General features: G+C 70.1%; 103 protein-coding genes and 1 tRNA gene (1 of these 104 running past the window's edge). 75 read left to right on the top strand and 29 right to left on the bottom strand.

Annotated elements, in window-relative coordinates; translation table 11 throughout:
• Positions 1–131: 131 nt before the first annotated feature.
• Positions 132–1,493, top strand: coding sequence for an MFS transporter (locus ABD882_RS01590; protein ID WP_345183657.1), 1,362 nt, complete (start codon positions 132–134; stop codon positions 1,491–1,493).
• Positions 1,494–1,535: 42 nt separating this feature from the next.
• On the opposite strand, the gene ABD882_RS01585 is transcribed toward ABD882_RS01590, so the two are convergent.
• Positions 1,536–2,549: a LacI family DNA-binding transcriptional regulator gene (locus ABD882_RS01585; RefSeq protein ID WP_345183655.1), complete on the bottom strand. Its 1,014-nt coding sequence runs from the start codon at positions 2,547–2,549 to the stop codon at positions 1,536–1,538.
• 242 nt (positions 2,550–2,791) lie between these two features.
• Between ABD882_RS01585 and ABD882_RS01580 the strand changes: the two genes are divergently transcribed.
• Genes ABD882_RS01580 through ABD882_RS01535 form a run of 10 tightly spaced genes read left to right on the top strand, consistent with a single transcriptional unit; the run spans position 2,792 to position 11,344 of the window.
• Positions 2,792–3,562 carry a LamB/YcsF family protein gene (locus ABD882_RS01580; protein WP_345183653.1) on the top strand — a complete coding sequence of 257 codons (771 nt, stop codon included), beginning with the start codon at positions 2,792–2,794 and terminating at the stop codon, positions 3,560–3,562.
• Between the two features lie 5 nt (positions 3,563–3,567).
• Positions 3,568–4,278 (top strand): 5-oxoprolinase subunit B family protein, encoded by a 711-nt coding sequence (locus ABD882_RS01575; protein ID WP_345183651.1) that lies wholly within the window; start codon positions 3,568–3,570, stop codon positions 4,276–4,278.
• Positions 4,275–5,273 carry a 5-oxoprolinase subunit C family protein gene (locus tag ABD882_RS01570; protein ID WP_345183649.1) on the top strand — a complete coding sequence of 333 codons (999 nt, stop codon included), beginning with the start codon at positions 4,275–4,277 and terminating at the stop codon, positions 5,271–5,273. Before ABD882_RS01575 ends, ABD882_RS01570 begins: the two co-directional genes overlap by 4 nt.
• Positions 5,270–6,031: an SDR family oxidoreductase gene (locus ABD882_RS01565; RefSeq protein WP_345183647.1), complete on the top strand. Its 762-nt coding sequence runs from the start codon at positions 5,270–5,272 to the stop codon at positions 6,029–6,031. The genes ABD882_RS01570 and ABD882_RS01565 overlap by 4 nt, the downstream gene beginning before the upstream one ends.
• 10 nt (positions 6,032–6,041) lie before the next feature.
• Positions 6,042–6,728 (top strand): 4-carboxy-4-hydroxy-2-oxoadipate aldolase/oxaloacetate decarboxylase, encoded by a 687-nt coding sequence (locus ABD882_RS01560; protein ID WP_345183645.1) that lies wholly within the window; start codon positions 6,042–6,044, stop codon positions 6,726–6,728.
• On the top strand, positions 6,725–7,948 hold the full coding sequence (locus ABD882_RS01555) for an aspartate transaminase (RefSeq protein ID WP_345183643.1): 1,224 nt from the start codon (positions 6,725–6,727) through the stop codon (positions 7,946–7,948). Before ABD882_RS01560 ends, ABD882_RS01555 begins: the two co-directional genes overlap by 4 nt.
• The gene (locus ABD882_RS01550) at positions 7,945–8,994 is read left to right on the top strand and encodes a D-2-hydroxyacid dehydrogenase (protein WP_345183641.1); all 1,050 of its coding nucleotides are present in this window, start codon (positions 7,945–7,947) and stop codon (positions 8,992–8,994) included. Before ABD882_RS01555 ends, ABD882_RS01550 begins: the two co-directional genes overlap by 4 nt.
• A gap of 18 nt (positions 8,995–9,012) precedes the next feature.
• A complete protein-coding gene (locus ABD882_RS01545; protein WP_345183639.1) occupies positions 9,013–9,780 on the top strand; it encodes a glucose 1-dehydrogenase in 768 nt (255 codons plus the stop codon).
• On the top strand, positions 9,780–10,820 hold the full coding sequence (locus ABD882_RS01540; protein WP_345183637.1) for an L-idonate 5-dehydrogenase: 1,041 nt from the start codon (positions 9,780–9,782) through the stop codon (positions 10,818–10,820). The genes ABD882_RS01545 and ABD882_RS01540 overlap by 1 nt, the downstream gene beginning before the upstream one ends.
• Positions 10,817–11,344 (top strand): gluconokinase, encoded by a 528-nt coding sequence (locus tag ABD882_RS01535; protein WP_345183635.1) that lies wholly within the window; start codon positions 10,817–10,819, stop codon positions 11,342–11,344. Before ABD882_RS01540 ends, ABD882_RS01535 begins: the two co-directional genes overlap by 4 nt.
• Before the next feature lie 66 nt (positions 11,345–11,410).
• On the opposite strand, the gene ABD882_RS01530 is transcribed toward ABD882_RS01535, so the two are convergent.
• Positions 11,411–12,634, bottom strand: a complete 1,224-nt coding sequence (locus ABD882_RS01530; protein ID WP_345183632.1) for a DNA polymerase domain-containing protein — start codon at positions 12,632–12,634, stop codon at positions 11,411–11,413.
• A gap of 147 nt (positions 12,635–12,781) precedes the next feature.
• Between ABD882_RS01530 and ABD882_RS01525 the strand changes: the two genes are divergently transcribed.
• The 4 genes from ABD882_RS01525 to ABD882_RS01510 are packed head-to-tail and all read left to right on the top strand — an operon-like array spanning position 12,782 to position 15,374.
• Positions 12,782–13,042: a DUF6458 family protein gene (locus tag ABD882_RS01525; RefSeq protein ID WP_345183945.1), complete on the top strand. Its 261-nt coding sequence runs from the start codon at positions 12,782–12,784 to the stop codon at positions 13,040–13,042.
• Entirely contained in the window at positions 13,026–14,153 is a 1,128-nt protein-coding gene (locus ABD882_RS01520) for a serine/threonine-protein kinase (RefSeq protein ID WP_345183630.1), read from the top strand. The genes ABD882_RS01525 and ABD882_RS01520 overlap by 17 nt, the downstream gene beginning before the upstream one ends.
• Before the next feature lie 14 nt (positions 14,154–14,167).
• A complete protein-coding gene (locus ABD882_RS01515) occupies positions 14,168–14,578 on the top strand; it encodes a hypothetical protein (protein WP_345183628.1) in 411 nt (136 codons plus the stop codon).
• The gene (locus tag ABD882_RS01510) at positions 14,568–15,374 is read left to right on the top strand and encodes a DUF1206 domain-containing protein (protein WP_345183626.1); all 807 of its coding nucleotides are present in this window, start codon (positions 14,568–14,570) and stop codon (positions 15,372–15,374) included. Before ABD882_RS01515 ends, ABD882_RS01510 begins: the two co-directional genes overlap by 11 nt.
• A 19-nt stretch (positions 15,375–15,393) precedes the next feature.
• On the opposite strand, the gene ABD882_RS01505 is transcribed toward ABD882_RS01510, so the two are convergent.
• Positions 15,394–15,549, bottom strand: coding sequence for a hypothetical protein (locus ABD882_RS01505; protein ID WP_345183624.1), 156 nt, complete (start codon positions 15,547–15,549; stop codon positions 15,394–15,396).
• Between the two features lie 256 nt (positions 15,550–15,805).
• Here ABD882_RS01505 and ABD882_RS01500 point away from each other — a divergent pair, with 256 nt between their 5' ends.
• On the top strand, positions 15,806–16,450 hold the full coding sequence (locus ABD882_RS01500; RefSeq protein ID WP_345183622.1) for an MIP/aquaporin family protein: 645 nt from the start codon (positions 15,806–15,808) through the stop codon (positions 16,448–16,450).
• 83 nt (positions 16,451–16,533) lie between these two features.
• On the opposite strand, the gene ABD882_RS01495 is transcribed toward ABD882_RS01500, so the two are convergent.
• Positions 16,534–17,190, bottom strand: a complete 657-nt coding sequence (locus ABD882_RS01495) for a TetR/AcrR family transcriptional regulator (protein WP_345183620.1) — start codon at positions 17,188–17,190, stop codon at positions 16,534–16,536.
• A 151-nt stretch (positions 17,191–17,341) separates the two neighbouring features.
• On the opposite strand from ABD882_RS01495, the gene ABD882_RS01490 reads away from it, so the two are divergent.
• The 4 genes from ABD882_RS01490 to paaZ are packed head-to-tail and all read left to right on the top strand — an operon-like array spanning position 17,342 to position 22,193.
• Positions 17,342–18,529, top strand: a complete 1,188-nt coding sequence (locus ABD882_RS01490) for a thiolase family protein (protein ID WP_345183618.1) — start codon at positions 17,342–17,344, stop codon at positions 18,527–18,529.
• Positions 18,530–18,532: 3 nt separating this feature from the next.
• Positions 18,533–19,273: an enoyl-CoA hydratase/isomerase family protein gene (locus tag ABD882_RS01485; protein WP_345183616.1), complete on the top strand. Its 741-nt coding sequence runs from the start codon at positions 18,533–18,535 to the stop codon at positions 19,271–19,273.
• Entirely contained in the window at positions 19,270–20,139 is an 870-nt protein-coding gene (locus ABD882_RS01480; RefSeq protein WP_345183614.1) for a 3-hydroxyacyl-CoA dehydrogenase family protein, read from the top strand. Before ABD882_RS01485 ends, ABD882_RS01480 begins: the two co-directional genes overlap by 4 nt.
• The gene (gene paaZ / locus ABD882_RS01475) at positions 20,139–22,193 is read left to right on the top strand and encodes a phenylacetic acid degradation bifunctional protein PaaZ (protein ID WP_345183943.1); all 2,055 of its coding nucleotides are present in this window, start codon (positions 20,139–20,141) and stop codon (positions 22,191–22,193) included. The genes ABD882_RS01480 and paaZ overlap by 1 nt, the downstream gene beginning before the upstream one ends.
• 217 nt (positions 22,194–22,410) lie before the next feature.
• Here paaZ and paaK read toward each other — a convergent pair whose 3' ends face one another.
• Entirely contained in the window at positions 22,411–23,712 is a 1,302-nt protein-coding gene (paaK, locus tag ABD882_RS01470) for a phenylacetate--CoA ligase PaaK (protein WP_345183612.1), read from the bottom strand.
• Positions 23,709–24,179, bottom strand: coding sequence for a hydroxyphenylacetyl-CoA thioesterase PaaI (gene paaI / locus ABD882_RS01465; protein WP_345183610.1), 471 nt, complete (start codon positions 24,177–24,179; stop codon positions 23,709–23,711). The genes paaK and paaI overlap by 4 nt, the downstream gene beginning before the upstream one ends.
• A 94-nt stretch (positions 24,180–24,273) precedes the next feature.
• Here paaI and paaA point away from each other — a divergent pair, with 94 nt between their 5' ends.
• The 12 genes from paaA (at position 24,274) to ABD882_RS01405 (ending at position 34,086) form a co-directional block, all read left to right on the top strand.
• Positions 24,274–25,260 carry a 1,2-phenylacetyl-CoA epoxidase subunit PaaA gene (paaA, locus tag ABD882_RS01460; RefSeq protein ID WP_345183608.1) on the top strand — a complete coding sequence of 329 codons (987 nt, stop codon included), beginning with the start codon at positions 24,274–24,276 and terminating at the stop codon, positions 25,258–25,260.
• Positions 25,260–25,565, top strand: a complete 306-nt coding sequence (gene paaB / locus ABD882_RS01455) for a 1,2-phenylacetyl-CoA epoxidase subunit PaaB (RefSeq protein WP_345183606.1) — start codon at positions 25,260–25,262, stop codon at positions 25,563–25,565. The genes paaA and paaB overlap by 1 nt, the downstream gene beginning before the upstream one ends.
• The gene (gene paaC / locus ABD882_RS01450; protein ID WP_345183604.1) at positions 25,562–26,410 is read left to right on the top strand and encodes a 1,2-phenylacetyl-CoA epoxidase subunit PaaC; all 849 of its coding nucleotides are present in this window, start codon (positions 25,562–25,564) and stop codon (positions 26,408–26,410) included. The genes paaB and paaC overlap by 4 nt, the downstream gene beginning before the upstream one ends.
• Positions 26,404–26,889: a 1,2-phenylacetyl-CoA epoxidase subunit PaaD gene (gene paaD, locus ABD882_RS01445; RefSeq protein ID WP_345183601.1), complete on the top strand. Its 486-nt coding sequence runs from the start codon at positions 26,404–26,406 to the stop codon at positions 26,887–26,889. The genes paaC and paaD overlap by 7 nt, the downstream gene beginning before the upstream one ends.
• The gene (gene paaE, locus ABD882_RS01440; protein ID WP_345183599.1) at positions 26,889–28,136 is read left to right on the top strand and encodes a 1,2-phenylacetyl-CoA epoxidase subunit PaaE; all 1,248 of its coding nucleotides are present in this window, start codon (positions 26,889–26,891) and stop codon (positions 28,134–28,136) included. The genes paaD and paaE overlap by 1 nt, the downstream gene beginning before the upstream one ends.
• Positions 28,137–28,157: 21 nt before the next feature.
• A complete protein-coding gene (locus ABD882_RS01435) occupies positions 28,158–28,928 on the top strand; it encodes an enoyl-CoA hydratase/isomerase family protein (RefSeq protein ID WP_345183597.1) in 771 nt (256 codons plus the stop codon).
• Positions 28,929–29,072: 144 nt separating this feature from the next.
• Complete coding sequence (locus ABD882_RS01430; RefSeq protein ID WP_345183595.1) at positions 29,073–30,617, top strand: HNH endonuclease signature motif containing protein; 1,545 nt, start codon at positions 29,073–29,075, stop codon at positions 30,615–30,617.
• 144 nt (positions 30,618–30,761) lie between these two features.
• Entirely contained in the window at positions 30,762–31,544 is a 783-nt protein-coding gene (locus ABD882_RS01425; protein WP_345183941.1) for a sulfite exporter TauE/SafE family protein, read from the top strand.
• Between the two features lie 49 nt (positions 31,545–31,593).
• A complete protein-coding gene (locus ABD882_RS01420) occupies positions 31,594–32,097 on the top strand; it encodes an FAS1-like dehydratase domain-containing protein (RefSeq protein ID WP_345183593.1) in 504 nt (167 codons plus the stop codon).
• Positions 32,094–32,495: a MaoC/PaaZ C-terminal domain-containing protein gene (locus ABD882_RS01415; protein ID WP_345183591.1), complete on the top strand. Its 402-nt coding sequence runs from the start codon at positions 32,094–32,096 to the stop codon at positions 32,493–32,495. The genes ABD882_RS01420 and ABD882_RS01415 overlap by 4 nt, the downstream gene beginning before the upstream one ends.
• A 1-nt stretch (position 32,496) precedes the next feature.
• Complete coding sequence (locus ABD882_RS01410) at positions 32,497–33,630, top strand: UDP-N-acetylmuramate dehydrogenase (RefSeq protein ID WP_345183589.1); 1,134 nt, start codon at positions 32,497–32,499, stop codon at positions 33,628–33,630.
• A 57-nt stretch (positions 33,631–33,687) separates the two neighbouring features.
• Positions 33,688–34,086, top strand: coding sequence for a VOC family protein (locus ABD882_RS01405; protein WP_345183587.1), 399 nt, complete (start codon positions 33,688–33,690; stop codon positions 34,084–34,086).
• A 16-nt stretch (positions 34,087–34,102) separates the two neighbouring features.
• On the opposite strand, the gene ABD882_RS01400 is transcribed toward ABD882_RS01405, so the two are convergent.
• Together ABD882_RS01400 and kynU are read right to left on the bottom strand one after the other, a co-directional pair.
• On the bottom strand, positions 34,103–35,323 hold the full coding sequence (locus ABD882_RS01400) for a pyridoxal phosphate-dependent aminotransferase (RefSeq protein WP_345183585.1): 1,221 nt from the start codon (positions 35,321–35,323) through the stop codon (positions 34,103–34,105).
• A 232-nt stretch (positions 35,324–35,555) separates the two neighbouring features.
• Positions 35,556–36,824 (bottom strand): kynureninase, encoded by a 1,269-nt coding sequence (gene kynU, locus ABD882_RS01395; RefSeq protein WP_345183583.1) that lies wholly within the window; start codon positions 36,822–36,824, stop codon positions 35,556–35,558.
• Positions 36,825–36,985: 161 nt separating this feature from the next.
• Between kynU and ABD882_RS01390 the strand changes: the two genes are divergently transcribed.
• On the top strand, positions 36,986–37,459 hold the full coding sequence (locus ABD882_RS01390; RefSeq protein WP_345183581.1) for an Lrp/AsnC family transcriptional regulator: 474 nt from the start codon (positions 36,986–36,988) through the stop codon (positions 37,457–37,459).
• Between the two features lie 7 nt (positions 37,460–37,466).
• On the opposite strand, the gene ABD882_RS01385 is transcribed toward ABD882_RS01390, so the two are convergent.
• From ABD882_RS01385 to aceB, 6 genes are all read right to left on the bottom strand, one after another.
• On the bottom strand, positions 37,467–38,189 hold the full coding sequence (locus ABD882_RS01385; RefSeq protein ID WP_345183579.1) for a methyltransferase family protein: 723 nt from the start codon (positions 38,187–38,189) through the stop codon (positions 37,467–37,469).
• A gap of 23 nt (positions 38,190–38,212) precedes the next feature.
• Positions 38,213–39,778, bottom strand: coding sequence for an HD domain-containing phosphohydrolase (locus ABD882_RS01380; protein ID WP_345183577.1), 1,566 nt, complete (start codon positions 39,776–39,778; stop codon positions 38,213–38,215).
• A 41-nt stretch (positions 39,779–39,819) separates the two neighbouring features.
• On the bottom strand, positions 39,820–40,569 hold the full coding sequence (locus ABD882_RS01375; protein ID WP_345183575.1) for a hypothetical protein: 750 nt from the start codon (positions 40,567–40,569) through the stop codon (positions 39,820–39,822).
• Between the two features lie 75 nt (positions 40,570–40,644).
• A complete protein-coding gene (gene rraA / locus ABD882_RS01370; RefSeq protein WP_345183573.1) occupies positions 40,645–41,109 on the bottom strand; it encodes a ribonuclease E activity regulator RraA in 465 nt (154 codons plus the stop codon).
• A gap of 170 nt (positions 41,110–41,279) precedes the next feature.
• The gene (locus tag ABD882_RS01365; RefSeq protein ID WP_345183571.1) at positions 41,280–42,875 is read right to left on the bottom strand and encodes an isocitrate lyase; all 1,596 of its coding nucleotides are present in this window, start codon (positions 42,873–42,875) and stop codon (positions 41,280–41,282) included.
• Between the two features lie 47 nt (positions 42,876–42,922).
• Positions 42,923–44,593, bottom strand: a complete 1,671-nt coding sequence (aceB, locus tag ABD882_RS01360; RefSeq protein WP_345183569.1) for a malate synthase A — start codon at positions 44,591–44,593, stop codon at positions 42,923–42,925.
• Positions 44,594–44,857: 264 nt separating this feature from the next.
• Between aceB and ABD882_RS01355 the strand changes: the two genes are divergently transcribed.
• The 9 genes from ABD882_RS01355 to ABD882_RS01315 all read left to right on the top strand — a co-directional run bounded on the left by ABD882_RS01355 (position 44,858) and on the right by ABD882_RS01315 (position 61,010).
• On the top strand, positions 44,858–46,294 hold the full coding sequence (locus ABD882_RS01355; protein WP_345183567.1) for a helix-turn-helix domain-containing protein: 1,437 nt from the start codon (positions 44,858–44,860) through the stop codon (positions 46,292–46,294).
• A gap of 215 nt (positions 46,295–46,509) precedes the next feature.
• Positions 46,510–51,150 carry an alpha-L-arabinofuranosidase C-terminal domain-containing protein gene (locus tag ABD882_RS01350; protein ID WP_345183565.1) on the top strand — a complete coding sequence of 1,547 codons (4,641 nt, stop codon included), beginning with the start codon at positions 46,510–46,512 and terminating at the stop codon, positions 51,148–51,150.
• Positions 51,151–51,179: 29 nt separating this feature from the next.
• Positions 51,180–53,417 (top strand): OmpL47-type beta-barrel domain-containing protein, encoded by a 2,238-nt coding sequence (locus tag ABD882_RS01345; RefSeq protein WP_345183563.1) that lies wholly within the window; start codon positions 51,180–51,182, stop codon positions 53,415–53,417.
• Between the two features lie 259 nt (positions 53,418–53,676).
• Positions 53,677–54,660 carry an ABC transporter substrate-binding protein gene (locus ABD882_RS01340; RefSeq protein ID WP_345183561.1) on the top strand — a complete coding sequence of 328 codons (984 nt, stop codon included), beginning with the start codon at positions 53,677–53,679 and terminating at the stop codon, positions 54,658–54,660.
• A gap of 87 nt (positions 54,661–54,747) precedes the next feature.
• Positions 54,748–56,313, top strand: a complete 1,566-nt coding sequence (locus ABD882_RS01335) for a sugar ABC transporter ATP-binding protein (protein ID WP_345183559.1) — start codon at positions 54,748–54,750, stop codon at positions 56,311–56,313.
• Positions 56,310–57,395 carry an ABC transporter permease gene (locus ABD882_RS01330; RefSeq protein ID WP_345183557.1) on the top strand — a complete coding sequence of 362 codons (1,086 nt, stop codon included), beginning with the start codon at positions 56,310–56,312 and terminating at the stop codon, positions 57,393–57,395. Before ABD882_RS01335 ends, ABD882_RS01330 begins: the two co-directional genes overlap by 4 nt.
• On the top strand, positions 57,392–58,411 hold the full coding sequence (locus ABD882_RS01325) for an ABC transporter permease subunit (protein ID WP_345183555.1): 1,020 nt from the start codon (positions 57,392–57,394) through the stop codon (positions 58,409–58,411). Before ABD882_RS01330 ends, ABD882_RS01325 begins: the two co-directional genes overlap by 4 nt.
• A 45-nt stretch (positions 58,412–58,456) precedes the next feature.
• Entirely contained in the window at positions 58,457–59,980 is a 1,524-nt protein-coding gene (locus ABD882_RS01320; protein ID WP_425563309.1) for a sugar ABC transporter ATP-binding protein, read from the top strand.
• A 1-nt stretch (position 59,981) separates the two neighbouring features.
• Positions 59,982–61,010 carry a LacI family DNA-binding transcriptional regulator gene (locus ABD882_RS01315; protein WP_345183551.1) on the top strand — a complete coding sequence of 343 codons (1,029 nt, stop codon included), beginning with the start codon at positions 59,982–59,984 and terminating at the stop codon, positions 61,008–61,010.
• Here the strand turns inward: ABD882_RS01315 and ABD882_RS01310 are convergent.
• Positions 60,934–61,557 carry a TetR-like C-terminal domain-containing protein gene (locus tag ABD882_RS01310; RefSeq protein ID WP_345183549.1) on the bottom strand — a complete coding sequence of 208 codons (624 nt, stop codon included), beginning with the start codon at positions 61,555–61,557 and terminating at the stop codon, positions 60,934–60,936. The two genes, ABD882_RS01315 and ABD882_RS01310, sit on opposite strands and share 77 nt — an antisense overlap.
• Positions 61,558–61,639: 82 nt before the next feature.
• On the opposite strand from ABD882_RS01310, the gene ABD882_RS01305 reads away from it, so the two are divergent.
• Positions 61,640–62,338, top strand: a complete 699-nt coding sequence (locus ABD882_RS01305; RefSeq protein WP_345183547.1) for an MBL fold metallo-hydrolase — start codon at positions 61,640–61,642, stop codon at positions 62,336–62,338.
• 8 nt (positions 62,339–62,346) lie between these two features.
• Here the strand turns inward: ABD882_RS01305 and ABD882_RS01300 are convergent, their stop codons facing one another.
• Entirely contained in the window at positions 62,347–63,840 is a 1,494-nt protein-coding gene (locus ABD882_RS01300) for a helix-turn-helix domain-containing protein (RefSeq protein ID WP_345183545.1), read from the bottom strand.
• A gap of 110 nt (positions 63,841–63,950) precedes the next feature.
• Between ABD882_RS01300 and gabT the strand changes: the two genes are divergently transcribed.
• The 11 genes from gabT (at position 63,951) to rplA (ending at position 75,576) form a co-directional block, all read left to right on the top strand.
• A complete protein-coding gene (gene gabT / locus ABD882_RS01295) occupies positions 63,951–65,312 on the top strand; it encodes a 4-aminobutyrate--2-oxoglutarate transaminase (RefSeq protein WP_345183543.1) in 1,362 nt (453 codons plus the stop codon).
• A gap of 98 nt (positions 65,313–65,410) precedes the next feature.
• A complete protein-coding gene (locus tag ABD882_RS01290; protein ID WP_345183541.1) occupies positions 65,411–66,829 on the top strand; it encodes a flavin monoamine oxidase family protein in 1,419 nt (472 codons plus the stop codon).
• A complete protein-coding gene (locus tag ABD882_RS01285; protein WP_345183539.1) occupies positions 66,829–67,716 on the top strand; it encodes a universal stress protein in 888 nt (295 codons plus the stop codon). The genes ABD882_RS01290 and ABD882_RS01285 overlap by 1 nt, the downstream gene beginning before the upstream one ends.
• A gap of 64 nt (positions 67,717–67,780) precedes the next feature.
• Positions 67,781–69,244: an NAD-dependent succinate-semialdehyde dehydrogenase gene (locus ABD882_RS01280; protein ID WP_345183537.1), complete on the top strand. Its 1,464-nt coding sequence runs from the start codon at positions 67,781–67,783 to the stop codon at positions 69,242–69,244.
• A 67-nt stretch (positions 69,245–69,311) separates the two neighbouring features.
• Positions 69,312–70,673: an NAD-dependent succinate-semialdehyde dehydrogenase gene (locus ABD882_RS01275; RefSeq protein WP_345183535.1), complete on the top strand. Its 1,362-nt coding sequence runs from the start codon at positions 69,312–69,314 to the stop codon at positions 70,671–70,673.
• A 163-nt stretch (positions 70,674–70,836) separates the two neighbouring features.
• Entirely contained in the window at positions 70,837–72,561 is a 1,725-nt protein-coding gene (poxB, locus tag ABD882_RS01270; RefSeq protein WP_345183533.1) for a ubiquinone-dependent pyruvate dehydrogenase, read from the top strand.
• A gap of 161 nt (positions 72,562–72,722) precedes the next feature.
• Positions 72,723–72,795: transfer RNA gene (locus ABD882_RS01265), tRNA-Trp, on the top strand.
• Positions 72,796–72,834: 39 nt separating this feature from the next.
• Complete coding sequence (gene secE / locus ABD882_RS01260) at positions 72,835–73,110, top strand: preprotein translocase subunit SecE (RefSeq protein ID WP_345183531.1); 276 nt, start codon at positions 72,835–72,837, stop codon at positions 73,108–73,110.
• 55 nt (positions 73,111–73,165) lie between these two features.
• Positions 73,166–74,239, top strand: coding sequence for a transcription termination/antitermination protein NusG (gene nusG / locus ABD882_RS01255; protein WP_345183530.1), 1,074 nt, complete (start codon positions 73,166–73,168; stop codon positions 74,237–74,239).
• A 204-nt stretch (positions 74,240–74,443) separates the two neighbouring features.
• Positions 74,444–74,875: a 50S ribosomal protein L11 gene (gene rplK, locus ABD882_RS01250; protein WP_345183528.1), complete on the top strand. Its 432-nt coding sequence runs from the start codon at positions 74,444–74,446 to the stop codon at positions 74,873–74,875.
• Between the two features lie 11 nt (positions 74,876–74,886).
• A complete protein-coding gene (gene rplA / locus ABD882_RS01245) occupies positions 74,887–75,576 on the top strand; it encodes a 50S ribosomal protein L1 (protein WP_345183526.1) in 690 nt (229 codons plus the stop codon).
• Positions 75,577–75,585: 9 nt separating this feature from the next.
• Here the strand turns inward: rplA and ABD882_RS01240 are convergent, their stop codons facing one another.
• Positions 75,586–76,230, bottom strand: coding sequence for a TetR/AcrR family transcriptional regulator (locus ABD882_RS01240; RefSeq protein WP_345183524.1), 645 nt, complete (start codon positions 76,228–76,230; stop codon positions 75,586–75,588).
• A gap of 110 nt (positions 76,231–76,340) precedes the next feature.
• Here ABD882_RS01240 and ABD882_RS01235 point away from each other — a divergent pair, with 110 nt between their 5' ends.
• The 4 genes from ABD882_RS01235 to ABD882_RS01220 are packed head-to-tail and all read left to right on the top strand — an operon-like array spanning position 76,341 to position 80,406.
• Positions 76,341–77,153 (top strand): sugar phosphate isomerase/epimerase family protein, encoded by an 813-nt coding sequence (locus ABD882_RS01235; protein ID WP_345183523.1) that lies wholly within the window; start codon positions 76,341–76,343, stop codon positions 77,151–77,153.
• Positions 77,150–78,274 (top strand): Gfo/Idh/MocA family protein, encoded by a 1,125-nt coding sequence (locus ABD882_RS01230; protein WP_345183521.1) that lies wholly within the window; start codon positions 77,150–77,152, stop codon positions 78,272–78,274. The genes ABD882_RS01235 and ABD882_RS01230 overlap by 4 nt, the downstream gene beginning before the upstream one ends.
• Before the next feature lie 9 nt (positions 78,275–78,283).
• Positions 78,284–79,396, top strand: a complete 1,113-nt coding sequence (locus tag ABD882_RS01225) for a Gfo/Idh/MocA family protein (protein ID WP_345183519.1) — start codon at positions 78,284–78,286, stop codon at positions 79,394–79,396.
• Positions 79,393–80,406: a sugar phosphate isomerase/epimerase family protein gene (locus ABD882_RS01220; protein WP_345183517.1), complete on the top strand. Its 1,014-nt coding sequence runs from the start codon at positions 79,393–79,395 to the stop codon at positions 80,404–80,406. Before ABD882_RS01225 ends, ABD882_RS01220 begins: the two co-directional genes overlap by 4 nt.
• Before the next feature lie 46 nt (positions 80,407–80,452).
• Here ABD882_RS01220 and ABD882_RS01215 read toward each other — a convergent pair whose 3' ends face one another.
• Positions 80,453–81,130, bottom strand: coding sequence for a LysE/ArgO family amino acid transporter (locus ABD882_RS01215; protein WP_345183515.1), 678 nt, complete (start codon positions 81,128–81,130; stop codon positions 80,453–80,455).
• A gap of 77 nt (positions 81,131–81,207) precedes the next feature.
• Between ABD882_RS01215 and ABD882_RS01210 the strand changes: the two genes are divergently transcribed.
• The gene (locus tag ABD882_RS01210) at positions 81,208–82,092 is read left to right on the top strand and encodes a LysR family transcriptional regulator ArgP (protein ID WP_425563308.1); all 885 of its coding nucleotides are present in this window, start codon (positions 81,208–81,210) and stop codon (positions 82,090–82,092) included.
• Positions 82,093–82,163: 71 nt separating this feature from the next.
• Positions 82,164–83,225, top strand: coding sequence for a non-homologous end-joining DNA ligase (gene ligD, locus ABD882_RS01205; RefSeq protein ID WP_345183512.1), 1,062 nt, complete (start codon positions 82,164–82,166; stop codon positions 83,223–83,225).
• Positions 83,226–83,379: 154 nt separating this feature from the next.
• Here ligD and ABD882_RS01200 read toward each other — a convergent pair whose 3' ends face one another.
• Entirely contained in the window at positions 83,380–84,423 is a 1,044-nt protein-coding gene (locus tag ABD882_RS01200; RefSeq protein WP_345183511.1) for an ATP-dependent DNA ligase, read from the bottom strand.
• Positions 84,424–84,445: 22 nt separating this feature from the next.
• Positions 84,446–85,897: a phytoene desaturase family protein gene (locus ABD882_RS01195; RefSeq protein WP_345183509.1), complete on the bottom strand. Its 1,452-nt coding sequence runs from the start codon at positions 85,895–85,897 to the stop codon at positions 84,446–84,448.
• 60 nt (positions 85,898–85,957) lie between these two features.
• Between ABD882_RS01195 and ABD882_RS01190 the strand changes: the two genes are divergently transcribed.
• A complete protein-coding gene (locus tag ABD882_RS01190; protein WP_345183508.1) occupies positions 85,958–86,485 on the top strand; it encodes a hypothetical protein in 528 nt (175 codons plus the stop codon).
• Between the two features lie 191 nt (positions 86,486–86,676).
• On the opposite strand, the gene ABD882_RS01185 is transcribed toward ABD882_RS01190, so the two are convergent.
• Both ABD882_RS01185 and ABD882_RS01180 read right to left on the bottom strand, forming a co-directional pair.
• Positions 86,677–87,909, bottom strand: coding sequence for an acyl-CoA dehydrogenase family protein (locus ABD882_RS01185; protein ID WP_345183506.1), 1,233 nt, complete (start codon positions 87,907–87,909; stop codon positions 86,677–86,679).
• A 137-nt stretch (positions 87,910–88,046) separates the two neighbouring features.
• Positions 88,047–88,718: a TetR family transcriptional regulator gene (locus tag ABD882_RS01180; RefSeq protein WP_345183504.1), complete on the bottom strand. Its 672-nt coding sequence runs from the start codon at positions 88,716–88,718 to the stop codon at positions 88,047–88,049.
• 222 nt (positions 88,719–88,940) lie between these two features.
• On the opposite strand from ABD882_RS01180, the gene sucC reads away from it, so the two are divergent.
• The 3 genes from sucC to ABD882_RS01165 all read left to right on the top strand — a co-directional run bounded on the left by sucC (position 88,941) and on the right by ABD882_RS01165 (position 92,080).
• Positions 88,941–90,107 carry an ADP-forming succinate--CoA ligase subunit beta gene (gene sucC, locus ABD882_RS01175; protein ID WP_345183503.1) on the top strand — a complete coding sequence of 389 codons (1,167 nt, stop codon included), beginning with the start codon at positions 88,941–88,943 and terminating at the stop codon, positions 90,105–90,107.
• A 27-nt stretch (positions 90,108–90,134) separates the two neighbouring features.
• Entirely contained in the window at positions 90,135–91,037 is a 903-nt protein-coding gene (sucD, locus tag ABD882_RS01170; RefSeq protein WP_345183501.1) for a succinate--CoA ligase subunit alpha, read from the top strand.
• A 257-nt stretch (positions 91,038–91,294) separates the two neighbouring features.
• The gene (locus ABD882_RS01165; RefSeq protein WP_345183500.1) at positions 91,295–92,080 is read left to right on the top strand and encodes an MBL fold metallo-hydrolase; all 786 of its coding nucleotides are present in this window, start codon (positions 91,295–91,297) and stop codon (positions 92,078–92,080) included.
• 30 nt (positions 92,081–92,110) lie between these two features.
• Here the strand turns inward: ABD882_RS01165 and ABD882_RS01160 are convergent, their stop codons facing one another.
• The gene (locus ABD882_RS01160) at positions 92,111–93,580 is read right to left on the bottom strand and encodes an NCS2 family permease (protein ID WP_345183498.1); all 1,470 of its coding nucleotides are present in this window, start codon (positions 93,578–93,580) and stop codon (positions 92,111–92,113) included.
• Positions 93,581–93,695: 115 nt separating this feature from the next.
• Here ABD882_RS01160 and ABD882_RS01155 point away from each other — a divergent pair, with 115 nt between their 5' ends.
• From ABD882_RS01155 to ABD882_RS01125, 7 genes are all read left to right on the top strand, one after another.
• Complete coding sequence (locus ABD882_RS01155; protein WP_345183496.1) at positions 93,696–94,934, top strand: cell division protein PerM; 1,239 nt, start codon at positions 93,696–93,698, stop codon at positions 94,932–94,934.
• Positions 94,935–95,001: 67 nt separating this feature from the next.
• On the top strand, positions 95,002–95,613 hold the full coding sequence (gene purN / locus ABD882_RS01150; RefSeq protein ID WP_345183494.1) for a phosphoribosylglycinamide formyltransferase: 612 nt from the start codon (positions 95,002–95,004) through the stop codon (positions 95,611–95,613).
• 23 nt (positions 95,614–95,636) lie between these two features.
• Complete coding sequence (purH, locus tag ABD882_RS01145; RefSeq protein ID WP_345183492.1) at positions 95,637–97,244, top strand: bifunctional phosphoribosylaminoimidazolecarboxamide formyltransferase/IMP cyclohydrolase; 1,608 nt, start codon at positions 95,637–95,639, stop codon at positions 97,242–97,244.
• Positions 97,245–97,335: 91 nt separating this feature from the next.
• The gene (locus tag ABD882_RS01140) at positions 97,336–98,874 is read left to right on the top strand and encodes a DNA-3-methyladenine glycosylase 2 family protein (protein ID WP_345183490.1); all 1,539 of its coding nucleotides are present in this window, start codon (positions 97,336–97,338) and stop codon (positions 98,872–98,874) included.
• A complete protein-coding gene (locus tag ABD882_RS01135; RefSeq protein WP_345183488.1) occupies positions 98,871–99,368 on the top strand; it encodes a methylated-DNA--[protein]-cysteine S-methyltransferase in 498 nt (165 codons plus the stop codon). The genes ABD882_RS01140 and ABD882_RS01135 overlap by 4 nt, the downstream gene beginning before the upstream one ends.
• A 418-nt stretch (positions 99,369–99,786) precedes the next feature.
• Positions 99,787–101,652, top strand: a complete 1,866-nt coding sequence (locus tag ABD882_RS01130) for an ABC transporter ATP-binding protein (RefSeq protein WP_345183487.1) — start codon at positions 99,787–99,789, stop codon at positions 101,650–101,652.
• The gene (locus ABD882_RS01125; protein WP_345183485.1) at positions 101,649–103,457 is read left to right on the top strand and encodes an ABC transporter ATP-binding protein; all 1,809 of its coding nucleotides are present in this window, start codon (positions 101,649–101,651) and stop codon (positions 103,455–103,457) included. Before ABD882_RS01130 ends, ABD882_RS01125 begins: the two co-directional genes overlap by 4 nt.
• 244 nt (positions 103,458–103,701) lie before the next feature.
• Here ABD882_RS01125 and ABD882_RS01120 read toward each other — a convergent pair whose 3' ends face one another.
• Positions 103,702–104,157 (bottom strand): GNAT family N-acetyltransferase, encoded by a 456-nt coding sequence (locus tag ABD882_RS01120; RefSeq protein WP_345183484.1) that lies wholly within the window; start codon positions 104,155–104,157, stop codon positions 103,702–103,704.
• A gap of 169 nt (positions 104,158–104,326) precedes the next feature.
• Here ABD882_RS01120 and ABD882_RS01115 point away from each other — a divergent pair, with 169 nt between their 5' ends.
• Positions 104,327–106,546 carry an NADP-dependent isocitrate dehydrogenase gene (locus ABD882_RS01115; RefSeq protein WP_345183482.1) on the top strand — a complete coding sequence of 740 codons (2,220 nt, stop codon included), beginning with the start codon at positions 104,327–104,329 and terminating at the stop codon, positions 106,544–106,546.
• Between the two features lie 69 nt (positions 106,547–106,615).
• Here ABD882_RS01115 and ABD882_RS01110 read toward each other — a convergent pair whose 3' ends face one another.
• On the bottom strand, positions 106,616–108,139 hold the full coding sequence (locus ABD882_RS01110) for a L,D-transpeptidase family protein (RefSeq protein WP_345183481.1): 1,524 nt from the start codon (positions 108,137–108,139) through the stop codon (positions 106,616–106,618).
• Between the two features lie 291 nt (positions 108,140–108,430).
• On the opposite strand from ABD882_RS01110, the gene ABD882_RS01105 reads away from it, so the two are divergent.
• From ABD882_RS01105 to nagB, 3 genes are read left to right on the top strand one after another with little or no spacing between them, the layout of a single operon-like run.
• Positions 108,431–109,585, top strand: a complete 1,155-nt coding sequence (locus tag ABD882_RS01105; protein ID WP_345183479.1) for an ROK family transcriptional regulator — start codon at positions 108,431–108,433, stop codon at positions 109,583–109,585.
• A gap of 5 nt (positions 109,586–109,590) precedes the next feature.
• Entirely contained in the window at positions 109,591–110,532 is a 942-nt protein-coding gene (locus tag ABD882_RS01100) for an ROK family protein (RefSeq protein WP_345183939.1), read from the top strand.
• Positions 110,525–111,304 carry a glucosamine-6-phosphate deaminase gene (gene nagB, locus ABD882_RS01095; protein ID WP_345183478.1) on the top strand — a complete coding sequence of 260 codons (780 nt, stop codon included), beginning with the start codon at positions 110,525–110,527 and terminating at the stop codon, positions 111,302–111,304. Before ABD882_RS01100 ends, nagB begins: the two co-directional genes overlap by 8 nt.
• A gap of 3 nt (positions 111,305–111,307) precedes the next feature.
• Here nagB and ABD882_RS01090 read toward each other — a convergent pair whose 3' ends face one another.
• The 4 genes in view from ABD882_RS01090 to ABD882_RS01075 are tightly spaced (at most 13 nt apart) and all read right to left on the bottom strand, a layout consistent with a single transcriptional unit that may run on beyond the window.
• On the bottom strand, positions 111,308–111,712 hold the full coding sequence (locus tag ABD882_RS01090; RefSeq protein WP_345183476.1) for an NUDIX hydrolase: 405 nt from the start codon (positions 111,710–111,712) through the stop codon (positions 111,308–111,310).
• Complete coding sequence (locus tag ABD882_RS01085; RefSeq protein WP_345183475.1) at positions 111,705–113,108, bottom strand: FAD-binding oxidoreductase; 1,404 nt, start codon at positions 113,106–113,108, stop codon at positions 111,705–111,707. Before ABD882_RS01085 ends, ABD882_RS01090 begins: the two co-directional genes overlap by 8 nt.
• A 13-nt stretch (positions 113,109–113,121) precedes the next feature.
• Positions 113,122–113,526: a YrdB family protein gene (locus tag ABD882_RS01080; RefSeq protein WP_345183473.1), complete on the bottom strand. Its 405-nt coding sequence runs from the start codon at positions 113,524–113,526 to the stop codon at positions 113,122–113,124.
• A gap of 10 nt (positions 113,527–113,536) precedes the next feature.
• Positions 113,537–114,194 carry the end of a sigma-70 family RNA polymerase sigma factor gene (locus ABD882_RS01075; RefSeq protein WP_345183471.1) on the bottom strand. It continues 1,541 nt past the right edge of the window, so the window shows 658 of its 2,199 coding nt (coding positions 1,542–2,199); its start codon lies beyond the right edge, outside the window; the stop codon is at positions 113,537–113,539.

Here is a 114,194-nt window from a genome sequence, read left to right as displayed (position 1 = left end):
CGCCGATTCCTACAGTTCGAGCAGGCGGATCGCCACCGTCTCTCCCGGAAAACGCACAGGACGCCACGTCGGATCCTGGCGAACGGCCCCGACTGCCTGCCCCTGCTTGATCCACCGCCAATGGAGGCGAAATGACCATATCTGCGACCCACCGGAAGACGCCGGCGAAAGCCGCGATCGCCTCATGGATCGGAACCACGCTCGAGTACTACGACTTCGCCGTGTACGGCACGGCATCGGCCCTGGTGCTGAACGTACTGTTCTTCTCGAAGGATCTGGATCCCGGCATCAGCACCCTGCTCGCGATGGCCACCTTGGCGGTCGGCTACGTGGTGCGCCCTCTGGGCGCGCTGGTCCTGGGACCGCTCGCCGACAGGTTCGGGCGCAAATTCGTGATGATGCTGACGCTGTTCGGCATCGGCGGCTGCACCTTCCTGATCGGGTGCCTTCCGACCTACAGCCAGGTGGGCGCCCTCGCCCCGATCCTGCTGGTCGTGATCCGGGTGATCCAGGGGCTCTGCGTCTCGGGTGAGCAAGGCAGCGCGATCACCATGAGCCTGGAGCATGCGCCCGAGAAGCGCCGCGGGTTCATCACGAGCTTCACCACGAGCGGATCCGCGTCCGGTGGTCTGCTCGCCACGGGCGTGTTCATCCCCTTCGCGGCGCTCCCCCAGGATCAGCTCCTCGGCTGGGCCTGGCGCGTGCCGTTCTGGCTCTCGGCCGTCGTGGTCGTCGCCGCGTACATTATCCGTCGCCGGCTGGAGGAGCCGCCGGCCTTCCTCGAGACGCAGGCCATCAAGGTGCGGATTGCGCCGCTGTCGCAGGCGCTGCGGTTTCACTGGGTCGCGATCATCCGGGTCGCGGCGTGCGCGCTGATCGCCGGCGTGAGCTACGTGTTCGACAGCTTCTCCGTCGCGTTCGCCACCACGGGCTACCACCTGGACAAGCCGACGATCCTGTGGGTCGGCGTCGTCACGAGCATGATCGCCTTCGTGTTCACTCCGTTCGCTGGGCTCCTCTCCGACCTGATCGGCCGCAAGACGGTGTTCTTGATCGGCGCCATCGGGGCCGGGGTCCTGATGATGCCGTACCTGTGGTCGATCACGACAGGCAACTGGCCGCTGATCTTCGCCCTGGGCATTCTCTGCAAGGCGTTCTTCTACTCGACCGTCAATGCCGCATGGCCGGCATTCTTCGCGGAGATGTTCCCGAACCGCGTGCGGGCCTCGGGGCTCACGGTCGGCACTCAGATCGGCTTCGCGATCGCGGGAGGCATCGCGCCCGTCGCCTCGGCGGCGCTCGCGGGCAGCAGCCTCCAGAACTGGTTCGGGCCGGCGATGCTAGCACTCGCCATCACGGTGATCGCAGCGATCGCGGCCCTCACGGCGAAGGAGACGCGCCGGTACACGCTCGATGAGATCGATGAGCTGCAGCAGAGCGAGCGGGAGAAGGAGGTCGTCACTGCGGCGATCGTGTTGCCGACGACGGCGTAAGGCGTCACCTGCAGAGACCCGGGCCCGGTCGCGGCCCGGGTCTCACACGTCTCCGCGAGGCCCTGTCGACGCCCGGACAGTGAGATGCGCCGAGATGTGGTCGATGCGGTCCGAGCGATCCCGCGTCGCGAATCTGCCGATCAGCATGTCGACGGCTGCGCGGCCTGCGCTCTCGCCGGGAGAGGTGACGGTGGTGAGCGGCGGGTGCGAGAAGGACGCGCCGAAGATGTCATCGCACCCCACGACGCTGAGGTCGTCGGGGATCGACACTCCGAGCTGATGGAAGCGATCCAGCGCACCGATCGCCAGCACGTCGTTGAAGAAGATGCACGCCGAGGCGCGAGTGAGCACGACGGCGTCGGCGGCGGCCGCGCCGTTGGCGAGCGTCGGCTGATACCGGCCGACCGCGACGATCTCGATGTCCATCTCGCTCGCGGCCGCGGAGATCGCGTCGAAGCGCGTCCGGTCCGTCCATGATCCGTGCGGACCTCGCACGTAGGCGATGCGGGTGTGGCCGAGGGAGTTCAGATAGTGCACGGCCTGCCCCAGCCCCGCGGGGGTGTCGATCACCACTCCGGACAGTCCCGGCGCCGCCCTGTTGATCACGACGGTCGGTGCCACCTGGGCGACCGCGCGCAGCGCCTCGTCGTCGATGCGGGGGGAGGACACCACGATGCCGTCGACGGTCCTCGCCATCTCGCGAAGCCACTGCTCCTCCATGGGCAGCGACTCCTCGGTGCTCACCAGGAGGTGCAGGTAGCTCGCCGCCCGGATCTGGGACTGTGCGCCTCGGGTCACGTCGAGGTTGAACGGGTTGGTGAGGTTGGGCAGGACGAGCGCGATCGTCCCTCGGGCGAGCCGGCTCTCGGCCGCCGGCAGGAGAGCCGAGGTGTAGCCCATTTCCTGCGCCTTGGCGGTGATGCGTTCGTACATCACGGGGCTCACCCGGTTCGGGTTGGACAGCGCGCGGGAGACCGTGGACGGGGCCACTCCGCAGGCTTCTGCGATCTCGCTGAGTGTGACGCGGCGCTGGACGCGGCGAGCGGGGACGACCATGCGGGAAACCTCCGGGATCGATGAGGTCGCCGGATCCTGTCACGGGTTCGGCTGAGAACGACGGGTCTCCTTGATGCTATCTCGTGTGGCACAGAAATTGCCAGATGGCGCGGTCGTCACCTTGAAAACATAGGAGGTGTCGAGGATGAATGGCACGAACTTGGCACAGACAAGCATCCCGAGATGCCGATCGCCCTAGCCTGATCCCTGGCAGCGTTCACGATGAGGAGAGGAGCTGCATCATGACTCGCAAGATCGATCTGGTCGCAGATCTCGGCGAAGGGTTCGGCCCATGGCGCATGGGCGACGACGCCGCGTTGTTGGACATCCTCACGTCGGCGAACATCGCGTGCGGTTTCCACGCAGGAGACCCGCAGATCATGGACGAGACGGTCCGCGCCTGCGTCCAGCGCGGAGTCGGCATCGGCGCCCACCCGTCCTTCCCCGACCTGCAGGGATTCGGCCGTCGCGACATGGGCCTGACGGCGGACGAGGTCCGCACGGACGCCCTGTACCAGGTCGGGGCGCTGCAGGCGTTCGCCGCCTTCCACGGCGCGAAGATCGCCCACCTCGCTCCGCATGGCAGGCTGGGAAACCTGGTCGCCGTCCGCGAGGACTACGCGGACGCCGTCGCCACGGCCGCACACCGACTGGACCCAGAGCTCATCGTGCTCGCGCAGGACGGGAAGCTCGCCGAGGCCGCGCATGCGGCCGGTCTTCGGGTCGGCATCGTGGGCATCGCCGACAGGGCCTACGAGGACGACGGGACCCTGGTGCGCCGGACCGAACCGGGCGCGGTGATCCACGACGCCGAGGAGATCCGGCGTCGCACGGTACGGATGGTCGTGGACGGCGTGATCGAGAGCCGCAACGGAGCCCTCATCCCCGTCGCCTGCGACACGGTGCTGATGCACGGCGACACGGCGGGCGCGGTCGCGCTCGCACAGCAGATCCGCGATGGCCTCGAGGCCGCCGGCGTCGTGATCGCCCCGCTCGCCGACTGGCTGGAGTGATCGGCATGACACGCGCGACCGTCGTGGTCTCGCCCAGCGGGAACTCCGCCCTGCGTGTGGCGAGCATCCTGGCGGACCGGGAAGCCGGTTGGCGGCTCGTCCATCACCTGGCGCGGTTCGTCGATGCATCCCATGTGCCCGGCGTCGAATGCGTCATCCCCACCTACGACGCGGCGCTGATCGAGATCAACCCGACCGAGGTCTCTCTCGACGGACTCCGCGACTATCTCGCCCACGTGGTCGAGGGGCTGGACATCGATCTGCCGCTCACAGATGCGCCGCGCACCTTCGACGTCCCCGTGCTCTACGACCTGGACGGCGAACTCGACCTGCAGGACGTCGCGGTTGCCCAGGATCTGAGCGCTGCGGAGATCGTCCGCCTGCACAGCGACCCGCCTTACGTCGTGCGCTGCCTCGGTGCACCCGGCGGATCCCCGATGCTCGACGGTCCGGCGTTCCCGCACCCGGTGCCCCGGCTGGCGAGCCCGCGCGCCCACGTGCCGCAGGGAGTCGTTTCGGTCGCCGGACGGCAGGCCACGATCACACCCGCCGCCGCTCCGGGCGGCTGGGCGCTGATCGGGAGGACTCCGCTGACTGTGCTCGATCTCGAGTCCGAGCCGTTCGTGCCGTATGAGCCCGGCGACCTGATCCGCTTCCGCCCGATCGACAGGGACGAGTACGAGTCGCTGCGGGGAACACGGATGGTGGCACGATGACCGCCGGAAGCCTCACGTTCGTCGAAGCCGGCGCGACTCAGCTCACCGATCTCGGGCGCAGACGGGGACCGCGCTACGGCGTGCCAGTGAACGGCGCCCTCGACCAACGGTCGGCACGCATCGCGAACATCCTCGTCGGCAACCCCGACGAGGCGCCTCTGCTGGAGATGACGGCCCTCGACGTCGAATTCATCCCCGACGTCGACATCCTCATCGCCGTCGCCGGAGCGGACGGCCATCTCACCGTGGACGGCGTCATGCGTCCCCTGAACCAGCCGGTGTCCGTCCGCGCCGGGCAGGTCGTCGGACTGCGGCACATCCAGAGCGGCGTGCGTGCATACCTCGCCGTCCGGGGCTCCTTCGAGGCGCCGCAGCTCCTCGGCAGCTGCGCCCCCGACTCGGTCCTCGGCTTCGGCGGTCGCATCGCGAACGGCGCATCGATCCCCGTGCTGCGGGCGACGGAGCCGATCTTCAACGACCACTTCACGTCCGAGCTGTACTGCCTCGACGCGCCGCATCCGCCGACGGGCTTCGTCGTGGAGGTCACGGACGGCCCCGACATCGACGACTTCGCCGGCACCGCTGATCGCCTGTTCGCACAGCCGTATCTGGTCACGCCGACGAGCAATCACATCGGCCTGCGGATGACCGGGCCCTTGCCCGAGCGCCAGGCGAAGGGTGAAGTACTCTCTCGCGGCGTGCCCGTGGGCGCGGTCGAGGTGCCGCCGGGCGACGAACTCCTGGTCCTGCACCGCGGCCGCGGCGTGACCGCCGGCTATCCCGTGCTCGCCGTCGTGACCTCGAGCTCGCTCGACGTCCTCGCCCAGGTGCGTCCAGGGCAGCGTGTGCGGTTCCGCCGCATCTCAGCGGCGGACGCGGCCGCGCGGGCGCGCGCCGACCGGGTCGCCCTCGAAGCTCTCCGTCGTCGGGTCCAGGCCGTCTTCACAGCCCTGGACGCCCTCTCATCTGTCATCACCGGAAGGACCCCCTCATGACTTTCTCCGATTACCGCGTCGCCGTCGTCACCGGCGCGACGAGCGGCGTCGGTCGCGGCGCGATCGACCTGTTCCTTCAGAGGGGGCTCACCGTGCACGCCCTCGCCCGTGACGAGGCGCGCCTCGCGACGCTTGCGGAGAAGGGGGTGATCACGCATGCGCTGGACGTGCGCGACACCGCCGCCCTCACTAGCGCGCTCGATGGGCTGGAGGCTGACATCGTGCTCAACAGTGCGGGGGTGAGCCGCGCGGGGAACATCCTGAGCTCTTCGGCTGAGGATCTCGACGACCTCATCGACGTGAACCTCACCGCGGTCATGCAGATCCTCCGCCTGGTCTACCCCGGCATGGTGGCGCGGGATCGGGGTCATGTCCTCAACATCTCCTCGATCGCCGGGCATTACAACTTCTTCGGCCACACCGCGTACCACGCGACGAAGGCTGCCGTCCACCAGCTCTCGCGCCAGCTGCGCAACGACGCGCTCGGCAAGCGGGTCCGGGTCACGGAGCTCAGCCCCGGACGCATCGAGACCGAGATCTTCTCGCGCAACCTCGGTGGCACCCCGGAGACGGACGCCTCTGCCTGGGCCGAGTTCTACGAGGGATTCGAGTCGCTGACCGTCGAGGACATCGTCTCGGCGATAGAGTACGCGGTCGATGCTCCCGCCCACGTCAACATCGGGCTCATCGAGCTCATGCCCACCTTCCAGGTGCCCGGCGGCCTCACCTTCGACCGCCGGACGCAGGACGCCGAGTAAAGGACACGTCATGGTTCACGTCACCACCAGGATCGAGCGGGCCGATGTGTCCGACATCGCCCGCCTCGGCGCGTTCAGCGCCGCGACCATCCACGAGGCGCAGGGCCGCCGGGGCGCCCTCGATTCCCGCATCAAGCCCATCGATCGAGACGCCTCGTTCGTCGGATCCGCGTTCACCGTCGTCTGCGCGCCGCGCGACAACCTGATGCTGCAGGTCGCGATCCACTACGCCCAGCCCGGCGACGTGCTCATCGTGTCCGCCGGCGGATTCGCCGAGGCGGGCATGTTCGGCGACGTGCTCGGCAACGCCTGCAAGGCGAAGGGGATCGCGGCTCTCGTCACCGACTCCGGTGTGCGCGACACGCAGGAGCTGCGCGAGCTCGGGCTGCCGGTGTTCTCCGGCAGCGTCTCGATCAAGGGCACGGTGAAGGAGACCCTGGGCGCCCTGAACCAGCCTGTGGTGTTCGGCGACGAGTTCATCCGCCCGGGCGACATCGTCAAGGGCGATGCCGACGGCGTGGTCGTCGTCCGGCGGGAGGAAGCCCGCGAGGCCGCCGAGCTCGCCGCGGCGCGTGACGCCCATGAAGCGGACCTGATCCAGAAGTACTGGGCCGGAGGCACCACCATCGACCTGTGCAACCTGACCGAGGTGCTGAAGGCGAAGGGGCTCACCACCGACATCGAGGAGGCGTCGTGAGCGGCACCGTGGCGTCCTCCTTCCGGGGAGCGGAGCGACTCGGCCGGATCAAGCCGTCGCCAAGCACCGCTGCGGCCGCGCGCGTGCGGGAGCTGAAGGCAGCGGGGCGCCGGATCCTCGACCTCACCGTCGGCGAACCGGACTTCGACACCCCGGATCACATCAAGCTCGCCGCGATCGCGGCGATCCAGGCAGGCGAGACGAAGTACACGCCCGTGAACGGCACGCCTCGTCTTCGGCAGGCGATTCTCGGTGCGCTGCGACGCACGCACGGGATCGAGTACTCGGACGCCGAGATCGCGGTCGGCGGCGGAGGCAAGCAGGTCATCTTCCTCGCGCTCATGGCGACGGTCGATCCCGGCGACGAGGTGCTGATCCCCGCACCGTACTGGGTGTCGTACCCGGACATGGTGCGCGCGAACGAGGGCACCCCGGTGATCGTCCAGACCTCGGCAGAGTCCGGGTACAAGCTCACCGCCGAGCAGCTCGAAGCCGCGATCACCGACCGCACGACGTGGCTGATCCTGAACAGCCCCGGGAACCCGAGCGGCGCGATCCACACTCCCGATGAGCTCGAAGCGCTGGCCGCCGTGCTGCGCCGGCATCCGGCGGTGTCTGTGCTCTCCGACGAGATCTACAGCGAGATCTCGTTTACAGGCTCGCCCGCTCCGAGCCTCGCGGCCGTCGCCCCGGATCTGCGTCACCGTGTGCTCGTGGTCTCCGGGGTCTCCAAGTCCTACGCGATGACCGGCTGGCGCCTCGGCTACGCGGCGGGCGATCCGGTACTGGTCGGGGCGATCAACACGCTGCAGTCGCAGACCTCGTCCTGCCCGTCGTCGATCAGTCAGGCGGCCGCGGCGGCGGCACTCGACGGACCGCAGGACTTCCTCGCGGAATCCGTCCCCGTGTACCGGGAGCGCCGCGACGCGGCCGTGGCGGGTCTCGCCGCCGTCGATGGGCTGACCCCGCTCGTCCCGGACGGCGCGTTCTACCTCTACGTGGACTGCGCGGCGCTGATCGGCAGGACCACGCCGGACGGTCGGGTCCTCGGGAGCGATGAGGATGTGACATTGCATCTCCTGGACCATGCGGGCGTCGCCGTCATCCAGGGTTCCGCCTATGGGCGGTCGCCGTTCTTCCGGATCTCGTTCGCGACCGACATCGACACGATCACCTCGGCGATCGACGCGATCGCCGAAGCCGTGGGAGACCTCCGATGACCGGCCGTCTGCGGGTGGCGGTCGCCGCCTCGCTCGCCCCGGAGCTGTGCGAACTGATCACGACCCTCGAGCCGCGGATCGACCTGGTCGCCGACCAGTCGCTGCTGCCGCCGATGCGGCATGCCGCCGACTTCTCCGGAGACCCTTCGTTTCGGCGCACGCCCGCGCAACAGGCGGCGTACGAGGAGATGCTTGATTCCGCGGATGCGCTCTACGGCATCCCGGACGTCGATCCCGCCGCGCTCGCCCGCGTGGTGCGCGCCAACCCGTTGCTTCGCTGGGTGCACACGATGGCCGCAGGCGGCGGGGGTCAGGTGCGCGCGGCGCAGCTGAGCAGCGGCGAACTGGGGCGTGTCGTGTTCACGACTTCGGCCGGTGTCCACGGCGATGCGCTCGCGGAGTTCGCCGTCTTCGGCGTGCTCTCGGGGGCGAAACACCTTCCGCGACTGCTGCGGCAGCAGCGCGAGAGGGAGTGGAGCGGGCGCTGGACGATGGCGCAGGTCTCCGACCAGACCGTGCTCGTGCTGGGGCTCGGCGGGATCGGTGCGGCCGTGGCGGCGAAGCTGGCGGCGCTCGGCGTCACCGTCCTCGGCACCTCGCGACGAGGCGCATCCGTTCCGGGCGTGTCCCGCACGATCCACCCGGACGCCGTCGCCGAGGTGCTCCCGCACGTCGATGCGGTCGTCACCACACTGCCGGGCACGGACGCCACACATCATCTCGTCGGGCGGGAGTTCCTCTCCCGGCTGAAGCAGGGCGCGACGATCGTCAACGTCGGCCGCGGCACGGTCGTCGACGAACCGGCACTGCTCGAGGCGCTGGACGCGGACATCGTCGGCTTCGCGGCGCTCGACGTGTTCGAGGTGGAGCCGCTTCCCGCGAGCAGCCCGTTGTGGGCCCATCCGCGGGTGCTGGTGAGCCCGCACACGGCGGCTCTCGACGAGCGGGAGGACCGCCGCATTGCGGAGCTGTTCGCCGAGAACGCCACCCGCTTCCTCGACAGCGCGCCGATGCGCAACGTCGTCGACACCGTCGAGTTCTACTGATCGGAGATGAGAGAGACGATGACCAGTCCTTTCGACCTCACCGGGCGACGTGCCCTGGTGACGGGATCCAGCCGGGGCATCGGCCTCGCCATCGCACGCACGCTGTTGAGCTCGGGGGCACATGTCGTGATCCACGGCCGTGCCGCCGCCGTGGTGGCGGCGACGGCGTCGGCGCTCGCCGAGGAGTTCGGCGCGGAGGCCGTGAGCACGGCCGTGTTCGACGTCACGGACGAGACCTCGGTCGTCGCGGGCGTCGCCGCGATCGAGGCCGCGGGGGCGATCGACATCCTGGTGAACAACGCCGGCGTCCAGCACCGCGAGCCGATGCTGGAGGTGAGTCTGGCGGACTGGGATCGCGTCATCCGCACCGACCTCACCAGCGCGTTCCTCGTCGGGCGCACCGTGGCCCGGGCGATGGTCGTGCGGGGTGCCGGGGCGATCGTGAACATCTGCTCGGTGCAGACGGACCTCGCCCGTCCCACCATCGGCGCGTACACCGCCGCGAAGGGCGGACTGCGCAACCTCACCAAGGCGATGACCGCTGAGTGGGCGCCGCACGGCGTCCGCGTGAACGGCGTCGCGCCCGGCTACATCCGCACCGAGCTGACGCAGGCGCTCCTCGACGACCCGACGTTCAACGCGTGGGTCCTCGGACGCACACCGGCAGGACGCTGGGGGGAGCCCGAAGACATCGGCGGCGCGGTGGTGTGGCTCGCCTCGGACGCCTCCCGTTTCGTCACCGGACAGGTCGTCTTCGTCGACGGCGGAATGACGGCGGTGGTCTGATGCCGAACGCATTGCACGCCATCGTGATCCACAAGGCCGGAGATCTCCGCATCGATGAGATCCCCGAGCCCGTTCCCGCCCCGGATGAGGCCGTGATCGACGTCGTCTACGGCGGCATCTGCGGATCCGACCTGCACTACTGGCAGCACGGCGCCGCCGGGGAATCGATCCTCCGCGCCCCGATGGTCCTCGGCCACGAGGTCGTGGGCGTCGTGCGCCGCGCGGCGCCGGATGGCAGCGGTCCCGCGGAGGGCGCGCGCGTCGCCGTGCACCCGGCGACGCCCGTGAAGGAGTACGTCCGCCATCCCGCGGACAGGCCGAACATCTCCGGGGGCGGCTATCTCGGGTCCGCCGCGCGGTTCCCGCATCGTGACGGCGCCTTCGCGCATCGCGTCGCGATGCCGACCCGGATGCTGCGCGTCCTCCCCGATCGGATCGACCTCAAGGACGCCGCGCTCATCGAACCGGCCAGCGTCGCCTGGCACGCGGTCAATCGGGTCGGCGACGTCACCGGCTCATCCGCCCTCGTCGTCGGCTGCGGTCCAATCGGCCTGCTCGCGATCGCCGTGCTCAAGGCTCGCGGCGCCCGGCACATCACGGCCGTCGACCTGCACGACCGGCCGCTCGCGATCGCGGAGCAGCTCGGCGCGGACACCGTTCTCAAGCAGCCGGACGACGCCGACGTCGTTGCCATCGACGCCGACGTCGTGATCGAGTCCTCCGGAAGCCATCGTGGCCTCGACACGGCGATCCGCGGAACCACCCGTGGCGGAGCGGTCGCGATGGTGGGCCTGCTCCCCAGCGGCCCTCAGCCGGTGCAGATCGCGCTCGCGATCGCGCGAGAGCTGGATCTGCTCGGATCCTTCCGCTTCAACGACGAGATCGACGAGGTCATCGTCGCCCTCGCCGACGACACCCTTCGCGTCTCGCCCGTGGTCAGCCACATCGAACCGTGGCGCTCTGCCGAGAAGGCTTTCGCCCTCGCCGCCGATCCCAGGGTCTCCAGCAAGGTCCTGCTCCGTTTCGGGAGCGCCCGGTGAGCGCGCTCGCGAGTGCGCCGATCGTCGTCGTGATGGGGGTGTCCGGCTGCGGGAAGTCGACGATCGGGGCCGCCTTGGCGGACCGTCTGCGCGTCCCGTTCCAGGACGCCGATGACCTTCATCCGGTATCGAATGTCGACAAGATGGCGCAGGGCGTGCCCCTCACCGACGCGGACCGCGCACCCTGGCTCTGCGCCATCGGCGGCGCGATGGCGCAGAGCATGACCTCGGGCCTCGTGGTCGCCTGTTCCGCACTCCGCCTCGCCTACCGGGACACCCTGCGACGCCATTCGCCCGACGTGTACTTCCTGCACCTGTCAGCGACGAGGAACGTGCTCGCTGCGCGGATGGTCGTGCGATCGGCGCACTTCATGCCGCTCAGCCTCCTGGAGTCCCAGCTTGCCACGCTGGAACCGCTCACCACGAAGGAGAACGGTCTCGCGGTCGACGCCGAGCTCAGCGTCGACAGGATCCTCGGCATCGCCGAACCGGCGATCCGTGCCTTCGCCCCGCACGAAGGGTGATGTTCAGCACGCCCATCATGAGGGGTTCAGCAGCGCACGCGCGGTTATCGGACCCGGCTCGAGCTCTCAGCCCTGCCAGCTCTTCCCGGCCCACGGGTCGTAGTCGGCGAGCAGCGGTTCCTGCTCGGGGCGCGACTCCTCGGGCACGTGCTGCAGGTTGATGCGCACGCGGTACCAGAGCGAGCTCGATCCGCGCATGCCGTCGATCAGCACATCGGCGGGCTGCAGCAGTGCCGCGACGGGCGCGTGCGTCGAGCGCCACCGGTCGAGCGCGGCCAGTGCCTCGGGCTTCGTCTTCGTGCGTGCGATCTCGATGAGCGGCATGGTCGACACCCGACGACCGGATCCGTCCACGCCGTGCGGCGGCTTCTCCGCGGGCCCCAGCTCGTCGGCCAACGCGAGCAGGGCCGACAACGAGCCCGCTTCCCGATCGACGCCCTGATGCGGATCGCCGATCTCGGCGAACCTCGCGCGTACAGTCGGCACCGTGAACTCCTCCGGGCGGCGCATCCGCACCTCATCCCAGGCGAGCGGTGTCGACACGCGGGCATCCGGCAGCGGACGGATCGAATACGCGGAGGCGACGGTGCGATCCTTCGCGTTCTGATTGAAGTCGACGAACACGCTCTCGCCGCGCTCCTCCTTCCACCAGCGCGCGGTCGCGAGCCCCGGGGCGCGGTTCTCGACCTCGCGCGCGAGAGCCTCGGCGGCGAGGCGCACGGCCGTGAAGTCCCCCTCGGCACGGATCCGGACGAGAATGTGCATGCCGCGCGATCCGCTCGTCTTCGGCCAGCCGACCAGGCCGCAGTCGTCGAGGACCTCGCGCACCACGAACGCGGTGTCGACGATCTGCGACCACTCGACGCCGGGCATCGGATCGAGGTCGACGCGCAGCTCGTCCGGGTGCTCGAGGTCGTCGGCGCGCACCGCATGCGGGTTGAGGTCGAGGCATCCGAGGTTGGCGATCCAGGCCAGGCCGGCGGCATCCGTCACGACGGCCTCCTCGGCGGAGCTCCCCGACGCGTAGCGCAGCACCGCACTGCCGATGTAGTCGGGATGCGCGGGCACGCGCTTCTGGAAGAACGGCTCGGCGTCGATGCCTTTCACGAACCGCTTGAGCACCATCGGCCGCCCGCCGGCCCCGCGCAGGGCGCCGTCGGCGACCGCCACGTAGTACTCGACGATGTCGAGCTTGGTCACGCCGACGTGCGGGAACACGACCTTGTCGGGGTGCGACACACGCACCTCGCGGCCTTCGATCTCGAGGAACGTCTCGGCTCGCCCTGCCATGCCTCCACGGTAGACGGCAACGGATCGCGCGGCCAGGGGGTGTCCGGCGGGCCACGCAGAAGCCATGCCGACCTCGCGGAGCGCAGCCGCAGACCATATCCTGGTGAACGCGTGGCGCCGTCCGGCTCCGCGGGGAGGGACGGAATCATGGGTATCGGAAGCGGCATCGCGCTTTTCGTCATCGGAGCGATTCTCGCCTTTGCGATCAACATCGACACCGGTGGCTACGTGGATCTTCACCTGATCGGCTACATCCTGATGGGGGCGGGTGTCGTGGTCTTCCTGATCAGTCTCGTGCTCGTCTTGCGCAGCCGGCGGACGAGCATCGTCGAGCGCAGTTCGGTGGATCCGGCCAGTGGGGACCGTGTGACGCGCAGAAGCGTCCGCGACGATGACAGCCTCGCCTGAGCGCAGCACAGCCGCATCTGGTTCTGATGGCCTGACCGGGCATCTGCTCGGCGAGCGGTACGAGCTCGGTCGGCGCCTGGGCGAAGGCGGGATGGGCGTCGTCTATCAGGCGAAGGACAGGAGGCTTTCGCGCACCGTCGCAGTGAAGGTGTTCCGGGACGGCGCGACCGGATTCGCACGGACGACGTCCGAGAAACACCTGCTCGCGGGGCTCAACCATCCGGCGCTGGTCACCCTGCACGACGCGCACGTGGAGGGCGAGGCTCCGCGGTACCTCGTCATGGAGTACGTCGACGGGCCCACGCTGCAAACGCGGCTCGCTCGCGGACCGTTGTCCGCGCGTTCCGTTCTGCGCGTCGCCGACGATCTGAGCGAGGCGTTGATCGCGGTCCACGCCGCGGGCATCGTTCACCGCGATGTCAAGCCCGCCAACGTGCTGCTGCGCTCCTCGCACGTCCCCGGCGAGGAATTCCGCGCCAAGCTCGCCGATTTCGGGATCGCCCGCCTCGTCGACACCACGCGGGTCACCGTCCCGGGTGCCGTCATCGGCTCCGCCGCGTACCTGAGCCCGGAACAGGTCACGGGGGCGACGCCGCTGCCCGCCTCCGACATCTACTCACTCGGGCTGGTGCTGCTCGAGACGCTCACCGGACGACGCGCGTTCGCACAGGACGGCCTGCACGAGGCGGCTCTGGCTCGGCTGACGCAGGATCCGGTGATCCCGTCGTCCGTCGGGGCGGACTGGGGCGCCCTTCTGACCGCGATGACCGCCCGTGATCCGGCGGATCGGCCCTCGGCGATCGACGTGTCGGCACGCGTGAGGCGTCTTGACTCGGAGGCCGCGGCGGCGTCGGACGCGACGATCACGCAGACGGCTGTGCTCCCACCCTCTGCGGAATCGATGCCCGCACAGGGCGCCGTGCCTGCTCCACGTCGACGCAGGCTCCGCCGGCCGGTCGTGGCGGCGCTGGTCGCGGCCGTCGTCGTGATCGCCGGAGGAGCGCTGTGGGGCGCGCTCCGCAGCGAGCCGACGGCACCGCCGGCCCTGCCGTCCGTCGAGGAACCCCTCGCGACGCACCTGCAGCAGCTGATGGATGCGGTGTCGCCGTGAACGGCCGAATGCGGATGACGGTCATCGGGGCGATCCTCGCCGTCGGTCTGAGCATCACGGGGTGCGCGAGCAATGCCGGGGTCGACGCGCACACGAGCCAGCGGTGGCAGGCGCAGATCGTCGCGATCGCCGCGTCCGCCCACGCGAGCGACGATGCGACGGCGTTGACGAAGCTCGATGTCCTCGAGGCGGAAGCGACGCAGGCCCGCAGGAACGGCGAGATCAGTGCGGAGCGTGCCGCGATCATCCAGCAGTCCATCGCCCTCGTCCGTGCCGATCTCGAGTCGGCCGCCGCAGCGCCCGGGACGATCATCGGAACAGACGCGCCCGCGCCGGCCACGCCCTCGAACAACGGCACAATGAACGGCAAGGGCGCCAAGAGCGGGAAGAAGGACCAGAACAACGGAGACGGCAATGGCAACTGAGGCCGCGTCGACCGCGAGGGCGGCCCGGCGATCCTCAGCCTTCCGGTTCTTCGCGCGCACCGGTTACGTCGTGCTCGGTCTCCTGCACATCGCGATCGGCGGGATAGCGATCTCGATCGCCACGGGCGGAGGCGGTGGCACCGCCGACCAGGGCGGAGCCCTGCAGCAGATCCGGCAGACGCCGGTGGGCATCGTGCTCCTGTGGATCATCGTGGCGGGTCTCTTCGCGCTCGCCGTCTGGCAGATCACCGGGGCCGTGCTCGAGCGCGATCCCGACTCCACGAAGAAATGGGGCCTCCGGATCAAGTTCATCGGGACCGCGATCGCCTATGCCGCCGTCTCCGGCACCGCCCTCACCGTTGCACTCGGCGGACATGCCGCTCCTTCGGACTCCTCGCGGTCATTCAGCGCCCGCCTGCTGGCCGTGCCCGCCGGGGTCGGGCTGCTCGTCCTGATCGGTCTCATCGTGGGCGTGATCGGCGTCGCGTTCATCGTGCGCGGCATCACCCGCGCCTTCACGAAGAACCTGAATCTTCCGCACGGGGCTGCGCGCACGGGCATCGTCGGTTTCGGCGTCGTCGGCTACATCGCGAAGGGGATCGCGATCGCCGTGGCCGGAGTGCTCTTCGTGATCGCGGCGCTCACTCACGACCCCGCGGCCGCGGGTGGTCTGGATTCCGCGTTGCACGCGTTGGCGGGCCTGCCGTTCGGCTCTGCGATCCTGTGGACCGTGGGCGCGGGACTCATGGTGTACGGGCTGTTCTGCCTCGCCCGGGCCCGCCTGGAGGCGATGTGACCGGTGCGGCGCCCTCGCGTCAGCCCGCGGCAGGGCGGGGACGACCGGAGACCGCGCGGAGGAATCGCCGCACGCGGCTCTCCCGGCGGGCCGGGATGTAGAAGTCCGGATCGACGTCGATCGGCGGATAGACCGCGGTGCGGCGCTGCTCGATGGCGCTCGTGATCTCGGGCATCATCGCCTCATCTCTCGATCCTGGAGCTATTTATTCCGAATCGTGGAATAGAAATTTTAGATAATGAAATCGTATGATCGATCGACGCGCGGGTCAAGAGTCCCGGTCGTGAAATCGCGTATTCATTGCGGCTGCTCCCAGCAGATTGACAGGAACCCGGTATTCTGGCTCCCGCTACTCAGGGGGGCGCCGGCCGGCGTGCAGGAGCGGACGCGATCCGCCCTCACCCTCGACCTGATGAAAGAAGGCATTCGAAATGACAGGTATAGCTCGGAGCGCGCTCGCTGAGGCGATCTCGACGTTCCTCTTCGTGTTCAGCATCATCGGTGCGGTCAACAGCAAGAGCGCGCTGACGCCCCTGGCGATCGGCCTCGCGCTCACGGTTCTCGTCTACGCCGCGGGCCACATCTCGGGCGCGCACCTCAACCCCGCCGTCTCGCTCGGCGCGCTGATCCGCGGCGCGATCGGCGCCTCGGCCTTCGTCGCCTACATCATCGCCCAGTTCGTCGGCGGTGCACTCGCCGCCCTGGTCAGCTTCGCGGTGTGGCCGCGCGCCGCCGAGTCGATGAAGATCGATCTCGGTCCGGCGTTCCTCGTCGAGGCGCTCGTCACGCTCGCCCTGGTGTGGGTCGTGCTGAACGTCGCCACCTCGAAGGACAACGCGAACAACTCCTTCTACGGTCTGGCGATCGGTGGCACCGTCTTCGTCGGTGCCGTCGCCGTCGGCGGCATCTCGGGCGGCGGCTTCAACCCGGCCGTGGGTCTCGGGCTCGCCATCAGCGGCCAGTTCGGCTGGAGCAACCTGTGGCTGTACATCGTCGCCCCGCTGGTCGGCGCCGCGATCGCCGCGGTCCTGTTCCGCGTTCTCAACAGCGACGACCTCAAGAAGGCCGACGCCTGAGTCGGATCCTCTCCGGATCGCCCCGTTCTCACCCGAGCGCGGGGCGATCCTCGTTCCCGGGTGGTGCGGAGCGCCAGCCCCGGTCAGTGCGCGCGGAGGCCGTCGAAGACCACCCGGGTGACGTCGCGGGCGAGCTCGTCGGCGGTCAGCGAGGTGTGTCCGGGGCGATACCACTCGATGATCGAGTTGATCATGCCGAAGATCAGTCGGGTCGCGACCGAAGGACGGATGTCGGCCCGCAGTGCGCCCTCGCGCTGCGCCGACTCGACGAGCCGCGCGACGCGCTGATCGAACGCGCGCCGGCGCACCAGAGCGGCGCGCTCGATCTCGCTGTTGCCGTGCACGCGCAGCAGCAGCGTCACCTGCGGCAGCCGGCTCGCGAGCACGTGCACCGCGCCCTGGATCACCGTCACCAGCTGCGTCGCGGCGGGCAGCTCGTCGGCGAGCGCGCCGTCGAGCACGGCCTCCAGTCCGCTGAGCGCGTCGTCGAGGGCGATCTCGAGGATCTGCTCCTTCGAGTCGAAGTGGTGATACATCGCGGCCTTGCTGAGGCCCAGCTCCTCGGCGAGCGATGACACGCTGGTCGCGTCGTAGCCCTGCTCGTTGAAGAGCCGCACCGCGATCTCGAGCACCTGCGCCCGGTCATAGCCCGGGCGCCCACGGCGCACACGCGGCGCCACGGCGTCGGTCGCGTCCGGCGCGCCGGCGGCCTGGGTGGCGTTCGCGGATGGCGTGGTCATCCGGCTCATTCTGCCACCGCGCGCCGACCCGGACTTGCCCGCCCCGCCCGCGTCTGCCATTCTTTTACTGAACGATCGGTTGGGAAACTCTCCTTCGGGACGGATCCTGTCCGCGAGACGCCCTGTGCGAAGACGACCCGGGAGGATGACGATGTCCGAGGCCTACCTCATCGGCGGCGTGCGCACGCCGGTCGGCCGTTATGGAGGAGCCCTCGCTGGAGTCCGCCCGGATGACCTCGCCGCACTCGTGGTCCGCGAGGCCGTGAATCGTGCGGGCCTTCCCGACGACGCGGTGGAGGAGGTCATCCTCGGCGCCGCGAACCAGGCGGGCGAGGACAACCGCAACGTCGCGCGCATGGCGGCGCTGCTCGCGGGGCTGCCCGATTCGGTCCCGGGCATCACCGTGAACCGGCTGTGCGCCTCCGGCATGTCGGCCGTGGCGTTCGCCTCGCAGGCGATCCGGGCCGGTGACGCCGACGCGATGGTGGCGGGCGGCGTGGAGTCGATGACCCGCGCGCCCTGGGTGCAGGCCAAACCCGAACGCCCCTGGGCCAAGCCCGGAGAGGCCTTCGACACCTCGATCGGCTGGCGCTTCGTGAACCCGCGCCTCGCCGCGCGCGACAAGGCCACGTTCTCCATGCCGGAGACGGCGGAAGAGGTCGCCCGCGTCGACGGCATCACCCGCGCCGACGCCGACGCCTTCGCGCTGCGTAGCCATCAGCGGGCCATCGCCGCGATCGACGCCGGCCGCTTCGCTCCCGAGATCGTCGCGGTGCCGACGCCGCGCGGAGGCTTCGTCGACACCGACGAGGGCCCGCGGCGCGACACCACGCTCGAGGTCCTCGCGGGGCTTCGGCCGGTGGTCGCGGGCGGCAGCGTCGTCACGGCGGGCAACGCCTCGTCGCTGAACGACGGCGCCTCGGCGATCGTGGTCGCCGGATCCGCCGCGATCGACCGGTACGGCCTGGTGCCGCGCGCCCGGATCGTCGCCTCCGCCTCCGCGGCTCTCGCGCCCGAGATCATGGGTCTCGGCCCGGTCCCCGCCACCCAGAAGGCGCTCGCGAAGGCGGGGCTCACGGTTGCCGATCTCGGCGCCGTGGAGCTGAACGAGGCCTTCGCGACGCAGTCGCTCGCCTCGATGCGCCGACTGGGCCTCGACCCCGAGATCGTGAACGTCGACGGCGGGGCGATCGCGCTCGGGCACCCGCTCGGCTCCAGCGGCAGCCGGATCCTGATCACCCTCCTCGGCCGGATGGAGCGCGAGGGCGCCCGATATGGCCTCGCCACGATGTGCGTCGGCGTCGGCCAGGGCACCGCGATGATCCTGGAGCGGGTGTGAACCATGGCTGAGATCCTCCGCATCGAGCGCACCGACGCGCACGTCACCGCGACGCTCGATCGTCCCGACGTGCGCAACGCGATCGATCAGGCGATGATCGACGCCCTGCACGCGCTGTGCGCCGAGCTGGAGACGGATCCGCGGATCCTGATCCTCACGGGCGCCGGCGGGATCTTCGCGTCCGGCGCCGACATCGCCCAGCTCCGCGACCGACGCGCCCAGGACGCGCGGGCGGGCATCAACACGACCGCGTTCCGGCGCATCCGACAGCTGCCGATGCCGGTGATCGCCGCGGTCGACGGGTACGCCCTCGGCGGCGGCGCCGAGCTCGCCTACGCCGCCGACATCCGCATCGGCACCCCGTCCACGCGCATCGGCAACCCGGAGACCGGGCTCGGCATCATCGCCGCCGCCGGGGCGACCTGGCGGCTGCCGCAGATCGTGGGGGAGGCCCGCGCGGCCGAACTCCTGCTCACCGGGCGCACGCTCACCGCCGATGAGGCGCTGTCCTGGGGGCTGCTGTCATCGCTGCACGAGTCCGAGGATCTGCTCGCGGCCGCGCACGCCGTCGCCGACCGGATCGCCGCGAACGATCCGCGCGCCACCCGGCACACCAAGACCGCGCTGCTCGCGGGCCCCGACCGGCACCCCGAGATCGAGCTCGAGCTGCAGGCCGAGCTGTTCGAGAGTCCCGAGAAGCACCGGCGGATGACCGCCTTCCTGGAACGGAGAAACCGACGATGAGCGCCGTGGACCCCCTGACACCGGAGCGCGTCGGCGTGCTCGGCGGCGGACGCATGGGCGCGGGGATCGCGCACGCGTTCCTGCTCGCCGGATCCCACGTCGTCGTCGTCGAACGCGACGAGCCTGCGGCGCTCGCCGCGAGGGACCGGATCCGGGAGAGCCTGGGCCGATCGGTCGAGCGCGGCAGCACCGACCGTCCCCTTCCGGAGCTCCTCGCCGCCCTCGAGACGGGCACGGATGCGGGCCTCTTCGCCGATCGGGACCTCGTCGTCGAGGCCGTCCCCGAGGAGCGCGGGCTCAAGACCGAGAGCCTGCGCCGCATCGAGGCCGCCGTGTCCGTGACCGCGGCGATCGGCTCCAACACCTCCTCGATCTCGATCGACGACCTCGCCTCGTCCCTGGAGCACCCGGAACGCTTCCTCGGCCTGCACTTCTTCAACCCCGTCCCGGCGTCGTCCCTGGTCGAGGTCGTCGTCGGGGCCTCGACCAACCAGGAGCTCGTCGCCGATGCGCGCGGCTGGGTCGCCGCGCTCGGCAAGACCGCGGTCGTCGTCGCAGACGCGCCAGGGTTCGCGTCCAGCCGGCTCGGCGTTGCGCTCGCGCTCGAGGCGATCCGGATGCTCGAGGAGGGCGTCGCGACGGCCGCCGACATCGACGCCGCCATGGAACTCGGCTACCGGCATCCGGCGGGCCCGCTGCGCACGACCGACATCGTCGGGCTGGACGTGCGGCTCGGCATCGCCGAGGAGCTGCACGCCAAGCTCGGGGAGCGGTTCGCGCCCCCGCAGCTGCTGCGCGACCTCGTCGCGGACGGACACCTGGGCCGCAAGACCGGCCGCGGATTCTACGAATGGAGCGAAGGATGATGACCGAACTGCTGCCCAGCTATCTGCAGGGGGCGTGGTGGACGTCCGCCTCCGAGGGGGGCGTGGTCGTCCGCGATGCGTCCACCGGTACCGAGATCGTCCGCGTCGACTCCACGGGGATCGACCTCGGCGGCGCCGTCGAGTACGCCCGCACGGTCGGGCAGCGCAGCCTCGGCGCCCTCACCTTCCACCAGCGCGCGATGCTGCTCAAGCAGATGGCGACCGTGCTGAACGAGCACCGGGACGAGCTGTACGAGCTCTCGAAGTCCTCCGGATCGACCGTGCGCGACTCGCTGTCCGACGTCGACGGCGGCATCGGGGTGCTGTTCACGTACTCCTCCAAGGGCCGCCGTGAGCTGCCCAACGCGCAGGTGCTGCTGGACGGGCCGGTCGAGCCGCTGTCGAAGGACGGATCCTTTCTCGGCCGGCACATCTACACCCGCCTTCCGGGCGTCGCGGTGCAGATCAACGCCTTCAACTTCCCGATGTGGGGTGCGCTGGAGAAGTTCGCGCCGGCGTTCCTCGCGGGGGTCCCGTCGATCGTGAAGCCCGCGACGCCGACCGGCTACGTCGCCGAGGCCTGGGTGCGGATCCTTGTCGACTCCGGGCTGCTGCCGGACGGATCCCTGCAGCTGGTGAGCGGATCCCTGCCGGGGATCTTCGACCTCCTCCGTCTCGGCGATCTCGTCGCGTTCACCGGCAGCGCCTCGACCGCGGCCGGCCTGCGGGCGCAGACGGCGGACGGGGTGCGGTTCACGAGCGAGACCGACTCGATCAACGCCTCCGTGCTCGGCCCCGACGCGACGCCGGAGACGCCCGAGTTCGACGCCTACGTCAAGCAGCTCATGGTCGAGCTCACCACGAAGGCGGGGCAGAAGTGCACGGCGATCCGGCGGGCGATCGTGCCCGTCGGGCTCGTGGATCCGCTCGTCGCGGCGCTGCAGGCGAAGATCGCCGAGCGTGTCGTGATCGGGGATCCGCGCGCCGAGGGCGTCACGATGGGCCCGCTGGTCTCGACCGATCAGCGCGACGAAGTGCTGCGTCAGGTCGCGGCGTTGCGGGCCGGCGGTGGGGAGCTGCTGATGGGATCCGTGGACGCGCCGGATGTGGTGCGCGCGGACGGCAGCACGGGCGCCGCCCCCGACGGCGCGTTCATCGCGCCGATGCTCGTCGGGTTCGCCGACACGACCGCTCCGGCGGTGCACGAGGTCGAGGCGTTCGGCCCCGTGTCCAGCGTGCTGGGCTATCGGACGATCGAGGAGGCCGCGGAGCTCGTCGGCCGTGGCGGGGGATCCCTCGTCACCAGCGTCGCCACGAGGGATCCGGAAGTGGCGACCGAGCTGCTGACGCGCATCGCCGCGTACAACGGACGGGTGCTGTTCCTGAACCGGGACGACGCGCGCACTTCGACCGGGCACGGCTCGCCCATGCCGCACCTCGTGCACGGCGGGCCGGGTCGCGCGGGCGGGGGCGAGGAGCTCGGCGGGATGCGCGCGGTCCGGCATTTCATGCAACGCACCGCGATCCAGGGCACCCCGGAGATCCTCACCGCGATCACCGGCGTCTGGCACACCGGCGCGGGCACCGATCGCGCGGTGCATCCGTTCCGCAAGTCGCTGGCCGAGCTGCACCTCGGCGACCAGGTCGAATCCGGGTTGCGCGAGCTGTCGCTCGACGACATCGAGGCGTTCGCGCACTCGACGGGGGACACCTTCTACGCGCACATGGACGAGGCCGCGGCGGAGGCCAACCCGTTCTTCGGCGGACGCGTCGCGCACGGCTACCTGCTGGTGTCGTGGGCGGCGGGCCTGTTCGTGTCGCCCGAACCCGGGCCGGTGCTGGCGAACTACGGCCTGGAGAACCTGCGCTTCGTGACCCCGGTCAAGCCCGGCGACGCGATCCGCGTGACCCTCACGGCGAAGCAGATCACCCCGCGCGAGACCGACGAGTACGGCGAAGTGCGCTGGGATGCGGTGATCCACAACCAGCGCGACGAGATCGTCGCCACCTACGACGTGCTGACGCTCGTGGAGAAGGAACTCGCCCCGGTCTGACCCCGTCCCGGGGCGGCCTTACCTGCGCCGGGCTCGACGTCGCCGGGATGAAAAACGTCGCTGCGGTCCTGGCGAGAGCGGCGTTTTCCATCCCCCGCGCCGGGCTCGACGTCGGAGGGATGAAAAGCGCTGCGGCGTGGCCGGCCAAGGAGGCGTTTTCCATCCCTGCTCGTGACCTCGCGCCACCGAGGGCGCCAGAACGGGCGCGCGAGCGCGGTCAGCGCAGGTCGTAGAGGCGCTTGTACTTGCCCTCGCTGCGGGGGAGGGACCCCGGCTCCTCGACCTGCACGTCGACCGAGGTCCCGATCGACGTCTTGATGCGGAGCTTCAGCACCTCGGCGGCGGCCGCGCAGGTCTCGGCGTCGATGTCCGGGTGCCGCTCGATCCTGACCTTGAGCGAGTCGAGATGGCCCTGACGGGTGAGCTCCAGGATGAAATGCGGGGTGAGCGTCTCGATGCCGAGTGCGATCTCCTCGATCTGTGTGGGGAACAGGTTCACTCCACGCAGGATGATCATGTCGTCGTCGCGGCCGGTGATCTTCTCCATCCGGCGCATCGCCGGGAAGGCGGATCCGGGCAGCAGCCGGGTGAGGTCGCGTGTGCGGTACCGGATCACCGGGAAGGCCTGCTTCGTGAGCGAGGTGAACACCAGCTCGCCGGGCTCGCCGTCGGCGACGGGCTCGCCGGTCTCGGGGTCGATGATCTCGGGCAGGAAGTGGTCCTCCCAGATGTGCGGGCCGTCCTTCGTGAGCGCGCTCTCCATCGCGACGCCGGGGCCCATCACCTCGCTGAGCCCGTAGATGTCGACCGCGTCGATGTTCAGGCGCTGCTCGATCTGATGGCGCATCTCGTTCGTCCACGGTTCTGCGCCGAGGATCCCGACCTTCAGCGATGTGGAGCGCGGATCGATCCCTGCCGCCTCCATCGCGTCGGCGATCGTGAGCAGGTACGTCGGCGTGCACATGATCGCGTCGGGCTCGAAGTCGGTGATGAGCTGCACCTGCTTGGCGGTCTGCCCGCCCGACATCGGGATCACGGTCGCGCCGAGCCGCTCGATGCCGGCGTGCGCACCGAGGCCTCCGGTGAACAGGCCGTAGCCGTAGGCGTTGTGCACCTTCCAGCCGGGCTGCACGCCCGCGGCGCGCAGCGACCTCGCGACGAGGTCCGCCCAGTTGTCCAGATCATCCTGCGTGTAGCCGACCACGGTCGGCCGACCCGTCGTGCCGGAGGAGGCATGGATCCGGCGCACGTCCGACATCGGCACCGCGAACATGCCGAACGGGTAATACTCGCGCAGATCGCTCTTCGTCGTGAAGGGCAGGCGTGCGACGTCGGCGAGCGTGCGGATGTCATCGGGATGGATCCCCGCGCGCTGGAACGCGAGCCGGTAGAACGGCACGTTCTCGTAGGCGTGATGCACCGACCACCGCAGCCGTTCGAGCTGCAGCGCCTGCAGCTCATCAGGCGTCAGGGCGGTGGCATCTCTGTCCCGAGCGGCGTCGAGGACGCTGTCGGTCATGAGGTCTCCTCACTCGATGCCTGAGGTGCGTCGACGACGGGACGGTTGGTGGTGATCGAGCGGCCGCGGAACTCGGCGACGATGTCACCGGTCTCGTCCGTCACGGTGATGTCGTAGAGGCCGGTGCGCCCGTTGCGCGCCCGGCGTGTCCCCGTCGCGGTGAGGGTCTGGCCCGCTCTCGTGGACTTCAGGAACGTGATGTCGGCGCCGCCGGCCACGGTGACCCGCTCGTCCTCGTTGCAGGCGATCGCGAACGCGGTGTCGGCGAGGGCGAACACGAGGCCGCCGTGCGTGATGTCGAAGCCGTTCGTCATGTCCTCGCGGACGGTCATCGACACGACGGCGCGGCCGGGCTCGTCGACTTCGACGCGCATGCCGAGAGCGGCCGAGGCGCGATCCCGGCGCATCATCGGCCGCATCGATCCGATCCCCGTGGAATCCGTGCGGTCCAGGCTCGTTTCCGTCATCGGCTCTCCTTCGAACTCGGTGGTTCTTCTGCGAACGATACGAGTGTGCCATAATAACTGGACGAACGGTAGGTAATTCTAGGAGGAGTCGAGGATGACCACCCCACAGGTTTCCCTGATGATCGACGGCGACGCGCAGTCGGTGTTCGACGAGCTCATCGCGAACGAGCAGCGCATCGAGCCGCGCGACTGGATGCCCGAGGCGTATCGCAAGACGCTGATCCGGCAGATCGCCCAGCACGGGCACTCCGAGATCATCGGCATGCAGCCGGAGGGCAACTGGATCAGCCGTGCGCCGAGCCTGAAGCGCAAGGCGATCCTGATGGCGAAGGTGCAGGACGAGGCGGGGCACGGCCTCTACCTCTACTCCGCCGCGCAGACCCTCGGCATCACGCGCGACGAGATGATGCAGCAGCTCATCGACGGCAAGGCGAAGTACTCGTCGATCTTCAACTACCCCACGCCCACCTGGGCGGACATGGGGGCGATCGGCTGGCTCGTCGACGGTGCCGCGATCTGCAACCAGGTGCCGCTGTGCCGCGCCTCCTACGGTCCGTACGGCCGCGCGATGGTGCGCATCTGCAAAGAGGAGTCGTTCCACCAGCGTCAGGGCTTCGAGATCCTGCTCACGCTCATGCAGGGATCCGAGGCGCAGCGCGAGATGGCGCAGGACGCCGTGAACCGGTGGTACTGGCCGGCGCTGGCGATGTTCGGCCCGCCGGATGACCAGTCGCCGAACTCGGCGCAGTCGATGCAGTGGAAGATCAAGCGCTTCTCGAACGACGACCTGCGTCAGCGCTTCGTCGGCATGCTGGTGCCGCAGGCCGAGATCCTCGGCGTGACGCTGCCGGATCCGAAGCTGCGCTTCGACGAGGAGACCGGGCTGTACGAGATGGGTGAGATCGACTGGGACGAGTTCTTCGAGGTCGTCCGCGGCAACGGGCCGTGCAACGCGGAGCGGCTGCAGCGCCGCCGCGACGCGCACGAGGAGGGCGCCTGGGTGCGCGAGGCCGCCGCCGAGTATGCCCGCAAGCGGGCCCTTCGACAGGCTCAGGGACCAGCGGAAGGGAAGGCCGCGTGATGACGACGCCCGGAGCCTCGCCCGAGGAGAGCTGGCCCATGTTCGAGGTGTTCGTGCGCGCGAATCGCGGACTGAGCCACGTGCACGTCGGATCCCTGCACGCTCCCGACGCCGAGATGGCGATCCGCAACGCCCGCGACCTGTACACCCGGCGCAACGAAGGCACCTCGATCTGGGTGGTCGAGGCCGACGCGATCACCACCAGCGACCCCGATGACAAGGGCGCGTTCTTCGAGAGCCCGGCCGGCAAGAACTACCGCCACGCCGTGTACTACACGGCGTCCGAGGGGGTGCCGCACCTGTGAGCGCCCACGACCTCGACCCGCACGGCGACGTCTCCGTGGAGGAGCTCGCCCTCTCTGCGGAACTCTCCGGATCGGGGGAGCGGGCGGCCTCCGCCGACATCGCCGAGTACGCATTGTGGCTCGGTGACGACGCGCTGATCCTCTCCCAGCAGCTCGGCGAGTGGATCACCCGCGCGCCCGAGCTGGAGGAGGACATCGCGCTTGGCAACATCGCGCTGGACCTGCTCGGGCATGCGCGGTCCTTCCTGCGCTATGCCGGCAGCTGGGACGGGCGCAGCGAGGACGACCTCGCGTATTTCCGCGATGAGGCCGGGTTCCGCAGCAGCTGGCTCGTGGAGCAGCCGAATGGCGACTTCGCGCAGACCATCGCGCGTCAGTTCCTCGTCAGCACCTACATGCTCGAGCTGTATTCCGCGCTGCGGGGCAGCACCGACGCGACGTTCGCCGCGATCGCCGAGAAGGCGGTCAAGGAGGTCGACTACCACCGCGACCACGCCGTGCAGTGGGTGCTGCGTCTGGCCGGCGGCACCGACGAATCCCGGACGCGGATCATCCGCGCGTTCGGCGACGTCTGGCCGTACTCGGCCGAGCTCTTCCGGGACGACGATCTGATCGACCGCCTCGGCGGCGCGGCTGTGCGGCCCTCCTCCCTGCGGGACGGCTTCGACGCCGTCGTGGACGCGGTGTTCGCCGAGGCCGAGCTGGACGAGCTGCTCGCGTCCCTGCGACTGTCCCAGAGCGTCTCCGCCGGCGGCGGCAGGCACGGATCCCACGCCACCGGGCTCGGCCACATCCTCTCCGAGATGCAGGTGCTCGCCCGCCGCCACCCGGGGGAGACATGGTGACGCTGCGCGAGCGCGCTTGGGAGGCGGCCGCCGCGGTGAAAGATCCGGAGGTTCCCGTGCTCACGATCGAGGACCTCGGAGTGCTGCGCGACGTCGCGGTCGACGGAGACCGGATCCGGGTGGACATCACCCCGACGTACAGCGGCTGCCCGGCGATGGACGCGATCCGCGACGACGTCCTGCTCGCGCTCACCCGTGTCGGGTTCGAGGACGTGGAGGTGCGGCTCGTGCTCGCGCCCGCCTGGACCACGGACTGGATGAGCGAGGACGGCAAGCGCAAGCTCACCGAGTACGGCATCGCGCCGCCGACCGGAAAGGCTAGACACGGCGGACCGGTGCGGATCGCGCTCGGTGTGCGCTGCCCCCGCTGCGGGTCGCTGGACACCCGGGAGATCTCGCGCTTCGGCTCGACCTCGTGCAAGGCGCTCTACGAGTGCCGCGCCTGCCTCGAGCCCTTCGACCACTTCAAGGTGATCTGATGGCGCTCTGGCACCTGAGCGCTCCGCAGCAGGCGCAGGCCGGCACCGAGGACGAGTCCGAGCGGATCGCCGGAGCGCTCCTGAACAGCGTCGTCGGCGGCCCCTCCACGAATCCCGGATCGGTGGGCGTCGAACCCGCCCGTCGGCGGGCCCGGTTCCACACCCTCGCCGTCCAGGAGGTGCGCCCGCTCACGCACGACGCGATCGAGGTCACCTTCGCGGTGCCCGACGAGCTCACCGGGGAGTTCGACTACCTCGCCGGCCAGCACGTGGCGCTGCGGGCCGAGATCGACGGGCGCGAGGTGCGCCGCTCCTATTCGCTGTGCCGCCCGCCCGCGCTGGATCCGTCGACCGGCTCCGGCTCCATCAGCGTCGCGATCAAACGCGATCACGGCGGCCGGTTCTCCACCTGGGCGCAGCAGGAGCTGCGGCCCGGCGGGATGATCGACGTGATGAGCCCGCAGGGCGGGTTCACCTCGACCCTCGCCGCCCTCGACGGAGCGCATGTGGCCGGCATCGCCGCCGGAAGCGGGATCACCCCGCTCATGGCGCTCGCGGCGACCGTTCTCGCCCGATCCGAGACGAGCGCCTTCACGCTGGTCTACACGAACCGTTCGACCATGGACGTGATGTTCCTGGACGAGATCGCCGACCTCAAGGACCGCTATCCCGCCCGGTTCGCCGTGCACCACGTGCTCACCCGCGAGCAGCGCTCTGCACCGCTGCTCTCCGGGCGGATCGACGAGGAGCGGCTGCGCGGGATCCTGGACGGACTCGTGCTGCCGGGCACCGTGGACGAATGGTTCCTCTGCGGGCCCTTCGATCTCGTGCAGCTGTGCCGCGACACCCTCGCCGACATCGGCGTGGAACCCGCGCACATCCGCTACGAGCTGTTCACCACGGGCGAGCCGGGCCAGGAGCGGCCCGATGAGGGACGCCCCGTCGTGGTCCGCGAGGACGAGCCCGTGCGCACGATCGAGTTCACGCTCGACGGCCAGTCCGGCACGGTGCAGAGCCCGGTGTCGGCGAACGAGTCGATCCTGAACGCAGCGCTGCGCGTGCGACCCGACGTGCCGTTCGCCTGCGCGGGCGGCGTGTGCGGCACCTGCCGGGCGCGCCTGGTCGACGGATCCGTCACGATGACGGAGAACTACGCGCTCGAGAAGGACGAGCTCGAACGCGGCTACGTGCTCACCTGCCAGTCCCACCCCACCTCGGACCGGGTCGTCGTCGACTACGACGTCTGAGCCTCGCTTAGGGAGAGATCCATGATCGACCTCGACATCGACGGCGCGGTCGCGCACGTCGTGCTGAACAACCCCGCCAAGCTCAACGCGCTCGACGAGCAGGCCGTGCGCGACCTCGGCGACGCGTATGCCGAGGCGGCGCGGGCGGGCGTGCGCGCCCTGGTGCTGCGCGGCGAGGGGCGCGCGTTCTGCGCGGGCCGCGACATCGCCGGCGTCGACCCTCGCGATGACGACGTGATGGGCTATCTGGACGGGCTCGTCACCCCGGTGCTGCAGCGGATGTCGGCGTTCCCCGCGCCGACGTTCGCGGCCGCGCAGGGTGCCTGCCTGGGCGTGGGCCTCGGGCTGCTCATCGCGACCGACGTCGTCTACCTGGCCGACACCGCGAAGATCGGATCCCCGTTCGCGGCCCTCGGCGCCACCCTCGACTCCGGCGGGCACGCGCTGTTCGTGGAGCGGCTCGGCGCGCACCGCACCCTGGACCTCATCTACACCGGACGGCTGATGAGCGGATCCGAGGCCGTCGCCGCCGGACTGTTCTCGCAGGTCCTGCCCGCCGGCGAGCTGCTCGACACGACCCTGGCCGCCGCCGAGCGTGCGGCGGCCGGAGCGACGGCGGCGTTCGTCGCGAGCAAGCGGCTCGTCGCGGCCCTCCGCGACCAGCGCCTGGGCCTGTGGGATTCGATGCGGCAGGAGAACGCGGCGCAGGCCGCGCTGTGCGACACCGACGACTACCGCGAGGGCTTCGCCGCCTTCCAGGAGAAGCGCCCGCCGCAGTTCGAGGGCCGCTGAGGGTCGCCGGTCCCTGAGCCCGTCGGTCGGCCGGGTGTCTGAGCCTCGGTCGGCCCGGTCCCTGAGCTTGTCGAAGGGCTCTTCGGCGTGGCCGTGTTGGTTCCCCACAGGGACGACTTCGCATGAGTTCTACACAGTTCGGTTATGTATCGGGATCTGGGGTTTGAATGTCGGTGGCCCCTATTTGGATGGGGGTATGACATCGACCGCGACGAACACCCTGCAGCAGTTGGAGCAGCTGCTCGAGGGTGTCTGCGCGTCGGCGGAGATGGGCCGCCAGTTCGAGGGGGCTACGGCTCCGGAACTGGTGCAGTTGCTGCAGGTGTTGGGGGTGGTGCAACGCCGGTTGGACGCGGTGATCACCACCGTGACCGGGCAGGTGCAGGATCGGGATTGTCGGCTGTCCGCGGAACGGGTGTCGTCGGCGGCGGGGTGTCGGGATGTGACCGAACTGCTGCGGCGGACGTTGCGGGTGGACACGGGCACCGCCTGCCGCTACGTGACCGCCGCGGACGCTGTGTACCAGGGCAGGGCTCGCAGTTGTCCACGGGGGATTTACTGCCCGCTCGGTACCCGGCGCTCGGTGACGCGTTGCGGGACGGGGTGGTATCCGTGGCCGGGCTGCTGGCCGCGACCGGCCCAGTGCAGCGGGCCGGGAACCGGATCAGCACTGCTGAACGCGACGCGGTGGATCAGCTCCTGGCGGACACCGCCCGCGGGTTGGACCTGCGTGATGAGCACGGGCGCCCGGGCCCCGCCCCCACCACCGATGAGCTCGCCGACTATGCGCGGGCGTTGATGCTCGCGGTAGACCCCGACGGTGCCGAACCGGAGGATTCCCGCGCGAACCGGAACCGGGGGCTCACTTTGGGCCGCGCCCGGGATGGTTTGGTCCCGATCCGGGGCGGGTTGCTCCCGGAGGTCGCGGGACAACTGCAGCGCCTCCTGGACGCGCTCCTCAACCCCCGCATCGACGAACCGGCCGGCCCCGACAGCGGTGATGTCACCTTCATCCCTGCCGACGACCCGGACGGCTCAGCGGATCCGTCGGTTCCGGAGGGTTTGCCGGATCCGGAGGATCTGCGGACCCCGGCGCAACGGCGCCATGACGCGTTCGCGGCGATCCTGACCACCGCCGCTGCCACCGGCGGGTTTCCCACCCTGGGGGGTGCGGCCCCGACCCTGGTCGTGTCCGTCACCGCCGCCGACTACGCAGCGGGGACCGGGCGTGCGTTCGTGGAAGGCACCGGCTGGGATGTCCCGATCACCGTGGCCCGGCACACGGCGTGTGCGGGCGGGATCCAGCGGGTCCTGTTCGACGAACACGGACAGATCGTCTCCATCGGCACCACCGGACGGATCTTCAACGCCGCCCAACGCCGCGCGATCACGCTCCGGGATCGGGAATGCGTGATCCCCGGCTGCCACATCCCCGCAACCTGGTGCGAAATCCACCACGTCCACGAATGGGCCCAGGGCGGCCCCACCCACACCAGCAACGGCGTCACCCTCTGCTGGAATCATCACCGCACCCTGGACACGTCCGGCTGGCAGATCCGCATGCACCACGGGGTCCCCGAGATCCGCGGACCCCACTGGTGGGATCCCTACCGCACCTGGCGCAAACCCCGAACCCGCCACCGCACCAGAACCGCCTTAGCCGGCGCACTCCCAGCACCGGACGGCTGACGAGAAAGAGCATCCGCGTCGTCACGAGGCTGAGCGCTGGGTGGCCAGACGGGTCATCGTGGCAGAGGTGACTAGGCTGGTCTGGCTGCGCTTCCAAGGCGCGAGCGGGCGGGAGCAGCAGTGGGCGAGGGCGTCGTCGAACGGATGCGGGGGCCGCGTGCCTACGCGGCATTCATCGGGATCGGCCTCGCCGCGGGACTGCTGTCCGGCTTGTTCGGCGTGGGCGGCGGCACCGTCATCGTGCCCCTCCTCGTGCTGCTGCTGCGATTCGATCAGCGGCTCGGCGCCGGGACCTCCCTCGCCGCCATCGTCCCCACCGCGACCGTCGGGGTGATCTCCTACGCCGCGCACGACGCGGTCGCGTGGATCCCCGCGCTGATCCTGGCACTCGGATCCGTCTTCGGAGCCCAGATCGGCACCCGCCTGCTGCCGCGGATCTCGCAGACCGCGCTGCGCTGGGGCTTCGTCGCCTTCCTGGTCGTCGTGATCGTGAGCCTGTTCCTGGTCATCCCCTCCCGTGGTGCCGGACTCGAACTGACCTGGGTCACGGCGCCGCTGCTGCTGGTGGTCGGCCTGTTCACCGGGATCCTCGCCGGCCTCATCGGCGTCGGCGGCGGGATCGTCGTGGTGCCGGTGCTCATGCTCGGCTTCGGGACGAGCGATCTCATCGCCAAGGGCACCTCGCTGCTGATGATGATCCCGACCGCGATCTCCGGCACGTTCGGCAACCTGCGGCACCACAACGTCGATCTGCTGGCCGCAGCCCTGATCGGGGTCTCGGCCTGCACCACGACGGCGCTCGGCGCGTGGCTGGCGACGCTGATCGACCCGCGCTTCGGCAACATCCTGTTCGCGATCTATCTCGTCGTGATCGCGGTGCAGATGTCGATGAAGGCGATCCGCGGTCGCAGGATCCGGCGCGCCTGACGGTCAGGGCCGCGATGGCTCGCTTCAGGCGGATCGGTAGGATCGGAGCGTGCCCGTGAATCCTGAACTGGTCGGCCGCGCGTTCGCGCCGACCGCTGCCTACCTCGTCGGCCGTGAGAAAGTGCGCGAGTTCTCGCGCGCCGTCTTCGCCGACGCCCCGCAGCACACCGATGTCGCCGCCGCACAGGCGCTCGGCTTCGCCGACCTCGTCGCGCCGCCGACGTTCGCGATGGTCATCCAGGACCTCACCCTGCAGCAGCTGCTCGGGCTGGACGACTCCGGCATCGTGCTGTCGCGCACGATCCACGCCGAGCAGCGCTTCGCCTACACGCGCCCGATCGTGGCGGGGGACGAGCTCGTCGCCCGGCTCAGCGTGACCGGGATCCGCGCGATGGGGCCGGCCGCGATGATCACGAGCGAGGCCGAGATCCGCGACGCGGCGGGGGAGCACGTGGTCACCGCGACCTCTGTGCTGCTCGTCAGCGACGCACCCGCCGACGACGCCGAGCCCGACAACGCAGAGTCCGACAACGCCGAGGAGGCCGCCGCGTGAACGTCGGAGACATCATCGCCGAGCGCACCGTGCACCTCACGCGCGAGTCGCTGGTCCGCTACGCCGGGGCGTCCGGCGACTTCAACCCGATCCACTACCGTGACGACGTCGCCGCCGAGGTGGGCCTGCCCGGCGTGCTCGCGCACGGCATGCTCACGATGGGCCTCGCCTCGTCGGTCGCCGTCGCAGCCCTGCCCGGCACCGCTCGGATCCTCGACTACGGCGTGCGCTTCGCCCGCCCGGTGGTGGTCGACCCGCAGAGCGGCGCCGACGTCGCGATCACCGCGAAGGTCGGCGCGGTCGACGAGACCGCCGTGCGTATCGACCTCCTCGTGAAGTACGCCGAAACCACCGTGCTCGTCAAGGCCCAGCTGCGCGTCGCGGCGGACTCGCTCTGACATGCCGGAGATCGCACCGATCCGGCTGGCCGAGCTGACCACGCTGCAGACCGGCGCCGCCCCCGCGCGAATGATCGACGCGGAGACGCAGGAGGAGCTCGTCGCGGCTCTGCACGAGGTGTGGTCCACCGGCGATGAGTGGTTCGTGCTGGGCGGCGGATCCAATCTGTTCGCAGGGGACGTGCCGTTCGACGGCACCGTGATCCGGATCCGCACGACCGGCATCGAAGAGCTCGCGTCACCGCATCCGGGCCGGATCCGCCTGCGCGCGCAGGCCGGGCACGACTGGGACGCCCTGGTCGCGTATGCGGTCGAGCGCGGCTATGCCGGAATCGAGGCGATGTCCGGCATCCCCGGAACGGTGGGCGCCGCTCCGGTGCAGAACGTAGGCGCGTACGGGCAGGAGATCCAGGAGACGCTCGTCGAGGTCGAGCTGATCGATGAGCACGGCGACGTCGTCACGATCCCGGCCGCCGAGCTCGGGCTCGGATTCCGTACCTCCGTGCTCAAGCACCACTACGGATCGGTCCCGGAGCGCCGGGCCGTGATCCTCTCCGTCACCCTCGACCTCGTCGTCACGGGCGAGGAGGGGCGCGTGGTGCGCGGCGAACAGCTGCGCCGAGCACTGCAGCTCACGACCCACGAGCCCGTGCCGCTGGCGTGGCTGCGGCAGCGGATCCTGGAGACCAGGGCCGCCAAGGGCATGCTGTTCGACGCCGCGGACCCCGACACGCACGGTGCCGGATCGTTCTTCCAGAACGCGATCATCTCCGAGGCGGCGGCCCGGACGCTGCCACAGGAGTGCCCGCGCTGGCCGGTGACTCCCGATCTCGACACGGTCACCGTGATCCCGCTCGAGTCGTACTACGGCCTGTCGCCGAAGCCGCCTGCTCCTCCGAGCGACGTGAAGGTGAGCGCCGCCTGGCTGATCGAGCACGCCGGCATCCGCAAGGGCTTCAAGCTGCCGCGGTCGCGCGCCGGAGTCTCGACCAAGCACGCGCTCGCCCTCACCAACCGCGGCGGCGCCACGGCGGGGGAGATCGCGGAGCTGGCCCGGTTCATCCAGAGCAGAGTGCATTCCGAGTTCGGCCTGCTGCTGCAGCCCGAGCCCGTGCTCGTCGACGTCGAGCTCTAGCGCGCGGAGGGTCGGCGCGCTGGAGCGTCGTCCCACGGCGCGCGTAGGGTGGCACGCATGACCGGACTCGTGCCCTACATCCTGTTCCCCGGCACGGCGGCCGATGCGCTGCCGTTCTACCAGGCGATCTTCGGCGGTGAGCTGACGATGCACACCTACGCCGACTTCGGGCGTGCGGACGGCCCGGGCGACGCGATCGCGCACGGCATGCTCGGCGGCGGCCCCGTCGCGCTGGCCGCGGCCGATGCCGCACCCGATGAGGACGCCGTGCACATGAACGGCATGTTCTTCTCGCTGCTCGGCACCGCGGATCCGGCAACGCTCACGCGCTGGTTCGCCGAGCTCGGCGACGGCGGCCGGGTGATCGATGCCCTGCAGGAACGGCCTTGGGGCGCCCACGACGGCACGCTCGTGGATCGCTTCGGCGTGCGCTGGCTCGTGGGCTACGAGGACTGAGCGGGCCCCGCCGCGGTCAGGACGCGAACAGGCGCTGCAAGCGCTGCACGCCCTCGAGCAGATGGTCGTCGCCCAGAGCGTAGGACATACGGATGTAGCCGGACGGGCCGAACGCCTCGCCTGGAACCACGGCCACCTCGGCCTGATCGAGGATGAGGTCGGCGAGCTCGAGCGAGGTCGTCGGGGTCACGCCGCCCCAGGTGCGGCCCAGCAGCCCGTGCACGTCGGGGTAGACGTAGAACGCGCCGGTCGGGTTCGGCACCACGAGGCCGTCGATCTTCGACAGCTCGGAGACGATCAGCCGGCGACGGCGGTCGAACGCCTCGCGGAACTGCTCGGCCTCGGTCTGCGGACCGTTCAGGGCGGCGACCGCGGCACGCTGCGCGACGTTGTTGACGTTGCTCGTGAGGTGCGACTGCAGGTTTCCGGCGATCTTGATGGCGTCGGCCGGGCCCACCATCCAGCCCACGCGCCAGCCGGTCATCGCGTAGGTCTTCGCGACGCCGTTGACGAGGATGGTCTGGCCGGCGACCTCGGGCAGCGCCTCGACGATCGACGTCGCCGTGACGCGGGTGTCCGAGTCTGCCGGAGCGTAGGTGAGGTTCTGGTAGATCTCGTCCGAGATGATCCAGATGCCGTGTTCGAGCGCCCACTCGGCGATGGCCTTCGTCTCCTCGGCGGAGTAGACGGATCCCGTCGGGTTCGACGGCGAGACGAACACCAGCACCGTGGTCCGGTCGGTGCGTGCGGCCTCGAGCTGGGCGACCGTGACCTTGTACTCCTGGTCGGCGCCGGCGAACACCTCGACCGGGGTGCCGTCGGCAAGACGGATCGCCTCGGGGTAGGTGGTCCAGTACGGCGCGGGCAACAGCACTTCGTCGCCCGGGTTCACGACCGCCTGGAAGGCCTGGTAGACCGACTGCTTGCCGCCGTTGGTGACGATGACCTGACTGGGGGAGACCTCCAGGCCGGAGTCGCGCAGCGTCTTCGCGGCGATCGCCTCACGCAGTTCCGGCAGGCCCGCGGCGGGCGTGTACCGGTAGTTGGCCGGGTTCGCGAGGGCCTCGGCCGCCGCGTCCACGATGAACTGCGGAGTGGCGAAATCGGGCTCGCCTGCGGCGTACGAGACGACGGGCTTGCCCTCGGCCTTGAGGGCTTTGGCCTTGGCGTCCACCTTGAGCGTGGCGGACTCGGCGATGGCGGAGAGCTTGCGGGAGAGAGGCGCGCGTTCGGTCACGTTCCCAGCGTACTCGGGAGCCCGGCGCGGGAAATGGCCGTGACGTACAAGATCAGCGCAGGGTTGTCCGCGGCGGCGAACTCACGACTCGATCCGCCGTCACCGGCGTTCGATGCGCACGAGATCCGCGAGATCGGAAAACACTCTGGGGTCGCGGGACACAGCGTCATGCCGTGGGCGAGCGGGGATGACGCTCAGGGTCGTGCCATGGGAGCCTACGGCCCCCCGGGGCTCAGGTGACGGCGTCGCGCTCCTGGAACTCCGGTGCGCGCCAGAGCTCGTCGTCGAGCACCCGGCGCAGCGTCTCGACCGCGTCCCACACGTCGGCCCAGCCCAGGTACATCGGGGTGATCCCGAACCGCAGCACCTCGGGCTCGCGGTAGTCGCCGATCACGCCGTGGGCGATGAGCGCCTTCATCACGGCGTAGCCCTCCGGGTGCCGGAAGGACACGTGGCTGCCGCGCTGCGCCTCATCCCGCGGGGTGATCAGGGTGAGCGGGTGGCGCGCGAGCCGGGTCTCCACCAGCCGAATGAACAGGGTGGTCAGCGCCAGCGACTTGCGGCGCAGCGCCTCCTGGTCGGCCTCGAGATGCATGTCGAGCCCGACCTCCATCGTCGCGAGCGACAGGATCGGCTGCGTGCCGACGAGGAACCGCCGCCCGCCCCGTGCGGGGGCGTACGAGTCGGCCATGGCGAACGGACGATCGTGTCCCCACCAGCCGGTCAGCGGCGTCTCGACCCGGTCGAGGTGACGCTGGGCCACCCAGAAGAACGCCGGGGAGCCTGGGCCGCCGTTGAGGTACTTGTAGGTGCAGCCGACCGCGAAATCGGCGCCCGCGTCATCGACGTGCACGGGGACAGCCCCGACCGAGTGGCAGAGATCCCAGACGACGAGAGCGCCGGCGGCGTGGATCCGGTCCGTGACCTCCGCCATGTCCCAGAGATGGCCGCTGCGGTAGTTCACCTGGGTGAGCAGCACGACCGCGACATCCTCGTCGAGAGCGCCGTCGAGGTCGTCCGGCGCGTCGATCAGGCGCAGCGTGTAGCCGCGGTCGAGCAGCGCGATCAGGCCCTCGACGATGTACAGGTCGGTGGGGAAGTTCTCCCGCTCCGACACGATCACCCGGCGTTCCGGCGCATCCTGTTGCTGCAGCCGGATCGCGGCGAAGACCGCCTTGAAGACGTTCACCGACGTGGTGTCGGTCGCGACGCATTCGCCGGCGCCGCCGCCGATGAGCCGGCCGATCTTCGCGCCGATCCGCACCGGCAGATCGAACCAGTGGTGCTTGTTCCAGCTCCCGATGAGATCGGCCCCCCACTCTTCGGTCACGACGAAGGCCGCGCGCTGCACGGCGTCGCGGGGGAGCGCGCCGAGCGAATTGCCATCCAGGTACACGATGCCGTCCGGGAGGGCGAAGCGCTCGCGGAGACCGGCGAGCGGGTCGTTCCGGTCGGCCTCTTCGCATTGTGCGCGGGTCGTCGGGGCTGCGGCATCCGTCATCGCGGTGTTCTCCTTCGGCGTGGGACCGGCGGTGTCGGCCGGGGTGCGGGAATCCAGAACAATGATGACGAATCATCGAACAATCGCCTAGGATCTCGTCAGATATCCGAGATCACGCACAAAAGGCGGCGCCGGATCGGATCGATGTCGCGCGAGGAGACATGATGGCGAACGGGATCCGGCTCACGCCGACGGATCGGCGCATCCTCGATGAGCTCGCCCGTGACGGCCGGCTGTCGAACAAGGAGCTCGCGGCCCGGGTCGAACTTCCCCGTTCGACCTGCCACGGGCGGGTGCGCGCGCTCGAGGATGCCGGCGTGATCCGCGGCTACCACGCGGAACTGGATCCGGTCGCGGCGGGGGCCGCGGTCGAGGCGCTCATCATGGTCGCGGTGAAGGACGATGCCCGCGATCTCGTCCCCGGCATCACGGCGCGACTGCGGGGAACTCCGGGGGTGCAGCGGGTCTACCTGATCGGCGGCGTGCACGACCTCGTGATCCACGTCGCCTGCGAGAGCGTGCCGGCGCTGCGCGACTTCCTGCGCACCCACCTGGGATCCGACCCCGCACTCGGGCAGACGCAGACCCAGCTCATCTTCGAGCAGCACGGCGGAGCCGCCGTCATCCCGGCGTGAGTGCGCCTCATCGCGACGGTCGAAGTCCCGGCACGATCGCCGGAGTGCGCCGCGCGTAGCGGCGGTAGGGCTCGCCCAGCTCCGCCCGCAGATCGCGCTCCTCGAAGCGGATCCCGATCGCGATGTACGCGCTGAGCGCCCCCGCGAACAGCGCATGCCCCCACGTCATCGTCGGTACGACCCAGAACGCCACGAGCAGCCCCAGCATCAGCGGGTGCCGGACCACCGCGTACAGCCACCGGGCCTGGAACACCGCCTCGCGGCGACGATCCGTGACCGCCTGGCGCAGCCCCACGAAGTCGAGATGGTCGATCATGAACGTCGAGCCGATCGCGATCAGCCAGCCGGCCGCGAATCCGGCCCAGAGCACCGTGCGCCAGGGCTCGGCGCGCACCGCCCAGATCACGACGGGGATCGGACGCCACAGCCAGAGCACGAGGACCAGCAGGACGCTTGCCGTCAGCACGTACGTGGCCCGTTCGATCCGCGCAGGGATCGCCCGTACGAGCCATCGCTTCACGCGCGGCCGGGCGAACACCGAGTGGTGCACCGCGAACACGGCCAGCAGCAGCAGATCGATCCCGGCGGCGACGGCAGGCGCGGCGGACGCGCCGCGATCGACGGTGGTGACGGGGCCGACGTCGGCGAGGAACGCGATGGCCCACACGATCACCGCGAGGAAGCAGAGATAGGCGACGGCGGCGTAGGCCGTGGCGAGTGCGCGTCTCATGGTCGTCCTCGAATCCGCCGACGTCACGCGGTGCGGCCGACGAAGCCGTGGTCGATCGCGAACAGGCTCGCCCCCACGCGGTTCACGACGCCGATCTTGATGTAGGTGTGCTCGACGTGGTTGCGCACGGTCTTCTCGCTGAGCGACAGCGCCGCCGCGATCTCGCGGTTGCTCCGGCCCTGCGCCACGAGGGTCAGGATCTCGGCCTCGCGCGGGGTGAGCCCCGCGGGAAGGATCGAGCGCGGGATCCGGGCGCGGGCCGCCGCGTCCGTCGTGGCTTCGATCGCGGCGACCGCTTCGCCGTCGAGGTGCCCGGCGGCCACCCGCCGGTGCAGCCGCGCGATCGCCTCGTCCGGGTCGAATGCCGCACGATAGGGGCGCGGCTCCCGTGCGGCCTGATAGGCGACGGCAGCGGCGAGCAGACGGTCGGATCGGCCGAGGCTCGTGCCCGGAGCCCCCGCCGGGTAGCCGCTGCCGTCCACGTGCTCGTGATGCACGCGCACCAGCGCCGCCTCCGTCGCGAGCCCCGGAATGCGCGAAAGCACCCGTCCGCCCAGATACGGATGCATGCGCACCCGCTCCCAGTCGTCGTCGTCGAGTTCCCCGGTCTTCGACCAGACCAGATTCGACACGCCCAGCCGGCCGATGTCGTGCAGATGGGCGGCCCGTCGCAGCGCCGTCACGCCGTCGGCCGGAACCCCGACGGCCAAGGCGGCTGCGCCCACGATGTCCGCCACGCCGCGGGAGTGGCCGAGCAGGAACGGGCACTTCAGATCGGCGAAGTCGCCGATGGCGGCGACGGCGTCGTCCAGCGCCTCACCCTGCAGCACCTCGTCCCGATCCGGAGCGCAGTCCAGGGCGGCCGCCCACGCGGCCGACCCGTGCGGGATGTCCAGCAGTGCGGCCCCGTCGGCCACGAACGCATCGACGATCACGGGGTCGAACTGGCCCCCGCGCCGCGCACCGGCCATCTGGATCGCGGCGTCCGTGCCGCCGAGCCGATCGTGCACTTCGGCGGTGTCGGCGAGCTGCGCGATCCGCATCGCGATCGGGATCGCGTCTCCCGCGAGTCCCCGCGGCAGCCCGCGTCCGTCGTATCGTTCGAAGGCCGCCGGCACGGCCTCGCAGGCCGCCCGCGACAGCCCCAGCCGTTCGGCCAGCAGGGCCGCGGACAGGCAGTGCGAGTGCATCAGCGCGCCCAGGTTGCCGCGGGAGTCCCGCAGCAGCGCGGCCAGGGTCGTCGCGCGCTCGGTGAGAGGGCGGCCCTGAGCGACGTGCTGCACGAGGAAGCGCAGGAACGGCAGCCCGGACCAGTCCACGAGGTAGGAGGCGCTGCGCACGGCGATGTCGTCACCGAACCAGCGCGCGTACTCCTGCGAATCCGCGGTGCAGCCGATCCACATGAGCAGGGTCGTCTGATACGCGGCACCGCGCTGCTCATCCGAGAGTCCGAGCCGTGCGGCGAGCCGGTCGGCGAGGATCGCGGCGCGCATCATGTGCTCTGCGGGCTGGCCGAGGCCGAGATCGATGGCGACGGAGACCGCCGCGAGCATCTCGCCCCGGGTCGGAGCACCGGTTGTCGCGCCCACGTGTCCATTGTCGGCGATGCGCTCCTGCAGGGCCAGAGGCATCACGGCCGCGGATCTGAAGCGAGATCGCCGACGGGAGCGTGCCGGGCCGGATCGAACGTGCTGAAGCGTGCATCGCCCACGTAGAAGAGGCCGCGCTGGGGCATCCAGAAGCTGCCGAGCCTGGTCTGCCGGTCCAGGCCCCCGATCGGTCCGAGATCGGTTCCGCGGAGGGCGGCGCTGCTGCCGGAGATGCGCCAGACCCGCGTGGGGACGACAAGGAAGCGCTGCCGGTTGGGCGCTACGCCGACCATCCGCATCCGGCCGATGCGCAGCATCGGCCGCGACATCGGCCCCATCGCGGCGAGCAACGGCACGCTGCGTCGGGCGGCCGAGGGCAGGGCGGTGCCGAGCGCCGACATCGCCTGCGTCGCCGGCGTCGCCTGCATCGCGATCGCCCAGGTCAGCACACCGGGGATCCGCACCTCCAGCCGTGCGGCATCGCGCCATCGCAGGTCGATCGCGGCCACGCGCTCGTAACTCGCTTCGGAGCTGAAGTAGCGCGGGCAGCTGTGCGCCGGATCCGTCGTCGTGAACATGTGCCAGCTGCCCGCGGGCGTGCGGTGCCAGACGGCGCGGTAGCCCGGGCCGATGCTCGTGGCGGTCATCACGCGCAAGGCCAGATAGTCGCCGCCGCGGAAGGCGAGGCCGAGCACGCCGAACCCGGTGAACCGCTCGTCATCGCCCTCGGGCAGTCGGGGCCGGTCGGTCACGTCCACCGCCGCCGCTTCGGGTGTGGATGTCGTCGTCATGGACCCACCCTGCCGCGCGGCGCCGGTCATCGCATGAGGCATCCGCCTCATCTCGGCGCCGGCGCGGGATCCGCGTCAGCGTTCGACGAGCACGCCGTCCTCATCGGCGTATAGCAGCGCGCCGGGGCAGAACTCCACATCGCCGAAGCGCAGCATGACGTCGACCTGACCGGCGCCGGTCTTGGCGCTCTTGCGCGGGTTGGTCCCGAGCGCCTTGACGCCGAGCGGCAGCCGGCCGATCGCCGCGCTGTCCCGGATGGCGCCGTGGACGACGGCACCCGCCCAGCCGTTCTTCACCGCGCTCGCCGCGATCAGGTCGCCCATGAGCGCGGAGCCGAGGGATCCGGATCCGTCGATCACCAGCACAGCCCCGTCACCCGGAGTCGCGAGCAGATCCTTGACGAGCTGGTTGTCTTGGAAGCAGCGCACGGTGCGGATCGCACCCTCGAACGAGACGCGCCCGCCGAAGTCACGCAGCTGCAGCGCGAGCGACTGCAGGGCGTCGCCGTGCTCGTCGTACAGGTCTGCGGTGGAGGTCATGGGGAGTCCTTTCGGTCTGATCGCCGCGTTTCGTCTCGCTCCTCCTTCGTCGGTGCTCGCTCAACGACCCCAGGACGGGAAGCCCCTCGGGGTCGTTGAGCGAGGACGGAGCGCCAGCGACGACCGAGACGAAACGCGGTTCCCTTGCGGATCGCCGCGTTTCGTCTCGCTCAGCTGAACTGGTTCATCGTGTTGTGCTGACCGCCGGCCTTCAGAGCGGCGTCGCCGGCGAAGTACTCCTTGTGGTTGTCGCCGAGGTCGGAGCCGGCCATGTTCTGGTGCTTGACCGTTGCGATCCCGCCGCGGATCTCGCGGCGCTGCACGCCCCGGACGTAGGCGAGCATCCCCTCATCGCCGAAGTAGCCCTTCGCGAGGTCATCGGTCGACAGCGCTGCGGTGTGGTAGGTCGGCAGCGTGATGAGGTGGTGGAAGATCCCGGCGCGGGCGGATCCGTCGCGCTGGAAGGTGCGGATCTTCTCGTCGGCCAGCCGCGCCAGCTCCGTCTCGTCGTACTCGACGCTCATCAGGGCGCCGCGGTCGTACGCCGAGACATCTTCGCCCTGCTCGGCGAGGAGGTCGTAGGCCTGCTGGCGGAAGCTGAGCGTCCAGTTGAACGACGGGCTGTTGTTGTAGACGAGCTTCGCGTTCGGGATCTCGGCGCGGATCGCGTCGACCATGCCGGCGATCTGCTCCACGTGCGGCTTCTCCGTCTCGATCCACAGCAGATCGGCGCCGTTGCGGAGCGAGGTGATGCAGTCCAGCACGACGCGCGCCTCGCCGGTTCCGGGACGGAACTGGTACAGGTTGCTGGCCAGCCGCTTCGGTCGCAGCAGCGCGCCGTCGCGCTTGATGACCACGTCGCCGTTGCCGAGCTCGGCCTCCGAGATCTCCTCGACGTCGAGGAACGAGTTGTACTGGTCGCCGAGATCGCCGGGCTCGTGCGTGACAGCGAGCTTCTGCGTGAGTCCCGCGCCGAGCGAATCCGTTCGGGCGACGATGATGCCGTTCTCGATGCCGAGCTCGAGGAACGCGTAGCGGACCGCGTTGAGCTTCGCGATGAAGTCCTCGTGCGGCACGGTGACCTTGCCGTCCTGGTGGCCGCACTGCTTCTCGTCCGAGACCTGGTTCTCGATCTGGATCGCGCACGCGCCCGCCTCGATCATCTTCTTGGCGAGCAGGTAGGTCGCCTCGGGGTTGCCGAAGCCGGCGTCGATGTCGGCGATGATCGGGACGACGTGGGTCTCGTAGTCGTCGATCTGGGACTGGACGAACTCGGCCGCGGTCTCGTCGCCCGCCGCGCGCGCCGCGTCGAGCTGCGCGAAGAGCAGGTCCAGCTCCCGGGCGTCGGCCTGACGGAGGAACGTGTAGAGCTCTTCGATGAGCGCGGGAACAGCCGTCTTCTCGTGCATCGACTGGTCGGGGAGAGGCCCGAACTCGGAGCGGAGCGCGGCGACCATCCATCCCGACAGGTAGAGGTAGCGCTTGTTCGTGGTCTTCAGGTGCTTCTTGATCGAGATGAGCTTCTGCTGCCCGATGAAGCCGTGCCAGACCCCGAGCGACTGGGTGTACACCGACGAGTCCGCGTCGTACTCGGCCATGTCGCGACGCATGATGTCGGCCGTGTACTGCGCGATCTCGAGCCCGGTGCGGAACCGGTTCTGCGCGCGCATGCGGGCGGCGGCTTCGGGATCGATGGCGTTCCAGGGGGATCCCTGCGCGTCTTTGAGGGCCCGGATGGCGTCGATGTCGTCCTGGTAGCGGGTCATGTCATGTCCTTCGTGGTGAGAGAGTGTTCGGTCGGTCTCGAGGAGGATCAGGCGGTTTCGACGAGGAAGCGCGCGTAGGCGGGCAGCGTCAGGAACGCCGGGAACTCGGGCTGCAGCGCGACCTCACGGAACACGGCGGCGGCGTCGTCGAAGCGATCCCCCGCTGTCCGGGGAGCTTCGGCGAGCATCGCGCCGATCAAACCCTCGACGTACTCTGCGGTGATCTCCGTGCCGTCGTCGACGACCTGGCCCTGGTTGATCCACTGCCACACCTGGGAGCGGCTGATCTCGGCGGTCGCCGCATCCTCCATGAGGTTGTCGATCGCGACGGCGCCGATGCCGCGCAGCCAGGCCTCGATGTAGCGGATCGCCACAGACACGTTGTCGCGGACGCCGTCGGCCGTGATGGGCCGGCCGATGTGCACGTCGAGCAGATCCTCGGCTCGCACCTGCAGGTCGGGGAGCGGCCGATCGAGCTGGTTCGGCCGCTCGCCGAGCACCGCGTCGAACTCGGCTTGCGCGGTGGGGATCAGGTCGGGGTGCGCCACCCAGGTGCCGTCGAAGCCGTCGCCGGCCTCGCGCTTCTTGTCGGCGGCGACCTTCTCGATGGCCCGGGCGGTGACCTCGGGATCGCGGCGGTTCGGGATGAAGGCGCTCATCCCGCCGATCGCGTACGCCCCGCGCCTGTGGCAGGTCTGCACGAGCAGCTCGGTGTAGGCCCGCATGAACGGCACCGTCATCGTCACCTCGCTGCGGTCCGGCAGCACGAACCGGGCGCCGCGGCCGCGGTAGTTCTTGATGATCGAGAAGATGTAGTCCCAGCGTCCGGCGTTCAGGCCCGCGCAGTGCTCGCGCAGTTCGAACAGGATCTCCTCCATCTCGAACGCGGCGGGCAGCGTCTCGATCAGCACGGTGGCGCGGATCGTGCCCCGCGGGATCCCGAAGTACTCCTCGCTGAACGAGAACACGTCGTTCCAGAGTCTCGCCTCCTCGCTCGACTCGAGCTTGGCGATGTAGAAGTACGGGCCGCGGCCGGCGTCGATGAGCGCCTGCGCGTTGTGGAAGAAGTACAGGCCGAAGTCCACCAGCGAGCCCGACGCGTCCATCGCGCGGCCGGTGCGGTCGGTGAACTCGAGGTGCTTCTCCGGCAAGTGCCAGCCCCGCGGACGCATCACGATCGTGGGGGTCCGCTCGGCGGTGACGCGGTACTCCCGGCCGTCCTCGCTGGTGTGCACGAGACGTCCGCGGATCGCGTCGCGCAGCGACAGCTGACCGCCGATCACGTTCTGCCACGTGGGGCTGGTGGCGTCCTCCTGGTCGGCGAGCCACACCTTCGCACCGGAGTTGAGCGCGTTGATGGTCATCTTCGGATCCGTGGGGCCCGTGATCTCGACGCGGCGGTCCTCGAGGCCGGGACCGGCACCCGCGACGCGCCAGTCGGCGTCCTCCCGGATGTGCCGGGTGTCGTCGCGGAAGCGCGGGTCGTGGCCGTTGCCGATCTCGAAGCGGCGGCGCATGCGGTCGGCGAGACGGTCGTGCCGACGGCCGCCGAAGCGGTGGTGCAGTTCGGCGAGGAACGCGACCGCGGCGGGGGTGAGGATCTCGCCGAAACGGTCGTGCAGGGGGCCGGTGATGCGGATCGCCGGGCCTCCGACGGCGGGGGCAGCCGTGCCGACGATCCTGATCGGGGCAGTGGGTGATGCCGTGGGAATGGTCATGATCTGTCTCCTTCGCGAGATGTCGGGTGGTCCCTGAGCCTGTCGAAGGGCCCGGGTGGCTTGTCACCCACTCTGGGTGAAGATCCGAGCGCACTCTGGCCAAATCGGGTGTGAAGTTTGGGCAGAATTCTGTTTTCGTGACAGAATCGGCCCACTCGGGGTCGTTGAGCGAGCGAAGCGAGACGAAACGTCGCACCGCGTTGTGCCGCGTTTCGTCTCGGTCGCCTCCGGCGTCCTCGCTCAACGACCGCGAAGGAGACCCGCATGAGTGAAGAGGTCGACGCCCTCACGATCGGGCGACGCATCCGGCAGCTCCGCACGGCGCGCGGGATGACGCTCGATGAGCTCGCCGCGGCCGTGGATCGCGCACCCAGCCAGCTGTCCATGATCGAGACCGGCAAGCGCGAGCCCAAGCTCACGCTGCTGCAGGCGATCGCACGGGCGCTGGACTCGACGATCGACCAGCTCCTGTCCGAGAGGCCGCTCGATGAGCGCGCCGGCATGGAGATCGCGGTCGAACGGGCGATGAAGGGGCAGACCTTTCAGGCGCTCGGGATCGCGCCGTTCCGGATCGCGAAGACCGTGCCCGATGACGCGCTCAGGGCGCTGCTCGCGCTGCACGGCGAGATCGACCGGCTCCGCGATGAGCGTGCCGCGACGCCCGAGGAGGCGCGGCGCGCGAACGTCGAACTGCGCCACCTCATGCGCAGCCAGGATAACCACTTCGCCGATCTCGAGAAGAAGGCGGCCGAGATCCTCGCAGCGGTGCGCCATCCGGGCGGTCCGCTCACGCAGCGCAGCGCGAGCGACATCGCCGCGCATCTCGGCTTCACGCTGCACTACGCGCCGGATCTTCCGCAGTCCACGCGCAGCGTCGCGGATCTCGCGCACGGCCGGCTCTACCTCTCCAGCCGGGTGCCGGGCAAGGGTGACGCGCGCACGGCGGTGCTGCAGGCGCTGTCGAGCCGGATCCTCGGGCACTCCGAGCCGCGCAGCTACGCCGAGTTCCTGCGTCAGCGGGTCGAGACGAACTACCTCACCGGAGCCCTGCTCATGCCCGAGGAGCATCTCGTGCCCGTGCTGAAGGACGCGAAGGAGCGTCGGTCGATCTCGATCGAGGATCTCCGCGACGCGTACTCCGTGTCGTACGAGACCGCCGCGCACCGGTTCACGAACCTCGCGACCCGGCACCTCGGGATCCCGGTGCACTTCCTCAAGGTGCACGAGTCGGGCACGATCACGAAGGCCTACGAGAACGACGACGTGAACTTCCCGACCGACCGGCTCGGATCCATCGAGGGGCAGATGTGCTGCCGCAAGTGGACCAGCCGGGTCGTGTTCGAGGAGGAGGACCGGTTCAACCCGTATTACCAGTACACCGACACCGGCAACGGCACCTACTGGTGCACGGCGCGCGTGGAGCCGTCCAGCGAAGGGCTGCACTCGGTGAGCGTCGGGGTGCGCTTCGATGACACGAAGTGGTTCATCGGGCGCGACACCACGAATCGCGGCGTCTCGAAGCACTCGGTCGAGGTGTGCTGCCGGCGCGCTCCCGCCGACCTCGAGCAGCGCTGGCGGGAGCAGTCCTGGCCGAACGTGCGCACCCCGCGGACGCTGCTCGCGACCCTGCCCACAGGGGTGTTCCCGGGTGTCGACACGACCGACGTGTACGAGTTCCTGGAGGCCCACGCCCCGCAGTGAGCGGCGTGGTGCTTTCCGGGTCGGATCGCCCTGCGCACGCGGTGCGGCGACGCTGAGCCGAGACTTTTTTCCCACAGGGTCTTGCGCTCACCCTAACTGTGAGCGCTAACATTCACAGGCCAGGACAGCTGTGACCGGTCCCGGTTTCTCTCACGGCATGGTCGCCGTGTGCCCGAGCGCGACGTCGATGCCGCGCCCCGACGAGGAGGTCCCCTGTGAATCGACCCGCGCTGGCGGTGATCGCCGCTGTTGCTGCCGCGGTGATGTTGTCGCCCGGAGCAAATACTGCGTTCGGCGCCGTGTCGGCCGGCACCGGCTCGTCGAGCACGCCCGCGCCCGTCGCGGACGGCACCCCGGACGGAACCGTGCCGATCACGGACGCCTTCGACGGCGCGACGCTGGATCCGCACTGGAGCGTCGTCAATCCCGATCCTGCGAACGCGACGGTGTCCGGCGGACGGCTGAATATCACGGGCCAGGTCGGTGACACCTACCAGGGCAACAACACGGCCAAGAACGTGTACTTCTGGGATGTCCCGAACGCCGACTTCACGGCGATCACCCACGTGAACGCCACGGTGTCGAAAGTGTTCCAAGGTGCCGGGATGATCGCCGGATCCGATCTGGACAACTACGTGCGCGAAGGTCTGACCTTCGTCGGCGGCCTCTCGCCGAGCGGTGTCGCGATCGAGAGCGACAACGAGACTGCGGGGTCGTTCAGCTCGCTCGGCTTCGAGGACCGTCCGGCATCGACGGGGGAGACCCTGCGCATGCAGCGTGTGGGCAAGACGCTGACCACCAGCTACTGGACCGGCACCGATTGGAAGGCCCTCGCCACCCGCGCCCTCGACTTCACCGTCACCAAAGTCGGGCTGTACGCCCTCGGCGCGCTCGACGGCACGGTGACCCCGGCCTCCTTCGACTACTTCGCGCTGCAGACCGGCACCCCGGCACCGGTGACCCTGCCCGCCGACTTCTCGCTCGGCACGCAGGGGTCCTTCCTCGCCCTGGACGGCAACCGCATCGTGGTGGCGGGCAGTGCGCAGGCCACCGCGCCGGTGTTCCACGTCGTCTCGCAGCAGAACGGGACGGTGCAGCTGCAGGTGGCCGGACGCCCCGTGGTGCTCGCGGGCGGGGCCGCCGTGCTCGGCGACGCCGGGGCGACCCCGACCACCTTCACCGCGGCCGATGCCGCCGGCGGGCTGGTCTCGCTGACCACGGATGCGGGGCCGCTCGGATCCGCATCCGGATCCTTCGGCATAGTGCCGGCGGCGCTGGCGCTGCGCTTCACCGTCACCCCGGTGGTGAAGGCCGATGCCTCCGCGATCACGGTGCAGGGCGACGCCACGCTCGTGAAGAGCTCGCCGAACCTCTACGGCGTGTTCTACGAGGACATCAACGACGCCGCCGACGGCGGTCTGTACGCCGAACTGGTGCGCAACCGCTCCTTCGAGTTCTCCACGGCCGACAACAAGAGCTACACGTCGCTGACGGCCTGGGAGAAGCTCGCCCGGGATGCCGGATCCGGATCCACCTCCGCAGTCGTGAACGACGACGGCCGGCTGAACGACATGAACCGCAACTACCTGCAGATCCAGGCGACTGGTGCCGGTGCCGGCATCCGCAACACCGGCTACAACAGCGGGATCGCGGTGCAGCAGGGCTCGTCGTACGACTTCTCGATCTGGGCGAAGTCCTCCGTCGCGCAGACGCTGACGGTGCGGGTCGAGGACGCGGCGAATGCCACGGTCTTCGGCACCGCCACGGTCGACGTCGACGGATCCGGAACCTGGAAGACGTACACCACGACCGTGACCGCGTCCGGCACCGCCGCCGCCGGACGCCTGGCCGTGCTCGCCGGGGCCGCCTCCACCCTGTCCCTGGACATGGTGTCGCTGTTCCCGCAGAGCACTTGGGTCGGCCCCGTCAACGGCAAGAGCAGCCTGCGCGCCGATCTCGCGCAGAAGGTCGCCGATCTGCATCCGAAGTTCCTGCGCTTCCCCGGTGGCTGCGTGACCAACGTCGGCACTTTCAAGAGCTACGCGGAGTCGGGGTACACCGACCGCACCCGCACCTACCAGTGGAAGGAGACCATTGGGCCGGTGGAGTCGCGGCCCACCAACTTCAACTTCTGGGGCTACAACCAGTCCTACGGCATCGGGTTCCTGGAGTACTTCGAGTTCGCCGAGGATATCGGGGCGGCGCCGCTGCCCGTCCTGTCCGTGGGCGCGAACGGCTGCGGATCCAAGATCCCTGAGATGACCGACCCGGCCCAGGTGCAGCGGTACGTGCAGGACACGCTCGACCTGATCGAGTTCGCGACCGGAGACACTTCCACGCATTGGGGCGCGATCCGCGCGCAGCTCGGCCACCCGAAGCCTTTCGCGATGCCGTACATCGGGCTCGGCAACGAGGAGAACTCGACGACCTTCGAGGCGAACTTCCCGAAGTTCCAGGCCGCCATCAAGGCCGCTTACCCGAACATCAAGGTGATCGCGAACTCCGGGCCGGACGACTCCGGATCCCGCTTCGACACGCTCTGGGCCTACGACAAGCAGCAGAAGGCCGACCTGGTCGACGAGCACTACTACAACGACCCGTCGTGGTTCCTCTCGCACAACAACCGCTACGACACGTATGACCGCTCCGGTCCGCACGTGTTCCTGGGCGAGTACGCCTCGCTCGGCAACACGCAGTACAACGCGGTCAGCGAGGCCGCGTACATGACCGGGCTGGAACGCAACTCGGACGTCGTGGATCTGGCCTCCTACGCCCCGCTGTTCGCCAACGTCGACAACGTGCAGTGGGCGCCGGACGCGATCTGGTTCGACAACACGACGAGCTGGGTGAGCCCGGATTACTGGGTGCAGCAGATGTTCTCCACGAACAAGGGTGATGAGATCGTGCCTTCGACCCAGACCGGCGGACTGGTGTCCAACCCGCCGATCACCGGAGGCGCCTTCCTGTCGACCTGGAACACGGCCGCGCAGTTCGACAACGTCAGCGTGACCGGATCCGACGGATCCAGCCTGTTCCAGGACGGCTTCGCGGATGCGAGCCAGTGGCAGTCGCAGAAGGGCACGTGGGCTGTGCAGAACGGCGCCTACGCGCAGACGGCGACGAACGTCACCGACGCCCGCTCGATCATCGCCGGTGCCTACGGCAAGGACTGGTCGAACTACACGCTCGAATTGGACGCGAAGAAGACCGCCGGATCCGAGGGGTTCCTGATCGGCTTCGGTGCGACGAGTTCGAACAACTTCTACTGGTGGAACATCGGCGGCTGGGGCAACACCCGAATGGCGCTGCAGAAGGCCACCGGCGGAGCTGCCAACGAGATCGCGGCGAAGGAGGGCGTCTCGGTCACGACCGGGCAGACCTACCACCTGAAGGTCGTGGTGAACGGTCGCAAGATCAGCCTCTACCAGGACAGCGTGCTGATGATCTCCTACGACGACGGCAGCACCCAGCAGGAGCTGTACAACGTCGTCTCCCGGGACTCGGCCACCGGCGACATCGTCGTGAAGATGGTCAACGCCTCCGACCGCACCCAGCAGACGACGGTGAACCTCAACGGCGTGAAGGTGCGCGATGCGGGGACGCAGACCGTGCTGGCCGCGTCCAAGAACGCCAGCAACAGCAGGGCGACGCCCGATGCGGTGGCGCCGGTGACCTCCGCGGTGACGGGTCTGTCGACCTCGTCGGTGCACGATCTGCAGCCGTGGTCTGTGACGTTCCTGCGGCTGCACACGGTCGACACCGTGCCGCCGGTGATCACCGTGCACGACCTGCCCGCGGCAGTCGGCAACGGCTGGTGGGCGCCGGGCACGCAGGTCACGGCCAGCGCGACGGACAACCGCGGTGCGCTCGCCTCGTTCGAGTACCGGATCGATCAGGGCGCGTGGACGCCGGCGCAGTCGGCGACAGACGCGGCGGCCGCCGTCACCGGGCACGGTGCGCACACGGTTCAGTTCCGCGCGACCGACGCCGATGGGAACACGACCGAGACCCGCCCCACGACGCTGCAGATCGACGGACAGGGGCCGCTCACCCGGGCGGATCTGGATCCCTCGGCCCGCACCGTCACACTCACGGCCGTGGACGGTGAATCGGGAGTCGATCACAGCGAATACCGGCTCGGCAGCGGCGACTGGCAGCGCTATGACGGCGCGATCCCGGTCGGCGATGCGGCCGTGACGGTCGCATACCGCTCGGTCGACCGGGCCGGAAACCTCGAGGCCTTCGCCATGATCGATGTGGCCGCAGCGAACGCCCCGCTGGCACCGTCAGCCCTGACGGCGACGGTGGCGAACAGCGCGGTCGAGGCCGGATCCGATGTGCCGATCGCGGTGCGCGTCACCGCGTCGCAGCACGTCACCGGCATGGTATCGGTCAGCGAGCGCGATCGGGTGATCGGCGCGTCGGCGCTGATCGACGGCACGGCGCTGCTGACCGTGCCGCGGATCGCGCAGGGTTCGCACACCTTCACGATCGCGTACGCCGGTAACGCGCAGGTCGCCGCGTCGACCGCGACGGTCACGGTGACCGCCGCCGCGCGGCACGCCGAGCTGACCGTCGATCTCGAGGGACGCACCGTGCACCTCGGGCAGAGCCAAGTGGTCACGATCGGCCTGCCGAAGGATGCGACGGGCAGCATGCGGATCGTGGTGCAACGCGGAGACAGCATCGTCCAGTCTGTGCAGGCGGTGGTGCAGGACGGATCCGCGCGGGTCGTGGTCCCGGCCGACGCGCTCGATCGCAAGGGCGGCTACCGCATAGCCCTCACCTACAGCGGCGACGACGTGTATGCGTCCACGACCGCGGATGCCCGATTCACCGTGGTCAAGGCCGGCTGATGCCGAACACCGCACCAGGAAGGAAGACAATGCGCACCCTCACCATGCTGCTGGGAACGACCGCGGTGGTCGCCGCCGTGATCGTGGCGGCGACGACACCGGCGCAGGCCTCGACGCAAGGCCGGAGCACGCTCTCGGCTGCTGCGGCACCGATGACCGTCGCAGCCGGAAGCGGATCGGCGGATCCCACCGACGCCTACCTGTTCGCCTACTTCGAGGGCGAGCAGTACGGCGGGGAGCAGATCCGATTCGGGCTCTCCCGCGGCAACGACGCGCTGCATTGGATCGACATCAACAAGGGCGACCCGGTGCTCACCTCGACCATGGGGACCACCGGACTGCGCGATCCCTTCCTCATGCGTTCCCACGACGGCACGAAGTTCTATCTGCTCGCGACGGATCTGAAGATCTATCCGAACGGCAACTTCAGCACCGCCCAGCAGAACGGGTCGTTGAATCTGGAGATCTGGGAGTCCACGGATCTTGTGCACTGGTCGGCGCAGCGCGAGGTGAAGGTGTCCAGCGACTATGCCGGAAACACCTGGGCACCCGAGGCGTATTGGGACGATGCGTCGCAGCAGTACGTGGTGTTCTGGGCATCGGCGTTGTACCCGAGCACCGACACGGCGGGGCGGAGCATCTCGACCAGCTACCAGCGCATGATGTACGCCACCACGAGCGACTTCCAGACCTTCAGCGCCCCGCAGGTGTGGACCGACGTGAAGCGCGGCGCCGGGCTCGGCATGATCGACTCCGACGTGATCAAGGAGGGGGACTACTACTACCGCTTCACCAAGGACGAGGCGTACATGATCCCCCGGCTCGAGCGGTCGAAATCTCTGTCGGCGGCCGAGACAGGATCCCTCGCCACGACGGCGAGCGATCCAGCCGCGGGCTGGCAGCTCGTGAAGGAGAAGGTCGGGCAAGGACTTGCGAACCAGTGGGGCGGTACCTTCACCGCGGGCGAGGGCCCGACGGTGTTCAAGGCGAACGACGGCGACAGCACCACCGGCGGCCTGCCCACCTGGTACCTGTTCATGGACCAGCCCAGCTATCACGGCGGCAAGGGCTACGTACCGTTCGCGACCCACGACCTGTCCGATCCGAACGGGTGGTATTCGGTGGCCGCGACCTCGCAGCTACCGACCTCGCCGCGCCACGGCACGGTGCTGCCGGTCACCCAGGCTGAATACGATCGGCTGCTGCAGGCGTACCAGCCCGACCAGCTGGTGACGGGGATCGACGACGTCGTCGTCACGACCGTCGCCGGCACGGCGGGGACGCTTCCGGCGACCGTGACCGCGCACTACGCGGACGGGTCGAGCCGGCAGACGCCCGCGACGTGGCCGGCCGTCGATGCGGCCGTGTGGCAGGCGCCGGGCGTCCGCACGATCACGGCGAACCCGATCCCGGGAGCCACGGCGAGCGACACGCTCACGCTCGTGGTCGGCGACGGGCACCCTCCGGTCACCACCCTGACCGTGCCGGGCGGGGCCGACGTGTGGCACACCGGGCCCGTCGTCGTGTCGGCGACAGCGACGGACGACTCCGGTGTCGCCATGGTGCGCACGGAACTCGACGGGGTCGGAACGGACACCGCCGGCGGCTCTGCCACGATCACGGTCACCGGCGACGGCGCGCACGCGGTCACCGCCTCCGCAACCGACGAGTACCGCACCGCGGGGCCTGCGGTCGCGGCCACAGTGAAGATCGACGGCACCGCGCCGCTGTCCCGGGCGGACTTCACCGCCGGGTCGCGGGCGCTCACCCTCACCGCGGAGGACGCGACCTCGGGTGTCGCGCGCATCGAGTACAGCCTGGACGGCGGCGCCTGGGGCACATACGGCGGTGCGGTGACGGTTCCGGGAACGGTCGGTTCGGTCGCCTACCGCGCAGTGGATGACGCAGGCAACGTGGAGGCCACGCGTCAGCTGGCCGTGCCTTACCAGGTGACGATGTCCGATACGAGCACGTCAGTGCAGCTGTCGACGACACGGGCGAACGCCGGCAGGACCGACGTGGGAGTCACCGCGACGGTCGCGGCAGGATCCGCTCCGGCTGCCGCGGGGTACGTCAAGGTCACGGTGCTGCACGACGGTGACACGGTCTTCTCCGCTCTCGCCGGAGTGCGCTCCGGCACGGCCTCGATGTCGGTGCCCGCCTCAGCGCTGCGCACCCGCGGCTCCTACGTGGTGCGCACGGAGTTCCTCGGCACGGCGACGCTCAATCCGTCGAGCGGTCAGGCAGCGCTCACGGCCGTGAAGTAGCGCGCCGCGGTGAGCCATGGCTCTGTGCGGGGAGAGCGAGACAGCGGCCGGCATCACAATTGTGAGCGCTAACAGGAATGGTCGCGGTTCTTGGTGATCATCGAAGGTCACGTCCTTGAAAACACTGAGCAGTTATCAAACTGTAATGGCCTGAAGCTTGCGGAATAGTCAATTGTTAGGGCTAACATTTGAGAACGAGCCAGTGATGGCTCACCCGAGAAATCCGGCGAGGACGCCGGATCGAACAAGGAGGTTTGCAGTGAAGAAGGGCATCATCGCGGGAATCGCCCTGCTGGGCGTCATGGCCTTGGCGGCGGCGGGTTGCTCCGGATCGGCCGGTGCAACATCGTCCGGTGGGGCGAAGAGCGACAAGGTCATCACGGTGGGCTTCGCGCAGACCGGATCCGAGAGCGGATGGCGCAGCGCCAACACCGAGTCCATGAAGGACGCGTTCTCAGCGAAGAACGGCTTCAAGCTCGTCTTCAACGCGGCCGACAACAAGCCCGAGAATCAGATCGCAGCCGTGCGCAGCTTCATCAACCAGGGCGTCGACGCGATCGTCATCGCCCCGGTGGTCACGACCGGCTGGGACGACGTTCTCAAGGAGGCCAAGGACGCCAACATCCCGGTGATCCTCGAGGACCGCACCATCGACGGCAGCGCCGACCTCTACAAGGCCTGGATCGGCGACGACTTCAAGAAGGAGGGCGAGACCGCAGGCGCCTGGGCCGCGAAGAGCCTCGGCGCGCAGGCGACGAACATGGTCGTGCTCGAGGGCACGACGGGGTCGGCTCCCGCCATCGACCGCGCCACGGGCTTCTCCAGCGCCATCAAGGGCAGCCAGATCAAGACGCTCGACTCGCAGACCGGCAACTTCACCCGCGCCGACGGCAAGACGGTGATGGAGGGATTCCTGCAGAAGTACGGCAAGACCATCAACCTGCTGTTCGCGCAGAACGATGATATGGGCCTCGGCGCTCTCGACGCGATCAAGGCCGCCGGCCTCACGCCTGGCAAGGACATCCAGATCGTCACGATCGACGCCACCCACGACGGCCTGCAGGCCGCGGCGGACGGTCAGTTCAACTTCGTCGTCGAGTGCAACCCGCTGCTCGGCCCGACCGTAGCCCAGACCGTCAAGGACGTTCTGGCGGGCAAGGACGTGCCGAAGAGCCAGACGGCGACCGACCAGTCCTTCACACCGGAGCAGGCGAAGACCGCTCTGCCCGACCGCAAGTACTGAGGTCTTCGGGGAGGGCGCGCCATCTCGTCCTCCCTGAATTCCGCTCCGACACGGGCCCGCGACACGGGCGCCGTGAGAAAGGCAGCCATGGTCACCGACGACCACCGCGACGTCATCCGGATGCGCGGCATCATGATCGAATTCCCCGGAGTGAAAGCCCTGCAAGACGTCGACTTCACCCTCCGCGCCGGAGAGGTGCACACCCTCATGGGCGAGAACGGGGCAGGCAAGTCGACACTCATCAAGGCACTCACCGGGGTCTACCGAATCGACGGCGGATCCATCGAGGTCGATGGCCAGGACCGCGTGTTCGGCGGCACCGCCGACGCGCAGGCCGCGGGCGTGTGGACCGTCTATCAAGAGGTGAACCTCTGCGCCAACCTCTCCGTGGGCGAGAACGTGATGCTCGGACAGGAGGTGCGCGGGCCGTTCGGCATCGACTGGCGGCGCACCCACGCCAACGCCCGCGTCCATCTGCAGGGACTGGGCCTGGACATCGATCCGCGCTCCGCGCTGTCCAGCCATTCCCTTGCGGTGCAGCAGCTGGTCGCGATCAGTCGCGCCATGGTCTCCGACTGCAAGGTGCTGGTGCTCGACGAGCCCACCTCGAGTCTGGATCGGGATGAGGTGGAGCAGCTGTTCGCCGTCATGCGGGATCTTCGGGCTCGCGGCGTCGCGATCCTGTTCGTCACGCACTTCCTCGACCAGGTGTACGAGATCTCGGATCGCCTCACGGTGCTGCGCAACGGCGTGCTGGTGGGCGAGTACCCGGCCGCGATGCTGGAGCGCACCGAACTGGTCTCGCTCATGCTCGGCCGTGAGCTGCACGAGCTGGAGTCGATCGACGCCTCCACGCGCGCGATCGACCGGACCGGCATTCCGGTGCTGGCGGCGAGGGGCGTCGGACGGCGGGGTGCGATCGAGCCGGTCGATCTTGAGGTGTTCGACGGCGAGGTCGTCGGGATCGCGGGCCTGCTGGGTTCCGGACGCACCGAACTCGTGCGTCTGCTGTACGGCGCGGACCGTGCCGACTCCGGTGACATCGCCGTGCACGGCGAAGATGTCAAGATCGCCGGTCCTCGTGACGCGATCGAGTCGCGGATCGCCTTCACCTCCGAAGACCGCCGCGAGGAGGGCATCGTGGGCGACCTCACCGTCGCCGAAAACCTCGTGCTCGGAATGCAGGCCCGCCGCGGCTGGCTGAGAAAGATCAGCCGTGCGGAGCAGGACGCCGTCGTCGCCGAGTACATCGAGGCGCTCGGGATCCGTCCGGCCGATCCGAACGCCCGCGTGCGCAACCTCTCCGGCGGCAACCAGCAGAAGGTCGTACTCGGGCGCTGGCTGGCGACGGCGCCGGAACTGCTGATCCTGGATGAACCGACCCGCGGCATCGACGTGGGAGCGAAAGCCGACATCCAGCGTCTCGTGGCGGGCCTCAGCGCCCAAGGCATGTCGGTGCTGTACATCTCTTCCGAGCTGGAGGAGGTGCTGCGTCTCGCGCAGCGCATCGTGGTGATGCGCGATCGCCGTAAGATCGGCGAGCTGAACACCGCCGCCGACACCGGCGTCGACGACCTGGTGGGGATCATCGCGCAGGGTGCGATCATCCCGCGGGAAGCCGGCGACGAGCGCCTGAAAGAGGATGCGGCATGACACTCAAGAAGGTCTTCACCCACCGGCTGGTCCTGCCGGTGGGAGCGCTGCTCGCGCTGGTGCTGCTGAACACGATCGCCCGGCCCTCCTTCCTCGCCATCACGGTGCGAGACGGGGAGCTGTACGGATCGATCATCGACATCCTGCGCAACAGCGCCCCTCTCATGCTGGTCGCGCTCGGCATGATGATCGTCATCGCCACCCGCGGCATCGACCTGTCTGTGGGTGCGCTGATGGCGGTCTCCGGCGCGGTGAGCCTCACGATCATCAAAAGCGCCCCGCATCCGGGCGACCTCGGCGTGATCGCGCTGGCGATCCTCGCAGGTGTGCTGACCACGCTGTTCTTCGGCGCCTGGAACGGCTTCCTGGTCGCGGTCCTCGGGATCCAGCCGATCATCGCGACGCTTGTGCTGATGCTCGCGGGCCGCGGCATCGCACTGCTGATCACACAGGGCTACATCACCACGATCAACAGTGACCCGTACCAGTTCATGGCGCAGGGATACGTGTTCGGGCTCCCGTTCGCGTTCTTCGTCGCGATCGCGATGATCGTGATCGTCGCGCTGGTCGAGCGACGCACCGCCCTCGGCATGCTCACCGAGGCCGTCGGCATCAACCCGACGGCGAGCCGGATCGCCGGCGTTCGCTCCCGCGGCATCATCTGGGGCGCATATGCGGTGAGCGGTCTGCTGGCGGGAGTGGCGGGGATCCTGTACAGCTCCAACATCATGGCAGCCGATGCGAACTCGGCGGGGCTCAACATCGAGGTCGACGCGATCCTCGCCGTCGTCCTCGGCGGCACCTCGCTCATGGGCGGACGGTTCACGATCGCCGGCACCGTGATCGGCGTGTACACGATCCAGACCCTCACCTCCACCATCACGTTCCTCGGCGTCCCGCCGGCTGTCACGCCGGTGTTCAAGGCCGCGGTGATCGTGATCGTGTGCCTGGCCCAGTCCACTCGCGTGCGGAGCTGGTTCCGTGCGCTCGGAGCGAGCCGGCGTGCCACGGCTCCGGATCCGCGCGGCCGTGCCGCTGACACGTCCGCGCTGGTCGGCGCGGCGGAAGGGACGACGCGATGAGCGCCACCACTGCCACCCTGGCTTCCGGCGCGGGCTTCTCGGAGAAGCTGCGCACCCTCGCCACACGCCGCGCGGGGTGGGTGCCGGTGCTCGCGGCCGTCGTGATCTTCGCCGCGATGCTCGTCGCCGGTCAGCTGTATTTCGGCACGTTCGTCTCGCCGCGGCTGCTGTCGTCACTGCTGCTGGACAACGCCTACCTGTTGATCCTCGCGGTCGGCATGACGTTCGTGATCCTCACCGGCGGGATCGATCTGTCCGTCGGGTCGGTGATGGCGTTCACCGGCATCCTCGGGGCGCGCATGCTGCGCGATGGGATGTCCGCGGGCGTCGTGATCCCGGTGATGCTCGTGGCGGGTGCGATCTTGGGCCTGTTCACCGGTGTGCTGGTGCAGTACTTCGACGTGCAGCCCTTCATCGCCTCGCTCGCGACGATGTTCCTGGCCCGCGGCCTGGCGTTCGTCGTGAGCCTGGAAGCCATCCAGGTCAAGGATCCGCTGTTCGATGCGCTGCAGTCCTCCCGCTTCCGTCTGGACGGCGGATGGTACATCACGCCCACGGTGATCCTGTCGTTGATCGCGGTCGCGGTCGCAGCCTGGGTGCTCGGCTGGACCCGCTTCGGACGAACGGTCTACGCGGTCGGGGGCAGCGAGCAGTCGGCCCGGCTCATGGGATTGCCCGTGGCGCGGGTGAAGCTGCTCGTCTACGTCATCAGCGGCCTGTGCGCGGGTATCGCGGGCGTGGTGTTCACGGCATACACGGGCGCCGGTTACAGCCTGAACGGCATCGGTGCCGAGCTCGACACGATCGCCGCGGTCGTCATCGGCGGAACCCTGCTCACCGGGGGCTCCGGCTACGTCCTCGGATCCCTGTTCGGGGTGCTGGTGTACGGCCTGATCAAGGTGTCGATCAGCTTCCTGGGCGCCGACACGTCATGGATGCGGATCACGATCGGAGCCCTCCTGCTCGTGTTCGTGGTGGTGCAACGGCTGATCGTGACCAGGGCGCGCCGACGATGAGCGCCGGTGCGCGTCGGGGAGGCCCTCATCCGGCACGATAGGAACATGTCGATGCCCGTCGAACCCGTCGTCGAGATCCTGGATGCCACTGTGTATTTCCAGGGCTCGACGGCGCTCGAGAGCGTCGACTTCCGCATGTTCCCCGGCGAGGTGCACTCGCTCATGGGGGAGAACGGTGCCGGAAAATCGACACTCATCCGGGCGTTGACCGGCGCCCTCAGGCTCGATGCCGGTGTCGTGCGGCTGCGCGGCGACATCGTGCAGTTCTCCTCTCCGGCCCAGGCTCAGCGTGCGGGGATCAGCACGGTCTATCAGGAGATCGATCTGCTGCCGAATCTGTCGGTCGCAGAGAACATCCTGCTCGGGCGCGAGCCGCGTCGCTTCGGTGGCATCGACTTCCCGCGCATGCGCCGCGAGGCGAAGGCTCTGCTGGAGGGTCTCGGGGTCGGGATCGATCCGGCATCGCTGCTCGGATCCCATCCGCTCGCGATCCAGCAGCTGGTGGCGATCGCCCGCGCGATCTCGTCCGACGTCGAAGTGCTGGTGCTCGACGAGCCCACCTCGAGCCTGGACCTGGACGAGGTCGCCGAACTGTTCCGGGTGATCCGCAAGCTCAAGAAGCGCGGCGTCGCGATCCTGTTCGTCTCGCATTTCCTCGATCAGGTGTACGAGATCTGCGACCGCATCACCGTGCTGCGGGAGGGTCGCGTGGTGGGGGAGTACCTCACGACCGAGCTGCTGCGGATCGAGCTGGTCGAAAAGATGCTGGGCCGGGCGATCCCGGACCAATTCGTGCTCCCGCGAGCCGAGACCGTGCGCGAGGACGAGGGCGAGCCTGCCGTGTTCACGGCACGTGGCGTGACGGTCGGCGCCGGCATCGTGGACGCGGACGTCGACATCGCCGAGGGCGAAGTTCTCGGCGTCGCCGGACTGCTCGGGTCAGGACGCACAGAGCTCGCCAGGGCTCTGACCGGCGTCGACCGGCTGGACGCTGGGATCCTGCATGTCGCGGGCGCTGCGCGCGGCTGGCGTTCGCCGCGGGAAGCCGTGCGCCTCGGCATCGTCTATTCCTCGGAGAACCGCCGCGCTGAGGGCATCATCGGCGAGCTCAGCGTGCAGGACAACATCACTCTGGCGGTGCAGGCCCAGCGCGGCGTGCTGCGTCGGATGCGGCGCTCGCGACAGCGTGAGCTCGCGGGCAGCTGGGCCGAGGCGCTGGGAATCCGCCCGGCCGATCTCGACCTGCCCGCTGCTGCGCTCTCCGGCGGAAATCAGCAGAAGGTGCTGCTCGCGCGGCTGCTAGCGCTCTCGCCGCGGCTGCTCGTCCTGGATGAGCCGACGCGCGGCATCGACATCGGCGCTAAAGTCGAGATCCAGAAGCTCGTCGCAGAGCTCGCCGACAACGGCTTGTCCGTCGTGTTCATCTCGGCCGAGCTGGATGAAGTGCTGAGGGTCGGGCACCGGGTGGCGATCCTCCGTGCTGGCCGGGTGGTCGAGAACATGCCGGCGGACGAGCTCACCGTGGATTCGCTGCTCGCCCTGGTCGCGCGGCCAGAGGATGTGGAGTGACGTGAGCGACGAGGCCCCCGCCCGCGCGGCGAACATCTTCGACGTCGCCCGTCTCGCCGGCGTCTCGCACCAGACCGTCTCCCGGGTCATCAACGACCTGCCCAACGTGCGTCCGGCGACGCGCGCACGGGTCGAGCACGCGATCGCACAACTGCGCTACAGCCCGTCGCCCGCAGCGAGGGCGCTGGTCACCCGGCGCACGCGCACGATCGGACTGGTCACACCCGGTGTCTCCGATTTCGGGCCTACGGCCACCGCGATGCACTTCACGGTCGCGGCGCGCGGAGCGCGGTACACGGTCGACTCGGTCAGCCTGCTCGACGAGGATCCGGCGGTCGGCGTCCGCTCGGCGGTGGAGGGCCTGCTGCGACAGCGCGTGGATGCCATCGCACTCGTCGTCGTCGACCTGGCCGCCCTGGAGACCGTGCGCACCCTCGACCTGTCGATCCCGGTGGTTGCGACAGCGGCTTCGCCCCGTCGACACGTCCGTCTCGTGTCGATCGATCAGTACCGCGGAGCTCGCCAGGCGGTACGGCACCTCGCGGAGCTCGGGCATCCGAGGATCCTGCACCTCGCCGGGCCCTCGCAGGCCACTGACGCGGTGGAACGGGTGCGAGGCTGGCGCGACGAGCTCGCTGAACGGCGACTGGAGATCGTGGACCCGGCCACCGGAGACTGGAGCGCCGCGAGCGGGTACCGCCTGGGGATGAACTTGGATGTCGGGCCCGGCACGGCGGTGTTCGCAGCGAACGACCAGATGTCGATCGGACTGCTCTCCGCGTTGCGCGAGCGCGGGCTGCGGGTGCCGGAGGATGTCAGCGTGGTCGGCTACGACGACGCACCCGAGGCGGCCTACCTCTACCCGCCGCTGACCACCGTGCGGCAGGACTTCGCAGCCCTGGGGCAGCTCATGATGCAGAAGCTGCTGCTCGCCGTGGAAGAGCCGGACGCCGTCACTGAGGATACTCCGATCCCGACTCAGTTGATCGTGCGGCAATCGACGCTCGCCCCGGCAGGCCGACGCGGGTGAGCGCGTCGACGAGGGTGTTCAGGCCGAACTCGAAGGCCTCGTCGACGTCGCCGCCGAGCTGGAAGGCACCCGCCTGCTCCATCGTGCAGAAGCCGTAGACCCAGGCGGTCAGCGTGCGGGCCGCGGGGAGCGGATCGCCGGGCGCGGTGCGGCGCACGGCATCGAGGAGGGATCCGATGAGCGGGGCCATGCCTTCCGACGTCGGGCCGGCCTCAGGTGACGGGGCGGAGAACAGCAGCCCGGCCGCGCGGGGGGAACGGGCGCTGAAGGCCCGCACGGCGTGCGCGATCCCGGCGAGCACGATGCGCGGATCCGAGGACGTTCCGACGAGTGCCGTGACGTCGTCGCCGAGTTCGCGGGCGGCGTCGTCCGCGATCAGCCGGAGCACGTCGTGGCGGTGCCCGACGTGCTTGTACAGGCTGGGCGGGCGCACGCCCACGACAGCGGCGACGGCGCTGATGGTCACGGCGTCGATCCCGGAGCTCTCGGCGATGGTGCGGGCGGCGGCGGCGAGTGACGCGGCTGTGACGCGCTGCGGTGCGGGCATGGATCCTCCTTCGATTTCGAACGCTTCGCCTCGATATTAAGGCTATTGACAATAGCCATGATAGCTATATAACGTAGCCATCATGAACGCACAGCTCCTCCGGATCGGCGACGACATCGTCGCCCTGCACGCCGTCGTCACCGACGAGGGCGTCACGCTCATCGACGCTGGCCTGCCGGGGGATCGGCGGATCCTGCAGGAGGCACTCGCCACGGCGGGGCGCAGCCTCGACGACATCCGCGGCATCGTGCTCACCCACGGTGACAGCGATCACATCGGGGTGGCCGAATGGCTGCGCACCGAGCACGGCGTCCCCACGTTCGTGCACGAGGCGGACGCCGGCCGCGCGCGCGGCGACAAGACGCCCTCTGCGTCCGGCGGGGCGTGGAAGCTCGGCCCGACGCTGCGGTTCCTCGGTGTCGCCGTGCGTCGCGGGGCGATGCGCGCGAAACACCTCGGTGAGGTCCGCACCGTGCGGGACGGCGAGGTGCTCGACCTGCCCGGCGCTCCCGAGATCATCGGGCTGCCGGGCCACTCGCCGGGGTCGATCGCGATCCGGATCCCCGCCGTCGACGCCCTGTTCCTGGGCGACGCGATCACGACCCGGCACGTGCTGAACGGATCCGAGGACGTGCAGGTGGGGCCGTTCAGCGACGACCCCGCGCAGACGCCGGAGAGCCTCGAGAAGCTGCGCGCGCTGCCCGAGCGCACCATCGTCGTCGGCCACGGCCCGATCTTCCACGGCACCGCCGCCGAGATGCTCGCGTCCCTGAAACGCTGACCGGACCGTCAGTCGCCGGCCGTGCGCAGCGTAGCCCAGAGCTCGGCGCGGGCGGGGAAGGATCCGAGGTCTGCGCCGAGGATCGACGAGGCCTGCGCGATCCGCGTGCGCAGCGTGTGCCGGTGCACGCCGAGGGCGACCGCGGCCGGTTCGAGGCGGGCATCGTGCTCGAGCCACACCCGCAGCGACCGCTCCAGCTCCGCACCGTCGCGGGTGTCATGCCGGCGCAGCGGGGCCAGGCGCGACTCCGCGATGAGTCTCGCCTCGTCCGTGGCGAAGGCGGCGAGCACACTCGATTCGGCGCGGTCCGCATAGCGCGCGATGCCCGTGCCGGCGCGGCGCAAGGCGGTGAGGGCCTGCGTGTGCGCGCGGGAGAACCCGGTGTACTCCTCCGGCGCCGACACGCCGATCCGCGCGTCGACCTGCGCCGACAGCTCGTCCAGCACGGACGCGTCCGTCGCCGCGAGGCACATCACCAGCCCGTCCTCCGAATCGGCGAGGAAGACCGGGGGAGCGCCCTCGCCGCGTTGCCGCTCCCACCACTCGGCCACCGCACCCTCGCGCGCGCCCGCCGCGACAGCGACGACGACGGGGGCCGGGGGAAGCGCACCGAGCACGCGGCGCGCCAGGGTCGGGTCATCGCTGAGCAGCGAGGCGAGCAGCTGCCGGTGCAGGCGGCGCCGGCTGCGCGCGAGCTGCTCGCTCTGCTCGAGCGAGAGTCCGGCCATCGCGATCACGGACGTGACGACGGTGCGGGTCTCCGGATCCAGGGATCCGCTCGCGATCGCCACGACGCCGCGCAGGTGACCGGCGCGCCCGACCGTGAGCAGTGTGTGCGCGGCATCGCGCTCCTCGATGACGCGGTTCGCGGATCCTCCTCGGGCCAGCAGGTCGGACGCGGCCTCGGCGATCGCGGGGGAAGATCCGCGCGCGGGATGCTCGTGCGCGAGCCGCCCGGACGCGTCGTACATCCCGACCCAGCACTCCAGCCGGCGGGAGAGCTCGGTGAGGGTGGACTCCAGCCCGCGCGGACGCAGCGCGGCGACCGACAGCGCGCGCTGCGTCTCCAGCGCCCAGGTGCGCCGGGCATAGGTCTGTGCGGCGATCGCCTCAGAATGCGCCCGCGCGACCGCGAGGAAGGGCGTGCCATAGGGGACCTCGAACAGCACCAGCCCGGCCTGCGCGCAGGCCGCCGCGAGCTCGGCCGGGATCCCGCTGCGGTGCACCTCGGTGCCGAAGCCGAGCCCGACCACGCCGCGATCGACGAGCCGGCGCACATACGCGGCGATGCCGGCGGCATCGCCGTCTGCGAACTGCGTGCCCGTGGTGAGCAGCGCGAGGTCGTCGGCGAGGAACGGCGTCGGATCGGTGAGATCGGAGTTGTGCACCCAGCGCAGCGGGCGATCCAGGGAGCCTGCGGGCAGGGCCGACTCGGCGCCGACGAGCGAGAGGTGCAGGTCGGGTCGGCCCAGCAGCGTGCGCAGGGTGGGTTGCTGATCCATGGCGTCCTTCCGAGAGCCGGAGCGGACGATGGCCGAACCGGCGAAAACGTGAACCATATTGTACGCTCCGGCGAATGCTCCCCGACGATGGTGCTCGTAATCTCGATGCCATGACCACCATCGACGTCGCAACCGAATCGATTCCCCTCGGCGGACCCTCGCTCCCGCAGGAGCGCCGCATGGTCACCGAGCTTCCCGGTCCCCGCTCGGCGGAGATCCTGGCGCGCAAGGCCGCCGCAGTCCCCGCCGGCGTCGGGCACACCGTCCCCGTGGCCGCGGTCGCCGCCGGTGGTGGCGTCGTCGTGGACGCCGACGGCAACTCGCTCATCGACCTCGGCAGCGGCATCGCCGTGACCACGGTCGGCAGCGCCCACCCCAAGGTCGCCGCGGCCATCGCCGCCCAGGCCGCGCAGTTCACGCACACCTGCTTCATGATCTCGCCGTACGAGTCCTACATCGAGGTGGCCGAGGCCCTCAACCGCCTCACCCCGGGTGACTTCGCGAAGAAGAGCGCCCTGTTCAACTCGGGCGCCGAGGCCGTCGAGAACGCGATCAAGATCGCCCGCAAGCACACGGGCCGCCCGGCGGTTGTCGCCTTCGACCACGGCTACCACGGCCGCACCAACCTGACCATGGCGCTCACCGCGAAGGCGATGCCGTACAAGAGCGGCTTCGGCCCGTTCGCCCCCGAGGTGTACCGCGCCCAGGCCTCCTACCCGTACCGCGACGGCCTGACAGGCCCCGAAGCGGCAGCGCGCACGATCCTCCAGCTCGAGAAGCAGATCGGCGCCGACAACCTGGCGGCGGTCATCATCGAGCCGATCCAGGGCGAGGGCGGCTTCATCGTGCCCGCCGACGGCTACCTGCCCGCGATCGTCGAGTGGTGCCGCGCGAACGGCGTGGTCTTCATCGCCGACGAGGTGCAGACCGGTTTCGGTCGCACCGGCGCGATGTTCGCCAGCGAGATCTTCGGCATCGAGCCCGACCTGATCACCACGGCCAAGGGGATCGCGGGCGGCATGCCGCTGGCCGCGGTCACCGGCCGCGCCGAGATCATGGACTCCTCGCACTCGGGCGGCCTCGGCGGCACCTACGGCGGCAACCCGGTGGCCTGCGCCGCGGCGCTCGCCGCGATCGACGCCTACGAGAACGACGGCCTGATCGAGCGCGCCACCGAGATCGGTGCGCTGCTCACGGAGCGTCTCACCGCAATCCAGGCCGCCGACCCGCGCGTGGGTGACATCCGCGGGCACGGCGCCATGATCGCCGCCGAGTTCGTCGACCCGACGACCGGCGCCCCGGATGCGGCTCTCACGGGCGCGGTGGCCAAGGCGGCGATCGCGCAGGGCGTCATCGTCCTCACTTGCGGCACATTCGGCAACGTGATCCGCTTCCTCCCGCCGCTGACGATCGGCGACGACCTCCTGAACGAGGGACTCGACATCGTCGCCGCCGCACTCGCGGCGCACTAGAACGTCCGGGCGCGATCGGGATCGGGGGATGCTGGATCGCGCCCGGCAACTTTTACACTGACGCACCTCGCGGTGCCTCCCCATCGAAGGAGCTGGAAATGGCCGACATCACGCGTGACGTGCTCATCATCGGAGCCGGGGCCGCAGGCACCACCGCCGCCAACGAACTGCGCAAGGCCGGCCTCTCGGTCGTCGTGCTGGAGGCCCGCGACCGGGTCGGCGGGCGGCTGTGGACCGACGTCGTCGACGGCGCCATGCTCGAGCTCGGCGGGCAGTGGGTCTCGCCCGACCAGAGCGCCCTGATCGAGACCATCGACGAGCTGGGCCTGGACACCTTCAGCCGCTACCGGGAGGGGGACAGCGTCTACGTCGGCCCCGACGGCACGCTGCACCGCTTCACCGGCGAGATGTTCCCGGTGTCCGAGGCGACCGAGAAGGTCATCGCCGAGATCACCGAGCGCCTGGACGCGATGGTCGCCGAGGTCGATCCCGATCGCCCGTACGCGCACGCCAAGGCCGCCGAGTGGGACACGATCACCTGGGATGCGTGGCTGCGCCAGCAGACCGACGATGACGAGGCGATCCGCAACCTCGCCTTCGCGACCGGATCCGCGATGCTCACCAAGCCGACGCACGCGTTCTCGCTGCTGCAGTCGCTGCTCATGGCCGCCTCCGCCGGCTCCTACTCGCACCTCGTGGACGCCGACTTCATCCTCGACAAGCGGGTCGTGGGCGGCCTGCAGCAGGTTCCGCAGCTGCTCGCGGAGCGCCTCGGCGAGGACGTGCTGCTGAACCAGCCGGTCCGCTCGCTCCAGTGGGGCCCCTCGACAAGCTCGGGGACCGACGGCATCACCGCGACCACCGACTCGCTCACCGTGAGCGCGCGCTACGCGATCCTCGCGCACGCCCCGATCCTCTACGACCGGATCTCGTTCGTCCCATCGCTCCCGCGCCGGCAGCACCAGATGCACCAGCACATCTCGATGGGCTTCGTGATCAAGGTGCACGCCGTCTACGACGGGCCGTTCTGGCGCGAGCAGGGCCTCAGCGGCACCGCGTTCAGCCCGTACGAACTCGTGCACGAGGCCTACGACAACACCAACCACGGCGACGAGCGCGGCACCCTGGTCGGCTTCGTCAGCGACCAGAACGCGGACGACGTGTTCGAGCTGAGCGCCGAGGAGCGCAAGGAGCGGATCCTCGAGTCCCTCTCGCACTACTACGGTCCCGAGGCGAAGAACCCCGTCGTGTACTACGAGAGCGACTGGGGCACCGAGGAGTGGACGCGCGGCGCCTACGCCGCGAGCTTCGATATGGGCGGTCTGCACCGCTACGGCAAGGACCTGCGCACGCCCGTCGGCCCCCTCCACTTCGCCTGCTCCGACATCGCCGGCGCCGGGTACCAGCACGTCGACGGCGCGATCCGGATGGGCCGCCTCGCCGCCGCGCAGATCCTCGACGCGCGCCGTGCGGCGGGCGAGGTCGTCGGAGCCGGCGCGAGCGTCGACAACGGCTGATGACGACGTCGATCGTCGTCGGCTACACGGCGACGGAGACCGGGGCTGACGCCCTCGCTCTCGGCGTGCGACTCGCCCGGAGCACCCGGCGGCGCCTGCACGTGCTGGTGGTCCTACCGGACGAGGGCGGCTCGACCGCTGCCGCCGGCACCGAGCTGGGCCACGAAGGCGTGCTCCAGGGGCAGGCGAAGCAGTGGCTGGACGCGGCGGCCGAGAGCATCCCCGCGGACGTGCAGCACACCCCGCACGTCTGGGTCCACGATTCGTTCGCGGAGGGCCTCGTGCTCGCCGGCGAGGAGCTGGACGCCGGTCTCATCGTGGTCGGCGCCGCGAACGGCGCGACCGTGGGCCTGCACCGGATGGGCAGCGTCGCGCAGGCGCTGCTGCACTCCTCGCCGATCCCGGTGGCGCTCGCCCCGGCCGGTTTCGCGCACCGCGAGGACGCCGACGCGCCGATCTCGCGGGTGACCGCGGCGATCGGCAGCCGTCCCGGCGCCGATGTGCTGCTGGATGCGGCGGTCGCGCTGTCCGCATCGAGCGGTGCGACGCTGCGCCTGGTGTCGCTGGTGGCGTTCGACGTGCCGCGCGGGCTCGACCTTCAGACGATCCGCCTCGTCAGCACCGCGCACGGCGACGACGTGCTGGCGCGCGCCGAGATGGAGCTGCCGTCTGGCGTGCGCGCCGAGCTCGAGCGGGCCCCCGGCGACACCGTCGAGCACGCGATCGAGCAGCTGTCCTGGCTGCCGGGAGAGCTGATCCTGGTCGGATCCAGCAGGCTGGCACAGCCGCGCCGGCTGTTCCTCGGATCCACGGCCGCGAAGATGCTGGACGTCATCCCGGTCCCCATGATCGTCGTGCCGCGCACCCGCGCGGCCGATACACCCTGAGCGGCCTGAGCCGCCGCCCCGACATCACCTCGAACACGAGAACTCAACGAAGGAAGGATCACTCATGACCGATCTGGAGAAGGCGCTGCTGGACAGCGTCCCCACGGGCCTGTACATCGCGGGCGAGTGGGTCGCCGCAGAGGGCGACAAGACCTTCGACGTGCGCGATCCCGCCACCAACGACGTCGTGCGCACGATCGCCGACGCCTCGCCCGCCGACGGCATGCGGGCGCTGGACGCCGCCGTCGCCGCGCAGGACTCCTGGGCCGCGACCCCGCCGCGCACGCGCAGCGACATCCTGCGCCGCGCGTTCGACCTCGTGCAGGCGCACAAGGAGGACCTGGCGCTGCTGATGACCGTCGAGATGGGCAAGCCCCTGGCCGAGGCCCGCGGCGAGGTCGGCTACGGCGGTGAGTTCCTGCGCTGGTTCAGCGAGGAGGCGGTGCGCATCTCCGGCCGCTACGGCCTGAACCCCGAGGGCACCGGCCGCATGGTCGTCTCGCAGCGTCCCGTGGGCCCGTCGTTCTTCGTCACCCCGTGGAACTTCCCGTTCGCGATGGCGACCCGCAAGATCGCGCCGGCGCTCGCCGCCGGCTGCACGGTCGTGATCAAGCCGCCGGCACTCACCCCGCTCACCACGATGTACTTCGTGAAGCTACTGGAAGAGGCAGGGCTCCCGGCCGGCGTCGTGAACGTCGTGCAGACCTCGCGCTCCTCCGCGCTGTCGGCCCCGATCATCGCCGACCCGCGTCTGCGCAAGCTGTCGTTCACCGGATCCACCGAGGTCGGCCGCAAGCTCATCGCCCAGGCGGCGGAGGGCGTGCTGCGCGTGTCGATGGAGCTCGGCGGCAACGCCCCGTTCGTCGTCTTCGAGGACGCCGATCTGGACAAGGCCGTGGAGGGGGCGCTGGCGGCGAAGTTCCGCAACATCGGTCAGGCCTGCACCGCCGCGAACCGTTTCATCGTGCACCAGGACGTCGCGGACGAGTTCGCAGCACGGATCACCGAGCGCGTGAACGCGATGAAGATCGGCCGCGGCACCGAGGACGGCGTCTCTATCGGCCCGCTCATCGACCATGACGCGGTAGCCAAGGCACAGGAGCTCGTGGGCGACGCCGTCGAGCGCGGCGCGACGCTGCTCGCCGGCGGCAAGGCGCTCGAAGGTGTCGGATCCTTCTACGAGCCCACGGTGCTCGCCAACGTGCAGGCCGGCAGCGAGATCCTCCGCGAGGAGATCTTCGGCCCGGTGCTCGCGATCGCCACCTTCGCCGACGAGGCCGAGGCCGTGCGCCTCGCGAACGACACCGAGTACGGCCTGGTCTCCTACGTCTTCACACAGGATCTCGCCCGCGGGCACCGCATGATCGACGCGCTCGAGACGGGCATGATGGGTCTCAACGTGGGGGTCGTCTCGAACGCGGCGGCTCCCTTCGGCGGCGTCAAGCAGTCCGGCGTCGGCCGTGAGGGCGGCTTCGAGGGCATCCACGAGTACCTCTCCACCAAGTACACGCTGATCCCGGTCGACTGACATCCCGGTCGGTCCCTGAGCCTGTCGAAGGGCCCGACCCCCACGAACGAACTGAGAGGAACCGGACATGACCGACTACGCCGTCGTCAACCCGGCCACGGGCGAGACCCTGGCAACCTACGAGACCTTCACCGACGCGCAGATCGAGGACGCGATCACCCGCGCCCACGCTGCGGCCGCGATCTGGGCCGCCACCCCGGTCGCCGAGCGCGCCGCCGTGATCCGCCGGATCGCGGAGGGCCACCGTGCGCGCCGCGACGAGTTCGCCGCGATCATCACGCGCGAGATGGGCAAGCCGCTCGCCGCGGCTGCCGGTGAGGTCGACTTCGCCGCCGACATCATCGAGTTCTACGCCGACAACGCGGAGAAGATCACGGCCGACCAGCCGCTGGACATCCTCGGCGAGGGCACGGCGGTCATCCGCAAGGCGCCCCTGGGCGTGCTCTTCGGCATCATGCCGTGGAACTTCCCGGCCTACCAGGTCGCGCGCTTCGCTGGCCCGAACCTGGCGGTCGGCAACACGATCATCCTCAAGCACGCTCCGCAGTGCCCCGAGTCGGCGGCCATTCTCGAGGAGATCTACCGCGACGCGGGCCTGCCCGACGGCGCCTATGTGAACGTGTACGCCACGAACGAGCAGTCCGCGACGATCGTCGCCGACCCGCGCGTGCAGGGCGTCTCGGTCACGGGGTCCGAGCGCGCGGGCGCGGCGGTCGCCGAGATCGCCGGACGCAACCTGAAGAAGGTCGCGCTGGAGCTGGGCGGATCGGATCCGTTCATCCTGCTCTCCACCGACGACCTCGACGCGACCGTGCAGGCCGCGGTGGACGCGCGCCTGGACAACAACGGCCAGGCCTGCAACGGGGCCAAGCGGTTCATCGTCGTGGACTCCCTCTACGACGCCTTCGTGGAGAAGGCCGTCGCGGCCCTCGCCGCGGTCACGCCGGCCGACCCGACCCAGGAGGACACCGTCCTCGGACCGCTGGTGTCCGAGGCGGCAGCGGTGAACCTGCAGCAGCAGGTCGACACCGCGGTGGCGCAGGGCGCGACCCTGCTCACCGGCGGCACCCGCGAGGGCGCGTTCTACGCTCCGACGCTGCTCGCCGACGTGACGCCGGCGATGGACGTCTACCGCGAGGAGCTGTTCGGCCCCGCCGCCGTCGTCTACCGCGTGGCCGACGAGGCCGCGGCGGTCGCGCTGGCGAACGACACGTCGTTCGGCCTCGGCTCGTACGTGTTCACCACAGACCCGGCGCAAGCCGAGCGGGTGGCGAACGGCATCGACGCGGGTATGGTCTACGTCAACGTCGTGCTGGCTGACAGCCCCGAGCTGCCGTTCGGCGGAGTCAAGCGCAGCGGCACCTCGCGCGAGCTGGGTCTGCTCGCCGCTGACGAGTTCGTGAACAAGAAGCTCATCCGCGTGGCCTGATTCCGGCAGCTCGGATTCGTCCCGCCGCACTCAGCGGGAGAGAAGGAGCGGGCGTCGCATATCCTGCGGCGCCCGCCCCTTCGTCATGCCGGGCGCGTGCGGCCCGTCGCACGATCACGGGCGTAGCCTCGAGATGTCCTGTTCGCTCTCCCGAGAGGCCGCCATGACCACCGTCGCCGAGAACATCGTCTCCACCCTTCGCGCGAACGGAGTGCAGCGCGTGTACGGGATCCCCGGGGACTCCCTGAACGGCTTCACGGACGCGCTCCGCAAGGACGGCACGATCCGCTGGGTGCACGTGCGCCACGAGGAGACCGCGGCCTTCGCGGCGGCCGCGGAGGCGGCGCTCACGGGCGATCTGGCGGTCGTCGCCGGATCCTGCGGCCCCGGCAACCTGCACCTCATCAACGGGCTCTACGACGCCAACCGTTCCCGCGTGCCCGTGCTCGCGATCGCCGCGCACATCCCGACCAGCGAGATCGGCACGCAGTACTTCCAGGAGACGCACCCGCAGGAGCTGTTCCGCGAGTGCAGCGTCTACGTCGAGTACGTCTCGGATCCGGTGCAGATGCCGCGCCTGCTGCAGGTCGCGATGCGGGCCGCGATCGAGAAGCGCGGCGTCGCGGTGCTGGTGATCTCCGGCGACGTGGCGCTCGCCGAGGCCGAGGACGACCGGGTGAGCGTGATCGAGCGCGCCCGTCCCGTCATCGTGCCGAGCCCTGCGGAGCTAGAGCGCGCGGCGACCCTGCTGAACGCGGCCTCGAAGGTGACGATCCTGGCGGGTGCCGGCGCGGAGGGTGCGCACGACGAACTCGTCGCGCTCGCGGACCGCCTGGCCGCGCCCGTCGTGCACGCCCTGCGCGGCAAGGAGTTCGTGGAGTACGACAACCCGTTCGACGTCGGCATGACAGGGCTGCTGGGCTTCGCGTCCGGCTACCGGGCGATGGAGGGGGCGGATGCGCTGCTGATCCTCGGATCCGACTTCCCGTATCCGCAGTTCTACCCGGCGACCGCGACGACGATCCAGGTCGATATCCGCGGGGAGAACCTCGGGCGCCGTCATCCGCTCGATCTCGGGATGGTCGGCGACGTCGGGGCGACGGCGGCGGCGCTGCTGCCGCGGCTCGCCGGGGATCGCCGCCGGACCCACCTCGACGACGCCACCGCGCACTACCGGAAGACCCGCGCCAAGCTCGATGAGCTGGCGGTGCCGTCGCGGGGCACGGCGCCCATCCATCCGCAGTATCTGGCGCGCCTGCTCGATGAGGCCGCCGCCGCCGATGCGATCTTCACCGCCGACGTGGGCTCTCCCACGGTCTGGGCGGCGCGCTACCTGCGCATGAACGGCAGGAGGCGGCTCATCGGATCCTTCAGCCACGGATCCATGGCGAACGCGTTGCTGCACGCCATCGGCGCGCAGGCGTCGGAGCCGGATCGTCAGGTGGTGGCGCTGGCCGGCGACGGCGGCCTCACGATGATGCTGGGCGAGCTGATCTCGCTCACGCAGAACGGGCTGGATGTGAAGACGATCGTCGTGAACAATTCCTCGCTGAACTTCGTCGAGCTGGAGATGAAGGCGGCGGGCTTCGTGAACTTCGGCACGGGCCTGCAGAACCCCGATTTCGCCGCGGTCGCTGAGGCGATGGGCATCTTCGGCCGCAGGGTGGAACGCAGCGCGGATCTGCCGGCCGCGCTCGCCGAGGTGCTCGCACATGACGGCCCCGCGCTGCTGGACGTGGTGACCGAGCGGCAGGAGCTCTCGATGCCGCCGGCGGTCAACGCCGAGCAGGTCAAGGGCTTCGCGCTGTACGCGATCCGCACCGTGCTCTCCGGCCGCGGAGACGAGCTGCTCGATCTCGCCAAGGCGAACTGGCGTCAGCTGTTCTGAGCGGTTCCGCCACGCCCGGCCGCGCCCGGGATCCCGGCCCGGTTCGGTCAGCGCTCCGGGATGTCGTACACTGGACGAGCAGTTGTTGTCTGCATTCTTTCGCCGTGCCTCGGGTCTCCCGGACGTGGAAAGCGGATGCAGACAGAGGCTTCCGGGCCTCTAGGGCGGTAGCTCAATTGGCAGAGCAGCGGTCTCCAAAACCGCAGGTTGCAGGTTCGATTCCTGTCCGCCCTGCGCGTCAGCTCACAGCTGGCACACGAAAGGTACTCGAGGATGGTTCAGGACGCATCGGGCGCTGTGGTCTCCACGGCGAACGGCGGCGCGGGCCGCGACAAGAAGCTCGGCTTCTTCGCTCGCATCGCGCTGTTCTTCCGTCAGGTGATCGCGGAGCTCCGCAAGGTGGTCGCCCCGACGCGCAAGGAGCTCATCAAGTACACGCTGGTGGTCCTCGGGTTCGTGATCGTGATGATGGCACTCGTGTACGGGCTCGACATGGCCTTCTCGTGGCTGACGACGCAAGTCTTCGGGGTTCCCGGGAAAACCGCGTGATCCCGCGGCCCAGGGTCCATCGACCCCGGGCCGAACCTGAAGGAGAGAAGAGCAAGTGTCCGAACGATACTCTGGCGACGACGTCGACTGGGCGACCGCCGCTGAGCAGTCCAGCGAAGACGACGAGGCTCAGGAGGGCGACGTCCTCGCCTCCGAAGAACGTGCCGTGACGCCCGCCGAGCACGCCGCCCTGCATGTCGAGGGCGATGACGACGACGACGCGGACGACGAAGACATCGACATCGAAGACCCGGAGGCAGACGCGATCGTGAACGACGCCCTCAACCTGGACGAGGCGGCCGAGTCCGCGGCCGCCGCCGAAGTTCTCAACGACTCCGCGGCCGAGGAGGCCGCCGACCTCGAGGCCAAGGCCGCCGACGCGGTCACCCCCTACGACGGCCCCGACGTGAACGGCGAGGAGGAAGCGCCCGTGCTCGACCCCGACGAGGTCGCAGAGATCGACGCGGCCGCCGACGTCGTGGATGCGGTCGAGGCCGACGCCGAGGAGGACCCGTACGAGGCCTTCCGGATGGATCTGCGCATGCTTCCCGGCAAGTGGTACGTCATCCACTCCTATGCCGGTTTCGAGCGCAAGGTGAAGGCCAACATCGAGCAGCGCAAGTCGACGCTCGAGGTCGAGGACGACATCTACCAGATCGAGGTCCCGATGGAGGACGTCGTCGAGATCAAGAACGGTCAGCGCAAGATGGTCACGCGCGTCCGGATCCCGGGGTACGTGCTCGTGCGCATGGAGCTCAACGAGGACACCTGGTCGGTCGTGCGGCACACGCCCGGCGTCACCGGATTCGTGGGCAACGCGCACAACCCGACTCCGCTCCGCTTCGAGGAGGCCTTCAACATGCTGAAGGCCCTCGTCGAAGTCAAGGACATCCCGACCGCCAAGGCCGTCACGGCCAAGGGCGGCACGGCCGTGGCGCGTCCGCTCCCGGCCGAGGTCGACTTCGAGGTCGGCGAGACGATCACGATCAAGGAGGGCTCGTTCGCGGGTCTTCCCGGTTCGATCTCCGAGATCAAGCCGGAGAGCGGCAAGCTCACCGTCCTCGTCTCGCTGTTCGAGCGCGAGACCCCGGTCGAGCTGTCGTTCGACCAGGTCACCAAGATGATCTGACGCCCCTCCGCGTCGCAGAACGGCCGTCCCGAGAGGGGCGGCCGTTCTGCTGTGTCCGTCCGGTCTCGCGCGGCCACAGGATCCGGTAGACTTCTATGGTTTGTGCGTGCGTTCGTCGTGCGCACGAACATCACCGCGTTCCGGAGATGCCGGATCCGCGGGAGAGGGACGCCCCAGGGCATCCGCTCGATGAAAGGAAAGAGAATGGCACCGAAGAAGAAGGTGACCGGCCTGATCAAGCTCCAGATCAACGCCGGCGCCGCCAACCCGGCCCCGCCGATCGGCCCCGCGCTCGGTCAGCACGGCGTCAACATCATGGAGTTCTGCAAGGCGTACAACGCGGCGACCGAGTCGCAGCGCGGCAACGTCATCCCCGTCGAGATCACCGTCTACGAGGACCGCAGCTTCACGTTCGTCCTGAAGACCCCGCCGGCCGCCGAGCTGATCAAGAAGGCCGCCGGCGTGCAGAAGGGCTCCGCCACTCCGCACACCGTCAAGGTCGCGAAGATCTCGGCCGAGCAGGTCCGTCAGATCGCCGAGCAGAAGCAGGCCGACCTGAACGCGAACGACATCGACGCCGCGTCGAAGATCATCGCCGGAACCGCCCGTTCCATGGGCATCACGGTCGAGGGCTGAGGGAGATAACAATGGCTACCAAGTCCAAGGCTTACAACGCTGCTGTCGCGAAGATCGAGGCAGACCGCTTCTACACCCCGACCGAGGCCGTGGCTCTCGCGAAGGAGACCGGCTCCGCGAAGTTCGACTCCACCGTCGAGGTCGCGCTGAAGCTCTCCGTCGACCCGCGCAAGGCGGACCAGATGGTGCGCGGCACCGTCATCCTCCCGCACGGCACCGGCAAGACCGCCCGCGTCATCGTGTTCGCGACGGGTCCGGCCGCTGAGGCCGCGATCGCCGCGGGTGCGGACGAGGTCGGCGGCGCCGAGCTCATCCAGAAGGTCGCCGACGGCTGGACCAACTTCGACGCAGCCGTCTCGACCCCGGAGCTCATGGGCCAGGTCGGTCGCCTCGGCAAGGTGCTCGGCCCGCGCGGCCTGATGCCGAACCCGAAGACCGGCACCGTGACCCCCAACGCGGCCAAGGCCGTCGAGGAGATCAAGGGCGGCAAGATCGAGTTCCGCGTCGACAAGCACGCCAACGTGCACTTCGTCGTCGGCAAGGCATCGTTCTCGGCCGAGCAGCTCGACGAGAACATGCAGGCCGCGCTCGAGGAGATCGTCCGCCTCAAGCCGTCCAGCTCGAAGGGTCGCTACATCCAGAAGGGTGCGGTGTCGACCACGTTCGGCCCCGGCATCCCGCTGGACGTCAACGCCATCTGAGCCTGACGCTCACGCACGAAGGCCCGTTCCCGATTCCGGGGGCGGGTCTTCGTCGTTGGTCGGCTCCAGCAGCAGGATGAGCGCGCGCAGGTGCGCGGCCATGTCGATCGAAGGATCCAGCAGCCACTGGGTCTGCAGGCCGTCCATGGCGGCGAGCACGAGGGCGGCCGCGGCGTCCGGGGCGATGTCGGCGCGCAGCGCGCCGCTGCGCTGCGCGCGGGCGATCCGCCGCGCGAAGCCGGCCCTGGTGCGCGCGTAGCGCTCGGCGAAGTAGCGCCGACGCTCGGTCTCGGTCGTGTCGGCGGCCGCGAGCGCCGAGGTCACGGCGAACAGAGCCACCAGGCCCGGCACGGTGGCGTTGTGGGCGACCAGGTCGAGCGACGCCTGGAACCCGGCGTCCTCAGTGGCGGGGAACTGCTGCCGGTTCACATCATCGCGATGGCGCACGACCTCCAGCAGCAGCGTCTCCCGGGATCCGAAGTGATGCAGGAGTCCCGCCTTCGAGCGCCCCACCTCATCGGCGACGAGCTGCAGGGTGGTCGCGTCGTTCCCGCGCTCGGCGAGGATCCGCAGTGCCGCGTCCAGCACGTCGAGGCGGAACTGCTCCGTCTTGGCGTAGCTGCCGCGGGCACGCGGGACCGAAGATGAGCTCATGACACAAAACTCTACCGTTGGTCGGGTTTAACGCGTAGAGTGGACGAAAACCTACCTTTGGTCGACTTCCCGTGCGCGGGACGACCGCCGCGTCTCGAGGATGAGGAACCATGGCATCGCCCCAGCTGTCCGTCCAGCTCTACACCGTGCGCGACGCGCTCGCGACCGACCTGCCCGGCACGCTCGCCGGACTGGCCGCAGCCGGCTTCGCCCACGTGGAGGCCTTCGGCTTCCTCGGCAACGCCGCCGCGCTGCGGGCGGCGTACGACGGCGCAGGCCTGACCGCGCCGAGCGGCCACGCGAACTTCCTCTCGGACGAGCTGCGTTTCGGCGAGACGGTCATCACGATCCCCCCGTTCGCGTCGATCCTCGACGATGCCGAGACCCTCGGGATCGAGATCCTGATCGATCCGATGGTCGCGCCCGATCGCTGGGCGAGCCGGGACGAGATCGAGAAGACCGCGGATCGCCTGAACGGACTGGTCGACGTGGCGGCCGCGCGCGGGATCCGCCTCGGATATCACAACCACTCCCAGGAGTTCCATCACGACATCGACGGGGTCCCGGCACTGGAGCACTTCGCCGGGCTGCTCGACGAGCGGGTCGTGCTCGAGCTCGACGTGTTCTGGGCGGCGATCGGCGGAGCAGACGTCCCCGCCCTGCTGCAGCGCCTCGGCGACAGGGTGCGACTGCTGCACATGAAGGACGGCGTGATCGGCGCGGATCCGTTCCGCAGCGCCGAGGGCGTCAGCGTCCGGCTCGACCAGCGGGTGGCGGGCGAGGGCGATCTCGACATCGCCGGGATCCTCGCGGCGGCGCCGGCCGCGGAGTACGCGATCGTCGAGTTCGACCAGTACGACGGCGACATCCTGGACGCCGTGACCCGCAGCGCTGCCGCTCTTCGCGCGGAGGGCGTGCGATGACCGGCGGCGCCGTCGGTGTCGGCTTCATCGGCACCGGGATGATCAGCGACACGTACCTGCAGAATCTCACCTCCTTCCCCGACATCCGCGTCGTGATCCTCGGCGACATCGACACGGCCCGGGCCGCCGCCCAGGCGGCCACGCACGGCATCCCCGAGAGCGGGACGCCGGACGACGTGCTCGCGCATCCGGACGTCGAGCTGGTCGTCAACCTCACCATCCCCGCCGCGCATGTGCCGGTGAGCCTGTCCGCGATCGCCGCGGGCAAGCACGTCTGGAGCGAGAAGCCGATCGGCGTCGAACGCGCCGCCGCCCGCGAGCTGCTCGCGCAGGCCGACGCCGCGGGACTGCGCGTCGGCATCGCGCCGGACACGGTGCTCGGTCCCGGGTTGCAGACCGCCCGGCGTGCGATCGCCCGTGGCGATATCGGCACGCCGCTGTCTGCGCAGACCAGCATGCAGTACATCGGCCCCGACATCTTCCACCCCAACCCGGAGTTCCTGTTCGCCCGGGGAGCGGGGCCGCTGATCGACATGGGTCCGTATTACATCTCCGCGCTGGTGAGCGTGTTCGGACCCGTCGCGCGCGTCGCGGCCGTGGGCGGGCGCGGGCGCGAGACGCGCACGGTCCAGGTCGGCGAGCGGGCCGGCACCGAGTTCCCCGTCGAGGTGCCGACGCTGGTGCAGGCGATCGCGCAATTCGAACAGGGCGCCACGAGCCAGAGCGTGTTCAGCTTCGACTCCCCGCTCGCGCGCACTGGAGTGGTCGAGATCACCGGCACCGAGGGGACCATGGTCATCCCGGATCCGAACACGTTCGGCGGTGAGGTGCGCATCACCCGCGCGCCGACCCGGGCGACGGCCGGATCCGAACCTGCCTGGGAGGTCGTTGCGCCGGTCGGCATCGAGGCCGGGCGAGGCCTGGGCGTGCTCGACATGGCACGGGCGATCCGCGCGGGCGTGCCGCACATCGCCACCGGAGAGCTCGGCTACCACGTGTTCGACACGTTGCTCTCGCTGGAGGAGGCGGTCTCCTCCGGCGCGTTCGTCGAGGTGCAGAGCACGGTCGGGGAGATCCCGCTCGTTCCCGAGGACCGCGACCCGTTCGCGGCGACGCTCTAGGCGGCCGCGGTGACCACGCACCTCAGCGGGGAGGGGCTCAGGGCCGGCTTCCTCGGCGGCGGCTTCATGGCCGCCGTGCACAGCCGCGCCGCGCGAGCCGCGGGGGCGGTGCCGGCGATCCTGGCCGGGTCTTCTCCCGAGCGAGGCGCGCAGGCTGCCGCCGATCTCGGCATCGAGGCCGCAGCCGCGGATGTCGCGGAAGTGTTCGCCGCGTGCGACGTGGCGCACATCTGCACGCCGAACGGATTGCACGCCGCGCAGGCGCTCGCCGCGCTCGCAGCGGGCCGGCACGTCGTGTGCGAGAAGCCGCTCGCGGTCACCGTCGAGGATGCGCGCGCCGTGACCGCGGCCGCGGACGCCGCCGGGCTGGTGGGGGCGGTGCCGTTCGTGTACCGCTATCACCCGATCGTGCGGCAGGCGCGCGCCCTGGTTGCCGCCGGCGAGCTCGGCACGATCCTCACGATCGACGGTGCCTACCTGCAGGACTGGCTGCAGCAGCCGGGCGAGAGCAACTGGCGTGCCGATGCCGCAGCCGGAGGGGCGTCGCGGGCGTTCGCCGACATCGGATCCCACCTGTGCGATCTGATCGAGTTCGTCACCGGGCAGCGGATCGTCGCGCTCACGGCGCGCACCCGCACCGTCTATGCCGAGCGCCAGGGCACGCAGGTCGCCAACGAAGACATCGCGGCCGTGATCGCGGAACTCGAGGGCGGCGCGCTCGCGACGCTGCTCGTGTCGCAGCTCGCGCCGGGACGCAAGAACGGCCTGGTGCTCGAGGTGCACGGCACCGCGCAGAGCCTGCGATTCGCGCAGGAGCGGCCGGAGGAGCTGTGGATCGGCGCGGCGGAAGGCTCCCGGCTGCTGCTGCGGGATCCGTCCGCGGCGGGGGACCGCGGACTCTCCCTCGTGCCGGCCGGGCACCCGATGGGCTACCAGGACGCCTTCAACGCGTTCATCGCCGACGTCTACGCCGCCGTGCGCGGTGAGGCCCCGGACGGCCTCCCCGTCTTCGCGGACGGCCTGCGCGCCGCCATCATCACCGCCGCCGTACTGGAATCCGCCGCGACCGGCACCTGGGTCCGTGTGGAGAGCGGATCCGCACCGAGAATCGAGGAATCATGACCGAGAGCACGCACCCCGTCACGCTGTTCACCGGACAGTGGGCGGATCTGCCGTTCGAGGAGGTCGCCCGGCTCGCCGCCTCGTGGGGATATGACGGGCTCGAGATCGCCGCCAGCGGGGACCACCTCGACCTGCAGCGCGCCGACGAGGACGACGCCTACGCCGCTTCCCGACGCGAGATCCTGGACCGCCACGGTCTGCAGGTCTTCGCGATCTCGAACCATCTCGCCGGTCAGGCCGTGTGCGACGCCCCGATCGACTTCCGGCACCGGGCGATCCTGCGCGACTACGTCTGGGGCGACGGGGAGGCCGAGGGGGTGCGGCAGCGCGCCGCCGAGGACATGAAGCGCTCCGCCCGCGTGGCGCGCAAGCTCGGCGTGGACACCGTCATCGGCTTCACCGGATCCTCGATCTGGCCCTACCTGGCGATGTTCCCGCCGGTCGGCGCCGACGTCATCGAGGCGGGCTTCGAGGACTTCGCGACCCGGTGGAACCCGATCCTGGACGTGTTCGACGCCGAGGGCGTGCGGTTCGCGCATGAGGTGCACCCCTCCGAGATCGCGTACGACTACTGGAGCTCGGTCCGGACCCTGGAGGCGATCGGGCACCGTGAGGCGTTCGGGTTCAACTGGGATCCGTCGCACATGATGTGGCAGAACATCGATCCGGTCGGCTTCATCTGGGACTTCCAGGACCGGATCTACCACGTGGACTGCAAGGACACCCGGATGCGCCCGCAGAACGGCCGCGCCGGCGTGCTCGGATCCCACCTGCCCTGGGGCGACCCGCGCCGCGGCTGGGACTTCGTCTCGACCGGGCACGGCGACGTGCCCTGGGAAGACGCCTTCCGCGCCCTCGAGGCGATCGGCTACACGGGCCCGATCTCGATCGAGTGGGAGGACGCCGGCATGGATCGCCTGCACGGCGCAGCGCAGGCCGTGGGGTTCGTGCGCTCGCTGCTCTGGCCGATGCCGACCGCCTCCTTCGACGCCGCGTTCACGAACCAGTAGACCGCTCGCTCCGCGCGGTGGTGCGGCCGCGGCGGGGCGGGTCCGGTCAGCCGAAGAACACCGGGAGCACCAGGCTCACGCCCATCACGACCAGCACCACGGCGATCGCCGTGTCGAGGATCCGCCAGGCCCGCGGCGTGCGCAGCCAGCGGCCGAGGTGGCGGGCGCCGAAGCCGAGCGCGAAGAACCAGATCCCGCTGGCGACGATCGCCCCGGCCGCGAACAGCCAGCGCTCGTCGCCGTGCGTGGCGGCGATCGAGCCGATCAGCAGCACCGTGTCGAGGTACACGTTCGGGTTCAGCCAGGTGAACGCGAGCGTGGCGAGGATCACCGGGGCGAGCGGAGTGCGGGTGAGGGTCGCGGTCCCACCGGGCCGGCTGGCGCCTGCCGCGGATCCGGGCGTCGCAGAGTCGGCGGCGGGATCAGCGACCAGCGACTCGCCGCCCGCCTTCCACGCCCGCCGGGCCGCCAGCACGCCGTACAGCACGAGCGAGGTCGCGCCCGCCCAGCGCGCCACGACGATGAGCCACGGCAGCGACTTCACCAGGTAGCCGAGGCCCGCGGTGCCGGCCAGCACGAGCACGGCATCGGAGACCGCGCAGATCAGCACGACGGGCAGCACGTGCTCGCGGCGCATGCCCTGGCGCAGCACGTACACGTTCTGCGCGCCGACGGCGATGATGAGCGAGAACATGAGGCCGAGGCCGGACAGGGTGGTGAGCACGGATCGACAGTACGGCCACGAGCGACATCAGCACCAGCGAAGATTCCTTAAGTCAGATTAGAGTTGCTGATGTGCAGGTGGATGCGGAATCGGCGCGGACCGTGGCGGCGGTGCTGGATGAGGGCAGCTTCGATGCGGCGGCGCGCCGGCTGCTGCTGACCCCGTCGGCGGTGAGCCAGCGGATCAAGACCCTCGAGCATCAGCTCGGGCGGATCCTGCTCGTGCGCAGCAAGCCGGTGCGCGCCACGGAGGCGGGGGAGGCCGTCGCGCGCTTCGGGCGGCAGATCGCGCTCCTGGAGCACGACGCGATCGCCGGCTTCGGTCTTGCAGGCGAAGGCGGGGGCTCTCGGATCCGCATTCCGCTCGCGGTCAACGCCGACTCGATGGCGACGTGGTTCCTGGCGCCGCTGGCACGGCTGTCCGAACGGTACGGCGTCGAGTTCGACCTGCACCGCGACGACCAGAACTTCACGGCGCGGCTGCTCGAATCCGGAACGGTGATGGCGGCGGTGACCAGCGAGTCCGAGCCGGTCGGGGGGTGCCGGGTGGAGGCGCTCGGTGCGCTGCACTACGTCGCGGCCGCAGCTCCGGGTTTCGCGCGGCGATGGTTCGCGGAGGGGGTGACCGCGCAGACCCTGGCCAGGGCTCCGTTCGTCGACTTCGACCGCCGCGACATCCTGCAGCAGGACTGGCTGCGCGAACGCGGGGTGGATCCGTGGCCGGTGCCACGGCACCACGTCCCCGCGTCGGCCGACTTCTCCGTCGCGGTGGAGCTCGGCCTCGGCTGGGCGCTGCTGCCCGTCCCGCACGCGGAGGCCGGTCTCGCCGACGGGCGGCTGGTGCGGCTCGACGCAGAAGAGGCGACGTCGCCGCTGTTCTGGCAGCAGTGGAACCTCCGCTCCGACCTGCTGGACGCGATCGCCGCCGAGATCCGCGCCGAGGCCGCCCGCGTGCTGCGCTGAGTCGAGTCTCACGTATGCCGGGCGTGACGGGCATCTGGCGGCGCGTCGGCGGTGCGCCCTAGGGTCGAGTCATGGCATCCGAGCGCATCACGCTGACCGTTCCCGGGCCCGACGGCGATCGTTCGCTGGACCTGTCCAGCCCGAACCGCGCGGTCTGGCCCGATGTGCCGGGCGGGCCGATCACGAAGGCCGAGCTCGCCGACTATCTCCAGACCGTGTCCGTGCCGTTCCTGTCGGCGAACGGAAATCGCCCCGTCTCGCTGGAGCGCTATCGCGACGGGATCGGCGGGGAGAGCTTCTTCTCGAAGAACCCGCCCAAGGGCACCCCCGACTTCGTGCAGAGCGTGATGTGCACGTACAACAGCGGGCGCAAGCACCCGCAGATCGTGCTCACCGAAGCCGCGGCGATCGTCTGGGCAGTGCAGATGAACACCGTCGTCTTCCACCCCTGGGCGTCGCTCGCCGCGGACACCGACAACCCGGTCGAACTGCGCATCGACCTGGATCCGCAGCCCGGCACCGGCATCGCCGAGGCCATCCCCGCCGCGCACGAGCTGCGAGCGGTGCTGCGGGAGGCAGGCCTGGAGGCGTTCATCAAGACCAGCGGCAACCGCGGGCTGCACGTGTTCTGCCCGATCCTGCCCGAGCACGAGTTCCTCGTGGTGCGGCACGCGGTGATCGCGGCCGGGCGCGAGCTGGAGCGGAGGATGCCGGATCGCGTCACCACGGCCTGGTGGAAGGAGGAGCGCGGGACGCGGATCTTCGTCGACTTCAACCAGGCCAACCGCGACCGCACGATGGCGGGCGCCTACAGTCCGCGCGCGCTGCCCGGCGCGACGGTCTCGACGCCGATCGAATGGGACGAGCTGGACGAGGTGGATCCGGCCCGGTTCACCGTCCGCACGACCCCGCAGCGGCTCGCGGACATCGGTGATCCGTGGGCGCGGATGCAGGACGCGCCGGGCCGGATCGACACGCTGCTGAGCTGGTGGGAGCGGGACGTCGAGAACGGCCTCGGCGAGATGCCGTTCCCGCCCGAGTTCCCGAAGATGCCGGGCGAGCCGCCGCGCGTGCAGCCCTCGAAGAAGGTCGCCGCCAACTGGGACGACAAGGGCGAACGCGTCGGGGAATAGCGCCGGTCGGACCCGGTCGGCGCCGCTCCGGGGCCGGGAGGTCGGGCGCGCGGTCCCGGCTCGCTGCGCGAGCCCCGCCAGTCCCGAGCCTGCGCGCCCGACCTCCCGGACCCTGCGCTCCGTTCGTGCGCGTGCGTCCCCGATCGAACCGACGTCAGTCGATGACGTCGGCGAGGTCGTAGCCAGCGACGGTCTCCAGCTGCTCGTAGGTGCAGGAGCGGGCCTCGCGGTCGTCGCGCCAGCGTGCGAACTGGACCGTGTGCCGGAACCGCCAGCCCTCCAGCTGGTCGTAGCGCACCTCGAGCACGCGTTCGGGGCGCAGCCGCACGAACGACGTGTCCTTGCTGCTGCTGAACCGCGACCGCTCGCCCTCGCCGGTGACAGCGGCGCCCGACTCGTCCCGCTCCACGAGCGGCGCGAGGTCGTCCACGAGCTGCTGCCGCATCGCGTCGCTCCACGCGGCGACGCCGCCGACCTGACGCAGCACGCCGTCCTCGCCGTACAGCCCCACCAGGAGCGATCCCACGCCCGATCCGCTCTTGTGCATGCGATAGCCGAGCGCGACGACGTCGGCGGTGCGGGCGTGCTTGATCTTGAACAGGGTGCGCTTGTTCGGCGCATACGGCTGGTCGAGGGGCTTCGCCACCACGCCGTCCAAGCCGGCGCCCTCGAACTCCGCGAGCCAGCGCCGGGCGGTGTCCGGATCCGTGCTCGTGCGGGTCAGGTGCAGCGGGTCCGGTACGTCGGCGAAGAGCCGCTCGAGCCGTTCCCGGCGTTCGCCGAACGGGAGCTGCTGCAGATCCGCGTCGCCCTCGGCGAGCAGATCGAACGCGATGAACATGGCCGGGGTCTCCAGGGACAGCTTCTGCACCCGCGATGCTGCCGGATGGATCCGTTGACTGAGCGCCTCCCAGTCCAGTCGCTGGGATCCGTCCGGCCCCGTTGCGACCACGATCTCGCCGTCGAGCAGGCACGGGCCGGGCAGCAGCCGGGGGAGCGCCTCGACGAGCTCGGGGAAGTACCGGGTGAGCGGCTTGGCGCCGCGGGATCCGATCTCGACGGTCTCGCCGTCCCACGACACGAGCCCGCGGAACCCGTCCCACTTCGGCTCGTACAGCAGGCCCCCGGGGAACTTCGCCGGGTCGGGCACGGATGTCGCGGCCTTCGCGAGCATCGGTGCGGGGATCTCGTAGCGCATGGGTCCCATCCTGCCCTCTGGCTCAGGATCCGAACAGATCCGCGAGGCCGACGCGCTCGCCCGCGTCCGCGAGCGCGGTGCGGGCGGCGTGCCAGCCGGCTATGCCGTTCACGCCCGGGCCGGGCGGGGTCGCCGCCGAGGCCAGGTACACGCCCGGCATCGGAGTGCGCCAGGGGGTGCGGGAGAGCACAGGCCGCTTCACGGCCTGACGCAAGGTGAACGCGCCGCCGAAGATGTCGCCGCCGACCTCCGACGGGTTGAGGTGCACCCGCTCGCGCGGCGTCACGGCGTGGCTCGCCAGGATCCGGTCCCGGAAGCCCGGAGCGAAGCGCTCGATCTGCCGGACGATCAGCTCGGTGGCGTCCACGTCGGAGTTCGCGGGGGCGTGGATGTAGGTCCACAGCACGTGCTTGCCGGCCGGCGCCCTGGTCTCGTCGAGCACGGACGGCTGCGCGGCCAGCACGTACGGCCGCTCCGACACGCGCCCCTGCGCGACCGCGTTCTCGCTCGCCCAGATCTCGGCCCTGGTGCCGCCGACGTGCACGGTGGGGGCGCGCGCGACGTCGGGGTGGGACCACGGCACCGGTCCGTCCAGCGCGAAGTCGACCTTCGCCGCCGCCGCGCCGTAGCGGTAGGCGCGGATCGCCTGCGCATAGCCGGGAGGGACATCGCGCAGGGTCAGCGCGAGGCGGGGTGCGGTGTTCAGCACCAGCAGATCGCCGCCGCGCGGATCCCCCCAGTCCAGAGCCGACAGATCGGCCACCTTCGTGCCGGTCCGGATCGTGCCGCCGTGCACGCGCAGATCCTCCGCGAGTGCGTCGGCGATGCGCTGCGCGCCGCCGCGCGGGTGCGCCCAGCCTCCGGCGTGCGCCTGCGCCAGGAGCAGCAGGCCGGCCGCGGCCGCGCTGAGCGAGGGCAGCGCCGTGTTGGCGTGCGCGACCACGCCGGCCACGAGCGCGGCGGCCTCGGGGGTGCGGAACGTGCGGGAGGCCATCGCCGAGCCCTGCTCCAGCACGCGCAAGCCGTATCGCACCGCCGTGACGGGATCGCCGGGAAGGCGCAGCAGGGTGGATCCGGTGAAGTCCAGCACGCCCTCGATGTGCGCGCTCAACGGGCGCAGCAGGGCGCGCCAGGCCCGCGCGTCCGGACCCAGCGCGTCGGCGGTGCGCTCCAGGTCGTGCCAGGCGATGCCGGCCCGGCCGCCGTCCAGGGGATGCGCGTACGCGGCCTCGGGGACGATCCAGTCGATCCGGTCCCGGCCGAACGCCCGGAAGAACGGGGACGAGTAAGCGGCGGGGTGCACGGCCGAGCAGACGTCGTGCACGAAGCCGGGCAGGGTGGACTCCTCGCTGCGCACGCCACCGCCGATCGTCGGGGCCGCTTCGAGCACCTCCACGGCGTAGCCCGCACGGGCCAGCGAGACCGCGGCGGCGAGACCGTTCGGTCCGCTCCCGATGACGGTGGCGCGGGGCATGCCGCCAGTCTTGCACGCACGCAACATGCGCCGAGCAGAACGTGGGATCCTTGAAGCAATATGAATGAAGTCCAGGGTCCCACCCCGACCGGCAATTCCCGTCCCTACAAATCGCTCGCGGAGGCGCTGCGCGCGCACCGTGTCGATCCCGCGAACCATGACTTCATCGATGCCCTCGTCGAGGCCGTCGGCATCACCACCTACATCGACCGTGGCCGCTACATCGAGGCGGTCCGCCGAGGCGAGGGCGCAGCCCTGCACATCGGCAAGACGTACACCAACGGCTTCACCGCCGAGGAGCAGGTGATCATCGCCGGGCGCGCGCTGCCGCTCCTGCCGAGCGAGGGTCGCGAGCCGTACTTCTACGTCACGCACCCCAGCGAGCTGCCGGATATGCCGATCGTCGCCTCGCGCGCGCAGGGCACCGCCCGTTCGGCCGGCACCCGATCGGCCGCGACCCGTGCGGCCGCGAAGCCCAAAGCCGAACCGCGCACGCTGCGCGCCACGGTCCGCGAGGACCGCGACTACGGCGTCTGCGACGTGTGCTTCATGGTGCGCAACGCCGCCGGCCGCTGCGGCTGCGACTGAGTCACCGCCGCGCGCGAGCCGTTCTGCAGGGAGGGCCGTCCGTTATGCAGGGTGAGTGAACTCCGATCGCGCCTTGTGACCGCTCACCGGTCGCCGGAACCGACGCTCCACCCTGCAGAACGGCGGGGCCTCCCTGCACAACGGCCTGCACAACGGCCTGCACAACGGCGTCGACAACGGCTTCCCCGAGTTCAGGCGAAGGCGCTCATCCCAGTGATGTCTCGGCCGATCAGCAGCGCCTGGACGCTCTCGGTGCCCTCGTAGGTGTGGATCGCCTCGATGTCGGCCATGTGCTGCATGACGCCGTTCTCGAGCAGGATCCCGTTGCCGCCGAGCAGGTCGCGGGCGCTTGAGGCGACCCGGCGCGCCGCGCGGGTGTTGTGGAACTTCGCGAGCGACGCCTGCGCGGGGCGCAGCGTGCCCGCCTCCTCCATGTCGGCCATGCGACGGCAATACAGCTGCATCGCCGTGAGGTCCTCCAGCATGTGGGTGAGGCGCTCCTGCACCATCTGGAACTTCGCGAGCGGCTTGCCGAATTGGATCCGCGTCCGCGCGTACGTGAGCGCCGCCTCGTAGCAGGCGGTGGCGTGCCCGAGCGCGGACCAGGCGACACCCGACCGCGTCGCGTACAGCACGGTCGACGCGTCCCTGAAGCTCTTCGTGCCCGGCAGCACGGCGTCCAGAGGCACCCGCACGTCGTCGAGGCGGATGTGCGCCTGGTGGATCCCGCGCAGCGAGACCTTGCCGGTGATCACGGAGCCCTGGTAGCCGGGGGTGTCCTGCTCGACGAGGAAGCAGCGCACGGATCCGTGCCCCTCGGCGCCCTCGTCGTCGACGCGCGCCCAGACGAAGGTGATGCCGCCGGAGGCGCCGTTGCCGATCCACTTCTTCGCGCCGCGCAGCACCCACTCCTCGCCGTCGCGCCGCGCGACGGTCTCGAGCGAGACGGAATCGGACCCGTGATCGGGCTCGGTGAGCGCGAAGGATCCGAGCACCGAGCCGTCGGCGAGCGGGACGAGCCAGCGATCCTGCTGCTCCAGGCTGCCGAACAGCGCGAGCGTGCGCAGGGCGAGGCCGCCCTGCACGGCCAGGATCGTGCCGAGCGAGCCGTCGCCGCGGGAGATCTCCATGTTCACGAGGCCTGCCGCGAGGGGGCTCATCCGGGTGAGGGAGGGGTGATCGATTCCGTCCACCACGAGGTCCATCTCGCCCATCCGATGGGCCGCCTCGAGTGGATACTCCGCCCGATCCCAGGCGTCGAGCATCGTCGGACCGACCTCGTCGACGTAGGCCTGCGCGCGCTCCCAGTGTGCGCGATCCTCGGCGTCGATGTCGGAGAAGACCTCGTAGTAGTCGCTGCCGAGGCGGCCGGTCACGTCGTAGGAGGTGACGGCTTCGCCGGGGAACAGGGCGTCGGTGCTCATAGGGTCTCCATCCGGGAATGAGACTGAGTCTCAGGAACCATGAGACAGCGTACCGCCAATGACGCTTTCGCGTGCACGCCGGATCACCTGCGGATCACAGGCCGATCACGGGGTGCGGACGGAGCGCGCGGGACGGCTCAGGCGAGCTCGTCGCGCAGCCGACGGGTGATCTCCGCCATCGGCATCGATCGCGGGAACACGGCGACGACCATCGCGTCGGGCCCCGGATCCTCGACAGCATCCGGATGCACGCCGTAGCGGCGCAGCACGTCGTCCAGCGCACGGCGCAGCGCAGCCGCGGAGGTGCGGGATCCGCGCAGCAGGCGCCGCAGCACGTGATTGTGCACGGCGGTGACGAGCGCGGCGAACCCGACCGCGTCCAGCGGATCCAGATCCGGCATCGACCGCCGCAGATACTCGTCGAACAGCCGCTCGTACTGGAACACCGTCACGATCTCGCGGTCGCGCAGGGTGGGCACGCCGCGCACCACCTGATAGCGCAGGCGGGCCATCTCGGGGTCGGCCGCGAAGGAGCGGAACACCATGAGGGAGGCATCGCACACGGCCGTCCACGGGTTGGCGTGCGGGCGGTCGAGGTAGCGGCGCAGCCCGTCCAGCAGCTCCTCGTGGTCGGCGAAGACGACATCGTCCTTGCCGCCGAACTGGCGGAAGAAGGTGGAGCGCGAGATGCCCGCGGCCCGCGCGATCTGCTCGACCGAGGTCGAGTCGAACCCCTGGGCGGAGAACAGCTCGAGCGCCGCGCGCACCACGGCGGTGCGGGCGGGGGACACGTCGGCGTGCTCGGTCATAGCAGGAGCCTAGTTCCCCGGCGCCCGTGTGTGACGGGACGCGGCGACACCGTGTGACGGGACGCGGCGACGGCGGGCCGCCAGAAGGCCGGCGGGCTTCTTCGACCGCGGTCAGGAAGCGTGATTCCGCGGTAGTAGGCTGGTTGACCGGGTCGGCTGACAGCCGGCGCCCGACAGGATTGCTGTCGCGTCCCATTCGTCGCAACCAGCGAAGGACTGCACGTGGACCTCTACGAGTACCAGGCACGAGACCTATTCGAGAAGTACGGAGTGCCGGTCCTCGCCGGCATCGTCGCCGACACCCCCGAGGAGGTGAAGGCAGCGGCCGAGAAGCTCGGTGGCGTGGTCGTCGTCAAGGCGCAGGTCAAGACCGGTGGCCGCGGCAAGGCCGGCGGCGTGAAGGTCGCCAAGAACCCCGACGAGGCGTACGAGGCGGCCCAGGCGATCCTCGGCCTGGACATCAAGGGCCACGTCGTCAAGCGCGTCATGGTCGCCGCCGGTGCCCGCATCGCCCGCGAGTTCTACTTCTCGGTGCTGCTGGACCGCTCCAACCGCTCCTACCTGTCGCTGGCGAGCGTCGAGGGCGGCATGGAGATCGAGCAGCTCGCCGTCGAGAAGCCCGAGGCTCTCGCCCGCGTCGAGGTGAACCCGCTCGAGGGCATCACCCCCGCCAAGGCGCTCGAGATCGCGCAGGCCGGCGGCTTCGAGCCGGGTCTGGCCGAGAAGGTCGCCGACGTCTTCGTCAAGCTCTACGACGTCTACACGGGCGAGGATGCGACCCTGGTCGAGGTCAACCCGCTGGTGCAGACCGAGGACGGCGACATCATCGCGCTGGACGGCAAGGTCACGCTCGATGACAACGCCAGCGAGGTGCGTCACCCCGAGCACGAGGAGCTCGCCGACAAGGCGACGGAGAACCCGCTCGAGGCCAAGGCCAAGGAGTCGGGCCTGAACTACGTCAAGCTCGACGGCCAGGTCGGCATCATCGGCAACGGCGCAGGCCTTGTCATGTCGACCCTCGACGTCGTCGCGTACGCCGGCGAGAACCACGGGGGCGTGAAGCCCGCGAACTTCCTCGACATCGGCGGCGGCGCGAACGCGCAGGTCATGGCGAGCGGCCTCGACGTCATCCTGAACGACGAGCAGGTCAAGAGCGTCTTCGTCAACGTCTTCGGCGGCATCACCAGCTGCGTGGCCGTCGCGGAGGGCATCGTCAAGGCGCTCGAGATCCTCGGCGCCGCGGCCACCAAGCCGCTCGTCGTCCGCCTCGACGGCAACCAGGTCGAAGAGGGGCGCGCGATCCTCGCCGCCGCCGACCACCCGCTCGTCACGCTCGCCGCCACCATGGACGAGGGCGCCGACAAGGCCGCCGAGCTGGCGAACGCCTGACCCGCCGACGAGACAAGGACTAGGAACATGTCGATCTACCTCAACAAGGACTCCAAGGTCATCGTCCAGGGCATCACGGGCGGCGAGGGCACCAAGCACACCGCACTCATGCTGAAGGCGGGCACGAACGTCGTCGGCGGCGTGAACGCCCGCAAGGCCGGCACCACGGTCTCGCACACCGACAAGGACGGCAACGCCGTCGAGCTGCCGGTGTTCGCCTCCGTCGCCGAGGCCATCGAGAAGACCGGCGCGAACGCGTCGGTCGCCTTCGTGCCTCCGGCGTTCACGAAGGACGCGATGATCGAGGCCATCGACAGCGAGATCCCGCTGCTCGTGGTCATCACCGAGGGCGTGCCGGTCGGCGACTCGGCCGAGGCGTGGGCGTACGCGGTCGAAAAGGGCGGCAAGACCCGCATCATCGGCCCGAACTGCCCCGGCATCATCACCCCGGGCGAGGCCCTCGCGGGCATCACCCCGGCCAACATCACCGGCAAGGGCCCGATCGGCCTCGTCTCGAAGTCGGGCACCCTGACCTACCAGATGATGTTCGAACTGCGCGATCTGGGCTTCTCCACCGCCATCGGTATCGGCGGCGACCCGGTGATCGGCACCACGCACATCGACGCGCTCGCCGCGTTCGAGGCCGACCCCGAGACGAAGGCGATCGTCATGATCGGCGAGATCGGCGGCGACGCCGAGGAGCGTGCGGCGGAGTTCATCAAGGCCAACGTCACCAAGCCGGTCGTCGGCTACGTCGCGGGCTTCACCGCTCCCGAGGGCAAGACCATGGGCCACGCCGGCGCCATCGTCTCCGGCTCCGCGGGCACCGCGCAGGCGAAGAAGGAGGCCCTCGAGGCCGCCGGCGTCAAGGTCGGCAAGACGCCGTCCGAGACCGCCGCGCTGCTGCGCGAGGTGTTCGCCGCGCTCTAAGCGATCCGTCTCATGAGGGGCTCCGGGCATTGTGCCCGGAGCCCCTCGTCGTCGCGTGGCATCGTCGGCACCTCATTGGCCCTCCCTTGTCTTGCCGTCCCGAGATCAGGCGATGTGACCGAGATCCGGAGGATTCACGCAGATCGTCCGGTTCTCGGTCAGGTGACCTGATCTCGGGACGTGGGATCCGGATCCCGGCGTCCGGTGCGCAGGATCCGCGCGCGGCACGCGGCGCTCCTGAATGCGACGATGGATCAATGACCGAGAGCACCACGCCCGCCCGCACTGCGCCCGCACGCACCGTGACCCTGACGCTCGTCGGCGGACCGACCGTCGTGCTGGACTATGCGGGGGTGCGGCTGCTGACCGACCCGACCTTCGACGCTCCGCGCACCTATGCGGGCGGGATCCCGCTGCACAAGCTGACCGGGCCGGCGCTCTTGCCCGACGAGATCGGCGACGTCGACGCCGTGCTGCTCTCGCACGATCAGCACCCGGACAACCTCGACGAGTCGGGCCGCGCGTTCCTGCCACGGGCGGGCGTCGTGCTGTCGACTCCCGAGGCGGCGGCGCGGGTCGAGGGCGTGACCGGGCTCGCCCCGTGGCAGACGCATCGCCTCGGCCAGGTCGAAGTGACGGCGGTGCCGGCGCTGCATGGGCCGGAGGGGGCGGAGGCGCTCTCCGGCACGGTGACCGGGTTCGTCCTGACATCGCCGGGCCAGCCCGTGGTCTACGTCTCCGGCGACAACGCCTCCGTGGGGCTCGTCGCCGAGATCGCGGGGCGGATCGGCCGGATCGACATCGCGGTGCTCTTCGCGGGCGCCGCGAACGTGGGCCGATTCGGCGACGCCGACCTGACGCTGAACGCCCGCACAGCGGTCGAGGCGACCCGGGTGCTCGGCGACGCCGTGATCGTGCCGGTGCACGCCGAGGGCTGGCACCACTTCACCGAGACCCGCGACCGCCTGGTCCGCGAATTCGGCTATGCGGAGCTGGACCACCGGCTCCGCGTGCCCGAGGCGGCGGTGCCGCTCGTACTCTGAGCGGCGCGCCAGGGCGCGGCCGCCGCCCGCTCAGTGCGACAGCAGCTGCTCGATCGGGCCGCGCACGAAGTAGATCACGAAGCCGGCGGTGACGATCCACAGCAGCGGGCTGATTCCACGGGCCTTCCCGGAGAACGCGCGCACGAGCACCCAGCTGATGAAGCCGGCGCCGATCCCGTTCGCGATCGAGTAGGTCATCGGCATCACGGTGATCGTCACGAACACCGGGAACAGCGCCGAGAAGTCGGTGAGATCGATGTGCCGGATCTGGCTCATCATGAGAGTCCCGACGATCACCAGCGCGGCCGCGGCGACCTCGGTGGGCACGATCGACACCAGCGGGGTGAAGAACATCGCGATGAGGAACAGCACGCCGGTCACGACGTTGGCCAGGCCCGTGCGTGCACCCTCGCCGATGCCCGCACCGGACTCGATGAACACCGTGTTCGAGGAGCCCGACGTGAAACCTCCGGCGACTGCGCCGACGCCCTCGACGATGAGCGCCGAGCGCAGCCGCGGGAACTCGCCCTTGGCGTCGGCGAGGCCGGCCTCCTTCGCGAGGCCCGTCATGGTGCCCATCGCGTCGAAGAAGTTCGTGAACACGAGGGTGAACACCAGCATGAGCGCCGCGACCGCGCCGATCCGTCCGAACGCCCCGAACAGGTCGACGTGTCCGATCAGCGACAGGTCGGGGATCGCGATGAGGTTCTTCGGCAGCGTCGGCTCGGTCAGTCCCCAGCCCCCGGGGTTGATCTTGTCGCCGTTCACCTTGGGGCCGAGGTGCCAGATGGCCTCCACGATCACCGAGATGACGGTGCCGGAGACGAGGCCGATGAGGATCCCGCCCTTGACCCGCATGGCGACCAGGATCGCCGTGAGCAGCAGCGTGATCACGAAGATCAGGGTGGGCACGGTCGCGACCGAGCCGGCGATGCCGAGTCCGACCGGCGGGGAGTCGCTCTTGGTCGAGGTCACGAAGCCGGCGTTCACGAAGCCGATGAACGCGATGAACAGGCCGATGCCGACCGTGATCGCGAGCTTGAGCTGCATCGGGACGGCCTCGAAGATCATCCGCCGCAACCCGGTCGCGCTGAGCACCACGATGATCAGGCCGTTGATCACGACGAGCCCCATGGCCTCTGCCCAGGTCACCTCGCCGACGACCGAGAAGGCGAGGAACGCGTTGATGCCCAGGCCCGCCGCGAAGCCGAACGGCAGCCGGGCTACCAGGCCGAACAGGATCGTCATCACGGCGGCGGTCAGGCCGGTCACGGCGCTCAGCTGCGCGAAGCCGAGCTGCGTGCCGACGACGTCCTTCGAGGTGGACAGGATGATCGGGTTCAGGATCACGATGTACGCCATCGTGACGAAGGTCACGATGCCGCCGCGGACCTCCGCGCCGACGGTGGATCCGCGTTTCGTGATCTCGAAGAAGCGGTCGACGGCGTTCTTCGGTTCGGCAGGGGCCGTGTCGGCCGTGGGCGGGGGGACAGTTGACATGGGCAGACCTCCGCGCAAAACCGTACCGCGTCGGGGGACCCACGCGGGTGAATCGGCGGGGCAGGGGAGGTTCGCCGCAGAACCGCCGGTTTCAGCACGTAGGCTCGAAGCCGCTATGCAACGCCTCCTCATCGTGCTCCTTGCGGCGGTCGATGCGCTCGTCGCGGCGGCCATCGGTCTCGTCGTGCTGCTCGCACCGCTGACCCTGATCTGGGCGATCTCGTTCGGCGCGAGCGCCGATTGGGGTGCGCTCTGGCCGAGCGCGGTCACGCTGTGGCAGTTCGGGCACGGCGTCCCGGTCGCGGTCTCGCTGCCGGATGCCCTGGTCCGCGCGGTCGGGATCGCGCCGGAGGCCGCGAGGTTCGTGCTGTCGGTGCCACCACTCCTGCTGCTCGCGTTCACGGCGTTCTTCGCGGCGCGGTCGGGACGTCGGGCGGCGCTCTCCGGATCCTGGATCACGGGAGTTGTCTCCGGGACCGTCGTGTTCGCCGTGATCTCGGGGCTCGCGGCGCTGACCGGGCGGTTCGCCATGCTCGCGACGCCGCTGCCGCTCGCGATCCTGTTCCCGCCCCTGGTGTTCCTGTGCGGCGCGCTCGCCGGGGCCATGGCCACCGCGTGGAGCGAGGGGGACGGCGGGATCATCGACCGGATCCAGGACGCCCTGGACGGCCTGTCGCACTGGGCGCACGTTCCGGGCGACATCGTGCGCGGCGCCTCCGCCGCCCTCGCCGGGGTGATCGGGGCCGCCGGGCTCGCCGTCGCCGTCGCCGCGCTCGTGCGCGGCGGTCAGGTCGTCGCGCTGTTCGAGTCGCTGCGCGCGGACGCCCTCGGGGTCGTCGTGATCGGGCTCGCTCAGCTCGCCTATCTGCCCACGCTGCTCGCCTGGGGGATCGCCTGGATCGCCGGTCCCGGGTTCGCGATCGGCACCGGGACGGCCGTCTCCCCGGCCGGGACCGTGCTCGGCGTGGTGCCGGGCGCGCCGATGCTGGGGCTCGTGCCGGACAACTCCTCGCCCTGGTTCCTCATCGTCGTGCTGGTGCCCATCGCGGCGGGGGCGTTCGCGGGCTGGCTGATCCGCTCCCGGCAGGTCTCCGCCGGCATCGAGTCCGGGGTGATGCCGCGGCTCGCCATCGCGCTCGGCATCGCCGTGCTGGCGGCGGCGGGCGGCGCGCTGCTCGCGGCGCTGTCCAGCGGATCGCTGGGTCCAGGGCGTCTCGTGCACGCCGGGCCCGAGGCGGGTCCGGTGGCGCTCGCGCTGGGGCTGGAGGTGCTCGTCGGCGCCGGGATCCTGCTGCTCTCGCCGCGTCGGCACGGGGCGCCCGACGGCATCTGGGCCGAGGGCGAGTCGTTCTGAGCGACCACGCTCGGCGGTCGGTGTCAAGGCGGCGAGGAGGCGTCTGCGCCCCGGATAGACTGTGTGCGTGCTGACGGTCGCGGTTCTCATCTCGGGCACCGGCTCGAATCTTCGTGCCCTGCTCGACGCGGCCGCCGACCCCGGATTCCCCGCGCGCATCATCGTGATCGGCGCGGATCGGGAGGCGGACGGACTCTTCCACGCGGAGGCGTTCGGGATCCCCTCGTTCGTGGTCCCCTGGGACGCGTTCGAATCCCGTGAGGCCTGGGGTGCCGAACTCGACGCGCAGCTGAAGGTCTGGCAGCCCGACCTCGTGGTGCTGAGCGGGCTCATGCGGCTGCTGCCGCAGACCCTCGTGGCCGAGTGGGCGCCGAACATCATCAACACGCACCCCGCGTACCTGCCGGCCTTCCCCGGAGCGCACGGTGTGCGTGATGCTCTCGCGGCCGGGGCGACCCAGACCGGGGCCAGCGTGATCGTGGTCGACGACGGCGTCGACAGCGGACCGATCCTCGCTCAGGAGCATGTCGCGGTGCACCCCGGTGACACCGAGACGTCGCTGCACGAGCGCATCAAGCCCGTCGAACGGCGCCTGCTGATCGACGTCATCCGCCGCATCGCCGGGGGAGAGCTCGTGCTCTCCGCACGTGCCGGTTCGACGCGCCCCGACTCGCACTGAACACCCTCCCGGAAGGAATCCCGATGGCCGGTCCTGCCCACGATCCCTCGCTCTACCGCCCCCGTGACGAGGTGCGCATCCGCCGCGCCCTGGTCTCCGTCAGCGACAAGACCGGCCTGGTGCCGCTCGCGCAGGCGCTCGCCGACAGCGGCATCGAGATCGTCTCGACGGGATCCACCGCCGCGACCATCCGAGACGCCGGCCTCGCCGTCACCGATGTCGCCGCTGTCACGGGCGTCGCCGAGATGCTGGACGGCCGGGTCAAGACCCTGCATCCGGCGATCCACGGCGGCCTGCTCGCCGATCTGCGCCTGGAAGATCACGAGCGGCAGCTCGCCGAGCGCGGGATCAGCCCGTTCGAGCTCGTCGTGGTGAACCTGTACCCGTTCGTCGAGACCGTCGCGTCCGGCGCCGTCGGCGACGACGTGGTCGAGCAGATCGACATCGGCGGACCCGCCATGGTGCGCGCCGCGGCGAAGAACCACGCCAACGTCGCGATCGTCGTCTCGCCGGAGTCGTACCCGTCGATCATCGCCGGACTCGCCACGGGCGGCACCACGCTCGTGCAGCGCCGCGAGCTCGCCGCCCGTGCCTTCGCGCACACCGCCGCATACGACACCGCGGTGGCGCAGTGGTTCTCGGAGGGCACGCTGACCACCGAGGGCGACCTGCCCGAGCACCTCACGGTCAACGCGGAGCGTCTGGCCACCCTGCGCTACGGCGAGAACGCGCACCAGCGCGCGGCGATCTACACCCGCGCCGGCGGGCACGGCATCGCCCAGGCCACGCAGCTGCAGGGCAAGGAGATGTCGTACAACAACTACGTCGACGCGGACGCCGCCCTGCGCGCCGCGTACGACATGGTGCAGCCGGCGGTCGCGATCATCAAGCACGCCAACCCGTGCGGCATCGCGACCACCGCGCCGAACGCCCTGGATCCCATCGCCAGCGCGCACCTCCGTGCGCACGAGTGCGATCCGGTGTCCGCCTACGGCGGGGTGATCGCGGCGAACGGCACCGTCACGCTGAAGATGGCCGAGAACCTGAAGGACATCTTCACGGAGGTCATCGTCGCCCCGGCGTTCGAGCCGGCGGCGCTGGAGGTGTTCAAGGCCAAGAAGAACCTGCGCCTGCTGCAGCTCCCGGACGACTGGCAGCAGGAGCGGATGGACGTGCGCCTGGTCTCCGGCGGCCTGCTGCTGCAGGATGCCGACCGGTTCCCCGACGACATCGTCTCAGTCGCGAAGAACTGGGAACTCGTCTCGGGCGAGCGCCCGGACGAGGTGGAGATGGAGAACCTGATCTTCGCGTGGAAGGCGTGCCGCGCCGTGAAGTCCAACGCGATCGTGCTCGCCAAGGGCAACGCCACGGTCGGCGTCGGCATGGGCCAGGTCAACCGCGTCGACTCGTGCAAGCTCGCGGTCGAACGGGCCGGCGATCGTGCGGCCGGATCCGTCGCAGCGTCCGACGCGTTCTTCCCGTTCGCGGACGGGCCCCAGGTCCTCCTCGACGCCGGCATCACGGCGATCGTGCAGCCCGGCGGCTCGGTGCGCGATGGCGAGGTCGTGGACGCGGCCCGCAAGGCCGGCGTGACGATGTTCTTCACGGGCGAGCGGCACTTCTTCCACTGAGACCGGTCGCGGTCCCCCGCGGAGGCTCCCTGTCCACTGTCATGTCCGATTTCCGCGAGCTTGCGGGAATCGGACGTGTCAGAGTGGAGGCATGAACTTCCCCGGGATGACCTTCGACGAGCGGTACCGCGCGATCGATGCGCGCGATGTGCGCTTCGACGGCCAGTTCGTCACGGCGGTGCGGTCGACCGGGATCTACTGCCGGCCGAGCTGCCCTGCACGCACGCCGAAGCCCGAGAACGTCACGTTCTTCCCGACCAGCGCCGCCGCGCACGAGGCCGGCTATCGCGCCTGCAAGCGCTGCCTGCCAGAGGCCGCGCCAGGATCGCCCGAGTGGAACCTGCGCGGCGATGTCGCGGCGCGTGCCATGCGGCTGATCGCCGACGGCGTCGTGGAGCGCGAGGGAGTGCCGGGGCTCGCCGCGCGGCTCGGATACTCCACGCGGCACCTCACGCGGCTGCTCGCGACGGAGCTCGGTGCGGGGCCTCTCGCCCTCGCCAGGGCGCATCGCGCGCACACGGCGCGGATGCTGCTCGTCGGCACTGATCTTCCGATCGCCGATGTGGCGTTCTCCGCGGGGTTCGCGAGCGTGCGCCAGTTCAACGACACGGTGCGCGAGGTGTTCGGCCTCGCGCCGGGGGAGCTGCGGGCCAAGCGCCACGGTCGTGACGCCGCAGAGGCGGCGGGCGCCGTTCCGGGCGTGATCGAGCTGCTGCTGCCGTACCGCAAGCCGTTCGACGCGGACGGCTTGTTCGCCTGGATGCGGGCGAGGGCGCTGCCCGGCGTCGAGGAGGCGGGGGAGCGGAGCTTCTCCCGGCATCTGCGACTGACCGGCGGGCCCGCCTGGTTCGAGCTGCGGCTCGACGACGCAGGGCGCCTCCACCTGCGCGCCCGGCTGGCGCAGCTCGGCGACCTCGCCCCGCTCGTCGCCCGCGCCCGGCGGCTGTTCGACCTGGACGCGGATCCGCAGGCGGTCGACGCCGCGCTGTCCGGGCACGTGCCGCTCGCCCCCCTCGTCGTGCGCACTCCGGGCATCCGGGTGCCGGGCGCCGCCGATCCGCACGAGATGCTGATCCGCGCGATGGTGGGCCAGCAGATCACCGTGGCCGCCGCGCGCACGGCGCTGACGCTGCTCGCGCAGGAGCTGGGCGAACGTGTCGGTGAGGACGGGGTGCTGTTCCCGACCATGGCGGCGATCGCCGAGCGCGGATCCGAGGTTCTGCGGGGTCCTGCTGCGAGGATCCGCGCGATCACGGGAGCCGCGGCGGCACTGGCCGACGGTTCGCTCCGGCTCACGCTCGGCGACGACGGCGAGGCGCAGAGGGCCGCGCTTCTCGCGATGCCCGGCATCGGGCCGTGGACCGCCGACTACGTGCGCATGCGCGTGCTGAGCGACCCCGACGTGTTCCTGCCCGGAGACGTCGCGGCGCGCGCCGGAGCGGCCGCGGCGAGGCTGCCCGCCGATGCGGCGCCGCTCGACGGCTGGGCGGCCCGCACGGCCCCCTGGCGCAGCTACCTCACGGCCCACCTGTGGCGCGCGGCCCCGGCCAGGCGCCCGGCCGGCAAGACCACCAAGACCTCCCACACCACGAAGACCACGAAGACCCCGCTCAAGGAAGGTGCGCAATGACCGCCCTCATCCAGACCATCAGCACGCCCGACGGCCCGTTCACGATCCTCGAGGATGAGGAGCACCGCGTCCTCGCCTCGGGCTGGACCGCCGATCACGACGAGATCCTGAACCGCCTCACCGAACGACACCGCCCCGTCGAGATCGAGGAGGGACGCACGGCCGCCGCCGATGCGGTCGCCGCGTACTACGCGGGAGACCTGGCCGCGATCGACGATGTCGAGGTGCACCAGGTCGGCACGGATATGCAGAGCGCGGGCTGGGCGGCGCTGCGCCGCATCACCCCGGGCGCGCCGCTCACATATACCGAGTTCGCCGTGGCGCTCGGCAAGCCCGGCGCCGTGCGCCCTGCGGCGTCGATCTGCGCGCGCAACGCGCCCGCGCTGTTCGTGCCGTGCCACCGTGTGCTCCGCACCGACGGGACCCTCGGCGGCTTCGCCTGGGGCGAGGACGTGAAGCGCCGTCTGCTGGACCGGGAGGCCGCGCAGGCCTGACCACCGCGCAGCGGATCCTGCAACCCCCTCATCGGCGCCCCCGCTGCCGTCCGTGCCTCCTCCTGGTCGCGATGACAGCGGGGGGCGCCGACGCTGCGCGGGGGCGCCGACGCGACGGACGCGGAGAGATCTCGCCGGAATTCCCGGAAAGCGCTTGCGTTCGACAAGAACACCCACATAGGCTGGTGGGCTGTCGCACCAGCCGGGCGACAGCCGCGAACCGAGGAGGACACCATGCCCACGATCACCACTGCATCGTCGATCAGCGCTGTCGCCGGTTCGCTCTTCGTTCCGGCCGAGGACTGACCGCTTCCCGGATCCTCCCCGGCCCACCGGCCGCCGCTGCTCGCACGGATGCATCGCATCCGCTCGTTCTCGTCCCCTGCCATCCCCCTGCGATACGTAACCACTGAGAATCATGTCTGAAGAATCCTCGTCCTCGCCCGTCACCAACCCCACTCTCTCCACCCCGCGGGCGCTCGCGCGCCTGGCGCCGTTCGTGAAGCCGGTCACCTGGCGCCTGGTCGGCGGCGGTCTGTCCGCGCTCGCCGCCGCGGTGATCGCCCTGTGCGTGCCGCTGCTGCTGCAGGTGGTGCTGGAGGGTCCCATCGCCTCCGGGCAGATCATGCCGATCGTCTGGGGCGCCGTCGCGGTCACCGTCCTCGCCCTGGGTGAGGCCGTCATGGTGTGGTTGCGCCGGCAGTTCGTGCTCAAGCCCGCCACCCAGGTCGAGTACACGATGCGCACGCAGCTGTACGCCCGACTGCAGACGCTGCCGGTCGCGTTCCACGACCGCTGGCAGTCCGGCCAGCTGCTCAGCCGCATGATGCAGGACATCGGCCTGATCCGGCGCTGGCTCGCGTTCGGGGTCGTGCTGCTGGTCGTGAACCTGCTCACGATCGTCATCGGCGCGGGCCTGCTGTTCCGCTGGCACTGGCTGCTCGGCACGATCTTCCTGATCACGGCCGTGCCGCTGTGGATCTCGGGGTTCCTCTTCGAGAAGCGCTACGGCGCGCTCACCCGCCGCAGCCAGGACCAGGCCGGCGACCTCGCCACCAGCGTCGAGGAGAGCGTGCACGGGATCCGCGTGCTGAAGGCGTTCGGGCGCGGCAAGCACGCGCTGCTGAAGTTCGCGAATCAGGCCGAGTCACTGCGCAGCACTGAGCTGAGCAAGGCCAAGGCCGTCGGCTGGATCTGGTTCTGGCTGGTGTTCATGCCGGAGGTCGCCTTCGCCGTCAACCTCGTCGCCGGGATCTGGCTGATCGCGCAGGGCGCGCTGAGCGCGCCCGAGCTGTTCGCCTATTTCGCGATGGCGACGGTGCTGCGCTGGCCGATCGAGTCGATCGGATTCCTGTTCTCGTTCCTGCTCGACGCGCGCACCGCGACCGACCGCGTGTTCGAGATCTTCGACGCGCAGAACACCATCACCGACCCCGACAAGCCGGTCAGCATCGCCGCCCCGCGCGGCGAGCTCTCCTTCGAGGGCGTGCACTTCCGCTACCAGGACGCGCGCCCGCACGAGCGCGATCTGCTCGACGGCGTCGACCTGGTGCTGCGCCCCGGCGAGACGATGGCACTGGTCGGGATCACCGGATCCGGCAAGACCACGCTCACGACCCTGCCCACCCGGCTCTACGACGTCACGGGCGGACGCGTCGTGCTGGACGGCGTGGACGTGCGAGACCTGACCCTGGCCGAACTGCGCACGCACATCGCGATGGCCTTCGAGGACGCGACGCTGTTCTCGGCGACCGTGCGTGAGAACGTGCTGCTCGGCCGGGCCGATCTGGACGTCCACAGCCCCGAGGCTGAGCGGGTGCTCCGCGAGGCGCTCGAGGTCGCCCAGGCCGCGTTCGTCGACACGCTCCCCGAGGGCGTCGAGACGATGATCGGCGAAGAGGGGCTGAGCCTCTCCGGTGGACAGCGGCAGCGGCTCGCGCTCGCGCGGGCGGTCGCCGCCAAGCCCAAGGTGCTGGTGCTGGACGACCCGCTGTCGGCGCTCGACGTCGACACCGAGGCGCTCGTCGAGGAGGCGCTGCGGCACGTGCTCGCCGAGACCACCGCGCTGATCGTCGCGCACCGGCCGTCGACCGTCGCTCTCGCCGACCGGGTGGCGCTGCTGCAGCAGGGACGCGTGACCGCCGTGGGCACGCACTCCGAGCTGCTGCGCACCAGTGCGCACTACCGGCACGTCATCTCGAGCCTCGAGGCCGAACAGGCCGCGCGCACCGGCGCGATCCCCGTCATCACGGACACCCACATCGAAGAGGAGGTGCAGGCATGAGCGTCGTCGGAACACAGGACGAGGACCGCTCGAACCTGACCCGCGAGGAGAGCGCCGCGATCCGTCGTCGCTCGCTGAAGCTGTTCGGATCCCTGATCACCCCGCTCAAGCTGCAGATCACTCTCACCGCCCTGGTGCTGGTGATCTCGACCGCCGCCCAGGTCGCCGGGCCCGCGCTCGTCGCCTACGGCCTGAACACGGCGCTGCCGGCGGTGCTGACGCACGCGGACTGGATGCCGACTATCGGGGTCGGAATCGTGTTCCTCGTCGTCGGCGCGGTCGGATCCGCCCTGATCGGCTGGTATGCGGTGCTCACCGCCCGCATCACGCAGGCGGTGCTGATCGATCTGCGCAAGCGCATGTTCCTGCACACGCAGCGGCTGAGCCTCGAGTTCCACGAGAGCTACACGTCCGGCCGGATCATCTCGCGCCAGACCAGCGACCTCGACTCGATCCGCGAGCTCCTGGACGGCGGGCTGAACCAGCTCGTGTCCGGCCTGCTCTACGGTCTGTTCACGTTCATCGCGCTCGTGCTCGTCGACTGGGAATCCGGCGTGGTGCTGGTGCTGGCCGGCATCCCGCTGGTGTACCTGATGCGCTGGTTCTACGCGCGCTCGCAGCGCGTGTACCGCGAGTCGCGAGTGATCAGCGCCAAGGTGATCGTGCAGTTCGTGGAGACCATGACCGGGATCCGCGCCGTGAAGGCGTTCCGCAAGGAGCCGCGCAACGACGTGTCCTTCCAGGAGGTCGCCGGCGAGTACCGCGACGTGAACCGACGCTCGATGCTGCTGTTCGGCACGTTCGAGCCGGGGCTCATGGCGGTGGCCGCCCTCACCCTCGGCGTCGTGGTCGTGTGGGGCGGCGTGCGGATGGCGGACGGGCAGATCCAGGTCGGCATCCTGCTGGCCGCGGTGCTGTACGTGCGGAACTTCTTCGCGCCGATGCAGGAGATCGCGATGTTCCTGAACTCCTACCAGTCCGCCACCGCGGCGCTGGAGAAGGTCTCGGGCGTGCTCGAGGAGGTGCCGACGGTTCCGGATCCGGTCAAGCCGGTCGACCTGTGGAACGCCGCGGGCCATGTGCGGTTCGACGACGTCGAGTTCGGCTACGCCGCCGACCGGGTGATCCTTCCGGACTTCACCCTGGACATCCCGGCGGGCCAGACGATCGCACTCGTGGGCACCACCGGCGCGGGCAAGTCCACGCTCGCCAAGCTCGTGTCGCGGTTCTACGACCCGACGGCGGGCCAGGTGACGCTGGACGGCGTCGACCTGCGCGACCTGCACCCGAAGGACCTGCGCCGGGCGATCGTCATGGTGACGCAGGAGGCGTATCTGTTCAGCGGCACGGTCGCCGACAACATCGCGCTCGGCAAGCCCGATGCGACGATCCAGGAGATCCGCGCGGCGGCCAGGGCAGTGGGCGCCGACGCGTTCATCGAGGGCCTGCCGGACGGCTACGGCACCGACGTGAACAAGCGCGGCGGCCGCGTCTCCGCGGGGCAACGCCAGCTGATCTCGTTCGCGCGGGCGTTCCTCGCCGACCCGGCGGTGCTGATCCTGGACGAGGCCACCGCCTCGCTGGACATCCCTTCGGAGCGGCTGATCCAGGACGCTCTGCAGACGCTGCTCGCCGACCGCACCGCGATCATCATCGCGCACCGGCTCTCGACGGTCGCGATCGCGGACCGGGTGCTGGTGATGGAGCACGGCCGGATCATCGAGGACGACGCCCCCGACGTCCTCATCGCGGGCACGGGCAAGTTCGCCCAGCTGCACGCCGCCTGGCAGCAGACGCTGGTGTAGTGGGGGCGGGTCGGGCCTAACCTCATTCAGGACGTTTGCAACTCTGAAGGATGATCACTCGCGGATCGTCCTTCAGAGTTGCAAACGTCCTGATTTCTTGGGGCCGGATCCCGCTCAGGGAAGGGTGGGGGCGAGGCGCGCGCCGCGAGCGCGCCGATGAGCAGAGGGCGACGGGGCTTCGATAGGGGAGGGGATTCGAAGCCCCGCCGCCGGTCTCAGCAGGTGCGGGTAACTCGCACGGGTCTCAGGAGAAGCGGATCTCGGCGATCACTTCTGCATACTCGGTCTCGCCGACGGGCGTGAAGCCGACTCGCTGGAAGAACGCCTCCGGTCCGCCCTCGCCGGCTTCGTAGATGACACTCAGGTGCTCGAATCCGCGGGCGCGGGCCTCGTCGATGAGGCTCTCCACCGCGAACCGGCCGACGCCGCGGCCCTGCTCGTCGGCGGCCACGTTGATCCGCCACAGCACGGAGCGGAAGTGCTCCTCCGGGGCGTCGTGATCGAAGTTCGCGCTGACGAAACCGACGACCTCGTCCTGATCGAGCACCACGCGCTGCCAGGTGGTCTGCGGATTCATGACGGTCGCGGCGATCCCGTACGACACCGGAGCCAGGAACTGCTCCTGCCCGGGCTTGAGAGAGAGATTGTTGACGGCGACGATCGTCGCCGCGGACAGTTCGACCAGTCGCAGTTCCGTCATGGACCCAGGCTAAACCCTGGACGGCCCCTGTGACGGCCGAACGGGAAACGTGGGGAGAAGTTCACCGGCACGGCCTGTCCCGGCTTGCCCACGGCGTGCTCGCCCGCTCAGGTATCTTGGTATCGAGACAAATCGTGACTGAATCCCCCTGCGTGAAACGGAGACCCCGGTGACCGACGACGCCATCATCTACACCTACACGGACGAGGCGCCGGCCCTGGCCACCGCCTCACTGCTGCCGATCGTGCAGGCCTATGCGCACCAGGCCGGCGTCGACATCGAGACCCGCGACATCTCGCTCGCGGCGAGGATCCTCGCCGCCTTCCCGGAGCGCCTGCGCGCCGACCAGGTCGTCGGCGACGCGCTCGCCGAGCTCGGGGGCCTCGCCACGACTCCCGCGGCCAACATCATCAAGCTCCCGAACATCTCGGCCTCGATCCCCCAGCTGAAGGCGGCCATCGCCGAGCTGCAGCAGAAGGGCTTCGACATCCCGGACTACCCGGACGATGCGACCACGGTCGAGGAGAAGGACGTCCGCGCCCGCTACGACCGGATCAAGGGCTCCGCGGTGAACCCGGTGCTGCGCGAGGGCAACAGCGACCGTCGCGCGCCGCTCGCGGTGAAGAACTACGCCAAGAAGCACCCGCACCGCAACAAGGCCTTCGCCGCCGGATCCCAGACGCACGTCGTGACCCTCGGCCACGACGACTTCAAGGCGAACGAGCGCAGCTGGGTCTCGCCGGGCGACGACGTGCTCACGATCCAGCACGTCTCGGCCGACGGGCAGATCACCCCGCTCAAGGAGAACCTCAAGGTCCTCCCCGGCGAGATCATCGACGCGACCTTCCTGAACGCGGCGGCACTGGACGCCTTCCTCGCCGAGACCCTCGCCGAGGCGAAAGCCGAGGACGTGCTGTACTCGGTGCACCTGAAGGCGACGATGATGAAGGTCTCCGACCCCATCATCTTCGGCCACGTCGTGCGCGCCTACTTCGCCGACGTGTTCGCGCAGTACGGCGACAGGATCGCCGCCGCCGGGCTCACCGCGAACGACGGACTCGGATCCATCCTCGCCGGGCTCGCGAACATCGACGGCGGCGAGGAGATCGCCGCGGCGTTCACCCGCGCCCTGGAGAACGGCCCGCGTCTGAGCTACGTGAACTCGGACAAGGGCATCACGAACCTGCACGTCCCCAGCGACGTGATCGTGGATGCGTCGATGCCGGCGCTCGTGCGCAACGGCGGCAAGCTGTGGGGCAAGGACGGCAGCGAGGACGACACCCTCGCGGTCATCCCGGACTCCTCGTATGCCGGCGTCTACCAGGCCACGATCGAGGATGTCATCGCCAACGGGCCGCTCGATCCCGCCACGATCGGCACCGTGCCGAACGTGGGCCTCATGGCGCAGGCGGCCGAGGAGTACGGCAGCCACGACAAGACGTTCGAGATCGCCGCCGACGGCCGCGTCCAGGTCCTCACCGCCGCAGGCGAGGTCGTGCTCGAGCACGAGGTGCACGCCGGCGACATCTGGCGCGCGACGCAGACCAAGGACGTCCCGATCCGGGACTGGGTCCGCCTCGCCGTGAGCCGCGCCCGCGCGACGGGGGTTCCCGCCGTGTTCTGGCTGGATCCTGCGCGGGCGCACGACGCAGCGCTGATCGCGAAGGTGACGGAGTACCTCAAGGACCACGACACCACGGGCCTCACGATCGAGATCCTCACCCCGGAGGAGGCCACGCGATACTCGCTCGCGCGCATCCGCAAGGGCGAGGACACCATCTCGGTGACGGGCAATGTGCTGCGCGACTACCTCACCGACCTGTTCCCGATCCTCGAGGTCGGCACCAGCGCGAAGATGCTGAGCATCGTCCCGCTGCTCGCCGGGGGCGGTCTGTTCGAGACCGGCGCGGGCGGATCCGCCCCGAAGCACGTGCAGCAGCTCGTCGAGGAGAACTACCTGCGCTGGGACTCGCTCGGCGAGTTCTTCGCCCTCGCGGCCTCGTTCGAGCACTTCGCCGATCGCACCGGCAATGCGAAGGCGGCGATCCTCGCCAAGACCCTCGATGCGGCCACCGGCACGTTCCTGGAGAACGACCGTTCACCCGGCCGTGCCCTCGGCACGATCGACAACCGCGGCAGCCACTTCTACCTCGCGCTCTACTGGGCGCAGGAGCTGGCGGCGCAGACCGAGGACCCCGCGCTCGCGGCGGCGTTCGCCCCGGTCGCCGCCGCGCTCGCCGCGGACGAGGACCGCATCGTCTCCGAGCTGAACGCCGTGCAGGGCGCGCACGCTGAGATCGGCGGCTACTACCGTCCGGACGGCGCGCTGGTCGCCAAGATCATGCGCCCCTCGGCCACGCTGAACGCGGTCATCGACGGCCTGAGCTGATCCGATCCGCGAAGGGGGGCGAGCGCTACGGCGCTCGCCCCCCTTCGTCGTTCAGGATCCGGACCCGGATCAGTAGTGGACGTTCACCTCGACGCCCTGCGGGCTCCAGTCGAACAGCCACTGCGCGCGGTACTCGGGCATGCCGACGCAGCCGTGGCTCATCGGCGTGCCCCAGTTGTCGTGCCAGTACACGCCGTGCAGAGCCTCGTCGCCGTTGAAGTACATGACCCATTTGACGTCGGGCTGGTAGTAGTAGGGCGCTTTGGTGAGGTCGGTGTTGCCCATGTTCTGGGTGTCGAGCTTCCAGTTCACGGTGAACGAGCCGGTGTGGGTCGCGAAGCCCTCGCGACCCGACGAGACCAGCCAGGAATCGATGACGTTGCCGTTCTCCGTCACCGTCAGCGTCTCGGTGCTGAGGTTCACGTCGATCTTGCGCAGCAGCGAGGTGGACGTGAACGGGGTGTCCTTGACCGGGAGTGTGAAGGTCCCGTTGCCGCCCTGCAGCAGGGTGGCGAATCCGGCCGCCGCCGTGGAGACATCGCCGAGGGTGCGTCCGTTCACGCCGGGCGTGAGGCTCTGCAGCACGTCACCGGCCGAGTTCACCACCGTGGTGGCGTTCACGGGCGCGCGGTTCACGGTCGTGGCGAGGGTGTCGACGGTCTTCTGGATCGCCGCCTGGTCGGCCTGGATCGTGATCTTGCCGGCGTCCGGCGTCAGCGTGATCCAGCTCGCAGCGGTCGCCGCGGCCACGGGCACGGTGCGCTCCGTGCCGACGTAGAAGCCGATCGTGGAGAGCATCGTGTTCAGACGGCCCGCGGTGTCGGCGGCGGTCTTGTCGGTGATGGCCGGAGCGACCGGGGACGCGGTCGCGGGGAAGGAGACGCTGCTGTCGCCCTTCTCGGCAGCGGCCGTGATCGCCGCCGTGAGCTTCGTGAGGTCGATGCCCGAGCCGTCCTTGGCCGGGGTCGTGACGTAGGTGCCGCTGGCCGCGGCGAAGGACACCGTGGCGTCGGTCGAGTCGGTGTAGACCGACGGCACCTGGGCGCGCAGGGCGTGTTCGGCGGCGCGCGGGTCGAGCGTGATCGTGCCCTTGACCGGGGCCGACATCCAGGAGGTGATGTTCCACATCGGGTGCTTCGCGAAAGCCTGCTCCGCGAGCTTCGCCGCGTCGATGTGCGCACCGAGGTCGGATCCGGTGACGTGGCTGCTGGAGCCGTCGCCGGTCAGGGCGACCTGCATCCCGGTGACGTGATTGCTCACGGCTTCGGCGGCGGCTCCGACAGTCATCCCGCCGACGGACACGCCGGCGATGGCGGTTCCGGGCGCGATCAGGACGGTCGATGCGGCGCCGAGGCCGAGGACGAGCACGCCCAGACCGATGCCGACCCAGCGGCCGATGTGGCGCTTCTTCTTCGGCGCGTCGGCGGCAGGCGCCCACTCGACGGGGCGGTCTCCGGATCCGTCGTCGCTCGCGTCGATCGGCATCGTGGCGCCATCTGCGCTCACGGCCGCCGCGTCCGCGATGTTCTCCGTGCCGTCGACGATCGGAGACCCCTCCGTCGGAGCCCCCGCTGCCGTTGCCAGATCCGTCACAGACACACCCCCCTTTACGCTCAAGCGAAATCAGTACCTCCCAGGATACGGGATGCTATATCACAGAACGGCAACGGAAGCACGCGCGGCGGGCCGAAGTGCCGGATCCGCCGGCGGGCGAGCGGATCAGCGGGGAGCGGATGGGGGCCGACGACATGCGCGGTGCGGAGCGGATCCCGGTCCGGTAACGTTTGCATAACCCGACCGGCATCCTCCGCGCGGGGACTTGCGTTTTTCCTGTTCGTAAGGTGTACTAACAAACATGGTCCCACGGATGAGCGGCGTCGCCGGATGAACGCGGACAACGGCGACTCCAGCCGGCACCGATTCGGGCCGGCACGCCGCCTGCGCGCGCAGGCCAAGGTGCTGCCGGAGCAGGCGAGGGGCCACAACCGCGCGCTGGTGCTGCAGACGCTGTTCCACGCCGGCGCGATGAGCCGCGCCGACCTCTCCCGTGAGACCGGCCTGACCCGCGTCACGATCAGCGACCTGATCGGCGAGTTCATCGCCGACGGGATCGTGGTGGAGAAGGGGATCCGCTCCACCACCGGACCGGGCAAGCCGCCGATCCTCGTCGACATCGACCGCGACGGGCACCGCATCGTCGGCATCGATCTGTCCGGCCCCGGCGCGTTCGAGGGCGCGCTGCTGAGCCTGGACGGCGAGGTGCTGGAGCGACGCGAGGTGCCGCGGCCGAGCGGGGGCACCGCCGCGTACGAGGCCGTCCGCGCTCTCGCAGAGGAGCTGCTGTCGCTCTCGACCGTGCCGGTGCTCGGCGTCGGCGTCGGCGCCCCAGGGATCGTGCGCCCCGACGGGCTCGTGCTCAGCTCGCCGAATCTGGACTGGAACGACTTCCCGCTCGAGCGGCTGCTCAGCGCCGCGCTCGGCCTGCCCGTGCTGGTGCGCAATGACGCCAACGCCGCCGTGCTCGCCGAGTACACGTTCGGCCAGGCACGCCCGGACATGCTGCTGGTCAGGATCGGCCGCGGCGTCGGAGCAGGTCTCATCTCGGACAGCCAGCCGCTGGTGGGCAGCCGGTATGCCGCGGGGGAGATCGGCCATGTCGTGGTCGGCACCGACGGCGGCCCGCGCTGCGCCTGTGGCAAGGACGGCTGCCTGGAGGCGTGGCTGAGCGCCTCCCACCTGCGCGCCCGGATCGCCGAGGTGCCAGAGGCGGACGCCGATGCCGTGCTCGCCGAGGCGGGGACCCGGCTCGGCGTGGCCATCGCGCCGATCGTGGCAGCCCTGGACCTCTCCGAGATCGTGCTGTCCGGGCCCGCCGATCTGCTGGACGGCACGCTCATCGCCGCCGCGACGCGCACGCTCACCGCGCGCACCCTGGAGGGCGTCTTCGACGACGTCGTGATCCGGCTCACCACGCAGGACGACATCGTGCTGCGGGGAGCCGCGGTCATGGTGCTCTCCAGCCAGCTGGGCGTGTCGTGAGAGGTGTGCGCGTCGGCCTCGATGTCGGCGGCACGAAGATCGACGCGCTCGCACTCGGCACCGACGACACGATCGTCGCGCGCACCCGCGTCTCCACAGGCTGGGGTGATGCCGCTGTGGTCGCGGCGGTGCACGACGCGATCGACGCACTCGCCGTCGAAGGCGGCTTCGCGACCTTGGACGTCGCCTCGGTCGGCATCGGGATCCCCGGGCTGGTCGACGCCGCCGGGGGCCGGGTGCTGCACGCGGTGAATCTCGGCGTCTCCGAGCTCGATCTCGCGTCCGCCGTGCGGGAGCGCCTCCCCGTCGCCGTCGCGGTCGAGAACGACGTCAAGGCCGCGGCCCTCGGCGCCGGATCTCTGCGCGGCGATGCCCATTCCATGGCCTACCTCAATCTCGGCACGGGAGTCGCGGCCGGCATCGTGATCGACGGCGGTCTCTGGCGCGGCGCCCGCGGCACCGCCGGCGAGATCGGGCACCTGTCGGTGGACCCGAACGGCCGTGTCTGCGGCTGCGGGCAGCGCGGCTGCATCGAGACGTTCTGCGGCGGGGGCGCCATCGCCAGGGCGTGGGGGCGCGGCGGGGTGCTGCCCGTGCTCGACATCTTCGATCTCGCCGAGGCCGGCGATCCGCTCGCGGTCGAACTGCGCGCGGGGATCGCGTACGGCGCAGCCTCCGCGGTGCGCTGCCTGGTGCTCAGCGCCGATGTCGAGACCGTCGTGATCGGCGGCGGCATCACCGCGCTCGGCGATCGGCTGCGCGACGACGTGGCGCGCCGGCTGCGCCTCGAGGGCGAGGGGTCCGCGTTCATCGGAGCGCTGCGCCTCGATGAGAGGATCGAACTGCTGCCGGCCGGATCCCCGGCGGCGGCTTTGGGGGCGGCGCTCGTCGGCGCCGCACATCTGCACACGCATCTGCACACGCATGAGGGAGCATTCCATGGCTGAGGTCGTCATCGTCGAGAACTCCGCGGCCGCGGGCGAGCTGGTCGCCGACGAGATCGCGCGGCTGATCGCGCGCCGTTCGGATGCGGTTCTGGGCCTGGCGACCGGGTCGACTCCGCTGCCGGTCTACGCGGCGCTGCGCAACCGTCTGGCAGGCGTCGACGTCTCGCACGTGCGGGGCTTCGCGCTCGACGAGTACGTCGGCATCGACCCGTCCCATCCGGAGAGCTATCGTTCGGTGATCAGCCGCGAGGTCGTGGAGCCCCTCGGGCTGACGCCGTCGCTGATCCACGTGCCGAACGGCGCCGAAGACGGCATCGAGCATGCCGGAGCCGAGTACGACGCGAAGATCCGCGCGGCGGGCGGCGTCGACCTGCAGATCCTCGGGATCGGGACCGACGGGCACATCGGCTTCAACGAACCCGGATCCTCGTTCGCCTCGCGCACGCGCGTGAAGACGCTGACCGTGCAGACCCGCGAGGACAACGCGCGCTTCTTCGATTCGATCGACCTGGTCCCCATGCACTGCATCACGCAGGGGCTCGGCACGATCCTGGAGGCGCGCCACCTGGTGCTGCTCGCGTACGGCGAGGGCAAGGCGCAGGCCGTGGCCGATGCGGTCGAGGGGCCGCTGACGGCGTTCCTGCCCGGTTCCGCGATCCAGCTGCACCCGCATGCCACAGTCGTGGTCGACGAAGCGGCGGCCTCGAAGCTGAAGCTCGCGGACTACTACCGCTACACGTTCGCGAACAAGCCGGCCTGGCAGGGGATCTAGCGCTCAGCGCTCGGACGGCCACGCGATCGGGAGCAGATGCTCCTCGCTCAGCGGGGCCAGCGGAAGCGTCGCGGCGTCAGCGGGCGTGATCCAGCGCAGCTCGGCGAGCTCGGCCTGCACCTGCACGTCGCCGGGTTCGGCGGTGGTGGCGAACGCGGTCGCGATGACGCGGTGGCCCGGCTCGTTCGCGGCGGCCGAGACGAACACCCCGAGCGGGCGCAGCGCGTCCTCGTCCACCTGCAGGCCGAGCTCCTCGTGCAGTTCTCTCGCAAGAGTCTGCGCCGCGGTCTCACCGGCCTCGGGCTTGCCGCCCGGTTGCATGAAGCGCACTGTGCCCTGCTTGCGGACGACGAGCACACGCCCCGCGCGGTCGGTGATGATGGCGGCCGAGACGTGGATGTCAGGCATCGGATCCCTCCGGTCGGGCGGCGAAGACCTTCCCGGGATTGAGGATCCCGGCGGGGTCGAACACGCGCACGATGTCGCGCTGCAGCTCCCACTGGTCCTCGCCGAGCTCCTCGGCGAGCCAACGGCTCTTCAGCGTGCCGATCCCGTGTTCGCCCGTGAGCGTGCCGCCGAGCCGGATCGCCGCGCGGAACAGCTCGTCGGCCGCGCGCCAGATCACGTCGGGGATCTCGGCGCTGTCGCTGATGAAGTTCGGGTGCAGGTTGCCGTCCCCGGCGTGCGCGACGGTGGGGATCACGATGTCGTAGGCGCGCTCGATCCGGGCGATCTCGTCGAACATGTCGGGCAGGGCGCTGCGCGGCACCGAGACGTCTTCGATGAGCGTGGTGCCCAAGGACGCCATCGCGGGGTGCATCGAGCGTCGGATCCGCAGCAGCCGCTCGCCCTCCGCCGCGTCGTCGGTGACCGTCACCGTGCCGCCCGCGCCGCGGAGCACGGTGGTGATCTGCTCGGCCTCGGCGGCCGCGTTCGGTCCGTCGGTCTGGATCGTCAGCTGGGCGAGCCCTGCCGCCGGCGGCGCCAGTTCGAGCAGCGCGTGCACCGCCGCGAGCGAGCGGGCGTCCATGAGCTCCATGATCGCCGGCTGGGCGCCGCCGGCCGTCACCGCCGCGGATCCGCGTGCTGCCGAACGCGCGTCGGGGAAGGTCGCCGCGATCGTGCAGGGTGTGCCGGGGACGATCCTGCGCAGCTTCAGGGTCGCGCCCACGACCACGCCCAGCCGGCCCTCCGAGCCGATCACGAGGGAGGTGAGATCCAGCCCCGTGACGCCCTTGACCGCCCGGCGGCCGAGATGCAGCAGCCGACCGTCGGCGAGCACGAGGTCGACCCCGAGCACCGCATCGCGGACCACGCCGTACTTCGCGCAGAGCAGCCCGCCCGCGCCGGTCGCGATGTTGCCGCCGACCGTCGAGATGTCCTTGCTCGCGGGGTCGGGCGGCCACCACAGGCCGTGTTCAGCCAGGACCCTGTCGAGCTCGCCGTTCAGGATCCCCGGTTCCACCACGGCGAGCAGATCGTCCGGACGGATCTCCAGCACGCGCCGCATCCGCAGCATCGAGAGCACGAGCTCACCCGGGCCCGCGTTCGCCGCTCCGGCGAGACCGGTGCCCGCGCCGCGCACCACGACCGGGGTGCCGGTGTCGTGTGCGATGCGCAGGGTCTGCTGCACGTCGGCGGTCGAGGTGGCGTGCACGACGGCGAGCGGAGGTCCGTCGGAGGCGTGCCCCGAGCGATCCGCGCGTGCGGCCTCGAGCGCGGCGGGGGAGGTGTCGACGCGGTCCCCGAGAACCGCACGCAATCGCGCGAGGACAGGCGACTCGAGGACAGCGGGGGCCGGCATCAGCGCGGCGCCGTCAGGACAGCGCGCGTCGTCCGGCGATGAGCCCGGAGGCGACCGCGACGACCGCGAATCCGAGGCCGATCCACGCCTGGCCCATCGTCCACCAGGCGATCGTGACGCCCGCGTAGACGACCAGCTCGACCGCCGCGCGCAGGAACGGGTGCACGGCGAGCACCGGGCGAGGCGAGAGGAACAGCGCCCACAGCAGCAGCGTGATCACCGGCGCGCCCACGGCGGCCACGATGTTCCACGGCATCGGCCAGGCCACGAGGACCCAGAGCACGAGCGACGCCAGCGCCACGATCAGGACCACGACGCGGACGATGTCGAGCGGAGTCGCGCGCGGCAGCACCCCTGGCAGGTCGGGCAGCGACGGAGTCGCGCCGGGGGCGTCGGTGGCAGGCGTGTCGGCGGACATGCCTGCAATTCTACGCGCCGGGCGTGGGTGCCGCCGCGGGGGCGGGAACGAGCAGCGGGGCGGCAGGTGCGGGAACGGCGGGTGCGGGGACGGCGGGGGCAGGGACAGCCGGTGCCGGTGCGGGGGACGCCGGCGCGGGAACGGTGGGGACGGCAGGCGCGGGGACGGCGGGGGTGGGGACGGCGGGGGCAGGGACAGCCGGTGCCGGTGCGGGAACAGCCGGTGCCGCTGCGGGTGCCGGAACCGGAACCGGAACCGGAGCGGGTGCCGCTGCCGCAGCGGGCGCGACGGGGACGGCGGGTGCAGGTGCTGCGGCCGTCGCCGGGGCGGTGGTGGCGGGAACGGTCGCGGGGGACGATCCTGTCGACCCGATCGTGCCGAGGATGCACTCCCACCAGTGCGCGGAGCCGGCCGTGCTGAGATCCAGCGTGGTGGATCCCGTGGGAGTGTCGCCGGGCGCGTACGCGAACGTGACGGTCGTGCCGTGGTTGACCTGGCTCGGCAGCGGGTGCAGCACGATGACGGCGTTGCCCGAGGCGTCGAGCGTCTCGGTCGCGTCCGGCGTGCTTCCGGTTCCGATCGTCGCGAGCACCGTCGCGCCGGGAGTTCCGCTGACGGGCACGGTGAGGGTGACGCGGCGGCCGCTCAGCGAGACGCCGCAGTCCATC

Origin of the sequence: Microbacterium panaciterrae (assembly GCF_039541635.1) — a bacterium.
Lineage (GTDB): Bacteria > Actinomycetota > Actinomycetes > Actinomycetales > Microbacteriaceae > Microbacterium > Microbacterium panaciterrae.
This window is presented reverse-complemented; position numbering and strand designations above follow the sequence as displayed.

Bases quoted from the DNA above. Each gene is read 5' to 3' on its own strand.
- ABD882_RS01570 (WP_345183649.1), top strand. From the start codon at position 4,275: ATGACCGCCGGAAGCCTCACGTTCGTCGAAGCCGGCGCGACTCAGCTC.
- ABD882_RS01275 (WP_345183535.1), top strand. From the start codon at position 69,312: ATGACCGACTACGCCGTCGTCAACCCGGCCACGGGCGAGACCCTGGCA.
- rplA (WP_345183526.1), top strand. From the start codon at position 74,887: ATGGCTACCAAGTCCAAGGCTTACAACGCTGCTGTCGCGAAGATCGAG.
- ABD882_RS01390 (WP_345183581.1), top strand. From the start codon at position 36,986: ATGATGGCGAACGGGATCCGGCTCACGCCGACGGATCGGCGCATCCTC.
- poxB (WP_345183533.1), top strand. From the start codon at position 70,837: ATGACCACCGTCGCCGAGAACATCGTCTCCACCCTTCGCGCGAACGGA.
- ABD882_RS01155 (WP_345183496.1), top strand. From the start codon at position 93,696: ATGCAACGCCTCCTCATCGTGCTCCTTGCGGCGGTCGATGCGCTCGTC.
- ABD882_RS01180 (WP_345183504.1), bottom strand. From the start codon at position 88,718: ATGACCGAGCACGCCGACGTGTCCCCCGCCCGCACCGCCGTGGTGCGC.
- ABD882_RS01300 (WP_345183545.1), bottom strand. From the start codon at position 63,840: ATGGATCAGCAACCCACCCTGCGCACGCTGCTGGGCCGACCCGACCTG.
- ABD882_RS01120 (WP_345183484.1), bottom strand. From the start codon at position 104,157: ATGACGGAACTGCGACTGGTCGAACTGTCCGCGGCGACGATCGTCGCC.
- ABD882_RS01310 (WP_345183549.1), bottom strand. From the start codon at position 61,557: ATGCCCGCACCGCAGCGCGTCACAGCCGCGTCACTCGCCGCCGCCGCC.
- paaK (WP_345183612.1), bottom strand. From the start codon at position 23,712: ATGACCGACAGCGTCCTCGACGCCGCTCGGGACAGAGATGCCACCGCC.
- ABD882_RS01405 (WP_345183587.1), top strand. From the start codon at position 33,688: ATGACCGGACTCGTGCCCTACATCCTGTTCCCCGGCACGGCGGCCGAT.
- ABD882_RS01285 (WP_345183539.1), top strand. From the start codon at position 66,829: ATGACGACGTCGATCGTCGTCGGCTACACGGCGACGGAGACCGGGGCT.
- ABD882_RS01520 (WP_345183630.1), top strand. From the start codon at position 13,026: ATGACAGCCTCGCCTGAGCGCAGCACAGCCGCATCTGGTTCTGATGGC.
- ABD882_RS01495 (WP_345183620.1), bottom strand. From the start codon at position 17,190: ATGACCACGCCATCCGCGAACGCCACCCAGGCCGCCGGCGCGCCGGAC.
- ABD882_RS01485 (WP_345183616.1), top strand. From the start codon at position 18,533: ATGGCTGAGATCCTCCGCATCGAGCGCACCGACGCGCACGTCACCGCG.
- rraA (WP_345183573.1), bottom strand. From the start codon at position 41,109: ATGACCTCCACCGCAGACCTGTACGACGAGCACGGCGACGCCCTGCAG.
- ABD882_RS01490 (WP_345183618.1), top strand. From the start codon at position 17,342: ATGTCCGAGGCCTACCTCATCGGCGGCGTGCGCACGCCGGTCGGCCGT.
- ABD882_RS01515 (WP_345183628.1), top strand. From the start codon at position 14,168: ATGACGGTCATCGGGGCGATCCTCGCCGTCGGTCTGAGCATCACGGGG.
- ABD882_RS01190 (WP_345183508.1), top strand. From the start codon at position 85,958: ATGAATGAAGTCCAGGGTCCCACCCCGACCGGCAATTCCCGTCCCTAC.
- paaI (WP_345183610.1), bottom strand. From the start codon at position 24,179: ATGACGGAAACGAGCCTGGACCGCACGGATTCCACGGGGATCGGATCG.
- ABD882_RS01325 (WP_345183555.1), top strand. From the start codon at position 57,392: ATGAGCGCCACCACTGCCACCCTGGCTTCCGGCGCGGGCTTCTCGGAG.
- ABD882_RS01375 (WP_345183575.1), bottom strand. From the start codon at position 40,569: ATGACGACGACATCCACACCCGAAGCGGCGGCGGTGGACGTGACCGAC.
- ABD882_RS01505 (WP_345183624.1), bottom strand. From the start codon at position 15,549: ATGCCCGAGATCACGAGCGCCATCGAGCAGCGCCGCACCGCGGTCTAT.
- ABD882_RS01235 (WP_345183523.1), top strand. From the start codon at position 76,341: ATGGCATCGCCCCAGCTGTCCGTCCAGCTCTACACCGTGCGCGACGCG.
- sucD (WP_345183501.1), top strand. From the start codon at position 90,135: ATGTCGATCTACCTCAACAAGGACTCCAAGGTCATCGTCCAGGGCATC.
- ABD882_RS01090 (WP_345183476.1), bottom strand. From the start codon at position 111,712: ATGCCTGACATCCACGTCTCGGCCGCCATCATCACCGACCGCGCGGGG.
- ABD882_RS01550 (WP_345183641.1), top strand. From the start codon at position 7,945: ATGACCGGCCGTCTGCGGGTGGCGGTCGCCGCCTCGCTCGCCCCGGAG.
- ABD882_RS01565 (WP_345183647.1), top strand. From the start codon at position 5,270: ATGACTTTCTCCGATTACCGCGTCGCCGTCGTCACCGGCGCGACGAGC.
- ABD882_RS01525 (WP_345183945.1), top strand. From the start codon at position 12,782: ATGGGTATCGGAAGCGGCATCGCGCTTTTCGTCATCGGAGCGATTCTC.
- paaE (WP_345183599.1), top strand. From the start codon at position 26,889: ATGGCGCTCTGGCACCTGAGCGCTCCGCAGCAGGCGCAGGCCGGCACC.
- ABD882_RS01560 (WP_345183645.1), top strand. From the start codon at position 6,042: ATGGTTCACGTCACCACCAGGATCGAGCGGGCCGATGTGTCCGACATC.
- kynU (WP_345183583.1), bottom strand. From the start codon at position 36,824: ATGACGGATGCCGCAGCCCCGACGACCCGCGCACAATGCGAAGAGGCC.
- secE (WP_345183531.1), top strand. From the start codon at position 72,835: ATGGTTCAGGACGCATCGGGCGCTGTGGTCTCCACGGCGAACGGCGGC.
- ABD882_RS01365 (WP_345183571.1), bottom strand. From the start codon at position 42,875: ATGACCCGCTACCAGGACGACATCGACGCCATCCGGGCCCTCAAAGAC.
- ABD882_RS01185 (WP_345183506.1), bottom strand. From the start codon at position 87,909: ATGAGCACCGACGCCCTGTTCCCCGGCGAAGCCGTCACCTCCTACGAC.
- ABD882_RS01135 (WP_345183488.1), top strand. From the start codon at position 98,871: ATGACCGCCCTCATCCAGACCATCAGCACGCCCGACGGCCCGTTCACG.
- ABD882_RS01530 (WP_345183632.1), bottom strand. From the start codon at position 12,634: ATGGCAGGGCGAGCCGAGACGTTCCTCGAGATCGAAGGCCGCGAGGTG.
- ABD882_RS01540 (WP_345183637.1), top strand. From the start codon at position 9,780: ATGCCGAACGCATTGCACGCCATCGTGATCCACAAGGCCGGAGATCTC.
- paaA (WP_345183608.1), top strand. From the start codon at position 24,274: ATGACCACCCCACAGGTTTCCCTGATGATCGACGGCGACGCGCAGTCG.
- ABD882_RS01330 (WP_345183557.1), top strand. From the start codon at position 56,310: ATGACACTCAAGAAGGTCTTCACCCACCGGCTGGTCCTGCCGGTGGGA.
- ABD882_RS01220 (WP_345183517.1), top strand. From the start codon at position 79,393: ATGACCGAGAGCACGCACCCCGTCACGCTGTTCACCGGACAGTGGGCG.
- ABD882_RS01335 (WP_345183559.1), top strand. From the start codon at position 54,748: ATGGTCACCGACGACCACCGCGACGTCATCCGGATGCGCGGCATCATG.
- ABD882_RS01280 (WP_345183537.1), top strand. From the start codon at position 67,781: ATGACCGATCTGGAGAAGGCGCTGCTGGACAGCGTCCCCACGGGCCTG.
- ABD882_RS01305 (WP_345183547.1), top strand. From the start codon at position 61,640: ATGAACGCACAGCTCCTCCGGATCGGCGACGACATCGTCGCCCTGCAC.
- ABD882_RS01410 (WP_345183589.1), top strand. From the start codon at position 32,497: ATGCCGGAGATCGCACCGATCCGGCTGGCCGAGCTGACCACGCTGCAG.
- gabT (WP_345183543.1), top strand. From the start codon at position 63,951: ATGACCACCATCGACGTCGCAACCGAATCGATTCCCCTCGGCGGACCC.
- purH (WP_345183492.1), top strand. From the start codon at position 95,637: ATGGCCGGTCCTGCCCACGATCCCTCGCTCTACCGCCCCCGTGACGAG.
- ABD882_RS01200 (WP_345183511.1), bottom strand. From the start codon at position 84,423: ATGCGCTACGAGATCCCCGCACCGATGCTCGCGAAGGCCGCGACATCC.
- ABD882_RS01140 (WP_345183490.1), top strand. From the start codon at position 97,336: ATGAACTTCCCCGGGATGACCTTCGACGAGCGGTACCGCGCGATCGAT.
- ABD882_RS01585 (WP_345183655.1), bottom strand. From the start codon at position 2,549: ATGGTCGTCCCCGCTCGCCGCGTCCAGCGCCGCGTCACACTCAGCGAG.
- rplK (WP_345183528.1), top strand. From the start codon at position 74,444: ATGGCACCGAAGAAGAAGGTGACCGGCCTGATCAAGCTCCAGATCAAC.
- ABD882_RS01480 (WP_345183614.1), top strand. From the start codon at position 19,270: ATGAGCGCCGTGGACCCCCTGACACCGGAGCGCGTCGGCGTGCTCGGC.
- ligD (WP_345183512.1), top strand. From the start codon at position 82,164: ATGGCATCCGAGCGCATCACGCTGACCGTTCCCGGGCCCGACGGCGAT.
- ABD882_RS01240 (WP_345183524.1), bottom strand. From the start codon at position 76,230: ATGAGCTCATCTTCGGTCCCGCGTGCCCGCGGCAGCTACGCCAAGACG.
- ABD882_RS01575 (WP_345183651.1), top strand. From the start codon at position 3,568: ATGACACGCGCGACCGTCGTGGTCTCGCCCAGCGGGAACTCCGCCCTG.
- nagB (WP_345183478.1), top strand. From the start codon at position 110,525: ATGGCTGAGGTCGTCATCGTCGAGAACTCCGCGGCCGCGGGCGAGCTG.
- paaZ (WP_345183943.1), top strand. From the start codon at position 20,139: ATGACCGAACTGCTGCCCAGCTATCTGCAGGGGGCGTGGTGGACGTCC.
- ABD882_RS01355 (WP_345183567.1), top strand. From the start codon at position 44,858: ATGAGTGAAGAGGTCGACGCCCTCACGATCGGGCGACGCATCCGGCAG.
- paaD (WP_345183601.1), top strand. From the start codon at position 26,404: ATGGTGACGCTGCGCGAGCGCGCTTGGGAGGCGGCCGCCGCGGTGAAA.
- ABD882_RS01500 (WP_345183622.1), top strand. From the start codon at position 15,806: ATGACAGGTATAGCTCGGAGCGCGCTCGCTGAGGCGATCTCGACGTTC.
- ABD882_RS01230 (WP_345183521.1), top strand. From the start codon at position 77,150: ATGACCGGCGGCGCCGTCGGTGTCGGCTTCATCGGCACCGGGATGATC.
- ABD882_RS01320 (WP_425563309.1), top strand. From the start codon at position 58,457: ATGTCGATGCCCGTCGAACCCGTCGTCGAGATCCTGGATGCCACTGTG.
- ABD882_RS01345 (WP_345183563.1), top strand. From the start codon at position 51,180: ATGCGCACCCTCACCATGCTGCTGGGAACGACCGCGGTGGTCGCCGCC.
- ABD882_RS01510 (WP_345183626.1), top strand. From the start codon at position 14,568: ATGGCAACTGAGGCCGCGTCGACCGCGAGGGCGGCCCGGCGATCCTCA.
- ABD882_RS01290 (WP_345183541.1), top strand. From the start codon at position 65,411: ATGGCCGACATCACGCGTGACGTGCTCATCATCGGAGCCGGGGCCGCA.
- ABD882_RS01425 (WP_345183941.1), top strand. From the start codon at position 30,762: ATGCGGGGGCCGCGTGCCTACGCGGCATTCATCGGGATCGGCCTCGCC.
- ABD882_RS01130 (WP_345183487.1), top strand. From the start codon at position 99,787: ATGTCTGAAGAATCCTCGTCCTCGCCCGTCACCAACCCCACTCTCTCC.
- ABD882_RS01545 (WP_345183639.1), top strand. From the start codon at position 9,013: ATGACCAGTCCTTTCGACCTCACCGGGCGACGTGCCCTGGTGACGGGA.
- ABD882_RS01580 (WP_345183653.1), top strand. From the start codon at position 2,792: ATGACTCGCAAGATCGATCTGGTCGCAGATCTCGGCGAAGGGTTCGGC.
- ABD882_RS01385 (WP_345183579.1), bottom strand. From the start codon at position 38,189: ATGAGACGCGCACTCGCCACGGCCTACGCCGCCGTCGCCTATCTCTGC.
- ABD882_RS01165 (WP_345183500.1), top strand. From the start codon at position 91,295: ATGACCGAGAGCACCACGCCCGCCCGCACTGCGCCCGCACGCACCGTG.
- ABD882_RS01160 (WP_345183498.1), bottom strand. From the start codon at position 93,580: ATGTCAACTGTCCCCCCGCCCACGGCCGACACGGCCCCTGCCGAACCG.
- ABD882_RS01085 (WP_345183475.1), bottom strand. From the start codon at position 113,108: ATGCCGGCCCCCGCTGTCCTCGAGTCGCCTGTCCTCGCGCGATTGCGT.
- ABD882_RS01080 (WP_345183473.1), bottom strand. From the start codon at position 113,526: ATGTCCGCCGACACGCCTGCCACCGACGCCCCCGGCGCGACTCCGTCG.
- ABD882_RS01590 (WP_345183657.1), top strand. From the start codon at position 132: ATGACCATATCTGCGACCCACCGGAAGACGCCGGCGAAAGCCGCGATC.
- ABD882_RS01105 (WP_345183479.1), top strand. From the start codon at position 108,431: ATGAACGCGGACAACGGCGACTCCAGCCGGCACCGATTCGGGCCGGCA.
- ABD882_RS01430 (WP_345183595.1), top strand. From the start codon at position 29,073: ATGTATCGGGATCTGGGGTTTGAATGTCGGTGGCCCCTATTTGGATGG.
- ABD882_RS01125 (WP_345183485.1), top strand. From the start codon at position 101,649: ATGAGCGTCGTCGGAACACAGGACGAGGACCGCTCGAACCTGACCCGC.
- ABD882_RS01195 (WP_345183509.1), bottom strand. From the start codon at position 85,897: ATGCCCCGCGCCACCGTCATCGGGAGCGGACCGAACGGTCTCGCCGCC.
- aceB (WP_345183569.1), bottom strand. From the start codon at position 44,593: ATGACCATTCCCACGGCATCACCCACTGCCCCGATCAGGATCGTCGGC.
- paaB (WP_345183606.1), top strand. From the start codon at position 25,260: ATGACGACGCCCGGAGCCTCGCCCGAGGAGAGCTGGCCCATGTTCGAG.
- ABD882_RS01435 (WP_345183597.1), top strand. From the start codon at position 28,158: ATGATCGACCTCGACATCGACGGCGCGGTCGCGCACGTCGTGCTGAAC.